Annotated in this window: 112 protein-coding genes and 1 pseudogene (1 of these 113 cut by a window edge); 57 read left to right on the top strand and 56 right to left on the bottom strand. The window is 64.9% G+C overall.

Annotation, left to right across the window (positions count from 1 at the left end):
* Positions 1-287, top strand: a 287-nt coding sequence (locus tag H1B27_RS15520) for a transposase (RefSeq protein ID WP_197965649.1), incomplete at its 5' end; no start/stop codon positions are given.
* A gap of 7 nt (positions 288-294) precedes the next feature.
* Here the strand turns inward: H1B27_RS15520 and H1B27_RS15525 are convergent.
* Both H1B27_RS15525 and H1B27_RS15530 read right to left on the bottom strand, forming a co-directional pair.
* Positions 295-900: a GNAT family N-acetyltransferase gene (locus tag H1B27_RS15525; protein WP_061876526.1), complete on the bottom strand. Its 606-nt coding sequence runs from the start codon at positions 898-900 to the stop codon at positions 295-297.
* A 153-nt stretch (positions 901-1,053) separates the two neighbouring features.
* Positions 1,054-1,452, bottom strand: a complete 399-nt coding sequence (locus H1B27_RS15530; RefSeq protein ID WP_028182077.1) for a PaaI family thioesterase — start codon at positions 1,450-1,452, stop codon at positions 1,054-1,056.
* Positions 1,453-1,570: 118 nt separating this feature from the next.
* Here H1B27_RS15530 and H1B27_RS15535 point away from each other — a divergent pair, with 118 nt between their 5' ends.
* On the top strand, positions 1,571-2,350 hold the full coding sequence (locus H1B27_RS15535) for a cobalamin-binding protein (RefSeq protein ID WP_197966651.1): 780 nt from the start codon (positions 1,571-1,573) through the stop codon (positions 2,348-2,350).
* 123 nt (positions 2,351-2,473) lie between these two features.
* Here H1B27_RS15535 and kynU read toward each other — a convergent pair whose 3' ends face one another.
* The 5 genes from kynU to H1B27_RS15560 form a co-directional block, all read right to left on the bottom strand.
* Entirely contained in the window at positions 2,474-3,676 is a 1,203-nt protein-coding gene (gene kynU, locus H1B27_RS15540) for a kynureninase (RefSeq protein ID WP_197966652.1), read from the bottom strand.
* Between the two features lie 8 nt (positions 3,677-3,684).
* On the bottom strand, positions 3,685-4,524 hold the full coding sequence (kynA, locus tag H1B27_RS15545) for a tryptophan 2,3-dioxygenase (protein WP_028180727.1): 840 nt from the start codon (positions 4,522-4,524) through the stop codon (positions 3,685-3,687).
* A 33-nt stretch (positions 4,525-4,557) separates the two neighbouring features.
* Complete coding sequence (locus H1B27_RS15550) at positions 4,558-5,367, bottom strand: hormone-sensitive lipase (protein ID WP_197966653.1); 810 nt, start codon at positions 5,365-5,367, stop codon at positions 4,558-4,560.
* Between the two features lie 265 nt (positions 5,368-5,632).
* Complete coding sequence (locus H1B27_RS15555; protein ID WP_061876522.1) at positions 5,633-6,910, bottom strand: ArgE/DapE family deacylase; 1,278 nt, start codon at positions 6,908-6,910, stop codon at positions 5,633-5,635.
* Positions 6,911-6,954: 44 nt separating this feature from the next.
* Positions 6,955-7,680: a pyridoxamine 5'-phosphate oxidase family protein gene (locus tag H1B27_RS15560; RefSeq protein WP_061876521.1), complete on the bottom strand. Its 726-nt coding sequence runs from the start codon at positions 7,678-7,680 to the stop codon at positions 6,955-6,957.
* Between the two features lie 75 nt (positions 7,681-7,755).
* Here H1B27_RS15560 and pdxR point away from each other — a divergent pair, with 75 nt between their 5' ends.
* Both pdxR and H1B27_RS15570 read left to right on the top strand, forming a co-directional pair.
* Positions 7,756-9,225: a MocR-like pyridoxine biosynthesis transcription factor PdxR gene (gene pdxR / locus H1B27_RS15565; protein ID WP_197966654.1), complete on the top strand. Its 1,470-nt coding sequence runs from the start codon at positions 7,756-7,758 to the stop codon at positions 9,223-9,225.
* A gap of 67 nt (positions 9,226-9,292) precedes the next feature.
* Entirely contained in the window at positions 9,293-9,538 is a 246-nt protein-coding gene (locus H1B27_RS15570) for a DUF6719 family protein (protein WP_197966655.1), read from the top strand.
* A gap of 12 nt (positions 9,539-9,550) precedes the next feature.
* Here H1B27_RS15570 and H1B27_RS15575 read toward each other — a convergent pair whose 3' ends face one another.
* Positions 9,551-9,913, bottom strand: a complete 363-nt coding sequence (locus H1B27_RS15575; protein WP_061876518.1) for a hypothetical protein — start codon at positions 9,911-9,913, stop codon at positions 9,551-9,553.
* A gap of 32 nt (positions 9,914-9,945) precedes the next feature.
* A complete protein-coding gene (locus tag H1B27_RS15580) occupies positions 9,946-10,110 on the bottom strand; it encodes a hypothetical protein (RefSeq protein WP_165936172.1) in 165 nt (54 codons plus the stop codon).
* A 413-nt stretch (positions 10,111-10,523) separates the two neighbouring features.
* On the opposite strand from H1B27_RS15580, the gene H1B27_RS15585 reads away from it, so the two are divergent.
* On the top strand, positions 10,524-10,718 hold the full coding sequence (locus H1B27_RS15585) for a hypothetical protein (protein WP_197966656.1): 195 nt from the start codon (positions 10,524-10,526) through the stop codon (positions 10,716-10,718).
* Between the two features lie 37 nt (positions 10,719-10,755).
* On the opposite strand, the gene H1B27_RS15590 is transcribed toward H1B27_RS15585, so the two are convergent.
* On the bottom strand, positions 10,756-11,304 hold the full coding sequence (locus H1B27_RS15590; RefSeq protein WP_061876517.1) for a CreA family protein: 549 nt from the start codon (positions 11,302-11,304) through the stop codon (positions 10,756-10,758).
* A 209-nt stretch (positions 11,305-11,513) separates the two neighbouring features.
* On the opposite strand from H1B27_RS15590, the gene H1B27_RS15595 reads away from it, so the two are divergent.
* The 5 genes from H1B27_RS15595 to H1B27_RS15615 all read left to right on the top strand — a co-directional run bounded on the left by H1B27_RS15595 (position 11,514) and on the right by H1B27_RS15615 (position 16,867).
* Positions 11,514-13,049, top strand: a complete 1,536-nt coding sequence (locus H1B27_RS15595) for a L,D-transpeptidase (protein ID WP_197966657.1) — start codon at positions 11,514-11,516, stop codon at positions 13,047-13,049.
* 89 nt (positions 13,050-13,138) lie between these two features.
* A complete protein-coding gene (locus tag H1B27_RS15600) occupies positions 13,139-13,708 on the top strand; it encodes a glutathione peroxidase (protein ID WP_197966658.1) in 570 nt (189 codons plus the stop codon).
* 162 nt (positions 13,709-13,870) lie between these two features.
* Positions 13,871-14,899, top strand: coding sequence for a polysaccharide deacetylase family protein (locus H1B27_RS15605; protein ID WP_197966766.1), 1,029 nt, complete (start codon positions 13,871-13,873; stop codon positions 14,897-14,899).
* A gap of 7 nt (positions 14,900-14,906) precedes the next feature.
* Positions 14,907-15,458 carry a dihydrofolate reductase family protein gene (locus H1B27_RS15610; RefSeq protein ID WP_197966659.1) on the top strand — a complete coding sequence of 184 codons (552 nt, stop codon included), beginning with the start codon at positions 14,907-14,909 and terminating at the stop codon, positions 15,456-15,458.
* Between the two features lie 293 nt (positions 15,459-15,751).
* Positions 15,752-16,867: a helix-turn-helix domain-containing protein gene (locus tag H1B27_RS15615; RefSeq protein ID WP_197966660.1), complete on the top strand. Its 1,116-nt coding sequence runs from the start codon at positions 15,752-15,754 to the stop codon at positions 16,865-16,867.
* Between the two features lie 3 nt (positions 16,868-16,870).
* Here H1B27_RS15615 and H1B27_RS15620 read toward each other — a convergent pair whose 3' ends face one another.
* A complete protein-coding gene (locus tag H1B27_RS15620) occupies positions 16,871-17,323 on the bottom strand; it encodes a DoxX family membrane protein (RefSeq protein WP_197966661.1) in 453 nt (150 codons plus the stop codon).
* Between the two features lie 296 nt (positions 17,324-17,619).
* The gene (locus H1B27_RS15625; protein WP_197966662.1) at positions 17,620-19,929 is read right to left on the bottom strand and encodes an NADP-dependent malic enzyme; all 2,310 of its coding nucleotides are present in this window, start codon (positions 19,927-19,929) and stop codon (positions 17,620-17,622) included.
* A 247-nt stretch (positions 19,930-20,176) separates the two neighbouring features.
* Here H1B27_RS15625 and H1B27_RS15630 point away from each other — a divergent pair, with 247 nt between their 5' ends.
* Positions 20,177-22,147, top strand: a complete 1,971-nt coding sequence (locus H1B27_RS15630) for an aq_1923 C-terminal domain (RefSeq protein ID WP_197966663.1) — start codon at positions 20,177-20,179, stop codon at positions 22,145-22,147.
* Positions 22,148-22,398: 251 nt separating this feature from the next.
* Here the strand turns inward: H1B27_RS15630 and aspS are convergent, their stop codons facing one another.
* Positions 22,399-24,171: an aspartate--tRNA ligase gene (gene aspS, locus H1B27_RS15635; RefSeq protein WP_197966664.1), complete on the bottom strand. Its 1,773-nt coding sequence runs from the start codon at positions 24,169-24,171 to the stop codon at positions 22,399-22,401.
* A 188-nt stretch (positions 24,172-24,359) separates the two neighbouring features.
* Here aspS and H1B27_RS15640 point away from each other — a divergent pair, with 188 nt between their 5' ends.
* Entirely contained in the window at positions 24,360-25,832 is a 1,473-nt protein-coding gene (locus H1B27_RS15640) for a protein adenylyltransferase SelO (RefSeq protein WP_197966665.1), read from the top strand.
* Between the two features lie 119 nt (positions 25,833-25,951).
* Here H1B27_RS15640 and H1B27_RS15645 read toward each other — a convergent pair whose 3' ends face one another.
* Positions 25,952-26,485, bottom strand: a complete 534-nt coding sequence (locus tag H1B27_RS15645) for an REP-associated tyrosine transposase (protein WP_197966666.1) — start codon at positions 26,483-26,485, stop codon at positions 25,952-25,954.
* Positions 26,486-26,672: 187 nt separating this feature from the next.
* Here H1B27_RS15645 and H1B27_RS15650 point away from each other — a divergent pair, with 187 nt between their 5' ends.
* From H1B27_RS15650 to rnd, 5 genes are all read left to right on the top strand, one after another.
* Complete coding sequence (locus tag H1B27_RS15650) at positions 26,673-27,521, top strand: phosphodiesterase (RefSeq protein ID WP_197966667.1); 849 nt, start codon at positions 26,673-26,675, stop codon at positions 27,519-27,521.
* Between the two features lies 1 nt (position 27,522).
* Complete coding sequence (locus H1B27_RS15655) at positions 27,523-28,473, top strand: carbohydrate ABC transporter permease (RefSeq protein WP_061876502.1); 951 nt, start codon at positions 27,523-27,525, stop codon at positions 28,471-28,473.
* Positions 28,470-29,339, top strand: a complete 870-nt coding sequence (locus H1B27_RS15660; RefSeq protein WP_061876501.1) for a carbohydrate ABC transporter permease — start codon at positions 28,470-28,472, stop codon at positions 29,337-29,339. The genes H1B27_RS15655 and H1B27_RS15660 overlap by 4 nt, the downstream gene beginning before the upstream one ends.
* Before the next feature lie 11 nt (positions 29,340-29,350).
* Positions 29,351-30,682 carry an ABC transporter substrate-binding protein gene (locus tag H1B27_RS15665; RefSeq protein WP_197966668.1) on the top strand — a complete coding sequence of 444 codons (1,332 nt, stop codon included), beginning with the start codon at positions 29,351-29,353 and terminating at the stop codon, positions 30,680-30,682.
* A 411-nt stretch (positions 30,683-31,093) separates the two neighbouring features.
* Entirely contained in the window at positions 31,094-32,242 is a 1,149-nt protein-coding gene (gene rnd, locus H1B27_RS15670) for a ribonuclease D (protein ID WP_061876499.1), read from the top strand.
* A 144-nt stretch (positions 32,243-32,386) separates the two neighbouring features.
* Here the strand turns inward: rnd and H1B27_RS15675 are convergent, their stop codons facing one another.
* From H1B27_RS15675 to H1B27_RS15695, 5 genes are all read right to left on the bottom strand, one after another.
* Positions 32,387-33,769 carry an aspartate aminotransferase family protein gene (locus tag H1B27_RS15675; protein WP_131871592.1) on the bottom strand — a complete coding sequence of 461 codons (1,383 nt, stop codon included), beginning with the start codon at positions 33,767-33,769 and terminating at the stop codon, positions 32,387-32,389.
* A gap of 201 nt (positions 33,770-33,970) precedes the next feature.
* On the bottom strand, positions 33,971-34,150 hold the full coding sequence (locus H1B27_RS15680) for a hypothetical protein (protein ID WP_061876497.1): 180 nt from the start codon (positions 34,148-34,150) through the stop codon (positions 33,971-33,973).
* Positions 34,151-34,180: 30 nt separating this feature from the next.
* A complete protein-coding gene (locus tag H1B27_RS15685) occupies positions 34,181-34,744 on the bottom strand; it encodes an isochorismatase family protein (protein WP_197966767.1) in 564 nt (187 codons plus the stop codon).
* A gap of 25 nt (positions 34,745-34,769) precedes the next feature.
* Entirely contained in the window at positions 34,770-35,390 is a 621-nt protein-coding gene (locus H1B27_RS15690; RefSeq protein ID WP_061876495.1) for a GNAT family N-acetyltransferase, read from the bottom strand.
* The gene (locus H1B27_RS15695; RefSeq protein WP_061876494.1) at positions 35,377-35,994 is read right to left on the bottom strand and encodes a hypothetical protein; all 618 of its coding nucleotides are present in this window, start codon (positions 35,992-35,994) and stop codon (positions 35,377-35,379) included. The genes H1B27_RS15690 and H1B27_RS15695 overlap by 14 nt, the downstream gene beginning before the upstream one ends.
* A gap of 71 nt (positions 35,995-36,065) precedes the next feature.
* Here H1B27_RS15695 and H1B27_RS15700 point away from each other — a divergent pair, with 71 nt between their 5' ends.
* Complete coding sequence (locus tag H1B27_RS15700; RefSeq protein WP_197966669.1) at positions 36,066-37,106, top strand: LysR family transcriptional regulator; 1,041 nt, start codon at positions 36,066-36,068, stop codon at positions 37,104-37,106.
* An 18-nt stretch (positions 37,107-37,124) separates the two neighbouring features.
* Here H1B27_RS15700 and H1B27_RS15705 read toward each other — a convergent pair whose 3' ends face one another.
* On the bottom strand, positions 37,125-38,315 hold the full coding sequence (locus tag H1B27_RS15705; RefSeq protein WP_197966670.1) for an autotransporter outer membrane beta-barrel domain-containing protein: 1,191 nt from the start codon (positions 38,313-38,315) through the stop codon (positions 37,125-37,127).
* Between the two features lie 380 nt (positions 38,316-38,695).
* Between H1B27_RS15705 and H1B27_RS15710 the strand changes: the two genes are divergently transcribed.
* Together H1B27_RS15710 and H1B27_RS15715 are read left to right on the top strand one after the other, a co-directional pair.
* Entirely contained in the window at positions 38,696-38,902 is a 207-nt protein-coding gene (locus tag H1B27_RS15710; RefSeq protein WP_028180514.1) for a cold-shock protein, read from the top strand.
* A gap of 508 nt (positions 38,903-39,410) precedes the next feature.
* Complete coding sequence (locus H1B27_RS15715; protein WP_197966671.1) at positions 39,411-39,752, top strand: DUF6678 family protein; 342 nt, start codon at positions 39,411-39,413, stop codon at positions 39,750-39,752.
* Positions 39,753-39,768: 16 nt separating this feature from the next.
* Here H1B27_RS15715 and purN read toward each other — a convergent pair whose 3' ends face one another.
* Together purN and purM are read right to left on the bottom strand one after the other, a co-directional pair.
* On the bottom strand, positions 39,769-40,422 hold the full coding sequence (gene purN, locus H1B27_RS15720) for a phosphoribosylglycinamide formyltransferase (RefSeq protein ID WP_197966672.1): 654 nt from the start codon (positions 40,420-40,422) through the stop codon (positions 39,769-39,771).
* A complete protein-coding gene (gene purM / locus H1B27_RS15725; protein WP_061876489.1) occupies positions 40,422-41,495 on the bottom strand; it encodes a phosphoribosylformylglycinamidine cyclo-ligase in 1,074 nt (357 codons plus the stop codon). The genes purN and purM overlap by 1 nt, the downstream gene beginning before the upstream one ends.
* 156 nt (positions 41,496-41,651) lie before the next feature.
* Here purM and H1B27_RS15730 point away from each other — a divergent pair, with 156 nt between their 5' ends.
* The 4 genes from H1B27_RS15730 to ppx all read left to right on the top strand — a co-directional run bounded on the left by H1B27_RS15730 (position 41,652) and on the right by ppx (position 46,855).
* The gene (locus tag H1B27_RS15730; protein WP_028180509.1) at positions 41,652-42,194 is read left to right on the top strand and encodes a CDP-alcohol phosphatidyltransferase family protein; all 543 of its coding nucleotides are present in this window, start codon (positions 41,652-41,654) and stop codon (positions 42,192-42,194) included.
* 122 nt (positions 42,195-42,316) lie between these two features.
* Positions 42,317-42,994, top strand: a complete 678-nt coding sequence (locus H1B27_RS15735; RefSeq protein WP_197966673.1) for a P-loop NTPase family protein — start codon at positions 42,317-42,319, stop codon at positions 42,992-42,994.
* A 153-nt stretch (positions 42,995-43,147) separates the two neighbouring features.
* Positions 43,148-45,337, top strand: a complete 2,190-nt coding sequence (locus tag H1B27_RS15740) for an RNA degradosome polyphosphate kinase (protein WP_197966768.1) — start codon at positions 43,148-43,150, stop codon at positions 45,335-45,337.
* A gap of 15 nt (positions 45,338-45,352) precedes the next feature.
* The gene (gene ppx / locus H1B27_RS15745; protein ID WP_061876488.1) at positions 45,353-46,855 is read left to right on the top strand and encodes an exopolyphosphatase; all 1,503 of its coding nucleotides are present in this window, start codon (positions 45,353-45,355) and stop codon (positions 46,853-46,855) included.
* Positions 46,856-46,910: 55 nt separating this feature from the next.
* Here the strand turns inward: ppx and H1B27_RS15750 are convergent, their stop codons facing one another.
* The 3 genes from H1B27_RS15750 to H1B27_RS15760 are packed head-to-tail and all read right to left on the bottom strand — an operon-like array spanning position 46,911 to position 49,269.
* Entirely contained in the window at positions 46,911-48,281 is a 1,371-nt protein-coding gene (locus H1B27_RS15750; RefSeq protein WP_197966674.1) for a sensor histidine kinase, read from the bottom strand.
* The gene (locus tag H1B27_RS15755; RefSeq protein WP_197966769.1) at positions 48,278-48,943 is read right to left on the bottom strand and encodes a response regulator transcription factor; all 666 of its coding nucleotides are present in this window, start codon (positions 48,941-48,943) and stop codon (positions 48,278-48,280) included. The genes H1B27_RS15750 and H1B27_RS15755 overlap by 4 nt, the downstream gene beginning before the upstream one ends.
* Positions 48,943-49,269 (bottom strand): PepSY domain-containing protein, encoded by a 327-nt coding sequence (locus tag H1B27_RS15760; protein ID WP_061876485.1) that lies wholly within the window; start codon positions 49,267-49,269, stop codon positions 48,943-48,945. The genes H1B27_RS15755 and H1B27_RS15760 overlap by 1 nt, the downstream gene beginning before the upstream one ends.
* Before the next feature lie 133 nt (positions 49,270-49,402).
* Here H1B27_RS15760 and H1B27_RS15765 point away from each other — a divergent pair, with 133 nt between their 5' ends.
* From H1B27_RS15765 to H1B27_RS15785, 5 genes are all read left to right on the top strand, one after another.
* Positions 49,403-49,681 (top strand): PepSY domain-containing protein, encoded by a 279-nt coding sequence (locus H1B27_RS15765; protein WP_061876484.1) that lies wholly within the window; start codon positions 49,403-49,405, stop codon positions 49,679-49,681.
* 11 nt (positions 49,682-49,692) lie between these two features.
* The gene (locus H1B27_RS15770) at positions 49,693-50,256 is read left to right on the top strand and encodes a cytochrome b/b6 domain-containing protein (protein WP_061876483.1); all 564 of its coding nucleotides are present in this window, start codon (positions 49,693-49,695) and stop codon (positions 50,254-50,256) included.
* 245 nt (positions 50,257-50,501) lie between these two features.
* Entirely contained in the window at positions 50,502-51,536 is a 1,035-nt protein-coding gene (locus tag H1B27_RS15775; RefSeq protein ID WP_247804742.1) for an efflux RND transporter periplasmic adaptor subunit, read from the top strand.
* A complete protein-coding gene (locus H1B27_RS15780) occupies positions 51,537-54,611 on the top strand; it encodes an efflux RND transporter permease subunit (RefSeq protein WP_197966676.1) in 3,075 nt (1,024 codons plus the stop codon). It begins immediately after the preceding gene.
* The gene (locus tag H1B27_RS15785) at positions 54,608-54,919 is read left to right on the top strand and encodes a DUF3240 family protein (protein WP_197966677.1); all 312 of its coding nucleotides are present in this window, start codon (positions 54,608-54,610) and stop codon (positions 54,917-54,919) included. Before H1B27_RS15780 ends, H1B27_RS15785 begins: the two co-directional genes overlap by 4 nt.
* Before the next feature lie 7 nt (positions 54,920-54,926).
* Here H1B27_RS15785 and H1B27_RS40105 read toward each other — a convergent pair whose 3' ends face one another.
* From H1B27_RS40105 to ndk, 4 genes and pseudogenes are all read right to left on the bottom strand, one after another.
* Entirely contained in the window at positions 54,927-55,886 is a 960-nt protein-coding gene (locus H1B27_RS40105) for a TonB-dependent receptor (RefSeq protein ID WP_311976948.1), read from the bottom strand.
* Positions 55,887-56,631: 745 nt separating this feature from the next.
* Positions 56,632-57,288: pseudogene (locus tag H1B27_RS41000) on the bottom strand (TonB-dependent receptor plug domain-containing protein); the annotation flags it as partial.
* A gap of 326 nt (positions 57,289-57,614) precedes the next feature.
* On the bottom strand, positions 57,615-58,475 hold the full coding sequence (locus H1B27_RS15795; protein WP_197966678.1) for a TerC family protein: 861 nt from the start codon (positions 58,473-58,475) through the stop codon (positions 57,615-57,617).
* Between the two features lie 44 nt (positions 58,476-58,519).
* Complete coding sequence (gene ndk / locus H1B27_RS15800) at positions 58,520-58,942, bottom strand: nucleoside-diphosphate kinase (RefSeq protein ID WP_035670008.1); 423 nt, start codon at positions 58,940-58,942, stop codon at positions 58,520-58,522.
* A 313-nt stretch (positions 58,943-59,255) separates the two neighbouring features.
* Between ndk and H1B27_RS15805 the strand changes: the two genes are divergently transcribed.
* From H1B27_RS15805 to H1B27_RS15815, 3 genes are all read left to right on the top strand, one after another.
* Positions 59,256-59,510 (top strand): sulfur globule protein precursor, encoded by a 255-nt coding sequence (locus tag H1B27_RS15805; RefSeq protein WP_197966679.1) that lies wholly within the window; start codon positions 59,256-59,258, stop codon positions 59,508-59,510.
* A gap of 211 nt (positions 59,511-59,721) precedes the next feature.
* Positions 59,722-59,895, top strand: coding sequence for a hypothetical protein (locus tag H1B27_RS15810; protein WP_197966680.1), 174 nt, complete (start codon positions 59,722-59,724; stop codon positions 59,893-59,895).
* Positions 59,896-59,941: 46 nt separating this feature from the next.
* Positions 59,942-61,801, top strand: a complete 1,860-nt coding sequence (locus H1B27_RS15815) for an ABC-F family ATP-binding cassette domain-containing protein (protein WP_197966681.1) — start codon at positions 59,942-59,944, stop codon at positions 61,799-61,801.
* Between the two features lie 89 nt (positions 61,802-61,890).
* Here H1B27_RS15815 and H1B27_RS15820 read toward each other — a convergent pair whose 3' ends face one another.
* The 5 genes from H1B27_RS15820 to H1B27_RS15840 all read right to left on the bottom strand — a co-directional run bounded on the left by H1B27_RS15820 (position 61,891) and on the right by H1B27_RS15840 (position 67,581).
* The gene (locus H1B27_RS15820) at positions 61,891-62,856 is read right to left on the bottom strand and encodes a tripartite tricarboxylate transporter substrate-binding protein (RefSeq protein ID WP_197966682.1); all 966 of its coding nucleotides are present in this window, start codon (positions 62,854-62,856) and stop codon (positions 61,891-61,893) included.
* Between the two features lie 167 nt (positions 62,857-63,023).
* The gene (locus tag H1B27_RS15825; protein WP_061876479.1) at positions 63,024-63,695 is read right to left on the bottom strand and encodes a 3'-5' exonuclease; all 672 of its coding nucleotides are present in this window, start codon (positions 63,693-63,695) and stop codon (positions 63,024-63,026) included.
* A 1-nt stretch (position 63,696) separates the two neighbouring features.
* Complete coding sequence (locus H1B27_RS15830) at positions 63,697-65,499, bottom strand: putative nucleotidyltransferase substrate binding domain-containing protein (protein ID WP_197966683.1); 1,803 nt, start codon at positions 65,497-65,499, stop codon at positions 63,697-63,699.
* A gap of 112 nt (positions 65,500-65,611) precedes the next feature.
* Complete coding sequence (locus H1B27_RS15835) at positions 65,612-67,282, bottom strand: cation acetate symporter (RefSeq protein ID WP_197966684.1); 1,671 nt, start codon at positions 67,280-67,282, stop codon at positions 65,612-65,614.
* Entirely contained in the window at positions 67,279-67,581 is a 303-nt protein-coding gene (locus H1B27_RS15840; RefSeq protein ID WP_082821877.1) for a DUF485 domain-containing protein, read from the bottom strand. The genes H1B27_RS15835 and H1B27_RS15840 overlap by 4 nt, the downstream gene beginning before the upstream one ends.
* A 395-nt stretch (positions 67,582-67,976) precedes the next feature.
* Between H1B27_RS15840 and H1B27_RS15845 the strand changes: the two genes are divergently transcribed.
* On the top strand, positions 67,977-68,765 hold the full coding sequence (locus H1B27_RS15845) for a class I SAM-dependent methyltransferase (protein WP_061876477.1): 789 nt from the start codon (positions 67,977-67,979) through the stop codon (positions 68,763-68,765).
* Positions 68,766-68,775: 10 nt separating this feature from the next.
* Here the strand turns inward: H1B27_RS15845 and H1B27_RS15850 are convergent, their stop codons facing one another.
* The 3 genes from H1B27_RS15850 to H1B27_RS15860 form a co-directional block, all read right to left on the bottom strand.
* The gene (locus H1B27_RS15850) at positions 68,776-69,264 is read right to left on the bottom strand and encodes a hypothetical protein (protein ID WP_082821883.1); all 489 of its coding nucleotides are present in this window, start codon (positions 69,262-69,264) and stop codon (positions 68,776-68,778) included.
* A 166-nt stretch (positions 69,265-69,430) separates the two neighbouring features.
* Positions 69,431-69,883 (bottom strand): DNA polymerase III subunit chi, encoded by a 453-nt coding sequence (locus tag H1B27_RS15855; protein ID WP_061876475.1) that lies wholly within the window; start codon positions 69,881-69,883, stop codon positions 69,431-69,433.
* A 6-nt stretch (positions 69,884-69,889) separates the two neighbouring features.
* Positions 69,890-71,389, bottom strand: coding sequence for a leucyl aminopeptidase (locus H1B27_RS15860; protein WP_061876474.1), 1,500 nt, complete (start codon positions 71,387-71,389; stop codon positions 69,890-69,892).
* Between the two features lie 338 nt (positions 71,390-71,727).
* Between H1B27_RS15860 and lptF the strand changes: the two genes are divergently transcribed.
* The 9 genes from lptF to H1B27_RS15905 all read left to right on the top strand — a co-directional run bounded on the left by lptF (position 71,728) and on the right by H1B27_RS15905 (position 81,721).
* Positions 71,728-72,897 carry an LPS export ABC transporter permease LptF gene (lptF, locus tag H1B27_RS15865; protein ID WP_061876473.1) on the top strand — a complete coding sequence of 390 codons (1,170 nt, stop codon included), beginning with the start codon at positions 71,728-71,730 and terminating at the stop codon, positions 72,895-72,897.
* Positions 72,894-73,991: an LPS export ABC transporter permease LptG gene (gene lptG / locus H1B27_RS15870; protein WP_028178692.1), complete on the top strand. Its 1,098-nt coding sequence runs from the start codon at positions 72,894-72,896 to the stop codon at positions 73,989-73,991. The genes lptF and lptG overlap by 4 nt, the downstream gene beginning before the upstream one ends.
* 44 nt (positions 73,992-74,035) lie before the next feature.
* The gene (locus tag H1B27_RS15875; protein WP_210343364.1) at positions 74,036-76,480 is read left to right on the top strand and encodes an LPS-assembly protein LptD; all 2,445 of its coding nucleotides are present in this window, start codon (positions 74,036-74,038) and stop codon (positions 76,478-76,480) included.
* A gap of 61 nt (positions 76,481-76,541) precedes the next feature.
* On the top strand, positions 76,542-77,477 hold the full coding sequence (locus H1B27_RS15880) for a SurA N-terminal domain-containing protein (RefSeq protein ID WP_197966686.1): 936 nt from the start codon (positions 76,542-76,544) through the stop codon (positions 77,475-77,477).
* A complete protein-coding gene (pdxA, locus tag H1B27_RS15885; protein WP_197966687.1) occupies positions 77,477-78,526 on the top strand; it encodes a 4-hydroxythreonine-4-phosphate dehydrogenase PdxA in 1,050 nt (349 codons plus the stop codon). The genes H1B27_RS15880 and pdxA overlap by 1 nt, the downstream gene beginning before the upstream one ends.
* Positions 78,526-79,380 (top strand): 16S rRNA (adenine(1518)-N(6)/adenine(1519)-N(6))-dimethyltransferase RsmA, encoded by an 855-nt coding sequence (rsmA, locus tag H1B27_RS15890; protein ID WP_061876469.1) that lies wholly within the window; start codon positions 78,526-78,528, stop codon positions 79,378-79,380. Before pdxA ends, rsmA begins: the two co-directional genes overlap by 1 nt.
* Positions 79,381-79,405: 25 nt before the next feature.
* Complete coding sequence (locus H1B27_RS15895; RefSeq protein ID WP_197966688.1) at positions 79,406-80,464, top strand: alcohol dehydrogenase; 1,059 nt, start codon at positions 79,406-79,408, stop codon at positions 80,462-80,464.
* Positions 80,465-80,538: 74 nt separating this feature from the next.
* Complete coding sequence (locus H1B27_RS15900) at positions 80,539-80,760, top strand: hypothetical protein (RefSeq protein WP_061876467.1); 222 nt, start codon at positions 80,539-80,541, stop codon at positions 80,758-80,760.
* 241 nt (positions 80,761-81,001) lie between these two features.
* Positions 81,002-81,721 (top strand): Crp/Fnr family transcriptional regulator, encoded by a 720-nt coding sequence (locus H1B27_RS15905; RefSeq protein ID WP_197966689.1) that lies wholly within the window; start codon positions 81,002-81,004, stop codon positions 81,719-81,721.
* Positions 81,722-81,731: 10 nt separating this feature from the next.
* Here H1B27_RS15905 and H1B27_RS15910 read toward each other — a convergent pair whose 3' ends face one another.
* Positions 81,732-82,469 carry a Crp/Fnr family transcriptional regulator gene (locus tag H1B27_RS15910; RefSeq protein WP_061876669.1) on the bottom strand — a complete coding sequence of 246 codons (738 nt, stop codon included), beginning with the start codon at positions 82,467-82,469 and terminating at the stop codon, positions 81,732-81,734.
* Positions 82,470-82,627: 158 nt separating this feature from the next.
* Between H1B27_RS15910 and H1B27_RS15915 the strand changes: the two genes are divergently transcribed.
* Together H1B27_RS15915 and H1B27_RS15920 are read left to right on the top strand one after the other, a co-directional pair.
* Complete coding sequence (locus tag H1B27_RS15915; RefSeq protein WP_061876670.1) at positions 82,628-82,867, top strand: hypothetical protein; 240 nt, start codon at positions 82,628-82,630, stop codon at positions 82,865-82,867.
* A gap of 17 nt (positions 82,868-82,884) precedes the next feature.
* Positions 82,885-83,586, top strand: coding sequence for a Crp/Fnr family transcriptional regulator (locus tag H1B27_RS15920; protein WP_061876671.1), 702 nt, complete (start codon positions 82,885-82,887; stop codon positions 83,584-83,586).
* Positions 83,587-83,606: 20 nt separating this feature from the next.
* On the opposite strand, the gene H1B27_RS15925 is transcribed toward H1B27_RS15920, so the two are convergent.
* Both H1B27_RS15925 and H1B27_RS15930 read right to left on the bottom strand, forming a co-directional pair.
* Positions 83,607-83,927, bottom strand: coding sequence for a low affinity iron permease family protein (locus H1B27_RS15925; protein WP_197966690.1), 321 nt, complete (start codon positions 83,925-83,927; stop codon positions 83,607-83,609).
* Between the two features lie 67 nt (positions 83,928-83,994).
* Positions 83,995-84,609 carry a cupin gene (locus H1B27_RS15930; protein ID WP_197966691.1) on the bottom strand — a complete coding sequence of 205 codons (615 nt, stop codon included), beginning with the start codon at positions 84,607-84,609 and terminating at the stop codon, positions 83,995-83,997.
* Between the two features lie 453 nt (positions 84,610-85,062).
* Between H1B27_RS15930 and H1B27_RS15935 the strand changes: the two genes are divergently transcribed.
* Complete coding sequence (locus H1B27_RS15935; RefSeq protein ID WP_197966692.1) at positions 85,063-85,980, top strand: NADP-dependent oxidoreductase; 918 nt, start codon at positions 85,063-85,065, stop codon at positions 85,978-85,980.
* 431 nt (positions 85,981-86,411) lie between these two features.
* Here the strand turns inward: H1B27_RS15935 and H1B27_RS15940 are convergent, their stop codons facing one another.
* Positions 86,412-87,395 carry an ABC transporter substrate-binding protein gene (locus H1B27_RS15940; protein ID WP_197966693.1) on the bottom strand — a complete coding sequence of 328 codons (984 nt, stop codon included), beginning with the start codon at positions 87,393-87,395 and terminating at the stop codon, positions 86,412-86,414.
* Between the two features lie 358 nt (positions 87,396-87,753).
* Between H1B27_RS15940 and H1B27_RS15945 the strand changes: the two genes are divergently transcribed.
* The 3 genes from H1B27_RS15945 to H1B27_RS15955 all read left to right on the top strand — a co-directional run bounded on the left by H1B27_RS15945 (position 87,754) and on the right by H1B27_RS15955 (position 90,984).
* Positions 87,754-89,100 (top strand): caspase family protein, encoded by a 1,347-nt coding sequence (locus H1B27_RS15945; protein WP_197966694.1) that lies wholly within the window; start codon positions 87,754-87,756, stop codon positions 89,098-89,100.
* Between the two features lie 30 nt (positions 89,101-89,130).
* Entirely contained in the window at positions 89,131-89,625 is a 495-nt protein-coding gene (locus tag H1B27_RS15950) for a hypothetical protein (RefSeq protein ID WP_197966695.1), read from the top strand.
* A 150-nt stretch (positions 89,626-89,775) separates the two neighbouring features.
* Positions 89,776-90,984 carry a hypothetical protein gene (locus H1B27_RS15955; RefSeq protein ID WP_197966696.1) on the top strand — a complete coding sequence of 403 codons (1,209 nt, stop codon included), beginning with the start codon at positions 89,776-89,778 and terminating at the stop codon, positions 90,982-90,984.
* On the opposite strand, the gene gmk is transcribed toward H1B27_RS15955, so the two are convergent.
* The 9 genes from gmk to H1B27_RS16000 form a co-directional block, all read right to left on the bottom strand.
* Positions 90,917-91,576: a guanylate kinase gene (gene gmk, locus H1B27_RS15960; RefSeq protein ID WP_061876679.1), complete on the bottom strand. Its 660-nt coding sequence runs from the start codon at positions 91,574-91,576 to the stop codon at positions 90,917-90,919. The two genes, H1B27_RS15955 and gmk, sit on opposite strands and share 68 nt — an antisense overlap.
* A gap of 3 nt (positions 91,577-91,579) precedes the next feature.
* Positions 91,580-92,467, bottom strand: a complete 888-nt coding sequence (locus H1B27_RS15965) for a YicC/YloC family endoribonuclease (protein ID WP_197966697.1) — start codon at positions 92,465-92,467, stop codon at positions 91,580-91,582.
* 213 nt (positions 92,468-92,680) lie between these two features.
* Positions 92,681-93,955: an endolytic transglycosylase MltG gene (gene mltG, locus H1B27_RS15970; protein WP_197966698.1), complete on the bottom strand. Its 1,275-nt coding sequence runs from the start codon at positions 93,953-93,955 to the stop codon at positions 92,681-92,683.
* A gap of 125 nt (positions 93,956-94,080) precedes the next feature.
* Positions 94,081-95,346, bottom strand: a complete 1,266-nt coding sequence (fabF, locus tag H1B27_RS15975; RefSeq protein WP_197966699.1) for a beta-ketoacyl-ACP synthase II — start codon at positions 95,344-95,346, stop codon at positions 94,081-94,083.
* 107 nt (positions 95,347-95,453) lie between these two features.
* A complete protein-coding gene (locus H1B27_RS15980; RefSeq protein ID WP_008551805.1) occupies positions 95,454-95,693 on the bottom strand; it encodes an acyl carrier protein in 240 nt (79 codons plus the stop codon).
* 308 nt (positions 95,694-96,001) lie between these two features.
* Complete coding sequence (fabG, locus tag H1B27_RS15985; RefSeq protein WP_027574176.1) at positions 96,002-96,739, bottom strand: 3-oxoacyl-[acyl-carrier-protein] reductase; 738 nt, start codon at positions 96,737-96,739, stop codon at positions 96,002-96,004.
* Positions 96,740-96,841: 102 nt separating this feature from the next.
* A complete protein-coding gene (gene fabD, locus H1B27_RS15990) occupies positions 96,842-97,801 on the bottom strand; it encodes an ACP S-malonyltransferase (protein WP_131871544.1) in 960 nt (319 codons plus the stop codon).
* 173 nt (positions 97,802-97,974) lie between these two features.
* Positions 97,975-99,000, bottom strand: coding sequence for a fatty acid desaturase family protein (locus H1B27_RS15995; protein WP_197966700.1), 1,026 nt, complete (start codon positions 98,998-99,000; stop codon positions 97,975-97,977).
* 3 nt (positions 99,001-99,003) lie between these two features.
* A complete protein-coding gene (locus tag H1B27_RS16000) occupies positions 99,004-99,708 on the bottom strand; it encodes a TetR/AcrR family transcriptional regulator C-terminal domain-containing protein (RefSeq protein WP_197966701.1) in 705 nt (234 codons plus the stop codon).
* A 352-nt stretch (positions 99,709-100,060) separates the two neighbouring features.
* On the opposite strand from H1B27_RS16000, the gene rpsF reads away from it, so the two are divergent.
* The 4 genes from rpsF to rplI all read left to right on the top strand — a co-directional run bounded on the left by rpsF (position 100,061) and on the right by rplI (position 102,538).
* Positions 100,061-100,531: a 30S ribosomal protein S6 gene (gene rpsF / locus H1B27_RS16005; RefSeq protein ID WP_061876686.1), complete on the top strand. Its 471-nt coding sequence runs from the start codon at positions 100,061-100,063 to the stop codon at positions 100,529-100,531.
* A 5-nt stretch (positions 100,532-100,536) separates the two neighbouring features.
* Positions 100,537-100,776: a 30S ribosomal protein S18 gene (gene rpsR / locus H1B27_RS16010; protein WP_007592020.1), complete on the top strand. Its 240-nt coding sequence runs from the start codon at positions 100,537-100,539 to the stop codon at positions 100,774-100,776.
* A 133-nt stretch (positions 100,777-100,909) separates the two neighbouring features.
* Positions 100,910-101,890 (top strand): DUF2232 domain-containing protein, encoded by a 981-nt coding sequence (locus H1B27_RS16015; RefSeq protein ID WP_197966702.1) that lies wholly within the window; start codon positions 100,910-100,912, stop codon positions 101,888-101,890.
* Positions 101,891-101,938: 48 nt separating this feature from the next.
* Entirely contained in the window at positions 101,939-102,538 is a 600-nt protein-coding gene (rplI, locus tag H1B27_RS16020) for a 50S ribosomal protein L9 (protein ID WP_061876688.1), read from the top strand.
* Between the two features lie 73 nt (positions 102,539-102,611).
* Here rplI and H1B27_RS16025 read toward each other — a convergent pair whose 3' ends face one another.
* The 3 genes from H1B27_RS16025 to H1B27_RS16035 form a co-directional block, all read right to left on the bottom strand.
* Complete coding sequence (locus tag H1B27_RS16025) at positions 102,612-103,079, bottom strand: PaaI family thioesterase (RefSeq protein WP_197966703.1); 468 nt, start codon at positions 103,077-103,079, stop codon at positions 102,612-102,614.
* An 11-nt stretch (positions 103,080-103,090) separates the two neighbouring features.
* Positions 103,091-103,687, bottom strand: coding sequence for a TetR/AcrR family transcriptional regulator (locus H1B27_RS16030; protein ID WP_197966704.1), 597 nt, complete (start codon positions 103,685-103,687; stop codon positions 103,091-103,093).
* A gap of 107 nt (positions 103,688-103,794) precedes the next feature.
* A complete protein-coding gene (locus tag H1B27_RS16035) occupies positions 103,795-104,772 on the bottom strand; it encodes a hypothetical protein (RefSeq protein WP_197966705.1) in 978 nt (325 codons plus the stop codon).
* 276 nt (positions 104,773-105,048) lie between these two features.
* Between H1B27_RS16035 and H1B27_RS16040 the strand changes: the two genes are divergently transcribed.
* Positions 105,049-106,299 (top strand): cyclopropane fatty acid synthase, encoded by a 1,251-nt coding sequence (locus H1B27_RS16040; RefSeq protein WP_197966706.1) that lies wholly within the window; start codon positions 105,049-105,051, stop codon positions 106,297-106,299.
* A gap of 10 nt (positions 106,300-106,309) precedes the next feature.
* Here H1B27_RS16040 and H1B27_RS16045 read toward each other — a convergent pair whose 3' ends face one another.
* Entirely contained in the window at positions 106,310-106,516 is a 207-nt protein-coding gene (locus H1B27_RS16045) for a hypothetical protein (protein ID WP_028178053.1), read from the bottom strand.
* A gap of 543 nt (positions 106,517-107,059) precedes the next feature.
* Here H1B27_RS16045 and H1B27_RS16050 point away from each other — a divergent pair.
* Together H1B27_RS16050 and alr are read left to right on the top strand one after the other, a co-directional pair.
* Positions 107,060-108,571, top strand: a complete 1,512-nt coding sequence (locus H1B27_RS16050; RefSeq protein WP_061876691.1) for a replicative DNA helicase — start codon at positions 107,060-107,062, stop codon at positions 108,569-108,571.
* A 46-nt stretch (positions 108,572-108,617) separates the two neighbouring features.
* Entirely contained in the window at positions 108,618-109,895 is a 1,278-nt protein-coding gene (gene alr / locus H1B27_RS16055) for an alanine racemase (protein WP_197966770.1), read from the top strand.
* A gap of 153 nt (positions 109,896-110,048) precedes the next feature.
* On the opposite strand, the gene H1B27_RS16060 is transcribed toward alr, so the two are convergent.
* Positions 110,049-110,267 (bottom strand): cysteine rich repeat-containing protein, encoded by a 219-nt coding sequence (locus H1B27_RS16060; RefSeq protein ID WP_061876693.1) that lies wholly within the window; start codon positions 110,265-110,267, stop codon positions 110,049-110,051.
* A gap of 40 nt (positions 110,268-110,307) precedes the next feature.
* Here H1B27_RS16060 and H1B27_RS16065 point away from each other — a divergent pair, with 40 nt between their 5' ends.
* Positions 110,308-111,078: an exodeoxyribonuclease III gene (locus H1B27_RS16065; RefSeq protein WP_197966707.1), complete on the top strand. Its 771-nt coding sequence runs from the start codon at positions 110,308-110,310 to the stop codon at positions 111,076-111,078.
* Between the two features lie 258 nt (positions 111,079-111,336).
* Here H1B27_RS16065 and H1B27_RS16070 read toward each other — a convergent pair whose 3' ends face one another.
* Positions 111,337-112,113 (bottom strand): potassium channel family protein, encoded by a 777-nt coding sequence (locus H1B27_RS16070; protein ID WP_061876695.1) that lies wholly within the window; start codon positions 112,111-112,113, stop codon positions 111,337-111,339.
* A gap of 131 nt (positions 112,114-112,244) precedes the next feature.
* Here H1B27_RS16070 and H1B27_RS16075 point away from each other — a divergent pair, with 131 nt between their 5' ends.
* Positions 112,245-112,834, top strand: the 5' portion of a protein-coding gene (locus H1B27_RS16075) for a sulfite exporter TauE/SafE family protein (protein WP_197966708.1). It continues 136 nt past the right edge of the window; only the first 590 of its 726 coding nucleotides appear in the window; its start codon is at positions 112,245-112,247; the stop codon falls past the right edge of the window.

Raw genomic sequence — 112,834 nt, forward strand, 5'->3', positions numbered from 1 at the left:
GCCGAATCTTCATCTCTGGCCAGAAGCGCGGCGTCTTCGGTGTCATCAAGCGCGAGCTGCGCCGCCGTTCCGCCATCGAACCCATCATCGGACACCTGAAGACCGATGGCCACCTCGGCCGCTGCTACCTCAAAGGCCGCGCCGGCGATGCGGCCAACGTCATCCTCTCAGCCGTCGGCCACAACTTCCGCCGCATCCTCGCCTGGATCAGAGAACTCTTGTGCCTGTTCCTGATCCAGCTCTGGCGCACGCGCGCCTGTCCGGCCCCGCTCAATTCGGCTTCTTAACGGACGACTATGCGGCGCGACTGCCGTACATGCTTGAGATGAGCTTCCAGCAAGTGCTGTTGAAGCTGAGAAGAGCGCGCCCGGCCGTGAACGGCGACGCCGCGAGGTCGGCGAGTTCGGCCTCAGGCGTCCTCGCGAGGTCGATCGTACCAGTCGATTCGCCGTGGCGGAAAGCCAGATGCGCCCCGAACTTCCTGGCGAGCGCCCGCATCGCGTGGTTCTCGGCACCCGTCGTGATGCGCAGCTGCTTATAGCCTTTCCAGCGCGCCTCCGCGATCAGGCGGCGGAACAGCACTGTGCCGACACCCTGGCGGCGCGCGGAAGCTTCCACGCTGAAGGCGACTTCGGGCAAACAATCATGCTCCGGCGGATGCAACTCGGCCGCGCCACGGACCACGCCATCGACGATATAGGCTACGATCACGGTGCCGTCTTCGGCGCAGCGGGCGGCGTAACGCTCGATGAAGCTGTCGTCGAGAAAGCCGTTGAAGCGGTCGTGTCGACTGCCGGCATCAAGCCTCAGCAGATGATCGCGCAGGAGCGGCAATTCTTCCTGCTGGATCAAGGTCCGCACATAGCCGGGAGCGGTGCGGACGGTCTCTTCAAGTACCACGTCAGAAACTCCTCTTGGTGTCCCTCGAGGAGGCGTTCGAATCCCTAGACCTCCTATATTGTGCATCGCACCATAGTTTTCAAGACGGAGACCTGCCCAAGTTAGAGGCAACAGGAGCGACTAATTCGTTAATAAAATCAAACTCCCGTACTCCTACAGAACCAGCTGCGTCTGGGTCACTACGGCAACCAGCTTGCCATCCTCGGTTTCCAGCCGGGTGGTCCAGATCTGGGTCCGCCGGCCACGATGAACCGGAGTGGCGGTGGCGATGACTGTGGTTCCCTCCTTGGCCCCGCCAATGAAATTGGTCTTGCTCTCCAGCGTGGTTGTGCCCTTGGCATCCTCGGGCAGGTTGATGACAGTCGCCGCCGCGCCGACGGAATCGGCCAGGGCCATCACCGCCCCGCCATGGATGGTGTGGTGAAGCGTGCAGAGATCGGGCCGGACCGTCATCCGCGCCACCACGCGGTCCTTCTCTGCCTCGACGAACTCGACGCCCTTGAGCTCGGCGAACGGCATCTTCATCGCTTTAAGTTTCTCGAGCGGCGTCATCAAAAGCTCTCCCAATTCATTGTTGTCTCAACGTGAATGGCTTCGCGCGGCAAAGCAATGACCTCCGAGGTAATGGCGGTGCTGACATATGCGCCGCGTTTGCGCATATGCTCCCTCCATGCGCCACTTCCCGCCCCGCCGCGTCGTCTGTCTCACCGAAGAGACGGTCGAGACGCTCTATCTGCTCGGCGAGCAGGACCGTATCGTCGGCGTCTCCGGCTACGCGGTGCGCCCACCGCAGGTGCGGCGCGAGAAGCCACGGGTGTCCGCTTTCGTCTCAGCGGACATCCCGAAGATCCTGGCATTGGAGCCGGACCTCGTGCTCGCGTTCTCCGATCTCCAGGCCGGCATCGCGGCCGATCTCGTCCGCGCCGGCATCGATGTCCACGTCTTCAACCAGCGCAACATCGCCGGGATTCTGGCGATGATCCGCACGCTGGATGCACTGGTCGGCGCCGCCGGGTGCGCGGAACACCTCGCGCAAGGCTTCGAGCGGCGCCTTGCGGCAGTCGCCGCAGCGCCCCGCCCCTCGCCGCCGCCAAAAGTCTATTTCGAGGAATGGGATGATCCGTTGATCTCGGGCATCGGCTGGGTCTCCGAGTTGATCGAGATCGCTGGCGGCATGGATGTCTTCCCGGAACTGCGGCATCGGCCGGCGGCAAAGGATCGCATCGTTTCGACAGAGGCGGTGCGCGAGGCCGCACCTGACGTCATCCTCGCCTCTTGGTGCGGCAAGAAGGTCGTGCCCGCCCGCATCAAGCAGCGCGATGGATGGAGCGGCATCCCGGCCGTGCGCGACAATCGCATCGTCGAGATCAAGTCGCCGATGATTTTGCAGCCGGGACCCGCGGCGCTGACGGACGGACTCGATGCGATCGTAGCGGCGTTGTGGGGATGAACGCGCCAGATCTATTACCGTCATGAGCGCGAGGCGACGCAATCCACAGTGTCACTGCGAAGGGATTCTGGATTGCTTCGTCGCAAGCGCTCCTCGCAATGACGTCTGAGGAAGCGACCTTCCTCACGTCACCGCGTTGACGACCTGGTACTCCGGCCGGCGCCACACATCGCCGACGATGACATCCTCGATGATCTCGGCCGCCTTCATCACGTCGCGCTCGCCGACATAGAGCGGCGTAATCCCGAATCTCATGATGTCTGGCGCGCGGAAATCGCCGATGACGCCACGCGCGATCAGGGCCTGCATCGCGGCATAGCCGCCCTCGAAGGCGAAGGAGACCTGCGAGCCGCGGCGCTCATGAGCGCGTGGCGTCACCAGCTTCAGGGACGGACAGCGCCGTTCGACCTCGGCAATTAGGAGATCGCCGAGCGCCAGGGAGCGGGCGCGGACCTCGGCGAGGTCGACGCGGTCCCAGATGTCGAGCGAGGCTTCCAGCGCCGCCATTGCCAGCACCGGCGGAGTGCCGACGCGCATGCGTTCGACGCCGCCGGCGGCGGCATAGGCAAGCTCGAAGGCAAAGGGCTTGGCATGACCCATCCAGCCCGACAGCGCGGCCCGCGCACTATCGGCGTGGCGTGGCGCGACGTAGAGGAAGGCCGGCGCGCCGGGACCGGCATTGAGATATTTGTAGGTGCACCCAGCGGCGAAATCGGCCCCGCTGCCGGCGAGATCGACCGGCAGCGCGCCGGCGGAATGCGCGAGATCCCAGACAGTGACGATGCCGAGGGCATGCGCTTTCGCGGTCAACTTCGCCATATCGTGACGGCGGCCGGTGCGGTAGTCGACCTCGGTGATGTAGAGCACCGCGACCTCCTCCGACAACGCGGTCTCGATCTCCTCCGGCGCCACCAGGCGCAATTGATGGCCGCGCCCGAGCGTTTCGATCAGGCCCTCGGCCATGTAGAGGTCGGTCGGGAAGTTACCGGTATCCGACAGGATCACCTTGCGCGAGGCATTCATGTCGAGCGCGGCCGCGAGCGCCTGATAGACCTTGAGCGACAGCGTGTCGCCGACCATCACGGAGTCCGCTTCCGCGCCGATCAGCCGCGCGATGCGGTCGCCGACATGACGCGGCTGGGCGTACCAGCCAACGGAGTTCCAGGCGCGGATCAGCTCGTTGCCCCACTCGTCCGTGATGACGCGGCCAACGCGCTCGGCAACGCCCAGCGGCAGCGCACCCAGCGAGTTGCCGTCGAGATAGATCACGCCGTCGGGCAAATGGAACAATGCCCTGGTGTCGTCGTAGACGCGGAGCCGGGTCATGGACATCCCTACAGAATCGTGCGCACGCGCCAGAGTTCGGGAAACAGCTCGACCTCCAGCATGCGCTTGAGATAGCTGACGCCGCCAGTGCCGCCGGTGCCGCGCTTGAAGCCGATGACGCGCTCGACCGTCGTCACATGGTTGAAGCGCCAGCGCCGGAAATAGTCCTCGAAATCGACCAGCTTCTCCGCCAGTTCGTAGAGCATCCAGTGCGTCTCCGGCGCCTCGTAGACGATACGCCAGGCCTGCAGCACGCCTTCGTTGAAGCTGTGGGTCTCGCGGACATCGCGCGCCAGCACCGCCGCAGGCATCTTGAGCCCGTTGCGGTCGGCGAGGCGCAACACCTCGTCATAGAGGCTTGGCGTTGCAAGTTCCGCTTCGAGCAGCTTCGTGGTCTCCGCATCGTGCGCGTGCGGCTTCAGCATGGCGTGGTTGCGGTTGCCGAGCAGAAATTCGATCAGCCGGTATTGCCGCGACTGGAAGCCCGAGGATTGCCCGAGCTGCGAGCGGAAGCGGGTATATTCGCTGGGCGTCATCGTGCGCAGCACGTCCCAGGCGCCGTTGAGCTGCTCGAAGATGCGCGACATCCGCGCCAGCATCTTCATGGCGGGCTGCACCTCGTCTTTTGCGATGGCCCGACGCGCGGCGCTGAGCTCGTGGATGGCAAGCCGCATCCAGAGCTCCGTGGTCTGATGCTGGATGATGAACAGCATCTCGTCATGCGCCTCCGACAGCGGGTGCTGCGCGCCGAGGATCGCATCCAGTGCAAGGTAGTCGCCGTAGGACATCCGCCGCGCGAAATCGGTCTCGGCGCCTTCGCTCGTGGGATCGTAATCGCTGGACGTCATGCCAAGTCCTTTCGATCGATCTTCCATGCTTCGTCAGTCGAGGCCGATCAGGCGGGCGGTGATCGGCGACGACGGATCCTTCAGTCCGTCGATCACGGTAAAATGGTTGAGGCCGGGATCGATGACGAGGTGCGTCGGCACGTCGAAGCCGGTCCAGACATTGGCCATCAGATCGGACTGGCGGATGAATTCGGGCCGCTCGCTGCCGCCGACCCAGGCGGTCACAGGCGAATGCCCGCGCGGCAGATGCAACGCCGCGCTTTCCAGCGTCGCCTCCTCCATCGTCATGCGCAGCGTTTCGTTCATCTTGGTCTTCAGCAGCGGACGCAGATCGTGCAGGCCGCTGATCGAGAGTGTGCCGGCGATGCGGTTGTAGACGGCGGACTCGAGGCGGCTGTCGTCGCACAGCATGCGGGTGACGAGATGGCCGCCGGCGGAATGGCCGGCGAGCCGGATCGGACCTGCGACCAGCGAGGCCGCCTTGGCGATCGCGGCGGCGATCTCGGCTGTGATGTCGGAGATGCGCGCAGCCGGCGCCAGCGTGTAGCTCGGCAGCGCCACCGTCCAGCCATGATGGCGCGCACCTTCGGCGAGATCGGTCCAGGTCGATTTGTCGAAGCGCAGCCAGTAGCCGCCATGGACGAACACGACGAGGCCCTTGCTGTCGCCGTCGGGCAGGACCAGGTCGAGCTTCTGGCGCTCGCCGGCGCCATAGGCGATGTCGGAACGAAACTCTGTCAGTCCGGCGCGGTACGTCGCAGCCCGCTCCGCCCACAGCGCCGGCATTTTGTCCGCGCCCGGGATATGGGCCGAATTGGCGTAAGCGTCATCCCAATCGCGCATCGTGACTTCCTTGACTTGAGGCCAGCGAACCGGAGCCAGTCTGCCACCGGCAAGGCCGCCCTCCTAGTCTTTATTTTAAGCTTAAAGGATTTCGACTCGCCCGAGTTTCGGGCAACGGCGCGGCAGACATGCCCGCCATTCCGGCCTGAACGGGGATCTGATGGGCCGTTTCCCTCATTGCGAGCGCGGTGACGCAATCCATCTTGCCGCCGCGGCAGCCTGGATTGCTTCGTCGCTTCGCTCCTCGCAATGACGGCGGAAAGAGCTAGGCCTTCTCCACGCCGCACCATTCGGCAATGAACAGCGCCATCGCCTTGGTCGTCTTCTTCAGCGACTCCAGGTCGACGAACTCGTTGAAGCCATGCATCTCGCCTCCGCTGGCCCCGAAACACAGGCTCGGAATGCCGTGATTGAGGCCGTAGAAGCGCGTGTCGGTGAGCGCGGTGAAGACGAGGTCCTCGACCGCGCCGCCATAGACGGCGCTGAACGCCTTGCCGAACGCGGCTTCCGGCGCGGCGGCGTCGGTCAGTTCATAGCCTTCGGACAGGAAGCCAGACCATTCGATCTCCGGCGGATTGTTGGCGAGGAAGCGGTGGTTGCGCGAAGCGGCGGCGACGCAAGCCATGATCTCCTTCTGGTGATCGGCGATCGACCAGCCCGGCAATACCGCAATCCGGCAATCGACGTCGCACCAGGCCGGCACGCTCGAGGCCCAGTCGCCGCCCTTGATGATGCCGGGGTTGAAGTTGATGGGATGGTTGAGCGTCTTGAAGTGACGATCGGTCTTGGCGCGCTCATTCCATTCGATCTCGAGCTTCTGCAATGCCTGGATCAGGTGATACGCCGCCATGATCGCGTTCGCGCCCGAACCTGCGAAGGCAACGTGGGTCGGATGGCCCTTCACGCGCAGGCGAAACCAGATCACGCCAACCTGCGAGCGCACCATCTTGCCGCCGGTCGGCTCCGGAATGAAGCAGGCATCCGCGCGATAGCCGCGCTGCAAGGTCGAGAGTGCGCCGACGCCGGTGCTCTCTTCCTCGATCACGGACTGGAAGTGAATGCGCGCCGTCGGCCTGAAGCCCGCAGCCCTGATCGCGTCCAGCGCATAGAGCGCACCGATCGTGCCAGACTTCATGTCGCAGGCGCCGCGACCGAACATCTTGCCGTCCTTGATCACCGGCGAGAATGGCGGCGTATCCCACAATTCCAGCGGGCCGGCCGGCACCACGTCACAGTGCCCCTGCAGGATCAGCGATTTACCGCCATTGGTCTGGGGACGGTAAGTGCCCACCACGGAACGCGCCTTCGAAAAATCGTGCTCGATCGGACCAAATCCGCGCAGATCCTTCAAATCGTCGACATTGATATGCCAATCGTCGACCTCGTAGCCACGTTGCCGCATGAGATCGCCGATCATGTCCTGGCACGGCCCCTCCGCCCCGCGGGTCGATGGGATCGCAACGAAATCGCGGGTAGTTGCAAGCTGAGCTTCGAAGCAGCTGTCGACGGCGTCAAGAATTCTCTGCTGCGTTTCGGCATTCATCAAGGCAACTCCAGGCATCTCAATGGTGCGCAAACTAGCCGATTTCAGCCGTTCGGGTACTCCACAAAATAAGCATCCCGCAATGCATCTTCGAGCAGCCGGCCTTCGGAATAGCCATTCAGCGTCGCGGGCCGGCTCACACCGTCGAGCAGGCGCGGGCACGGCTCCGGGGCGCCGAGCACGGTGCGGACCGGAATGCGCTCCGCATAGATCGGCAACGCATAGTCCTCGTCGTCGTCAGCGACACCCTTGGCGCGGATCTTGGCCGAGGCTTCCTCGATCTCCATCGCGATGAAGGACGTCGCCTTGATCTCCTGCGTGGTGCTCTGTCGCAGGCCGGCGGTGCGATCCGGGAAGAAGCGATCGACCATGGCGATCACCGCCCGCTCCTTCTCCTCTGGATCGGTGACGAGATAGGCCGTGCCGAATGCCATGACCGCGCGGTAGTCGGCGGAATGGTTGAAGCCGCAGCGCGCCAGCACGAGGCTGTCGAGATGGGCGACCGTCAGGCAGACGCGCTCGCCCTTGGTCTGATTGCGCAGCATGCGGCTGGCGCTCGAGCCGTGCCAGTAGAGCCTGGTGCCCTCGCGCCAGAAGAAGGTCGGCGTGCAATAGGGCTGGCCGTCGATCACATAGGAGACGTGGCACAGCATCGAGGCATCCAGGATGCGGTGGACCGTGGCGTGATCGTAGAAGCCGCGGTCATGCCGGCGCTTCACCTGGTTGCGCGCCGACGTCGGATAGGAATTTGAGGTCTCAGTCTGGCTCACGGCCGCTCCCGCTCGGATTGGAACAATTCCAGCGCAGTTGTAGCGGGGCTTTTGGTCTGCGATAGTTCCAATTCCATGCGAAAAATTCCAACCAATTCCTCCGCGCCCGGCAAGACCGAGCTTCCCCTCGACCTCACAGGGCCTCACATCACGGCCGGCGCGTCCGCCGCGCACCGGCTCTATCAGGCGCTGTGCGAGACGATCGTCTCCGGCCTCGTCAAGCCCGGCGAGCTGCTGCCGCCATCGCGGACGCTGGCCAGGCAGACCGGCTTCCGGCGCAACGCCGTCGTCACCGCGTATGAGCGTCTGATCGCCGACGGCTTTGCCGACGCAACCGTTGGCTCCGGAACGTTCGTCGCCGCACGAATCCCTGCGCGGGTGGCCGAGCGGAATAAGCCGAAGGTGGTTGTCGAAACGCCCGGGCAAGGCGCGTTCGCGCTCGGCTGCACCCACATCGACGAGCGCGCGGTGCAGCGTTTTCGCGCCTTCGTCGGCCGCCGCATGCGTGCGTTCGGGGCCGAGCACCTGCATTATGGCGATCCCCGCGGCAGCCGCGAGCTCCGCGCGGCGATTGCCGATCATCTGCTGTCGGCCCGCGGCCTGCGCTGCGATCCCGATCAGATCATGCTGACGTCGGGCACGCTGCACGCACTGCGCATCGTGCTGAGCGCGATCCTGAGGCCCAACGACCAGGTGTGGTGCGAGGACCCCGGCTATCCGGCCGCGCGAAAAACCATCGCGCATTGCGGCTATCGCGCGGCACCCGTCCCCGTCGACGAGCACGGGATGCGTGTCGCCAACGGCCGTATCGCGGCGCCGTCCGCGCGCGCAGCCTACGTCACACCGTCGCATCAATTTCCACTCGGCGTGCAGATGTCGATGCCGCGGCGGCTCGAGCTTCTGGATTGGGCAAGGCAGGCCGGCGCCTTCGTGCTCGAGGACGATTACGACAGCGAGTTCCGCTATGACGGCGCACCGCTGATGTCGCTCGCCGGCATCGATCGCCTCCAGCGCGTGATCTACCTGGGCACGTTTGCCAAGACGCTGTTTCCGGGCCTGCGCATCGGCTATTGCGCCCTGCCCGAACGCCTGATCGCGGACGTGGCGGCAGCTCGCGCGGCGCTCGATCGCTTTCCCGGCACGCTGATGGAAGGCGCGGTGGCCGACATGCTCAATTCCGGCGCCTTCGCCGCGAACCTGAAGCGCGTGCGAAAACTCTATCGCGAGGCGCGTGATGCGCTGGCCGAGACGCTGGAGGCCAAGTCCGACGGCGTTTTATCCGTGCCGGTGCCGTCCCACGGACTTCATCTTGTCGCCCGGTTCGATCCTTCGGTCGACCTGTCGGTGGCAGCGCAAGCCAAACGAGCCGCCGGCGCCGAGGGCTGGCTATTGGCCGACACCTATTCGCGTGCGCGTCCGCTGCCCGGATTCGTGCTGGGATTTTCGGGGCACGCAGTTCCGCAACTCGTGGCGGCCGCCGACCGGCTCGCGCGGGAATCGCGCTCGGCCTTGCGCGCCAAGAGTAGATCTGGCCGGCGGGCCTAACCAGGCTTCACTGTCAGAATCGCTTACCGGCCCCTACATTGCAGCTTCAATTCCGGGAGCTTCCGTCATGTCATTTCTTCGCACCGCCTGCTGTTCGCTCCTGATCGCCACCGCGCTTGCCTCGACAGCGGGTGCTGGCAGCGTCGGACGCGAGCAGGACATCGTCGATCTGAAGCTCGGTCAGCGTGTGCTCGTGGATGACGGAACCTGCCCCGCCGGTCAGGTCAAGGAGGTGCGCGGCGCCAAGATGACGGACAAGGGTGTCTCGCGCACGAGCTCCTGCGTGCCGCGGCACGGGCCGAAATCGAGATGATCAGCTGAGAAGCTACTTCGCCGGATCGAACATGCACTGCAAGGTCGGCTTGGCGATCTTGGTGAAGGTCGGGCCGATCTCACCCTGCTTGGAAACAGGTACCCAATCGGTCTCGATCGTCGGCACGCCGGTCTCTGTGATGCCGCGCAGCAGCGCCTCGCGCAGATCGCGGTCCTCAACGGCAGCGGCGGCATGGTCGTGGAGGCAGCTGCAAACCGCTTCCGGATGCTCCCAGCGCCCGAGCATGCGCGGCGCGCACTGGCGCACGAATTCGCTGCGTGGATCGGGTAGCCGGGAGGGTGTGCGAACCTGCGCCTGAACGGAACCGACCGTCAGAAGGGACACGAACGCCGCGGCGCAGAGACGAAGCAACATGATGGCCTTGCCGGCTGTTGTCTTGTGTGCGGTCAGAAGCGCGCGGCGACCACGATCGGCTGCGCTGGCGTGATGGTGACGGGCGAGCCGCTGTACTGGAAGGTCCCGACACCGGGGAGATTACCGTCAGGCGCCCCCGCGAACGAGGAGCCGGCGAGCACGAAACCGAAAGCAAGGATGAAGCTGAGGGCGCGCATGATCTTTTATCCCAATTCGGTAGCCGGCGGTGCGCCGTCGTCGTTGTGACGCTGATAACCATGGGCGGTTTCGCGCGTGATGCGCGAAAAGCTGAAAATGGTTTCGTCGCCGTGAGAATTGTTTCGTCCCGTCCGTGACGACGAAACAATTTTCGGAAAATGCCAGTCATTTCAGAGAGGTCAGGCTGCAGCTCAAAGTGGCCCGGCAAGTTCCGGCTCCAGCGCGGAAACGCCCCCTGCAGCGCGCGCCGTCATGCTCCCGCCTCAAGCGCTTCATACGCATTTTACGTTTTTCTGCTGAACAGGGCAGTAAACGAGGGCCGGGTCGATCCTATTGAACCGGGCGCGGTTCGGCCGCGACCCAAGCCATCGAAACCGAGACGCCCGATTCATCGGGCGCGTTCACGTGAGGAATGGCCGCCATGATGACGGGAAATCGCGCAACGCCGCGCGATGCGGATCCACCGAGGGATCGCGGAGATGAACCACCCGTTCGCGGCAGCGTCGGCGAAATGGCGCTGCAATCGAGCCGCGGCTTCGAGGCTGTACCGCAGATGTTCGTGCGGCTGACCGGTTCGCATCTCGCGAAACCGGGCGATCGTCTTTGAGCGAACCCTAGCACGTCACTGAGTGAACGCTAGGGCGTCACTGAGTGAAGAACTCGCCGCACTTCTGGACGTTCGCGTCCGCCGGTCCCCACGGCATGATCGGCACGGTCGAGGTCGAGTTCTTCGGCGACCCCTCGATCAGCTTGTCCGAATAGACCATGTAGACCAGCACGTTGCGCTTGGCGTCGCAGCCGCGCACGATCTGCATCTTCTTGAAGAACAGCGAGCGCCGCTGGCGGAACATGTCGTCGCCCTGCTCCATCTTGTTCTTGAACCTGATCGGTGCGACCTGGCGGCAGGCGAGCGAGATGTCCGAGACCTCCTCGGCAAGGCCCAGCCACCCCTTGAAGCCCCCCTTCTCCGGCACCGTGAAATGACAGGCGACGCCCTCGACTTCCGGATCGTCGAGACCATAGGTCGCGAGCTTGTCGTTCGGGCTCATCCATTTGAACACGGTCGAGCGGCGGAAGATCAGATCGGGCTCGTCGGCGGCGGATGCCGACGCCATTGGCGCAGTTAGAGCCAGGAGGAATAAAGCGAGGCCTTTCAAGCGGATGCCCGAAAGACCGGGGAAACGAGATGACATGAAGTTCTCCGGTAACAAGTCTCCGCAATGTAGGAACGCGAAGGCCCGACAGGAAGACGACAGCCAGCCCGGCGCGGCCGCCGTTTACTGCTCCGTGAGGCTTTTCTGCTACGGCTTGGACAAAAGTAGCTGATCGCAGAACCACCCTGCTGGTGAACGCGTATCCTCCTGGCGAGACTAACGTCTGATTTGGAATTGTGGATTCGAGGATGAATAGCGTGAATGGGTCGGGTTCTTCCGCCAAGTCGGTGCGGCTGTGGCAGGTCGCCGTTTTGACCGCGGCGGGTGTGATCGGCACGACCAGCCACGCAGACGCGGCGTTCTACTATTGGACGGATTATTCCGACGGCTCCTATTACGCCCGGCAGCGTCCCGAGCCACTGCGCCAGAGGCCGCAGAAGAGCCGCACGGTCGGCAAGAAAGAAGTCGTCGAGAAGGAAGCCGGCACCAAGCCACAAGGACCGCTCGTCATCGTCGTATCGATCGACCGGCAGAAGGTGACGGTCTACGACAGCAAAGGCGCGTTCGCGGAATCCCCGGTGTCGACCGGCATGAAGGGTCATTCGACGCCGATGGGTGTGTTCAGCGTCATCCAGAAGCACAAATTCCACCGCTCCAACATCTATAGCGGCGCGCCGATGCCGTACATGCAGCGGATCACCTGGTCCGGCGTCGCCATGCATGCCGGCGTGTTGCCGGGTTACCCGGCCTCGCACGGCTGCATCCGCATGCCGATGTCGTTCGCGGTAAAGATGTGGAACTGGACCAGGATGGGCGCGCGCGTCATCGTCGCGCCCGGCGAGATGACGCCGCACAGCTTCTCGCATCCCCTGCTCGCCTCCGTGCGCGTGCCGCCGCAGCCCGCGGCGAGCCTCGCGCCGCAGACGACTGTCGGCGAGAAGGGCGACAAGGGCGCCGCCGGAGCCAATCCCGTGGAGACGAAGACTGCAAGCGCCGACAGCATGCTCGAGCTGCGCGCGTCGGTCGGCCACGCCGTGATGTCGGATGTGACCACAGGCAGAGCGCCCGCACGCCAGGAAGCCGTCGCACCGGCCGATAAGGCCAAGACGGCCGAGGCATCCGGTACGATCAAGCCAGGTCACGACGACAAACCCGCCGATAAGGTCGAGGCGGTCAAAGCCGAACCGGTCAAGACGGAGGCGGTGGACTCCGCGAAGACGCCCAATGCGCCGGCCACGGCGCCGACAATGACTGCTTCGCCCGACGCAAGGAAGGACGAGACCCGCGTTGCCGACCCGGCGCCAGTTGCAAAACCGGAAATGCCCAAGCGGGCCGGCCAGATTGCCGTCTTCATCAGCCGCAAGGATTCCAGGCTCTATGTGCGGCAGAATTTTGCGCCGCTGTTCGAGGTCCCCGTCACGATCGCCGCGAGCGACCGGCCGCTCGGCACGCATGTCTTCACCGCCGAAGTCGACAAGGCCGATGCCAATTCGCTGCGTTGGTCGGTGGTGTCGCTGCCCGTCTCCGCCCGTTCCGCGGCACGCGCGGACGACAGCCGCCTCGCGCGCGGCCAGCGTGGCGCCGCAGTGATCCCCGTCGCCGCCAGGCCCGTGGTCACGCCGGACAGCCCAGCCGAGGCCCTCGACCGCATCTCGATCCCCGCGGAGACCATGGCGAGGATCAACGAGATGCTGACATCAGGCGGCTCGATCATCGTCTCCGACCAGGGAATCAACCAGGGCGAGACCGGCGAAGGCACCGATTTCATCGTCCGCCTGTACTAGGCTTCGTCGCTCCTGATAACGCGGTGTTGAGCAGTCCGGTCGTGCCGGCGGGGTAACATGCTGCCCGGATCATTTCGGGGGACGCCCTCATGATGAATCGCAGGGCCATGCTCGTCGCAACGGTTGCAGGCGCGATCGCGCCGGCAGCACGCGCTTTCGCCGATGGCGGCATGAGCCGGATCTCGGCCTACGCCTTCTCCTTCCCCGCATTGTCTGGCGACGACATCCGCCTCGCCGCGTTCACCGGCAAACCGCTGCTGGTGGTGAACACCGCCTCGCTCTGTGGCTACACGCCGCAATATGCCGGCCTGCAGGAGCTATGGAACGAATTCCGCCCCCGCGGGCTCACCGTGATCGGCGTACCGTCCAACGACTTCGGGGGCCAGGAGCCGGGAGGCGCCAGTGAGATCACGGACACCGCGCACCACCAATATGGTGTTACCTTCCCGGTTACGGCCAAGGCCGGGGTGATCGGAGCGAAAGCGCATCCATTCTACAAATGGGCCGCCGAGGCGCGACCGAAGGAAGTTCCAAGGTGGAACTTCCACAAATACCTGATCGGCCGCGACGGCTATGTCGCCGACGTCTTTGCGTCCGCGGTCGAACCGGCCGACACGCGAATCAAAACGGCCATTGCGAGGGCGCTGGCCGACAGTTGACGCAAGCGCCGCATCCGGCTGGGCACAATTGTGGCCGGGCGTCAAACAGCCGTTGCAATGGCGATGGCCCACCATCTAGGCTAGGATCGTTTGGGCAGGATGGGTTTTGCCGCAGGCGAAAAGCCGCGGCGGGACAACGGGGCCAATCTCGAGGACAACACCATGCGTGTGGCGGCAGGACTGATTCTGGCAGGCGCGATGTCGGTTGCGATGACCGGCGCAGCATGGTCGCAGACACCGGCCGCGAAGCCGGCAGCCGCGACGCAAGTCGCACCGGCGGCGACGCCGGTCGCGTCGGCACCCGCGACGGCTCCGGCCGCCGCCGCTCCCGCGACAGGCGCCGCGCCAGCAGGGTTCGTCAATCCGCCCCCGCCCAAGCAGCCGCCGCAGCCGGCGCGCGCGGCCTGCAACACGCCGGGCGCGCTCGGCGTCGCCCGCACCGTCGAGATCGATACCACGGGCGGTCCCGGCTTCGGCTTCGAGCATTTCAAGGAGCTCGACTTCCTGCGCGACAAGGAGGTGGTGCTGACCTTCGACGACGGCCCCTGGCCGCGCAACACGCCCGCGGTGCTGAAGGCGCTCGCCGACGAGTGCACCACCGGCATCTTCTTCTCCATCGGCAAGCACGCGACCTACGAGCCGGAGATCCTGAAGCAGGTCTACGCGGCCGGCCATACGGTCGGCGCTCACACCTGGTCGCACGCCAACCTCAACAACAAGAAGCTCACCGAAGCGCAGCGCAAGGAAGAGATCGAGAAGGGCTTCAGCGCCGTGAGATGGGCGCTCGGCGGCATCTCGCCCTCGCCGTTCTTCCGCTTCCCGGCGCTCCAGCATCCGCCGGAGATGGTTACCTATCTCGGCAACCGCAATGTCGCGATCTTCTCCTGCGACATTGACTCGTTCGACTTCAAGGCCTCCAAGCCCGAGAAGGTGGTCGAGACCGTGATGAAGAAGCTCGATACCAAGGGCAAGGGCATCATCCTGATGCACGACTTCCAGAAGCACACCGCGGAAGCCCTGCCCGAGCTGCTCAAGCGGCTGAAGGCCGGCGGGTACAAGGTGGTGGCGATGCGCGCCAAGTTCCCGGCATCGACGCTGCCGGAATACGACCAGGAGTTGCTCAAGGACGCCAAGCTGCCGACGGTGAGCCAGCGCCCGGTCAATTCCGTGGTGACGACCGTTTCCGAATAGAAGGCCGTTGTCTTTCCGTATCGAAGGCTACGTCATCGTCTCGGCGGACGGCATGCTTGCCGACGCCGATCGCGTCATGCCCGACAGCCTGAAGTTCGAAGCCGACAAGCTGTTCTTCGAGCAGGCGCTCGATCGCGCCGCGCTGATCGTGCATGGCCGGCACTCGCACGAGCAGCAGCCGAATTCGCCGAAGCGCAAGCGGCTGATCCTGACCCGCAAGATCAGGGACCTCATCGTCGACCCGGAGATGCCGAACGCGACGCTGTGGAATCCTGAGCATGCGAGCTTCGATGAGGCCTGCGCCTTCGCGGACGTCTCCTCCGGCATGATCGCCATCATCGGCGGTCCGCTCGTGTTCGACCTGTTCATGGACCGCTACGACACGTTCTGGCTGTCGGAAGCCCCGCATGTGCGGCTGCCCGGCGGCGAAGGCTGTTTCGGCGGCGTGCCCCAGCGGACGCCTCACGAGGTGCTGGCTGCGCACGGAATGAAGCCGGGTGCGCCGTATCTCCTCGACGCGGCGCATGAGGTGACCGTGACCCCGTGGCGGCCGGGTTAACCTCTCGACAGCGGCGACGCGGCCCGGCTCCAACTCAAAACTGGAAAAACAACCCCATGCACAGTACCGGCAACAGAATACCATTTGGTATCTGCTGATTTCGTGAGCTAAAATTGGTCCCGCCGCCGGCCAGCGCAAAGCCGGCTAGCATTTTGCCGAGGCCTGATAATCGGCCCCGACGGCGGTCGTGGCGCTATAGCCAACGTCCCAGGCGCGGCGTCAATACGAGCCGACGACTGAGACACACCGCATCAATAGACTGAGACAAAAGAGCAAGACTGACCGCGGCCACAATGAGCGACGACTGCACGACCACAGGTCCGACGGACGCCTTCGGATTGAATGATGATGTCGCCCCGATATCGTCCCTGCTGCCGGCATTCGGCTTCAGCGCCGATCAGATGGAGACGGAGGCCAACGTCGCAGCGTGGCGGGAAGCCGTCGCCACGCTGTTCGAGGTCGATGAGCTCGCCGCCGATGAACCGGTCCCGTTTCGCGCCGACCTCAGCTCCTACGCCATGGGCCCGGTGCTGATCGGGCTGAGCCGTGCCAGCGGCCAGCGTTTCCGCCGCACCCCCGAAACGATTGCGCGCAGCGGCGTCGACCACATCATTCTCCAGCTCTATCTCAAGGGTGGCTACGACGGGGTCGCCGGCACCCGGCCGATCCGTGTGCGCGCCGGCGACATCTGCCTGTTCGACCTCGCCCAGACTCTGGAGACCAAGGCGACGGCTTTCGAGAATGTCACGCCGGTCGTGCCGCGCCCGATGTTCGGCACCCATCTCTTGCGAGTCGATGACCTGCACGGCCTGGTCCTGTCCGGCAGCAGCGTGATCGCAAGGCTGCTGGCGGGACATCTCACCGCCCTGGTCGAATTTGCGCCCCGCATGACGCTCGACGAATGTCAATCGGTGGTCGAGGGCACGGTCTCGCTGCTGGCCGCCTGCCTGCGCAACGAAATCGAACGCGGCGACGCTGACGCCGACCATACCGTCGCTGCGAGCCCGTCCTTGATGCGGATTCGGCAATATATCGAGGCTGGCCTTGCCAGCGAGGATCTGTCGGCCAATTCGATCGCGGCCCATTTCGGCCTGTCCCGGGCTTCACTGTACCGGTTGTTCGCGCCCGTCGGTGGCATCGCGGACTACATTCGCAGCCGTCGGCTGCACCGCGCGTTCTTCGATCTCGCCAATTCGGGCGCGCGTGGTCCGCGCATCAGCGAGGTCGCGCGGCGCTGGCAGCTCGGCACCGACGCGCATTTCACGCGCTCGTTCAAGGCAGCCTACGGCATTACGCCCCGCGCAGCGCGCGAGGCCGCATTGCTCGGCCTTCAGCACGGCACCGATGCAACGAGCAGCGCAACGATTTCCCGCTGGATGCGCGAGATCGCGCCCCCAAGGGCGCATTGATCGCTACACGTCGCCGTAGGCCGCCTCTGCCGGACGCGTGGTGCGGCCGTAGCCGATGATCATGCAGAGCGCGCCGATGATCGACAGGTTCTTGAGCGCGTCGACCAGCATCTTGGCGTTGTCCGGCGGGGTCTGGTTCCAGAAATCGTAGAACAGGACGGTCGCGACGGCGACGTAGATGATCAGCAGCATCGCGAAGAAGCGCGCGCCGAAATTCAGCGCGATCATCAGCCCTGCGATGACCTCGAGTCCGCCGACCGCGATCGCCAGCAGCTGCGGCGTGGTCATGGCCGTCGCCGTCTCGACCTGCGTGGCGTAAGGCGCGATGACATCAGGCACCACGACCCTGGTGGCGATAAAGTCGGCAGTCTCCTGGATGGCAAAGAGCTTGGTCGCGCCCGTGTAGATGAACAGCACGGCGAACAGGATTCGCCCGAAAGTCACGAACGCTGGCATGATCGGCCTCTTGGCAAAGCGCTACAGCACGGAACGCTTGAAGAGATTATGAAGAGTCGTGCGCCGGTTTACAAACGGGGAAATGGAGAACCGTTTTGAAAAGATTGAGATCGAGAGGCTCGGGCGCTGCGCTCCCTCGCCCCGTTCTTACGGGGAGAGGGTTGGGGTGAGGGGCTGCTTCCGCAATCGCGGTGAGAGCTGGATTCGCGGAGACTCCCCCTCACCCGGAATTTGCTGTCGCAAATTCCGGCCTCTCCCCGCGCGCGGGGAGAGGCGAAGCAGCGTCGGCGACCGTCTCAGGTAAACAACGTCGGCTGCTGCCGGGCTGCCCGCTCCTGGGCTTCGACGACGGCGACAGCCGTCATGTTGAGGATGCCGCGCGCAGTCACCGACGGCGTCAGGATATGCGCGGGATGCGCCGGGCCGACCAGGATCGGGCCGACGGGCAGCGCGTCCGCCAGCGACTTGATCATCTGATAGGCGACGTTGGCGGTGTCGAGGGTCGGCATGATCAGGATGTTGGCCTCGCCCTCCAGCTTGGAGTGCGGCAGCACCATCCTTCGCGCAGCGGCGGAGAGTGCGGTGTCGCCCTGCATCTCGCCGTCGGCCTCGATCTCCGGATGCTTCTCCTTCAACAGCTGGGTCGCCCGCCGCATCTTGCGCGAGGATTCGGTGTCGTAGCTGCCGAAATCCGAGTGCGAGACGAAGGCGATCTTCGGCTTGATGTTGAAGCGCTGCACGTGGACCGCGGCGAGCGATGCGATCTCCGCGAGCTCTTCCGCGCTCGGGTTGGGCCGAACCTGCGTGTCGGCGATGAAGAAGGCGCCCTTGCTGGTGATCAGCAGCGCAAGCGCCGCGTAGTCGCTGATATCAGGCGAGAAGCCGATGATCTCGCGGACATGGCGCAGATGGCTCATGTAGCGGCCCTCGACGCCGCAAAGCATGGCATCCGCCTCGCCACGCGTCACCGCGAGCGCCGCGATCACGGTGTTGTTGGTGCGCACGACCGTGCGGGCGGCATCCGGCGTGACGCCGCGGCGGCCCGCGACCTCGACATAAGACTGCACATAGGAGCGGTAGCGCGGATCGTCCTCGGGATTGACCAGGTCGAAGTCCTTGCCGGCGCGGATCGAGAGCCCGAAGCGCTTGATGCGCGCCTCCACGACAGAAGGACGGCCGACCAGGATCGGCCGCGCCAGGTTCTCCTCCAGCACGACTTGCGTCGCGCGCAGCACGCGTTCGTCCTCGCCTTCGGCATAGATCACCCGCACCGGCTGGGTCTTGGCCTTGGCGAACATCGGCTTCATGACGAGGCCGGAGCGGAAGGCGAAGCGCTCGAGCAGCGCGGTGTACTCGTCGAAATTGGTGATGGGTCGCGTCGCGACACCCGACTCCATCGCCGCCTTGGCGACAGCCGGCGCGATGCGCAGAATCAGGCGCGGGTCGAACGGACTCGGGATCAGCGAGCCCGGGCCGAACCCTTGGGTCTCGCCCGTGTCAAAACCCTGCGCGACCGCATCCGACGGCGCCTCGCGCGCGAGCTGCGCGATGGCCTCGACGGCGGCGTGCTTCATCTCCTCGTTGATCGCGGTGGCGCCGACGTCGAGCGCGCCGCGGAAGATGAAGGGAAAGCAGAGGACGTTGTTGACCTGGTTCGGATAGTCCGAGCGGCCGGTGCAGATCATGGCGTCGGGGCGCGCCTTCCGCGCCTCTTCCGGCATGATCTCCGGCACGGGATTGGCGAGCGCCATGATCAAGGGCTTGTCACCCATCGCCTTGGCCATCTCGGGCTTGAGCACGCCGGGTGCCGAGAGCCCGATGAAGATATCGGCGCCGCCGATGACGTCGGCGAGCGTGCGCTTGTCGGTCTTCTGCGCATAGACCGCCTTCCAGCGGTCCATCGAGGTGTTGCGCCCCTCATGCACGAGACCGTCGATGTCGCAGACCCAGATGTTCTTCCGCTGTGCGCCCATCGAGACGAGCAGGTTCAGCGTAGCGAGCGCGGCGGCCCCTGCCCCCGAGGCCACGATCTTGACCTCCGACAGCTTCTTGCCGTTCAGCCTGAGGCCGTTGGTGATCGCCGCGGCGACGATGATGGCGGTGCCGTGCTGGTCGTCATGGAAGACCGGGATCTTCATGCGCTCCTTCAGGCGCGTCTCGATCTCGAAACACTCCGGTCCGCGGATGTCTTCCAGATTGATGCCGCCGAAGGTCGGCTCGAGCGCCGCCACCGTCTCGACCACACGGTCGATGGTGTCGGCGGCAATCTCGATGTCGAACACATCGATGCCGGCGAATTTCTTGAACAGGACCGCCTTGCCTTCCATCACCGGCTTGGAGGCCAGCGGGCCGATATTGCCAAGGCCGAGCACCGCGGTGCCGTTGGAGACCACCGCGACCAGGTTGGCGCGGGTGGTGAGCGTGGCCGCCTCGGCCGGGTTCTTGGCGATCTCGGTGCAGGCGGCGGCAACGCCCGGAGAATAGGCGAGCGCGAGATCGCGCTGGTTGGCGAGCGGCTTGCTTGCCTGAATCTCGAGCTTTCCGGGGCGCGGCAGACGATGATAGGCCAGCGCCGCCTGGTGGAGATCATCAGAATAGGACGACATGCGGAGTCTCGCCTCACGTTACCGGCATCAAAATGCATGATCCGGAGCTGCCGCCCAAGCGAAACGGTATTTCCGGGTCATGGAAACGGGATGAAGCACGCCGGGTGCCCCGGTGGCAACATCCGATTGCGACCCCATCAACAGGGCGCGCAGTCAACTGTCTGAAAACCATAGCTTTCCCTGGACCGCGCGGCGTTTGCCGAATATGGCAGGTTGCGCGGTGTAGAACGAGCAACTGGAGCCGGGAATGAAGCGAATCCTGATCGGCCTGATCATGGCAGCCGTGCTCGGCGCGGGCGGATGGTTCGGCTTCAATCTCTACGTCCAGCACCGGGCCACCAGCGAGGTCGAGGCAGCCTTCGAGCAGATGCGCGCGGGCGGCGGCAAGGCCAGCCATGGCAAGATCACGTTCGAGTTCGCGACCCGGACGCTGACGATCGAGGACATCGCGGTCGAGCCTGCCCACCAGCCGCAGGCGAAGATCAAGATCGCCGGCATCAAGGGCACAGGCGTCCACTTGATCGATGATGCCAGGTTCTCGGCCGACAGCATCGACATCACGGGTGTCGAGATTGCGTTGGACGACGTCGGCCCCGGCAAGTTGAAAGTGGCCTACAAGGTCCCGCAGACGACACTGCGCGACTATGCAGGTTCCCTCCACGTTCAAAACATACCGACATCGAGCTCTCTGATCGACGCGTACCGGTTCGTGCTTGTCCAGTTCGCGAGCGTGACGGCAACGTCCGTGACGGTCCCGTCCATCAACATCAATTTCGACGCCGGCAGCAGCGGCGGCAGCGGTGAAGTGCTCTATTCCGGCCTCGCGCTGCAAAATCTCGGCCGCGGCAAGGTCGATGCGATGAAGACGGACCGCGCCACCTTCACGATCAACGTGACGCAGCCGGGCAACGCGGACAAGCTGACTGGCGAGATCTCGACCCTCATCGTCAACGATTTCGACTCGACCCCGATCCTCGCCGCACTCGATCCACAAGCGAGCGGTGACGACAGCTACCGCCGGGTCTACCGGCAAATCTCGAGCGGCCCTTATGTGCTGAAGTCCGCGCTGGGCCTGCGTATGGATATCGACGGCTTCGCCATGGAAGACATCGACGTGCAGCCGTCGAGGCTCCGTTTGTTCGAGATGTTTGCCATGCTGCCGCAGGACAAGTCGACCCCGCCAACGCAGGCGCAAACGCGCGAGCTGATGGAGAAGGTCGCTGGATTCTACGACGGCATTCGCGTCGGCAAGGCCGAGATCGGCAAGACCTCGATCGGCACACCGCAGGGAACCGGGAAGATCAACGCGATCCGCTACCGGCAGGGCGACTTCGCAATCGAGGGCGTCGATGCACCCTCGCCGCAGGGTCAGTTCAAGATGGAGCGCTTCGCGCTCAAATCCTTCAGCATGCCGAACTTCATGCGCTGGGCCTCCGGTCTCAGCAGTCCCGGAAAGCCGCCCTCGCCCGACCAGATGCTGGGCCTGTTCCGGGTACTCGAAGGCGCCGAGATCAAGGGCGTCGTCTCACCATACAAGAACACGCGTCAATTCGTTACCATCGATACAATCAGCCTGAACTGGGGCCAGCTGGTCGGCTCGATCCCCAGCAAGACCAATCTGGTCGTGAAGATGGTCACGCCCACGGATACCGCCAATCCGGCGCTACGGCCGCTGATCATGGCGGGTGTCGACAAGCTCGCGATCGACCTCGATCTCGGCGCCGCCTGGACGGAATCGTCCGGCGCGTTCGCGCTCGCGCCGGCGAGCATCGAGCTCGGCGACCTCGCCAAGGCGCAAGCCCGCTTCGCGCTCGCCAATGTGCCGCGCGGCCTGTTCACCACGACCAACCCAGTGCAGGCGATGGGTCAGGCGGCGCAGGTCGAGACCGGTGCGATCGAGCTCTCCTTGCGCGACAGCGGCGTCGTCGATCTCGTCGTCGCGCAGTTCTCGCGCATGCAGAATGTCAGCCGCGACGCCGCGCGCAGCGCCATCGTCCAGACGATCCGGGCGCAAGGCGAGAGGATCGCGGCGTCCAATGCCGACGTGAGGATGGCGGTGGATGCGCTGGCCGGCTTCGTCGAGACGTCGGGGCAGACACTGACCATCAAGCTCACGCCCCGCGCCAAGGTCCCGCTGATGCAATTGATGCAGCTTTCGCAAAGCGACCCGGAGAGCGCGCTGGCGCAGTTCAGGATCGAGGCGTCGACGGGGCTGTAGCGGCGCTTATCACTGCGAAGAGGCGGCAGCTGGCCTGGCGTAAGTCCCTCCCCGTCATTGCGAGGAGCCCTTGCGACGAAGCAATCCAGAGTCCCTCCGCGGAACGGCTCTGGATTGCTTCGCTTCGCTCGCAATGACGGTGGAGGGAGCGGACCCAATATCAGCCAGATCGACTCGCGGAGAATTCCCCTCACCGCCCCGCATCTTCGATGCGACGCGGCCTCACCCGCAAGCGGGGAGAGGCGAAAGCCTCACTTCTGCGGCAGGTTCACCCGGATGTGCAGCTCGCGGAGCTGCTTCGTCGTGGCTTCCGACGGGGCGCCCATCAGGAGGTCCATGGCCTGCTGGTTCATGGGGAATAGCGAGATCTCGCGCAGATTCGTGGTGCCACAGAGCAGCATCACGATGCGGTCGACGCCGGCGGCCATGCCGCCATGCGGCGGGGCGCCGTACTGGAAGGCGCGGTACATGCCGCCGAAGCGGTCGACCACTTCCTGCTCGCCATAGCCTGCGATCTCGAACGCCTTGACCATGGCTTCCGGCACATGGTTGCGGATGCCGCCAGAGGCGATCTCGTAGCCGTTGCAGGTGATGTCGTACTGGAACGCCTTGATGGTCAGCGGATCCTGGCCCTTCAGCGCCTCCAGGCCGCCCTGCGGCATCGAGAACGGGTTGTGCGAGAAGTCGACCTTCTTGTCGTCCTCGTTGTACTCGTACATCGGGAAATCGACGATCCAGGCGAGCTCGAACCGCTCCTTGTCGGTGAGGTTCAATTCCTCGCCGACCTTGTTGCGGGCAAGGCCTGAGAATTTCCAGAACTTGTCGGGATCACCGGCGACGAAGAAGGCGGCATCGCCCTCCTTCACGCCGAGTTGCACGCGGATCGCCGCGGTGCGCTCAGGCCCTATGTTGTTCGCAAGGGGGCCTGCGCCCTCGCCGCCCTCGCGCCACATGATGTAGCCGAGGCCGGGCTGGCCTTCGCCCTGCGCCCACGAGTTCATGCGGTCGCAGAAGGCGCGGCTGCCGCCGCCAGGAGCCGGGATCGCCCACACCTGGTTCTTGGGATCCCCGAGCATGCGCGCGAACACCTTGAAGCCGGAGCCGCGGAAGTGCTCCGAGACGTCCTGCATCTCGATCGGGTTGCGCAAGTCCGGCTTGTCGCTGCCGTATTTGCGCAGCGCCTCCGCAAACGGAATACGGCGCCAGTTTTTGCTCACCGGCCTGCCCTTCGCGAACTCCTCGAACACGCCGGTGATCACCGGCTCCATCGCCGCGAACACGTCTTCCTGCGTGACAAAACTCATCTCGACGTCGAGCTGGTAGAACTCGCCGGGCAGACGGTCGGCGCGCGGGTCCTCGTCGCGGAAGCAGGGCGCGATCTGGAAATAGCGGTCGAAGCCCGACATCATCAGCAGCTGCTTGTACTGCTGCGGCGCCTGCGGCAGTGCGTAGAACTTGCCGGGATGAATGCGCGAGGGCACCAGGAAGTCGCGTGCGCCTTCCGGCGAGGACGCGGTCAGGATCGGGGTGTTGAACTCGAAGAAGCCCTGCTCCTCCATGCGCCGGCGCATCGACTTGATGATCGCGACGCGCGTCATGATGTTCTGGTGCAGCTTCTCGCGGCGCAGGTCCAGGAAGCGATACTTGAGGCGGATATCCTCAGGGTATTCCTGGTCGCCGAACACCGGCAGCGGCAGGTCGCCGGCCGGGCCCAGGACCTCGATCTCGCTGATATAGACCTCGACCTTGCCGGTTGGCAGGTCGTCATTGTCGGTGCCGTCGGGGCGGCGGCGGGCCTTGCCGTCCATCCGCACCACGAATTCCGAGCGCAGCTTCTCGGCCAGCGAGAACGCTGGCGAGTCCGGATCGACCACGCACTGGGTCAGGCCGTAATGGTCGCGCAGGTCGATGAACAGCACGCCGCCATGGTCGCGGACGCGATGGACCCAGCCGGAAAGCCGGACCGTCTCGCCGATGTTGCTCTCGCGGAGCGCGCCGCATGTATGTGACCGGTAGCGATGCATGGTCGTCCCAAAATCAATGTCGGAGGATGCGAATCGAACGGCCTGTCACGGCCGGTCCGAAGTTGCGGCAGGGTTTACCTCGCTAGGACCAAGGCGGCAACCAAGGGAACGCCCTGTTTTGAGCTGGAAGTGCCCATTTTCAGGGGCCGAGCCTTTGCCATCAGGCGTTCCAGCCCTATCTTGAGCCTATGACGGTGCATTTCCCCTTCCAGAACTCCTATTCGGCGCTGCCGGACAGCTTCTTCGCCCGCGTCGCGCCGACCCCGGTCGCCGCCCCCCGACTGATCAAGCTGAACCGGCCTTTGGCAATCCAGCTCGGGCTGGATCCGGACCTGCTGGAAACCCCTGAGGGCGCCGAGATCCTGGCCGGCAAGACGGTTCCCGCCGGCGCCGATCCCATCGCCATGGCCTATGCCGGCCACCAGTTCGGGCATTTCGTGCCCCAGCTCGGCGACGGCCGCGCCATCCTGCTCGGCGAGGTCATCGACAAAAACGGCGTCCGCCGCGACATCCAGCTCAAGGGCTCGGGCCCCACCCCGTTCTCCCGCCGCGGTGACGGCCGTGCCGCGCTGGGTCCGGTCCTGCGCGAATACATCGTCAGCGAGGCGATCTTTGCCTTGGGCATCCCGACCACGCGCTCGCTCGCGGCGGTCGCCACCGGCGAGCACGTCATCCGCGAGACCGCGCTGCCAGGCGCTGTGCTGACGCGCGTTGCCTCCAGCCACATCCGCGTCGGCACCTTCCAGTTCTTCGCCGTCCGCCGCGACACCGAGGCGGTGCGCCGGCTCGCCGACCATGTGATCACCCGCCACTATCCAGACCTTCTTCAAGCGGAGCGGCCGTATCACGATTTGCTTGCCGCCGTCGTCGCGCGCCAGGCCGAGCTCGTGGCGCGCTGGCTGCTGGTCGGCTTCATCCACGGAGTGATGAACACCGACAACACGTCGATATCAGGCGAGACCATCGACTACGGCCCCTGCGCCTTCATGGACGCCTACAACCCCGCGCAGGTGTTTTCCTCGATCGACGAGATGGGCCGCTACGCCTATGCCAACCAGCCGCGCATCGCGCTGTGGAATTTGACGCGCCTCGCCGAATGCCTGCTGCCGTTGTTCTCCGACGAGCAGGAGAAGGCGGTCGCGGAAGCCCAGGACATTCTCGGCGCCTTCTCCGAGACGTTCAGCGCCGCCTATCAGGCCGGCCTGCGCAGGAAGGTCGGCCTGTTCACGGAGCGCGACGGCGACGAGGCGCTGATCCAGGACCTGCTCGACGCCATGGCGAAGAACCAGGCCGACTTCACCCTCACCTTCCGCAAGCTCGGTGACGCCGCGGTCGATGACGGCGCCGACGTGCGCGCGCAGTTCATGGAGCCCGCGGCCTTCGACGAATGGGCCGGCCGCTGGCGCGCGCGCATCGCGCTGGAGCCGCAAGGCCCGGCCGAGCGCCAGGCCGCCATGCACGCGGTCAATCCGATGTTCATCCCGCGCAACCACCGCGTCGAGGCCGTGATCCAGGCCGCGGTGAACGACGACGACTACGCGCCGTTCGAGGAGTTGGTGAACGTGCTGGCCAAGCCGTTCGAGGAGCAGCCGGACTACGCCGCCTACGCCGATCCGCCGCTGCCGGACCAGCGGGTGCTGCAGACGTTCTGCGGGACGTAGCCGCAAACTCAGTGCGTAGGGTGGATTAGCCGCAGGCGTAATCCACCATTTCTGTCAACACGCGGTTAGAAAGAGGTGGATTGCGCATCGCTAATCCGTCCTACGAGCTGTCGCACCAATTACGCCCGTTCTCCGAAGTCGCCGATTGCCTTCACGTCACCGCCCCAATCCTCGGGAAACAATCCCGCGCGGACGTCACGGTGAAACGACGAGTATGGCCACTCGCAGACCCGCGACACATGCCCGTGCTTGACGGGATTATAATAACAATACTCGACGTGGCGGGCATAGTCGGCCTCGTCGCGGATGAGATGCTCCCAGAACCGCCGCTGCCAGATGCCGCGTTCATTCCGTGCGAAACGAACAGCGCTCAGCCGCTCCGTCGCCGGAAGTGCTTTGGCAAAACGGGTCTTGATCAACCGCCAGCGCACCGAAAAATCGGCGTCACCGGACGGCAGTTTCCAGATTGCGTGCAGATGATCCGGCAGGACGACGAACGCATCGATCTCGAACGGATGGCTCCGGCGCGTTGCTGCGACCGCGTCCCGCAGGATCTCGATCCGGTCGGTCAAAAGACCCTTCCGTCGATCGAGCAAGTTTACGGTGAAGAACCAGCATCCTCCGGGGACGAATGCGCGGCGATAGTCGGACATGAGCCATCAATAGCACAACTGGAAGTTGGCTCACAGGAGGTGGATTACGCTTCGCTAATCCACCCTACGACATCGGCGCTTGTGGACGCCGGAACCGCTGTCATCAAACTGAAACACACGCGCTCTAACCGCCTGTCAGGGTCGTCTGCCGGAGACGTCCATCCTCCAACCGTCCCGACAGCGCGCCATGCCCTTCAAATTCATCCACCTCACCGACACCCATCTGGCGAACCCGGGCGCGACGCTGTACGGCCTCGACCCGCGCGCCCGGCTGGATGCGGCGATCGCCGACATCAACAAGCATCAGTCCGACGCTGCGTTCGCGGTCGTGACCGGTGATCTCACCCATTGGGGCGAGCCTCAGTCCTACGCCAATTTCGCCGAGGCGATGGCCGCGCTGAAGATGCCTTACATCGCGATGGTCGGCAATCACGACAAGCGTGTCACCTGCCTCGATGCGCTGAAGGCCGCGCCGCGCGATTCCAACGGCTTCGTGCAGGGCACGCGCACCACCCCGCACGGCCTGTTCGTCTTCCTCGACACCTTGGACGAGACCAGCCACGCCGGCGAGATGTGCGCCAAGCGCCTCGGCTGGCTGGCGAGCACGCTCGCGGCCGCGCCCGCGGACATTCCGCTCGTCGTGTTCATGCACCATCCGCCCTTCCCGGTCGGCGTCCACGCGATGGACGACATCGGGCTGAAGCAGAGTGCCGAATTCGCCGAGGTGATCGCGCCTTATCGCGCGCGCATCCGTCATCTCTTCTTCGGCCATGTGCACCGGCCGATCTTCGGCAGCTTCGGCAAGATCCCGTTCTCGACGCTGCGCGGCACCAACCACCAGGTCTGGTTCGAGCTCAATCCCGGCGCGCCGCACCTCGCCAGCCACGAGCCGCCGGCCTATGGCGTCGTGCTGATCGACGACGAGAACCTCGTCGTGCACAGCCACGACTTCCTCGACACCAGCCTGCGCTTCCCCTTCGAGCCACCGGCGGGGGTGGACGGCCGCGACTACGCGCTCAATTTCCGGGCGCCATGAGATGAGCCTCGCTGAACCCGCGGCTCTCCCGGTCGCGACTTCGGCGGCACCGCGCCTGCACGTCCTGAAGCGGTTCTCCAACCGCTTCAAAGCCTCGTTGCCCGCCTACCTGCTGCTGCTGCCTTCGCTGGTCTTCCTCGCGCTGTTCACCTATGGCGCGATGGGCCGCGTGCTCGTCGATGCGCTCTATCAGCGCGCCACGCCGAAGGCGCCGCTGCGCTTCGTCGGTCTCGACAATATCGCATCGGTGCTGGCCGATCCTGCCTTCACCGGCGCCGTCGTCAACAACCTGATCTACGCCGTGGGCACGGCGGTGCCGAGCATCGCCCTCGCGCTGCTGTTCGCGCTGGCGCTTGCGCGCACCCATGCCGTGAACAGCGCGCTGCGCGCCGCGCTGTTCCTGCCGGTGCTGATTCCGATGGTCGCGGCATCAGCGCTGTTCCTGTTCATCTTCCTGCCCAATGTCGGCCTGCTCGACTACTACATCGGCCGGCTGCTGCCGGTGCTGCCGAACTGGCTCGGAGACCCCGACATCGCGCTCTATGCGATCATGATCATCACGATCTGGAAGAACGCCGGCTACTACATGCTGTTCTTCCTCGCCGGCCTCCAGGCCGTACCCGAGGACGTGATGGAAGCCGCGCATCTCGACGGCGCGGGCCCATATCAGCGCCTGCGCCACATCATCCTGCCGGAGCTCAAGCCCACCTTCCTGTTCGTCACCGTCATCGCGATCCTCAACGCCGTGACGCAGGTCGACCACGTCTTCGTCATGACCCAGGGCGGGCCGTCAAATTCGACCAATCTGGTGCTGTTCTACATCTACCAGCAGGCGGTGGAGCACTACGACATCGGCAAGGCCTCGGCGGCGACGCTGCTGACGCTGGCAGCGCTGATGGGCCTCACCGCGCTCTCCTTCCGGACCATGGCGAACCGCGAGGGCGGGTCATGAAGCTGATCGATACGCTCTGGAAGGACGCCCCGCTCGCCACAAGGGGCGAGATCACGCCGAAGCTCGGCTTTTTGCTGACGGTGCTGCTCGCGATGGTCTGGCTGATCCCGTTCCTGTGGATGGTCGTGGCGACGCTGCGCCCGGCCTCGGACGGCATCAACGCCATGGCCGAGCTGATGCCGAGCCTGAAGCCGACGCTCGACAATGTCAGGGATGCCTGGGAGATCGGCGATTTCCCGCGCTACACGCTCAACACCACGATCATCTGCACCGGCATCCTGCTGGTGCAGTTCGTCACCATCACGCTGGCGGGCTTTGCCTTCGCCCGCCTCGACTTCGCCGGCAAGACGGTGATCTTCTACCTGTTCCTGATGCAGCTGATGCTGGTGCCGGTGCTGCTGATCGTGCCGAACCTGTCGCTGGTGGCGCAGCTCGGCCTCTACGACACGCTCGCCGGCGTGATGATGCCGTTCTTCGCCTCCGCCTTCGGCACCTTCCTGATGCGCCAGGCGTTCGAAGCGATCCCGACCGAGCTGGAAGACGCTGCCCTGATCGACGGCGCCAGCCTGCTCCAGCGCATCCGCCACATCTACGTGCCGCTGTCGATGCCGAGCTTCTCCGCGTTCGCCATCATCTCCGTGACCAGCCACTGGAACGACTTCCTGTGGCCGCTGATGGTGATCAATTCGCCTGACAAGCGGCCGCTCACGGTCGGTCTCTCGGTCTTCACCAAGACCGCCGAAGGCACGCAGGCCTGGGGCACCATCGCCGCGGGCACGCTGATGGTGATCGCGCCGCTGCTCGTCACCTTCCTGATCTTTCAGAAACGCTTCATCAGCTCTTTCGTCACCTCAGGCATCAAATAGGAGATTGTCCGATGCTGTTTTCCCGCAGGCTCATGCTCGGCCTTGCCATGGCCGGCACTTTGGCAGGCGCCCTCGCCTTCCCGGCGATGGCCGAAGGCCCGACCGAGATCGATCTGTTCTTCCCCGTTCCCGTCGATGGCAAGCTCGCCCGCGACATGGGCACCTTGATCAAGGAGTTCAACGAGACCCATCCCGGCGTCAAGGCGACCGCGGTCTACACCGGCTCCTATGACGACACGCTGATCAAGACGCGCGCCGCGATCAAGGCCGGCAAGCCGCCGGCCGCCGTGATCATGTCGGCGAACTTCCTGCTCGACATGCAGATCGAGAACGAGCTCACCAATCTCGACAGCCTGATCGCTGCGGACGGCACCACCAAGGAGAAATTCCTGGGCCAGTTCTTCCCGGCGCTGCAAGGCAATGCCGTGATCAACCGCTCGGTCTACGGCGTGCCGTTCCACAATTCGACGCCGCTGCTCTACATCAACGCCGACAAGGCCAAGGAAGCGGGCCTTGATCCGAACAAGCCGCCGCAGACCTGGGCCGAGCTCACCGACTGGGCCAAGAAGCTGACCAAGCGCGAAGGCGACAAGGTGACCCAATGGGGCATCGCGATCCCCTGCGCCTACGACTATTGCGGCTGGATGATGGAAACGCTCACCATGAGCAATGGCGGGCGCTACTACAACGAGGAGTTCGGCGGCGAGGTCTATTACGACACGCCCTCGATGCTCGGTGCGCTCACCTGGTGGAACGACCTTGTCTACAAGCACAAGGTCCACGCGCCCGGCGCGACGCCCGGCCCTGCCGTCAGCACCTCCTTCATCTCCGGCAATGCCGCGATGATGATGCTGTCGACGGGCTCGCTCACTTACGTGCGCGACAACGCCAAGTTCAATTACAAGGTCGCCTTCATCCCACGCAACGTCCGCAACGCCGTGCCGATCGGCGGCGCCTCGCTGATCGTTCCGGCCGGTCTCGAAGCGGAGAAGCAGAAGGCCGCCTGGACGCTGATCAAGTGGATGACCTCGCCGGAGAAGAGCGCCTGGTGGAGCCGCGCCACCGGCTATTTCGCGCCGAACATGGCCGCCTACAAGACGCCCGACATGGTCGAATTCCTCAACAAGAACCCGGACGCCAAGACCGCCGTCGAGCAGCTCGACGTCGCAAAACCCTGGTTCGCGACCTACAAGACCGTGCCGGTCCGCAAGAACCTCGAGGACGAGGTGATGCTGGTCCTGAACGGCAAGAAGCAGCCGAAGGAAGCCCTCGCCGCCGCGCAGAAGGCCGCCGACGAGACGCTCAAGCCGTACAACGCAGAGACCTCGCTGAAGCTGCCGTAAGGACCGCCGACAACGGCAACAAACATCGGCGCTCCGTCATGCGGGGCGCCGAATTCGTTTGGGCGGGTCTGTCCATTAACTCCCCGTCCACCATCCGGCTGCCCACGCCGCCGGTAACCACGAGAATTAACAGACCCTCAACGTGCTCCCGACAAATCTACCAATGTTTCTGGAGGTTTCGCCGTGGATCTGTTGGTTATTGAGTTCCTGGGACTGGCTCTGGTCGCCATGTGCGTCCTCGTGGTGGCGCTGCCCTGCGCGCGAAAATCCACGCAGCGGGTCCGCTACGAATAGGATTTTCATCGGAAAATGGCGCCTCCGGCCCAAAAGCAAGGCTCGAATTCGCATCGAGCCCCTTGACATCACAGCACTTTCGGCAGAACGGCTGATATCACGTGTCATGGGCCGTTCATGGATTTGATTACCACCACCGCTGACCTCGCGGCTGCCTGCAGCCGGCTGGCCAAGCACCCCGTTATCACCGTCGATACCGAGTTCCTCCGCGAGACCACCTATTACCCGCTGCTGTGCGTGGTGCAGATGGCCAGCGCCGAGGAGGCCGTCGTCATCGACACCCTGGCCGAAGGCATCGACCTCAAGCCGTTCTTCGAGCTGATGGCCAACGAAGGCGTGCTGAAGGTGTTTCACGCCGCCCGCCAGGACATCGAGATCATCTGGCACCAGGCCAATATCATCCCGCATCCGGTGTTCGACACCCAAGTGGCTGCGATGGTGCTCGGCTACGGCGACAGCATCGCCTATGACGCGCTGGTCGAGAAGGTCACCGGCCACCGCCCGGACAAGACCCACCGCTTCACCGACTGGTCGCGCCGGCCGCTGACCAAGGAGCAGATGCATTACGCGGTCTCCGACGTCACCCATTTGCGCGACGTGTTCGCCGCGCTCGACGCCGACCTGAAGAAGCGCCGCCGCAGCGAATGGGTCTCCATCGAGATGGAGGTCCTGACCTCGCCCCGCACCTACGACTTCCACCCCGAGCGCGCTTGGGAGCGGCTGAAGACGCGGGTCCGCAAGCCCAAGGATCTCGCGGTGCTGATGGAGATCGCGGCCTGGCGCGAGCAGGAAGCGCAGAGCCGCGACGTGCCGCGCGGCCGCGTGCTGCGCGACGAGGCGATCACTGACATCGCAACCCACGCGCCGACCACGCTCGAGAAGCTCGCCCATCTGCGCTCGGTGCCGAAGGGCTTCGAGAAATCCAAATGGGGCGCGGACATCATCGCCGCGGTCGAGCGCGGGCTGGCGCGGGACTTTACCAAGCTGCCCAAGCTGGAGAAACCGCGCAACAACTCCAACGGCGCCGCCATCGTCGAGCTGCTGAAGGTGCTGCTGCGGATGACCGCGGAGCGCCATGCGGTCGCAAGCAAGGTCATCGCGACCGTCGACGATCTCGAAGAGATCGCGGCGGACGACGAAGCGGATGTACCGGCCTTGCGCGGCTGGCGCCGCGAGCTGTTCGGCGATGCCGCGCTGAAACTGAAGCGCGGCGAGCTGGCGCTGGCGATCGAGAAGGGCCGCGTGATCGGGGTGCAGCGGGCGTAGCTGTCGGCTGCTTCCGCAGCGTCATTGCGAGCGAAGCGAAGCAATCCAGAGTCTTTCCGCGGAGACAGTCTGGATTGTTTCGTCGCCAGCGCAAAATCGCTTCGCGATTTCGCGCGGGCTCCTCGCAATGACGGGGAGAGAGCCTTACGCCGGCGTCAGCTTCGCCACCTCGCCCTTCATGTCATTCAGCACGCCCGAGATCGCGGCGACCAGCTCGTCGATCTGGGCCTTGGTCGTGATCAGCGGCGGACAGATGGCGATGGCATCCAGCATGTTGCGCGAGATCACACCGCGCTCCTGGAGCATGCGGCTGGCGATGCCGCCCACGGCGCCCGGCGTGCTGGCGGCGGTCTTGCGGCCCTTGTCGAGCACGAGCTCGAGCGCTGCGATCATGCCGACGCCGCGGACCTCGCCGACCAGCGGGTGGCTCGCCAGCTCCCGCAGCTTGCCCTGCATGTAGCCGCCGAGCTCGGCGGCATGCGCGACCAGGCCGCGCTCCTCGATGATCTTGAGGTTCTCCAGCGCAATCGCCGAGCCGACCGGATGGCCGCCCGCGGTAAAGCCGTGGCCGAGCACGCCGATCTTGTTGCTCTCGTCCGCGATCGGCTCGAACATGCGGTCGTTGAGGATGATCGCCGACAGCGGGAAATAGCTCGAGGTGATCTGCTTGGAGACCACGATCGCGTCCGGCTTGATGCCATAGGTCTCGCAGCCGAACATCTTGCCGGTGCGGCCGAAGCCGCAGATCACCTCGTCGGCGACCAGCAGGATGTCGTACTTCTTCAACACCTTCTGGATCTTGTCCCAATAGGTCGCCGGCGGCACGATGACACCGCCTGCTCCCATCACCGGCTCACCGAAGAAGGCGGCGATCGTGTCAGGCCCCTCCTTCTGGATCAGCGCATCGAGCTCCTCGGCGCGGCGCGTCGCGAAATCCTCCTCGCTCTCGCCGGGGGCGCCGTCCTTGTAGAAATGCGGCGAGCCCGTGTGCAGGATGTTCGGCAGCGGCAGGTCGAACGAGCGGTGGTTGTTCGGAAGGCCGGTGAGGCTCGCGGAGGCGATGGTGACGCCGTGATAGGCACGCAGGCGGCTGATCACCTTCTTGCGCTGGGGCTGACCGAGCGCGTTGGAGCGATAGGCGATCAGCTTCAACACCGTGTCGTTCGCCTCAGAGCCGGAATTGGTGAAGAACACCTTGCTCATCGTAACAGGCGCGAGTGCGACCAGCTTCTCGGCGAGGTCGATCGAGGGCCCGTGCGATTTGGCGGAGAAGGTGTGGTAGAACGGCAGCGCCTGCATCTGCTTGTGCGCCGCCTCGACCAGCCGCTTCTCGTTGAAGCCGAGCCCGACGCTCCACAGGCCGGCCATCGCTTCGAAATAGCGCTTGCCCGTCGCGTCGAAGACATAAGGCCCCTCGCCGCGCTCGATCACGAGGGGGCCGGCCTGCTGATGCGTGCGCGCGTTGGTGTAGGGATGGAGCTGATAGGCCACATCCCGGGCCTCTTGCGAATTGGGCAGCATGGACATTTGCGAAGATCCTTGAAAGCGTCACGTCGCAGGCAGAGCCGGCGTCATCACTTGATGGCAAGTACCTTGGCTATTGCGACAGCGCAAAACATGCAACGCCAATTCGTCGGCAGCAATCGCTCAGCAGCGATGCACAAAGCCGCATGTCACAAATCCGCACATGACAGGACCGCACATCACAGAGCCGCACGGTGGCAGCTCTCACGCCGCGCCGTCGTCGCCATCGTCCTCGTCGTCGGCCGCGGCGGCACTGGCTTCCCGCACCTCCACCAGCGCCATCGAGAGCAAGTAGAGGGTCGTGGGCAGACCAAGCCTGCGCGCCCTCTCGGCGGCACGCGACAGATCGCTCGCCAGCTCCTTGAGCTCCTCCCCCCGTGACAATCTCTCACCCCATCCGCCGGTTGCGGACGCCTACACCGCAACGGCGCCGCTGGTTCTGATCAGTTCGGCGCTGGACTGCATTGTAGCAAAGTTTCCGATGACATTCACTACCGCATGCCTGTAGGCGGCGGCATCGTCCGTGCCCGGCTGCCGGCAGGCCGCGGCGTCAGTGACGACCTGGTAGCGATGGCTGCGATGAAACCCGTCGACGGCGGTGGCCAGGATGGTCTCGTCCAGGGAAAAGCCGATCAGAATGCAGCGCGTGGTGCGGATACTGGACATATAGTCTACAAACCGCGACGAGCTGTAGGCGGACGGCAGCGGGTGCTCGAACGTCATCTCCCCCGGCCGCGGCTTGGTTTCCGCGATCCAATCGGTCAGCCCGGATGCCGGATTGAACCAGGCCGCCTGCGCGATACGCTTCAGATGCATGACCGGCCACAAATTGCTGCGCCACAGCGTGAGGAGTTCCAGGCAACGCGCCGTCGCCGCATCGGCGTCGAGGACGACATGGCGACGGCCCGGCGTCAGATATTCGACCTGAAGATCCGCACAGACCAGTATCGGCGGATCATCATGCATGGAAGCCAGCATCTCGTTGCGCGCAGCTGCACCAGTTTCAACGGTCGGCAAATGCGAGGTCCCGCAGCGGTGAGGTCACCGCCCGCCCCGCCGAGGCATCAAGCACGCCCGGCCGGTCCCAATCGCCCTCGGGACGGATGATCACATAGGGATCGCTCTCCAGCGTGATGGCGTCCGGACCCGGCTCGATCTCCAGCAACATTTCTGTGTAGGAGAAATCCGAGAACGTGATCTTGCGGTTGTGACCGAGCGGCTTGGCGCCGAAATGGGCCCAGAAATCGACCAGCCGGTCCTGCGCCTGGCCGTAGATCTTGCGAAAGCCCTTGCGCTTCACATAGTCGACGCTGGCCTGCACCAGCTTGAACGAGACGCGCGAGCGCCGATATTGGTGACGCACCGCGAGCCGCTCCACCTTGGCGAAATCGCCGAAGAACCGCACTCGCAGGCAGCCCGCAGGCTCGTTACCGACGAAGCCGATGAAATGCGCGGCGACCATGTCGTTGCCGTCGAACTCCTCCTCGAACGGACAATCCTGCTCGGCGAGATAGACCGCCGAGCGGATGGCAGTCACCAGCATGAGATCGTTCGGATCGCGCGCGAGGCGGATGGTGATGGCGCGGGAACAGGGCTTGGCGAGAGGAATCCTAGTACCGTGCATCTGCAAAGCTCCTTGATTGGATGATCGCGCCTGGCATGCGCATCGGCTGCCGATGCCAGGGACGCTCGTAGCACCAAAGGTCGGGTTGGAAGCTCGGGACAGGCGCAAAGCCCGTCGCCTTCATGATGTCGCGTCCGGCCACCGTTGACGGCTGCGCATAGCAATCCGCGCCGCGAAACCTTATCTGCCGCAGATGAGCCGCGGCCTTGCCGAGACCGGCGATGCCGCGACCCGTCGCCGCGATCGCCCAGATGTAGATGGCCGCGACGTCTTCGTCCGCCGACGCAAGATGGCGCGTCTCGGGCGCGGTGAGGCAGATCTCGTCGAGCAGCAGCGCATCGTGTCCGCGATCATTGAGAAACAGGAAGGCCATGCCGCCGACGAGGCTGCCCTTCCGGCTGAACGTCAGGATGCTCTGAGGATCGAACGTGAAGTACCTCGCAAGCTCCGCTGCGCCGATCTGCACGCCCGGCACCAGCCGATGCGCCATATCCGAAAGCGCCGCGATTTCGGAGAATTGCGCGCAGCGCACGTCGACATCCGGGCTCAGCGGCAAGGCATCGAAATCGTGCCTTGCGGCAAACGGGCCCCTTTCCATACTCATATCACGCCTCTATCGTTCGAGGCTTTCGTGCCCCGCTATGACGACGAGCTTAGCGGTTGGGGATCAGGAGTATGCAGCAGTTATTGCACCGGGGTGCTGCGATGATGCAGCACCGTGAAGAAGCCCTGGATGCGTCCTGGGACGATTTGAAGCTGTTTTTAGCGTGCGCAAAATATAAAAGTTTCCGCAATGCGGCCGAAGAGCTCGGGCTCACCTCCACGACCTTGATGCGCCGCGTCGATCGGCTCGAAGAGAGGATCGGGTGCAAGCTGTTCCTGCGCGACCAGAGCGGACTCACGCTCAGCGATGAAGGCACCGCAATGATCGCCGACGTTGCGCATATGGAGCGTCATGCCTTCAACATCTTCCGCCGCGCCTCGCGATCGTCGAACGACACCTCGGGCACCGTGCGCGTCGCGGTGACGGAAGGGCCCGGGAATTTCTGGATCCTGCCGCGACTGATCGACTTCCAGAAGACCTACCGCAAGATCACGGTCGACCTGCGCTGCGCGATGGAGCAGGCCGACGTCGCGCGGCTCGAATCCGATATCGCGATCCAGCTCGAGCCGCCGACCAATCCCGATCTGATCGTCGCCAAGCTCGGCCGTCTCCACATCTATCCCTTCGTCTCCAAGGAGTACGAGACTCTCTACGGCGTGCCGACAACGCTCGCCGAATTGAAGAACCACCGCATCATCAAGCAGAGCGCGCCGCAGGTCGATGACGGCGCCTATGCCCGTGTGCTCGGGCTGCACTCGCTCGAGGGCATCGTCGGGATCAAGACCAATTCGTCGGTCGGCGTGCTCTATGCCGTCGAACGCGGCGCCGGCATCGGCTTCCTGCCGACGGTGTCAATCGCACTCGGTGCGTCGCTCGTTGCCGTCGATCTCGGCGTCAGCCACCACGCCGATCTCTGGCTCACCTATCACAGGGAGTTCCGCACCTCCGAGCGTCACAAGGTTGTGGTCGACTGGCTGAAGAAGATCTTCGACGCCAGGATCTATCCCTGCTTCCGCGACGCGTTCATCCATCCGAATGCGCTGGTGCCGATGATGACGGCCGCGCGCGAGGGGTTTGGATTGGCGGGCTATGTCGCGGCAACACCGACCTGAGCGTGGACGAGCTTCAGCTCACCACTTGTATTCGAAGCCGACAGTGCCCTGGTGCAAGGTGAGCTCGTTGCGGAACTTGCCGTCGTAATTGACGTAAAGCCGTGCCACGCTGGTCAGGCTGAGCGAAGCCGAGGCACCGGCATCCGCGCCGTAGCGGCTCTCGCCGATGCCGGGGACCACGATGCTCTGGGCGCCCAGGCTGACCTGAATCGATCCCAGGTCCTGGTGGAAATTGTCGACGAGCTTGCCGTAGGCCGAGAGGTCCAGAATCTTCTGGTCGAAGATGAAGTAGCGGCCGATCTCGGCGCCGATCATCACGCGTGCACGGGAGAGCGCCGTCGAGCCGACGCTGAGCGGATCGAGACCGCCGGATTCCTGGAACGCGGCACTGGTGGCGCGCACATATTCGAGCGCGCCCTTGGGCACGATGCGCATCTGGTCCCTGGTCCAGTAATAGCTGATCTCGGTCAGCGCGCCGTCGACCGCGGCGCGATAGCCGGCGGTCGCAAGGCCAAGGCCGGTATCGCGGCTGGACCGGACCTTGCCGAAACCGTGCACCACGGCAAAGGCCCAGGTCCATGGACCCTTGTCGACCGAACCATTGAAGCCAAGCTGGGTCAGGTCGAGCGTGGCCGACTGGAGCGCGAGCGGTACGTCGATGTCGGTGTGGCTCTGGTCGATGGAGAAGCCGATGTTGACGCCGGGCGCGAGCCGCGCGCCGAGTCCGGCGACGCCTCCAAACGTCCTGCGCTTGTCGCCGACGAAATCGCCCTGCGCGTCGGTGCGGACCGAGATGCCGTAGCCTTCGAACCAGGTACGGTAGCGCGGATCCTCCGTGCTCGCGGAGGCACCGCCGCCGCCGGGATTGGTCCGGAACGACCGGTTGAAACCATTGGCGGCCTGGTTGCCCAGCCGCTCCAGAAATCCCGAGCCGAAATTGAGCATGCTGTTGCCGGCCGACTGATCGTAATTAATCGCGGTCGGCATCGGGATCGGGGTCGGCGACGGTGTGGGCGTCGGGGTCGGCGTGGGTGTCGGGGTCGGAGTGGGTGTCGGACTTTGCGCGAGGACGGACGTCGCGGCCGACATCGTTACGACCAGCGCAAGCGCGACGGCTACAAAGGTCTTGGCGACCGCTGCCGCGATCCGGCGGACGCGGTCCAGCCCGATCGTCTGCCGTGTCCCGGACGGCTGCGAGGTGCAGCGCATGACGACTAAATCCCAAAGCAAAAGGCGGTCCGCAAAAATGCAACACGAGCGGCTCGCGCCGTGTCGCGATTTGTGCCGAACTGCAACGGAGGGTCAACCGGTCGGCCCGCTGGCTCCGAGGCTATTGCCCTCGATTGTGGTTCCGCGGCCACAGGTCGCAAATTGCAGACGATGGTGCCCACCCCGGACTTGAAATTCGCACTCTGCTTGCTAACGCGCGATTTTCATGTTGCAATATCGGACACAATCGGAATTGGCCGCTCTGCTGTGCGTTTCGCGACATTGAGACTCAAGACTCGAACAGGCTTCCGGATAACCCGTTTGTGGCGTGGCACGCGAAAAGCGGCCGCGTCTTTTTTATCTAGTGGAGGAGACTAGCGATGCCGCAAAAGGGCACCGTCAAATGGTTCAACCCGACCAAGGGTTATGGGTTCATCAAGCCGAACGGCAGCGACAAGGACGTATTCGTCCATATCTCCGCCGTCGAGCGTGCTGGACTCTCCACCCTCAACGAGAACCAGGCGGTTGAATTCGACCTCGTGGAGAACCGCGGCAAGACATCCGCGGAGAACCTCAAGGTCTCCTGATTTCTCTCGAGCTTGACAAGCGAGAGATCATGACGTTGCCCCCGGCTCTGCCGGGGGATTTTGTTTGGGGGCGATGACCCCGCGATTGCCCCTAGGTCAATTTCCGGTTATACTACCAGAGATTGAGATGAGCTCGTGACAACCAAATTCCCAGCGAAAGGCCACCCGTACCCATCGGCGCCGTGCTGAGGCACGTGGTTTGGTGCGCGTTGAAGTGCAGGCAGCCAAGAACGACGCGAGTCTCATCCGCGCATTGGCCGAGACCCTGCGAGACAAATCGGAGCGAGTCGCGGCGCTCCGATAAATGCTCGTCAAAGCCCTCCTCAATCCCGACGTCAGGACAGCCTTCGACATCTTCGGTTCCGAGCTTCCCGATGACGTGTTTGACGGTGTGTTTGATCAGCCGAGGTGCACGGCCTGACACTCGTTGCGCGTAACATTGCCGATATGGCGGCGACAGGCGTATCGTTGCTCGAGCCGTTTTCAGTACCGTGATTTGAACTGAGTGATGTCGCAACGGTCAGACTATTTCTCAGTCGCGAATGATACCAAATGGCGCGAGCTTCGCGAGGCTGTACTCAACCTCAAGTCTTCTGATCCACCCAGATTTCGCTGCAAGAACCTCGAAACTGGAAACCTGAGCCAGTGGGACGGCGAATGGTTCTATCACTGGACCAGCGGTGGATGGGACTGGATGGAATGGGCTGAACTATCTATTGCGGCGCCCCATCAGCGCACACTTGTCCGCGCGATCCTGAAGCGTATCCGGTTTGTCGGAAAGGAAACGGCCGCGGGTTTCCGCATCTACGGATATGTCCGCAATGGCGAGGAAGCAGGTTACGTCGAGTAAGCCTGAGGTGCCCAGCTCAGCGCACCACCGGCGCAACCAGAAAATTCTCCGAGGGCCCGCTGCCCTCCGTCCTGCAGACATCACCTTCGATCCGGACCTTGCCGGTCGCGAGCAGCCGCAGCGCTTCGGGATAGATGCGGTGCTCGACTTCGAGGATGCGCTCCGACAGCGTATCCCCGGTGTCGTGATCGCTGACGGGCACCGCGCCCTGCATCACGATCGGGCCGGCATCGGTCTCGGGGATGACGAAATGCACCGTGGCGCCGGACAGCTTGACGCCAGCGCGCAAGGCCTGGCCGTGCGGATCGAGGCCGGGGAAAGACGGCAGCAGCGAGGGATGGATGTTGAGCATCCGCCCGTACCAGGCCGTCGTGAACTCGGCCGTGAACAGGCGCATGAAGCCGCCGAGACAGATCAGCTCGATGCCGTGCCGATCGAGCGCTGCCTGCAGCACCTTCTCGAAGCCGGCGCGATCCTTGCCGAACGGCTTGCTCTCGATCACCAGCGTGTTGACGCCGCTCGCCCTCGCCTTTTCCAGTCCGAGCGCATCGGCCTTGTTCGAAATGACGAGCGAGATCTCCGCCGGAAAGTCCGCGGCAGCGGCGGCCCTGATCAGCGCGGCCATGTTGGAGCCGCGCCCGGAGATCAGGATGGCAACGCGGCGCTTCATCACAGCGCCAGATCGAGGTGACCGTTATAGACGACGCGATTCTCGCCTTCGGCCGGGATCACGGTGCCGAGCTGCGCCACGGTTTCGCCGGCGTCGGTGAAGACCTCGACGACCTCATCGACCTTGTCGGGCTCGACGATCGCGATCATGCCGATGCCGCAATTGAAGGTGCGCAACATTTCCAGCTCGGCGATGCCGGCCTGCGCCGCCAGCCATTTGAACACCGGCAGCACCGGCAGGCGTGCCAGATCGATGCCGACGCCCAGATCCTTCGGCAGCACGCGCGGGATGTTGTCGGTGAAGCCGCCGCCGGTGATATGGGCAAGCCCCTTCACCGCGCCGGTCTCGCGGATCGCGCGCAGGCAGGATTTGACGTAGAGCCGCGTCGGCGTCAGCAGCGCGCCGCCGAGCGTCATCACGGGCGCGAACGGCGCCTGTGCCGCGAAGCCGAGACCGGATTGTTCCACGATCTTGCGCACCAGCGAGAAGCCGTTGGAATGCACGCCTGATGAAGCAAGACCGATTACGGCGTCGCCTGCGGCGATGTCCTTGCGCGGCAGCAGCGTACCGCGCTCCGCAGCGCCGACGGCAAAGCCGCCGAGGTCATAATCGCCGTCCTTGTAGAGACCGGGCATCTCCGCGGTCTCGCCGCCGATCAGGGCGCAGCCGGATTCGCGGCACCCCTCCGCAACGCCCGCGACGATCGCGGCGGTGGCCTCGGGATCGAGCTTGCCGCAGGCGAAATAGTCCAGGAAAAACAGCGGCTCGGCGCCCTGCACCACCAGGTCGTTGACGCTCATGGCAACGAGGTCGATGCCGATGCCGCCATGCAGCCCGGTCTCGATCGCGATCTTGACCTTGGTGCCGACACCGTCTGTCGCGGCCACGAGGACCGGATCCTTGAAGCCGGCCGCCTTGAGGTCGAACAGGCCACCGAAGCCGCCGATCTCGGCGTCGGCACCCGGCCGTGCGGTGGCGCGCACCATCGGCTTGATCAGGTCGACCAGGCGGTTGCCCGCGTCGATATCGACGCCTGAATCGGCGTAAGTGAGGCCGTTTTTGCGGTCGGTCATGCCCGATTTCCAGTGGGTTTGCGGCTGGTTACGTCGAATTCCGGGGACACGCAATGGCTCGCATGGCGCTCCTGCCTATACTATGTAGATATCAACCGGTTCAGCCTCCCGCGGGGGCCGGATTCGAGGTCAGACCGGGTGCCGGGAAGCGCTTTCGTGAGTATTCCGAACATCATTACCCTGGGCCGCATCATGCTGGTCCCGATCATCGTCTGGGCCATCGTGTCGAGCCAAATGGAGGTCGCCTTCGCCGTCTTCCTGATCGCCGGCATCAGCGATGCCGTGGACGGCTTTTTGGCCAAGCGCTTCAACATGACGAGCGAACTCGGCGCCCTGCTCGATCCGCTCGCGGACAAGGCACTGCTGGTCTCGATCTACATGGCGCTCGGCATCTGGGGCGCGATCCCGCGCTGGATCGTGATCCTGGTGGTCTCGCGCGACATCATGATCGTCGCCGCCGTGATCGTATCCTGGCTGTTCGACCGGCCGGTCGAGATGAAGCCGTCGAAGGTATCCAAGCTCAACACCGTGGCACAGGTGGCGTTCGCGGCGCTGGTGCTGGCAGCGCTTGCCTTCGGCTTCAAGCCGGCACCTTATGATATCATCCTGATGGGCCTCGTCACGATCTTCACGCTCTCCTCCGTGTCGCTCTATCTCGTCGAGTGGCTGCGGCACATGAGCACGATCGAGGCCAAATGAGCCGGGATGCGGCCCCGCAAAAGGCCAAGTCTCACAAGATCAAGTCTCGCACGAACAAGTCCCGCGCGATCAAGTCGAACCTCTTCAAACGGGCCGGCGCGCCGGCATGGAGCAAAGCAAGCGTGGCAGGCCGCGTCCATCCCCGACAATTGGCGTTCGCGCTTCCGCATGCGGAGAGCCTCAGCCGGGACAACTTCCTCGAAGGCCCCGCCAATGCGGCCGGTCTCGGCCTGATCGACAGCTGGCCGGAATGGCCGAACCGGATCATGTGGCTGGCCGGCCCGGAAGGAAGCGGCAAGAGCCATCTCGCCGCGATCTGGGCCGAGGAAGCCGGCGCCCGTTCGACCACGGCCAATGCGCTGACCGCGGCAGGCGTTCCGGGCGCGCTCGCCACCGGCGCGCTGGTGGTCGAGGATCTCAAGGCCAAGGATTTTGACGAGCGCGCCCTCTTTCACCTGATGAACCTCGCCCGCGAGGACGGCGCCTACGTCCTCCTCACCGGACGCGAGGTACCGGCCGCGCTGGAGATCGAGCTTCGCGACCTGCGCTCGCGTCTGCGGGCCGTTCCGGTGGTCGCGCTGCTGCCCCCCGACGACCAGCTCTTTCGCGGCCTCATCGTCAAATTCTGCGCCGACCGCCAGCTCAATGTGGACGAGAGCGTAGTCGGCTACCTCGCCACCCGCCTGGAGCGGTCCTCGGCCGCGGCCTGGCAGGCCGTGGAGCTGCTCGACAGCGAAGCCCTCCGGCTCGGCCGTCCCGTGACCCGGGCGCTCGCCGCCGAGCTGCTCCGGGACGCCTGATCGACCCCGTAGGCCCGACGCCTTCTGCAACGGCTTGACGCGGCGGAACGGCGGAACATCAATGTCATCGAAACGTCATCGCTGTAACACATGCTCCCCGGGGTTTTGCGCATAAGTCGCAAAGTGAGGCGAGACAGGATGGACCGACTTCTGATGGACTCTGCGCAAGCTATTGAAATTAAAGAAAAAGTCCCGGAAGCCGAGGGCCTGCCGGCGATCGCATCCAGCCCCGAAAGGTTCATCAACCGCGAGCTGTCCTGGCTGCATTTCAACCGCCGCGTCCTGGAGGAATCGGTCAATCCCAACCACCCCGTGCTGGAGCGGGTGCGATTCCTGTCGATCTCGGCGAATAACCTCGACGAGTTCTTCATGGTCCGCGTCGCCGGCATCAAGGCCCAGGTGCGCGAGGGCATTGCCGAACGCAGCCCGGACGGCCTGACGCCGTCGGAGCAGCTCGCGCTGATCAACCGCACCGTCTCCCAGCTTGCCTCGGACCAGCAGGCGATCTGGCGCGACCTGCGCAGCGCGCTGGCCGAGGTCGGCATCGTGCTGGTCGACGGCAAAGACGTCTCCAAGTCGGAACGGACCTGGATTGAGGACTATTTCCTCAACAACGTCTTCCCGCTGCTGACGCCGCTCGCGATCGATCCGGCCCACCCCTTCCCGTTCATTCCGAGCCTCGGCTTCACCATCGCGCTCCAGCTCACGCGCGCCGCCGACGGCAAACAGATGAACGCGCTGATCCGCATGCCCGGCAAGATCGACCGCTTCATCCGCCTGCCCGCCGAAGGCACGGTGCGCCTGATCTCGCTGGAGCAGGCGACCGCCCTGTTCATCAACCGCCTGTTCCCCGGCTACAATCTGCACGGCCAGGGCTCCTTCCGGATCATCCGCGACTCCGAGCTTGAAATCGAGGAAGAGGCGGAGGACCTCGTCCGCCTGTTCGAGACCGCGCTGAAGCGCCGCCGGCGCGGATCCGTGATCCGGCTCGAGATCGACGCCAAGATGCCGGAGGAGCTGCGCAGCTTCGTGCAGCATGCGCTGTCGGCGGCCGATGACGAGGTGTTCCTGGTCGACGGCGTGCTCGCCATGAACGAGCTCTCCCAGCTCACGCGGCTCGACCGGCCTGACCTCGAATTCACCCCTTACGTGCCGCGCCATCCCGAGCGCGTGCGCGAGCATGGCGGCGACATCTTTGCCGCGATCCGGCAGAAGGACCTCGTCGTCCATCACCCCTACGAATCCTTCGACGTGGTGGTGCAGTTCCTCCAGCAGGCCGCGCGCGACCCTGATGTCGTCGCGATCAAGCAGACGCTCTACCGCACCTCCAACAACTCGCCGATCGTGCGCACGCTCGCGGAAGCGGCCGAAGCCGGCAAATCGGTCACGGCCTTGATCGAGCTGAAGGCGCGGTTCGACGAAGAAGCCAACATCCGCTGGGCGCGCGATCTCGAACGCGCCGGCGTGCAGGTCGTCTACGGCTTCCTCGAACTGAAGACGCACGCAAAACTCTCGATGGTGGTGCGCCGCGAGGGCGGCAGCCTCACGACCTACGTCCATACCGGCACCGGCAACTATCATCCGGTCACAGCACGCATCTACACCGACCTCTCCTACTTTACCTCCGATCCGACCATCGGCCGCGATGCCGCGCGCGTATTCAATTTCATCACCGGCTATGCCGCGCCCAGCGACCTCGAGAAGATGGCGGTGTCGCCGCTGACCTTGCGCAAGCGCATCATCGAGCACATTCAGGGTGAGACCGCGCATGCGCGGCACGGCCGGACCGGCGCGGTCTGGATGAAGATGAATGCGCTGGTCGACCCCGACATCATCGACGCGCTCTACGAGGCCTCCCAGGCCGGCGTCCAGGTCGAGCTCGTGGTGCGCGGCATCTGTTGCCTCAGGCCCGGCATCCCCGGCCTGTCGGAGAACATCCGGGTCAAGTCGATCATCGGGCGCTTCCTGGAACATGGCCGAATCTACTGCTTCGGCATGGGCCAGGGCCTGCCGAGCGCGAAAGCGGCTGTGTATATCTCATCCGCCGACATGATGCCGCGCAACCTCGACCGCCGCGTCGAGGTGCTATGCCCGCTGCAAAATCCAACGGTGCATCAGCAGGTTCTCGAACAGATCATGGTCGCCAATCTGAAGGACAATGAGCAGAGCTGGCAGTTGTTGCCGGATGGGTCGTCAACGCGTATGAAGACCGCGAAGGGCGAGGAGCCTTTCAACGTCCACAACTACTTCATGACAAATCCGAGTCTGTCTGGCCGTGGAAAGTCGCTCAAGGAATCCTCGCCGCGTCGTCTCACGCGCCGGAACGAACGTCATCCATCCTGATCGGGGATCCGCGACGTGAAGCGGCCGCGCAAGCGCGGCTCGAGCGTCGCGGTTATCGACATCGGCTCCAACTCGGTCCGTCTCGTCGTCTACGAGGGACTGACGCGGAGCCTCATCCCGATCTTCAACGAGAAGACCCTGTGCGGCCTCGGGCGCGAGGTGCAGAGCACGGGTCTGCTCGCCCCCGACGCCGTCGACAAGGCGCTGACCTCGCTCAAGCGCTTCCGCGCATTGTGCCGCGTGATGCAGGTCGGGCGCGTGTTCGCGATTGCGACCGCGGCCTGCCGCGACGCCTCCAACGGCCCCGACTTCATCGCCAAGGCCGAGCGCATCTGCGCGGTGAAGATCGAGATCCTGTCAGGCCCGCGCGAGGCTCGGCTGTCGGCGCTCGGGGTGATCTCCGGCATCCATCTTCCCGACGGCATCGTCGGCGACCTCGGCGGCGGCTCGCTCGAGCTGATCGACGTGCGCAGGAACAGCGTGCGCAGCGGCGTGACGCTGCCGCTCGGCGGGCTCGCGCTTCAGGACCTCGCGCACAAATCGCTCAAGCGCGCCGATCGCATCGTGCGCGAGGAGCTCGACGAGGTGCCGCAGCTCACCGCGGGCCGCGGCCGCACCTTTTATGCCGTCGGCGGCACCTGGCGCGCGCTCGCGCGCATCCACATCATCCAGAGCGGCTATCCGCTCCAGGTGATGCACGGCTATTCGATTTCGGCCGCCGAGGCGCTCGACTTCTCCCGCCGTCTCCGGCGCCTCGCTGCCGCCGACATGCTCGCCGACATCGAGATCGTCGCCGATGCGCGGCGCCCGCTCCTCACCTATGCGGCGCTGGTGCTCGAGCACGTCATCCGCGTTGCAAAGCCGAAGAACATCGTGTTTTCGACCTTCGGTGTGCGCGAAGGCCTCCTGCACGAGAAGCTGCCGGAGACCGAACGCAACAAGGACGGGCTGATCTGCGCGGCCGAGGAGCTGAACCAGTTGCTGTCACGCTCGGCGAAGCACGCCCGCGAGCTGATCGCCTGGACCGACCGCCTTGTGCGCGTCGTGAAGCTGCGCGAGACCGAAGAGGAGCGCCGCCTGCGCCGCACCGCGTGCCTGCTGTCCGACATCGGCTGGCGCGTGCATCCCGACCATCGCGGCGAGCAGACGCTCAGCCTGGTCGTCAACGCCAATTTCGGCGCGATCACCCACACCGAGCGCGCCTTCGTCGGCCTGTCCGTGTTCTATCGCTATGCCGGCCTGAGCGAGGAAAACCAGCCGCCGACCACGATGCAGGAGCTGTTGACGCCAGCCCAGCTCGAGCGCGCGCGCCTGCTGGGCGCTGCATTCCGCGTCGCCCACCTGATCTCGGCGGCGCGTCCGGGCGTCCTGCCCGCCACGCATTTCCGCAGCGAGGGCCGCAAATTGATGCTGGTGTTCGAGCACCGGCTCGGAGACCTCGTCGCCGACCGAGTCGGCAGCCGCTTCCGCCAGCTCGCCCGCCTGATCGGCCGTGCCGGCTCGATCGTGAGGCGCTGACGAACAGAAACAGTGGCGCTGCCGGGCCGTCGGGGTCGCGCAACAAGCAGGCTGGTCACGCGACGAGGCGTCGGCTGTCCTGCGGCGCGACGATGGCCTTCAGTCCGCCGAGTTCGGAATCGGCGAGAACAAGCTGCCATCCATAGGCACTGAGCACGTCCTGAACGATCGCAAGGCCGAGGCCGGCGCCTTCGCCGCGCTCATCGAGCCTAACACCGCGTTCGAGCACGCGGGCGCGTTCAGCGGACGCGATTCCCGGCCCGTCGTCCTCGACTGAGATCGCCGGATTCGCAGTGGCACCGGCGCCAATGCGCACCTTGCTCTTGGCGTGACGGGCGGCATTTTCCAGGAGATTGCCGAGCACTTCGGCCAGATCGGTACGATCGAGCGGCACGCTCGGCTCGCCCGTTATGCAGATCTTGAATTCGAGCCGCTGCGCAGTGGGCGTGCGCGCCAGCGTAAGCACCAGGGACTCGACGAGCGGTCTAAGGGGCGTGGAAATTCCGCCGCGCTGTCGTGCCGTCCCCCGCGCCCGGGCGCGTGCCAGCTCGCGGTCGACGTGACGGCTCATCGTGTCACCGACGGCTTCGATTGCCTGGGCGACGTCCTGCTCACCTCGCCGGCGCAATAGCGCGACATCGGCGGCGAGTGCGGCGAGCGGCGTCTTCAGCCCGTGCGCCAGGTCAGCGGCACGGCTGCGCGAACGCTCGATCTCGCGTTCCTGTGCGTCGATCAGGCTGTTTACCTCTTCCACCAGAGGCGTCACCTCGGCAGGGACATCAGCGGGAAGATGCTTGCGTTGCCCGGAGCGGACCTCCGCGACGCCGCGGCGAAGTGCGTCGAGCGGACGTAAGCCCAGCCCGACCTGGATCGAGGTGGCCGCCGCCAGCACCAGCCCCAGCAGGCCGAGCGCCAGCGTCAGCTCCCTGGCGAATTGCGAGCCGGCGGCCGACACGCGAGCGAGATCGGCCGCCACAACGACGCGCACCGGCGCACGGCGGTCGCCGACGGTGAGCAGCACGCGGCGTTCACTGACCAGGAGCCGTGCGTTCGCGGGCCCGGGGATGACATGACGGTGCAATTCGCTCGGCGACGGCTCGTCCTGCGGCAGATCCAACGCCGTGTCCCACAGCGAACGCGAACGCAGCACCTGACCACCGTCGTCTGATACCTGCCAGTACAAGCCCGAAAGCGGATCGGAAAAACGCGGATCGGCCGGCGGCCGGCCCACCACCAGCTTGCCCCGCGCATCGGCGTCAATACCCGCGACGAGTTGCTTCAGATAGATGTCGAGGTCATCGCCGATGGTGCGCGTGACGTGGCGTTCGAACAGCAGCGTCAGCCCCGCGCCGGCAATCGTCAGCGCGATCAGGATAGCTGCAAGTCCGCCGGCGACCAGTCGCAGCCGCAGCGAGCCCCAGCTCATGGCGGCATCTCCGGCACCAGATAGCCGAAGCCGCGCCTCGTCTCGATCAGGTCGGCACCGAGCTTCCTGCGCACTCGGCCGACCAGCACCTCGAGCGCGTTCGACTCGTGGTCCTCGCCGTGGCCATAAACGTTCTCGTCGAGTTCTTGCTGCGACACCACGCGGCCGCGGTGGTGCAGGAGAAAGGCGATCAGGCGGTATTCCAACGGCGACAACGCGACGGGTACGCCGCGCAACGTCACCTTCATCTGACGCTCGTCGAGCTCGACATCGCCCGCAACGATCCGTGGCGAGGCGTGCCCCGCCGAGCGGCGCACGATCGAGCGCAGCCGCGCCAGCAATTCCTCCATGCGAAACGGCTTGGGCAGGTAGTCGTCGGCGCCCGCGTCGATCCCATCGACGCGCTCGGCCCAGCTGCCTCGCGCCGTCAGGATCAGCACCGGCATCGACCTTCCGTTGGCGCGCCAGCGCTTGAGGACCGCCAGACCGTCCATGCCGGGCAAGCCGAGATCCAGGACGACGGCGCCGTAGTCCTCGGTGTCACCGCGGAACCAGGCTTCCTCGCCGTTGCGGACGGTTTCGACGACATAGCCGGCCGCGCGCAGCGCCCTCTCCACATCGGCGGCGATCCGTCGGTCATCCTCCACAAGCAGCAGCCGCATCACTTCTCCTTGATGCGTTCAATCTCGCCGCTACGAGCGTCCACGTACGCTTCGTAGAGGCGGCCCTTGTCGTCGACGAGGCGAAACTCATAGATCCAGCGGCCGCGCTCACGTTCTATTTCGACGCCGGCAACCTCGCCCGGCAGCTTGCCACGGACGGATGCGAGGATGTCGGCGAGTGACTTGATCTCGCCTGCCTCGACCGCGTGGCGCACTGCGTCGGGCGCGCCTTTATCGTGGTCGCTTGCGGCCGCAGGCTCCGACGGGAGCAGGACTCCCACCAGCAATGGCACCGCGAGAAATTCCAGAAAGCGAGACGGCTGCATCCATGAAGCATGCCGCAATCGACCTGACAGATCGCTGACGTGGATCAACAGGCGGCGGTCAGGGCGCTTCTGCCAGTGTCCACGCATTGCCTTGCCGCATGATGTGGCCGGGCCATGCACACCGGAGAGAACCATGCGCAAGATCACCATCTTCACCGCAGCTGCCGGCGCCCTGCTCGCGGCCGCCGCGACCGCTCATGCCGGCAGCCTCGGGCGTCCCTGCACGGCAGCCCCGGCAACCCGCTGGCTGCCGCTCGAAGAACTTCAGGCCAAGATCGAGGCCCAAGGCTACAAGGTTCAGAAGGCCAAGCTCAAGAACGCCTGTGGCGAACTCTATGCGATCGACAAGTCCGGCAGCCGGGTCGAACTGTTCGTCGATCCGACCAATGGCCAGATCGTCGGCCAGCTGTAGAGGGCGCCACCATGAGCGCCATCAACGACGGGATCGAGGCCGGCGGCGAGACGCCGCCGGCATCGGTCAAGGTCTGGGACCCTTTCGTGCGCGTGTTCCATTGGTCGCTGGTCGGGCTGTTTCTGCTCGCTTATGCCACGGGTGACGAGATCGAGAACGTCCATATCGCCGCCGGATACACGATTGCCGGATTGCTTGCGCTACGGATCGCGTGGGGCTTCGTGGGGCCGCGCAATGCGCGCTTCAGCGATTTCGTGCGCTCGCCGCGCGCGGTACTCGCCTACATGCGCGACGTGGCGTTGCTCAGGGCGCCGCGTTACCTCGGCCACAATCCAGCCGGCGGCACGATGGTCGTGGCGCTGATCGTCACGCTGATCGTCACCTGCTCCACCGGTTACATGATGACGACCGGCACCTTCTGGGGGGCAAAATGGGTCGAGGAGATGCATGAGGCGTTCGCCAACCTCACGATCGGCCTCGTCGTCGTCCATGTGCTTGGCGTCCTGTTGGCGAGCTTCGAGCACAGCGAGAATCTGGTGAAGGCGATGATCACGGGAAGGAAGCGTGCATCGTGAGTGACCGAAACGCTGCACGAACGGCGAGCGGCTTTCCACGATGGCTGGCCCGCTTGAGGCAAATCAACCCGCCAAAACGCCGGTGGAGTAGTCGAAACCTGCAATCGGGCTGGGCTTCGTCCGCCCGTGGGTGTGGGACATCCCTGATGCGAATCCTTCGCAATACTCTCCTTCCCACCTCGACAGGGGGCGCGTTCGTTCGCACACTCCTCGCCGTTGCGGTCGGCTTGTTGCCTTCCGTATCGATGGCGCAGGACGAGCTGAAGCTGAGCGATGCTCAGGCGCGCAATCTCGGAGTGCGCGTGACCCACCCGGTCGCGATCCGGACCGATCTGACGCTGCCCTATCCGGTCAAGATCGTGATCCCCACACCGCAAATGTGGGTCGTCAGTGCGCCGGTGGCCGGCATGGTCGCCACTCTCCTCGTCGGGCGCGGTGACCACGCCTCGGCCGGCCAACCGCTCGTCACGCTGGAGAGCCCAAGTTTCGTCTCCCAGCAGCGCGACTACCTGCACGCGATCGCCCAGGAGCATCTCGCCAGCCAGCAGCTGAAGCGCAACGCCGATCTGTTCGAGGGCAAGGCCGTGCCGCAGCGCGCGCTGGAGGCCAGCCAAGCTGAAGCGCGCCAGGCCGCTCTCGTGGTCGCCGAGCGGCGTCAGATGCTGCATCTGAGCGGGATGTCCGACGAAGCCATCTCTCGGCTCGCCCAGCAAGCGGCGATCAGCGCGACACTCACGGTCAATGCGCCGCAAACCGCATCCGTCGTCGCGGTCACGGTGTCGCCGGGGCAGCGGCTCGAACAATCCGCACCGCTCGTCAAGCTGGCGCGGCTCTCACCGCTATGGGCGGAAATCGCGGTTCCTGCAGCCAATATTCGCGCGATCCGCGCCGGCGCGAAAGTCGAGATCGAGGGCTATTCCATCCCTGGCAAGGTCGTGCTGGTCTCCGAGACCATCGACCCTGCAACTCAGACCATTTTGGTTCGTGCGGAAATCCCCAACGACGGAGAGCTGCATCCCGGTCAGACCGCCGCCGCCCGCATCGGCTTTCTCTCCGCCGGCGAAAGCGCGTGGGAGATTCCCTATCATGGGCTGGTCCGGCGGGGCGAACGGACCTCGGTGTTCGTTGCCACAGCCGGTGGCTTCCGGCTGGTCCCGGTCAAGCTTGTTGCGGACGACCAGGACCATGTCGTGGTGTCCGGTCCCATCACGGAGCAGGACGAGATCGCGATCGGCGGCATCTCGGCGCTTCGCGGCATTCTCTCGGGCCTGGGGCAATAGATGCTCCGGCGCCTGGTTGCGTTCGCGCTTTCACAGCGATTGTTCGTTCTGCTGAGTGTGCTGCTGCTGGTGGGTGCCGGCGCCGTCCTCCTGCCCGGCCTGCCGATCGACGCGTTTCCCGATGTCTCTCCTGTTCAGGTGAAGATCATCATGAAGGCGCCGGGCCTGACGCCCGAAGAGGTCGAGCAGCGCATCACGGTCCCCGTCGAGCTCGAACTGCTCGGATTGCCGCACAATAAGGTCCTTCGCTCGACCACGAAATATGCACTGGTCGACATCACCGTCGATTTCGAGGACGGCACCGACATCTACTGGGCGCGCAACCAGGTATCGGAGCGGTTGTCGAACATCGCGCGCGATTTCCCCGAGGGGGTGAGCGGAGGTCTTGCGCCGATCACGAGCCCCCTCGGCGAGATGTTCATGTTCACGATCGACAGTCCCGAGCTTTCGCTCGCCGAGCGCCGAACCTTGCTGGATTGGGTGATCCGTCCCGCGCTGCGAACGGTCCCCGGCGTTGCGGACGTCAATGCGCTCGGCGGTTACGTCCGCGCCTTCGAGATCGTGCCGCGCAACGATGCGCTCGCCGCGCGCGGCATCTCCTACGACGTGTTTCGCCGCGCCATCGAAGCCAATAGTCGCAACGACGGTGCCGGACGGGTGAACCAGGGCGAGGATAGCGCGTTGGTCCGGATCGAGGGCAGCATCCGATCGGTCGAAGACATCAAGGCGATCGTCGTTGACACCCGCGAGGGCGTGCCCATCATGGTCAACGACGTGGCGAGCGTCAAAGTCGGAACGCTGACCCGCTATGGCGCAGTCACGTCGGACGGCAGCGGCGAGACGGTCGAGGGGCTCGTCCTCGGCTTGCGCGGCGCCAACGCCGGCCAGCTCGTCCGCGACGTGCGCGCCCGGCTCGCGGAGCTGCAACCCTCGCTGCCGAAAAGCGTCTCCATCAACGTGTTCTATGACCGCAGCCACCTGGTCTACCGCGCGGTCGGCACCGTGGTGCGGGCGCTCGGCGAGGCGACCGCCCTTGTCATCGTTCTCCTGCTGCTTTTCCTCGGCAACTGGCGGGCCTCGCTGGTGATCGCTCTCAGCCTGCCGCTGGCCATCGTCTTCGCATTGATCGTCATGCGCGTGGTCGGGATGTCAGCCAACCTGATGAGCCTCGGCGGACTTGCGATCGCAATCGGCATGTTGATCGACGCGCTGGTCGTCGTGGTCGAGAACATCGTCGGCAATCTCGGCAAGCACGAACCGGGCAAAGCTGCTCCGCTGATCCACCTGGTGTACCGTTCGGTTTGCGAAGTCCTGGAACCGGTAGCCTCGGGCGTTCTCATCATCATCATCGTGTTCATACCCCTGCTGACGCTGCAGGGATTGGAGGGGAAGCTGTTCATCCCGGTCGCGCTCGCCATCATCTTCGCGCTCACCGGTTCACTGCTGCTGGCGCTCACCGTGATCCCGGTTATGACCTCCTATGTACTCAAGTCCGGATCGCATCGCGATCCCGTGCTGGTTCGTGCGGCGCAACGGGTCTACGCGCCTGCGTTGGACTGGGCCCTGAAGAACGAGCGCAAGGTGATGGCCGCGGCGCTGGTCGGCCTGATCGCCGCGGGATTCGCCTATACCAGGCTCGGCAAGACCTTCATGCCGACGATGGACGAAGGCGATGTCATCGTCAGCGTGGAGACGCTTCCGTCCGTCAACCTCGACGAGTCGCTTGCGATGAATGTCCGGCTCCAGAAGGCCCTTCTGGCCGTGCCTGATACTGCCGGCATCGTCGCGCGGACCGGGTCGGACGAGCTCGGCCTCGATCCGATGGGGCCCAACCAGACCGACACGTTCCTCGTGCTCAAGCCCGCTGCCGAGAGGCAGACCGACAATCGCGAGGCTCTGCTGCAGAAGCTCCGCGAGGTCCTCACCGGCTTTCCGGGCATCTCGCTCAGCTTCACCCAACCCATCGACATGCGCGTGCAGGAGATGATCAGCGGCGTGCGTGGCGACGTCGCCGTGAAGATCTTCGGGCCCGACATTGCCAGGCTGAACGAGGCCGCGGCCAAGCTGTCGGCGATCCTGTCCGGCATCGACGGCGCCGAGGACGTCTACACCACGCTGAACGAAGGCGCTCAATACTACACGGTTGCGGTCAATCGCATGGAGGCCGGCCGCCTCGGCCTGACCGTGGATTCCATCGTGAACTCGCTCCGTACCCAGATCGAGGGCCGAACGATCGGCACGGCGCTCGAGGAGGGCCGCCGCACCCCCATTCTCGTCCGCGGCAGCGAGACGACCAGGGAGGCGCCGACGCTGCTGGCGAGCCTGCCGCTGACGCTCGCGTCCGGACAGCATGTCGCACTGTCGCAGGTCGCGCGAATCCAGCGCGTGGACGGGCCGGTGAAGATCGACCGCGAAGATGGCGCGCGCATGAGCGTCGTTCGCGCCAACGTCCGCGGCCGCGACATGGTCGGATTCGTCGAAGCGGCCCGCCAGAAGGTTGCGACCGAACTTCCGCTCCCGATCGGCTACCGGCTGACCTGGGGCGGGCAGTTCGAGAACCAGCAACGCGCCGCCGCACGCCTGTCCATCGTGGTCCCGGTTGCGATCGGTCTCATCTTCCTGCTGCTCTTCACCACATTCGGCGCCATCCGGCAGGCCTTGCTGGTGCTGGTCAACATTCCCTTTGCCCTGATCGGGGGCGTCTTCGCACTGGTCCTGACGGGCGAGTATCTGTCGGTGCCGGCCTCGGTCGGATTCATCGCGCTGCTCGGCATCGCCGTCCTCAATGGAGTCGTTCTGGTGTCCTACTTCAACCAACTCCGGGCCCATGGCCTGAGCGAGGATCGTATCGTCGTCGAAGGTGCCATGCGCAGGCTTCGTCCGGTGCTGATGACCGCGAGCATCACCGCGCTGGGCTTGATCCCGCTGCTGTTCGCGTCCGGGCCAGGATCCGAAGTGCAGCGGCCGCTCGCGGTCGTCGTGATCGGAGGGCTCCTGTCCTCCACCCTGCTCACCCTGATTCTCCTGCCGATCCTGTATCGCCGCTACGGCGGAACGTCGAAGGGGGCGAAATGACCGACCAGCCGGTCTGTCTCACGCTGATTGTGCCGCATCAGCTGCGCGAGGAGGTGTTCGACTATCTTGCCGAACAGACCGACCTCGTTTCGGGATTCACCGCATCGCACGGCGCGGGTCACGGCGCGGACGTTCGATTGCGGACGGCCGCCGAACGCGTGAAGGGCCACGCCGATCAGACCACCGTGCAGATGATCCTGGCGGAGAGAGATGCCACCAGCCTGCTCGACCGGCTGCGGGCTTCATTCGCGGGAACCAAGCTCTTCTATTGGACGATTCCTGTGGCCGAATTCGGCACGATCGATTGAGACCACCTCAGAAATCCGTCGACATCGACAAGAGCAGGGTTCGCGGCGCCCCTTGCGCCAGTGCCGAGTAGCTTGCGACGCCAGCCCAGTAATTGGTGTCGAACACGTTCTGGACCAGGGCCCGCAGCGTGACGGGCCGGTTGTTGATGCGCGTGCTATAGCGCGCGCCGAGATCGAGCCTAGTCCAGGCGGGAACGACCTGCACGTTTGCCGCATCCAGATACTGATACCCGGTATAGACAGCGTTTGCGACCAGCGTCAGTCCTGGCGCGAACGGGGTGTCCCATTCGGTGGACAGATTGGCCTGCACCTGGGGCACGCCGATCGGCGACTTGCCTAGATTGGCGAGCGTGCTGGTCTTCGTCAGCTCCGCGTCGATCAGCGTCACGCCGCCGAGCACGCGAATTCCCGGCTGCAATTCTCCGAACACGGTGAATTCCACGCCGCGATTGCGCTGTTCGGCATCCGCCCGGTAAATCTTGTCGAGGCCCAGCTGTCCCGAGGGTTTGGTGATCTCGAACAAGCTGATCGTGGTGGCGAGCATCCCGAGATCGACCTTGACGCCCGCTTCCTTCTGCTTGCTGAAATAAGGCGCCAGGACCTCTCCTTGATTGCTCGCCGTCGTCGGAGCGACGTCGCCCTTGCTGAGCCCTTCGATGTAGTTGGCGTAGAGCGAAACGTGGCTCCAGGGCTTGACGACGACGCCGACCATCGGCGTGTACGCCGTCTGGTCGTAGGCGGAGGTCACGGCTCCCGTGGTGGTGTTGTAGTTGTTCGACTTGACGCCCTGTTGCCTGACGCCGAGGGTCAGCTGAAGCCGCTCCTGGAAAACCGACATGGTGTCGGCCAGCGCAAGACCGGTCAGCTCGGTGTCCGACAGCCTCGGCACGGTCGCGGGAGCCGGAACGAGCTGCTGGGGACGAGCGATCGGCGCATAGATGTTGGACAGCACCGGCGTGCCGTTCACCCGAGCCGCGCGAAACCTCGTCAATGTAATAGCTGCCCTGGAAGGTCACGGCGTGACTGATCGCTGCGGTGTCGAACCGGGCGCGAAGGCCGGCGTCGGCCACGTTCCTGTCGATGTCGAATTTGAACCGTCCCGGCGTCGACGTGGTGTTGCCCGCCGCGTTCAGGATCGTCGGCGTCCCGAACAGACGATCGACCTGCGTCCTGCCACCGCCGGCATCAGCGAACACCGTCACGGCGTCAGTCACATCGTATTCGGCGCGCGCCAGCAGCGAGTTGTCGTGAACCTTGGCCCATTCCCAGGACTGCGTGACATTGCGCCGCCCGACCGGCGCCGTCGGGACGGCGACGCCCGTTGCGACGAGAAACGGCCTGGTGGGCGCGTCGAACTTTTCTTCCTGATCGATGAAGTCGAGCGAGGCTCTGAATTTCTCGCCGCGATAGTCGAACGCCGCGGAGCCGACATGCGCCTCCCGGCTCTGGTTGTCCAGCGGCGTATCGCCGTTGTGATAGCTGCCGTTGACGCGAATGCCGAATTCGCGATTCTCGCCGAACCGTTGGCTCACGTCGACATGGGTGCCGAGCTGGGTGCTCGTCGCATAGTCGGTCGTGACCCGCGTGAGGTCGACGTCCCCTGCACGCTTCGGAACGATGTTGATGGTGCCGCCGACGCTGCTGTTTGGCGCCATGCCGTAAAGCAGCGCAGTCGGGCCCTTGATGATCTCGATGCGCTCGACATAGTCGGTGAGCACACGGTAGTTCGGCGCAACGCCATAGACGCCGTTGAAGGCAATCTCTCCGACATTCCCCTCGCCGATCGGAAAGCCACGGATGAAGAAGGAGTCGAGGATGCCGCCGGCCTGGCCGGTGAAACGGACCGAAGGATCGTTGCTGACGACGTCGGCGACGGTGACGGCCTGTTGATCTTCGACCTTCTTCGCCGTGTAGCTCGTGATGTTGAATGGCGTATCCATGAAATCCTTGTTGCCCAGCAAGCCGACCTGTCCGCCGCGGGCCACCTGCCCGCCTGCGTAGGTCGGCGGCAGTGCGCCGGGCCTCGCAGCCGTCGGAGTCGCTTCCGCCTGCAACTTGGCCCGATCATTCGCAGGCGCGCCGCGGCCCGCCCTCCTGACTGGATTGGCCCGTGGACGCACGCGCGGCTTCGGCGCGTCGGCGGTGACGGTCACGGCCGGCAACGTGCTTCCCCCCGCCGCCTCGGGCGCGGCGCTCTGCGCGCTGGTGCCGTGCAGGACGCCGTCGCTGCACAAGGCAATGGAGACCACGGAAATCGCGAAGGCTCTCGGGCTGGCGCACGTCAGAAGCGTCTTGATGCGAGCGGCAACAACGGCAACAGGACGACAAAGCACTTTCGACGACATCGCACCTTCCGATTTCATGAACATGAACGTCGGGGCGAGGTGCCGTGGGAACCTTCGTCGAGTCAACGAAAGTACCCTTGAATCTCAGTAGTTTATAATGAGACAAGATCTAAATCGCGTGAGGGTTGCGCAGGACGACTCTCCACGCAACGTCCGCGCGCACGACGCGAGCTCCCGCGAAGCGCGATGCACGCCGGTCATACGAGCGCAACGATGGAGGGATTCGGGCGCCTGCGCCGAAGAACCTGTGGCCGGTGATCGCTCGCGTCCTGCCGACGCGGCACGCGTCTCGGTGATGTGGTCGCCTCTCATCGCTGGAGAGGAAGGCCGCGCCGATCAGAGCCGCAGCATCACTCCGCCGAGGCCTTGGCGTGGCGCTCGGAGGATTCGAGCGCTGCCTGGGTCAGGCTGCGTCGGCGCCAGATGTAGCCGACCACCAGCACGACCACGACGCCGAGCACGGCACAGAGATATTCGCCGCCTGCCCCGCCATGTCCGAACTGCGGCGGGATGCGCAGCGCGCCGAGCATGCTGTCCAGCGAGGTGCCCAGCGGGCCGTCGACCAACGCGTGCAGCCTCGGAGCGACGCCCGGGTCGGTCGCGATCACCTCGCCCGCGACCCAGCCGAGCAGCGCCGCACCGGCCCAGACCAGGACCGGCAGCTTTGCGAGCAGCGCCATGATCAGCGCGGCGCCGGCGACGATCAGCGGCACGCTGATGGCGAGGCCGAGGATCAGGAGCGGCACGCTGCCATTGGCCGCGGCGGCGACCGCAATGACGTTGTCGAGACTCATGACGATGTCGGCGACCACGACGATCTGGATGGCGTGCCACAGATGCGAGGCTGACTCGACGTCGTCCTCGTCATCGTTTTCCGGTACCAGCAGCTTGGCCGCGATCACGATCAGCGCGAGACCGCCGATGAGCTTGAGGTACGGCAACCCCATCAGGGTGGCGACGATGCCGGTGAAGATGATTCGCAGCATCACCGCTGCGCCGGCGCCGAAGATCATGCCCCAGAGCCGGTGGCGCGGCGAGAGACCGCGGCAGGCGAGCGCAATCACCAGCGCGTTGTCGCCGGAGAGCAGGATGTTGATCCAGATGATCTTGCCGACCGCAATCCAGAAGGTCGGTTCGGCCATCTCGTTGCGGAACTGGGTGAAGAATGCCCCGATCGTAGCGGGATCGAAGATCTGCCAAAGCCAGTCCACAATCAGTCCTTTCGCCCGTCGTCCCTAACCTGTCGGCCGATCGATCAGCCGACGATCTCGTTGCCCGAGAAGAACTGCGCGATTTCGATCGCGGCCGTTTCCGGCGCATCCGAACCGTGCACCGAGTTCTCGCCGATCGACTTTGCATAGAGCTTGCGGACGGTGCCCTCGGCGGCCTTGGCCGGATCGGTCGCGCCCATCACCTCGCGGTACTTGGCGATCGCGCCCTCGCCTTCCAGAACCTGAACCACCACCGGGCCGGAGGTCATGAATGCGACGAGCTCGCCGAAGAACGGGCGCGCCTTGTGGACGGCGTAGAAGGTCTCGGCCTGCTCCTTGGTCATGCGGATACGCTTCTGCGCGACGATACGCAGGCCCGCCTTCTCGATCACGGCGTTGACCGCACCGGTCAGGTTACGCTCGGTCGCGTCGGGCTTGATGATCGAGAAAGTGCGTTCGATGGCCATAATGTTGTCCTTGGGAAGAAGAAAGCGGCGGTTCGGAGTTGCGGGGCTTATATCGGCGCCTTTGCCGGACGGCAAGCGACCCGCCGAAACGGCCCGCACAGGCGCTTGCCGCGGGGGCGGCTGCCAATTCCAGCATGGATGACAACGATTTCACCCAGATGAACCCAATCTGAAACCGCCGTCAGGGATCGGTTCAGCTTCACCGGCGTAAGGTCGGCCCCATCGAAACCGAAGCCTGATCACCGGGCGGATCGTTTCGGCGGCCTTTCCATCGGCGCGATAGCCCCGCGCCGGCAGTCTTGAGGAGATCACCATGTGGAGGAAACTTTCGCTTGCCGCCGTCGCCGCGGTCGCGCTGGGTGCCGCGCTGGCACCGAGCTCAGCCTCCGCGCACTGGCACGGCGGCCGGGGCTGGCACGGCGGCGGCTGGCACCACGGCCACGGCTGGGGCGGACCGCGCTTCTACGCCGGCGGCCCCGTCTCCTACGGTTATGGCGGCTGCTATGTGCGCCGGCTGGTCCCGACCCCCTGGGGACCCCGCTGGCGGCTGATCAACCGCTGCTACTGAGCCCGTCAGCACCTTCCCGAGGGTACCCAAGCCCCCCAAGTACCTTCCAGGAGAAGCCCCGGCGCCCCCTCGCCGGGGCTTTGCCTGAGCGTACAAGGCACCGCTCATACAATTTTTACGAGAATGCCCGGCTTTCCCCACAGCCGGCGAAACCATTTGGCCGGCAATGACTTGGTACGGTGTCCTTAGTTCGAGAACACGGAACCTTGCGATGGCTGGGCTTTTTGCCGATGACAGCGAACAGATCGACCGGCGCACCAGCCGCTCGATTTGCGATGCCGTGGGCGAGCGGCTGCAGCAGAGCCTCCGGCCCGAGCCGCGCCTGCCGACCCATCTCGAGCAGCTCCTGAACGAGCTGCAGCGGCGCGAGCGCGAGACGCACTAACGGAAAAACGAGTTGCGTTCGCCGCGCCTTGCGGTGACAAGGCCGCATGCTGTCCATCACCGACCTCTCCATCCGTCTCGCCGGACGCCTTTTGATCGACCAGAGTTCCGTGCAGATCACGCCCGGATCACGCGTCGGCCTGGTCGGGCGCAACGGCACCGGCAAGTCGACGCTGTTCAAGGTGATCCGCGGCGAGCTCGCGGCCGAACACGGCTCGGTGACCCTGCCGCCGCGCTGGCGCATCGGCAGCCTCGCGCAGGAGGCGCCGAACGGCCCCGAAAGCCTGATCACGGTCGTGCTCAAGGCCGATCTCGAACGCGATGCGCTGCTCACTGAGGCCGAGCACGCGACCGATCCGCACCGGATCGCCGAGATCCAGACCCGGCTCGTCGACATCGACGCGCATTCGGCGCCGAGCCGCGCCGCCGCGATCCTCTCCGGCCTCGGCTTCTCGGCCGCCGACCAGCTGCGTCCCTGCGCCGAGTTCTCCGGCGGCTGGCGCATGCGCGTCGCGCTGGCCGCGACGCTGTTCGCGGCGCCCGACCTTCTGCTGCTCGACGAGCCCACCAACTATCTCGATCTCGAAGGCACGCTGTGGCTGGAGGACCACCTCGCGCACTATCCGCGCACGGTGATCGTGATCAGCCACGACCGCGACCTGCTGGAAAGCTCGGTCGACCAGATCCTGCATCTGGAGCGCGGCAAGCTCACGCTCTACAAGGGCACCTATTCCTCCTTCGAGGAGCAGCGCGCCGCGCGCGAGCTGCTCGACGCGAAGGCGGTCAGGCGCCAGGAGGCCGAGCGTGCGCGCCTGCAGGCCTTCGTCGACCGCTTCAAGGCCAAGGCCTCCAAGGCGCGCCAGGCGCAATCGCGCGTCAAGATGCTTGAGCGGCTGAAGCCGATCACGGCGCTGGTCACCGAGGACGTGCGCGAGATCAGCTTCCCGGCGCCGGAGAAGATCCTGTCGCCGCCGATCATCGCGGTGGACAACGCCTCGGTCGGCTACGATCCGGCGAGCCCGGTGCTGAACCGCGTCACCCTGCGCATCGACAATGACGACCGCATCGCGTTGCTCGGCGCCAACGGCAACGGCAAGTCGACGCTGGTCAAACTGCTCGCCGGACGCCTCGCGCCGTTCTCGGGCAAGGTGACCCGCGCCGACAAGCTGTCGATCGCCTACTTCGCGCAGCATCAGCTCGACGAGCTCAACGAGGACGCCTCGGCCTACGACCACGTCCGCAAGCTGATGGGCGATGCGCCCGAAGCCAAGGTGCGCGCCCGCGCCGGCGCGATCGGCTTCTCCGGCAAGGCGGCCGATACCAAGGTCGGCAAATTGTCGGGCGGCGAGAAGGCGCGGCTGCTGCTGGGTCTTGCGACCTTCTTCGGCCCCAACATGATCATCCTCGACGAGCCGACCAACCATCTCGACATCGACAGCCGCGGCGCGCTGGCGGAAGCGATCAACGAGTTTCCCGGCGCGGTGATCATGGTCTCGCACGACCGCTACCTGATCGAGGCCTGCGCCGATCGGCTCTGGATCGTCGCCGACCGCACTGTAACCAATTACGACGGCGACCTCGACGAATACCGCCGCCTGGTGCTGTCGGCGCGCAACGCGGACGCCCCGCGCGAGCGCAGCGCGCCGGCTGAGAAGCCGCAGCGTCCAAGGTCGGACAATCGCGGCTCGCTGAAGAGGCGCATCGCGGAAGCCGAGGCCGAGATCGCCCGCGTCAGCGAGATCATCACGAAGATCGACACCGCACTCGCCCTGCCCGACATTTTTACGCGCGACCCCAAGCAGGCCGCGCAATTGTCGAAGGCCCGCGCCAACGCCGCCGATGCGCTGGCCCGCGCGGAGGAGCAATGGCTGGAGGCGAGCACGCAGTTCGACGAGGCGGCGGGGTAGATTCAAAACCTCGAAAACAGCCCCATGCACGTACAGGTAACAAATTACCCAACTACAAGTCACTGCGCTGCATGTTCTTACGGGCTGGCTCAGTCCGCATACTGCCCGGCCGCCTTGATGATCGGCGCCCAGCGGTCGATCTCACTCGTCAGCATCGCACCCAGCGCCTCGGGCGTCGCCTTGTCCTGCGGGACCGGCTCGGTGTTGATGTCGTTGAACCGTGCGATCAGCGCCGGATCCTTGAGTGCGGCCTGGAGCGCCGCCGTCAGCTTCTGAACGACTGCCGGCGGTGTGCCCTTGGGCGCATAGATCCCGTGCCAGACGCCGAGTTCGAAACCCTTGAGGCCGGCCTCGTCGGCCGTCGGCAGATCGGGCAGGCTCTTCAGCCGCTCCTTGGTGGTGATCGCGTAGGCCTTGACCTGCTTCGCCGTGATCGGCCCGGTGGTGTTGGTGGCCTGATCGCAGGTGAGATCGATCTGCTTGCCGAGCAGATCGTTCATGATGGGACCGTTGCCCTTGTAGGGCACCGTGGTGAGCTGCTTCTGGATCGCCGTCATGAACAGCATGCCGCACAGATGTGATGCGGCGCCGAGCCCGGCATTGGCGTAAGTCAGCTTGTCGCCCTGCTGCTGGGCGTAGGCGACCAGTTCCTTCAGCGTGTCAGCCGGGAAATCGGGACGCGCGATGATGGTCATCGGCGCGTTGGTCACGAGCCCGATCGGCGCAAAGGCCGTCTTGGTGTCATAGCTGAGATTGCGGTAGAGCGTCGCGGCAGTCGAGATGCCGACATGATGGATCAGCAGCGTGTAGCCGTCCGGCTGGGCGCGCGCGGCGCGGGTCGTGCCGATGGTGCCGCCGGCGCCGGTCGCGTTCTCGACGATGACCTGCTGTCCCAGGGATTTCGCCATGCCGGCCGCGGTCAGACGCGCGATGGTGTCGGTCGGCCCGCCGGCGGCGAACGGCACCAGCATGGTGATGGTTCTCGACGGATAATCCTGGGCAAATGCCGCGCCAAACGGCAGAAGCAGAGCCGATACGAGGGCAATGAACCGCATAGTCTCCTCCGGATTGTTGTTGGCGCCATCAAAGCGCATTCCAGAGCGCGGGGCCATCACGAAAGCGACTTCATCGGCAGTGTGGCGATCACGATCATGATCGCGCCGCCGACGCGCGAAAAGCGGCGGGAGCTGCAGGCTCGCGACGAGCTCTCTCTGGCGCCGTGTCATGCCCCGGTCGGATTGAAGACCGGGCTGGTGCGTTGCCGCGCGATGCGTGCGCCGCGCCGGGTCAGGTCGCGCAACTGCACGAACATCATCGCGGTCATCAATGCGTCGTTGAAGGCATCATGCTGTCCGAGCGGCGGAATGCAGAGGTCGCGCAGCATCGCGGCGAATGACAGGTCGACCGAGGTGTTTGGCGGCGCGTCGCCGTATTTGCGGTCATAGTAAAGCCGCGACACTTCGATGCGTTCGTTGGGCAGCTCAATGCCTACCAGCGGCAGGATGTACTTGTTCAGCATGGCGATGTCGAAATCGACATAGTAGCCGATCAACGGGCGCGGCCCGATGAAGTGCAGAAAGCCCGGCAGCACCTTCCAGACGATCGGCGCCGCTTCGACGTCGGACCGGCGCAAATGGTGAATTCTGATCGCCTCCGCCCCGAGCTCCCTGTCAGGGTGGACGATGGCTTCGAAACGCTCGCTGGTCAAAATCCGGTTGCCGCGGATCTTGATCGCGGCAATCGCGACAACGTCGTCCGTTCGCACGTTCAGACCGGTGGTCTCGCAATCGATGACGACGAACTCGTCGTCAGGCGCACGGCCGAACATGAAGCGGTAGGACTGGTCGCTCAGGGTTGCCTGGTGCAACAGCCGCTTGATCGCGCGAGGCAGCATTCTAGAACATGCCCAGCTTGAAATGATGACCGACGATCTCGCGAAACTTCTTCACCACCTGGAGCGTATCGCGCAGAAGGTGGCGTTCCATGCTGGACAGCTGCGCCGGTCGCACCAGTGTCCCCGATGCGCCGGCGGAGGCGGCCAGCTGGCCGTCGAGCCGAAGCATCAGCAGGAAACGGAAGGCCTGTTTCAGGTCGCGCCCAAAGTCCGCTTGCAGCACGCCGAGGTCACATAGCCGGGAGATGCGTTTGTCGGTGGAGGTCTCGCGCAGCCCCTGTTCGAGCGCCAGGCTGCGAACGCCGTGCACGATCGGAAAGATGCCACCCTTCTTGAGGTCGAGCGCGTCTCCCGTGCCCTCGGACGTGATCAGATTGTTGAAGAGACCGATCGGCGTCTCGAACGCGTCGACCGCGCGCGCAAAGTGGGCCATGAACGCCTGCTCGCCCCGGGTCATGTCGATCAGCGCCGACTTGGCGTCGTCCAGGAGTTGCTGATCGCCCGCGATCGCCTGCGCATCGTAGATGATGGCCACATTCATGTGCCCGTCCTGGCTGGGAAGCACGATCCAGCGGCGCAGATCTGCGAGATAGTCGGAGAGCGGCCTCGACCATGCCGCGTTGCGCACCATGATATCGCCGGGACAGGGTGGAAAGCCGAAGCTCTGGAGCGCGGCGAAGAAGTCGTGACGGAACGTCTCCAGGACTTCACCCTGCACCGGACCGGGCAGGATAAGGCCATTGTCCTGGTCGGTCCGTACGGTCTGCTCCCCCCGCCCCTCGCTTCCCATCACGATCAGACAGCTGCCCGTGCGCAGTTCGGCCGGCGCGACCATCTCGAACAACCGCGACAGGAGGCGCCGGTTGAGATCGGAGACGATCTCCGCAATGACTTCCACCTTGACGCCCTGCCGCCGCAGCACGCGCGTTTGCGTCTCGATCTCGCGCGCCGCGGTGGCAAGTTCCTGCGGGCTCGAGGCGCGGTCGATGCGGCCGGCGGTGACCTGGGCGCTACCTGCCAGAAATCCCAGCAGATCGATCTCCTCCAGGATGCCGACGAATTCATCGTCCTCGCGCACGACGAGCCTGCGCTTGTTGTGCTTCGTCATCAACAGGAGAGCCGAAGATACGAAATCGTCACGTCGCAATGACACGATGTCGTAATTCGCGAGCGTTCCGACCGGAGTCTGGATGGACTGGCGCCGCAGCACCACGGCCTTGGACAGATTCATGCCTGTCACGATGCCGATCCGCTCGCCGTCCCGGACGAACAGCGCATTGCTGTTGATCTCGCGCATCAGGTGACCGGCGGTCTCGATCGTATCGCTGGCAGCCAGAAACACCGGCGGATGCAGGAACAATTCGCCGACCTTGGCGTGCATCAACGAGCCGTAACGTCGCGCCTCCTCATCGTTGGCGAGCTCGTCCAGCTTCTGGGATATCTCGCGGTAAAAGAACGCAGCAAAGCGTGGATTTGCCCTGATCAGATCGAGGGCGACCCTTCTGGGGATCACGTAGCAGAGCGTCTCGTCACGGGCGATGAACCGGTGGCCGTTGTGATCGTGAACGAGCGCGCGACTGTCGAACGTGTCCTTGGGGCCGAGCAATGCGAGCAGGTCGACCTCGCTCCGCTCCTCGACGATGCCCTTGATCACGACATAGAGCGCCTCCGCCGGAGCGTCCCGCCGGATGATCGCTTCTCCCGGACTGAAGTAGGCGATGTCGAGCGCGGCCCGCAAGGTCTCGGCCTCGTTCGGCGTCAGACGATCGAACGGCGGGTTGCTGATATCGAACGCCTTCGGCATTTCGACCTTTCGAAGATGCAGACGATCCACCCGACGATCGACCATCTAACGAGCCGCACCGGCGGGGCGAGCTGACCCGGCCGGTGCAGAAGCGGTGTCCTTGGACCCTCGTTCAGTGAGCCGTCGCCGAGGCAGCTCCGATACCGGTCTGGGACCGGACATATTGCGCATCGAAGCCGTCGCGATCGGCCGCGGCACGCTTGCTGCGATCCAGGATCGAGACCAGCCAGATCCCCGCAAAGGCGATGGCCATCGAGAACAGCGCCGGATTGTCCAGCTTGATGGGAGCGGAGCCCTTGGCGAAGCCAAGCGTCACCTCCCAGACTGCCGGCGAGAGCACCACGCCCACGACCGCGCTGATCAGACCGAGGAAGCCGCCGACCACGGCTCCCCGAGTCGTCAGGCCCTTCCAGAAGATCGACGTCACCAGCACGGGGAAATTGCAGGACGCCGCGATGGCGAAAGCAAGGCCGACCATGAAGGCGACGTTCTGGTTCTCGAACACGATGCCGAGGACGATCGCAAGTACGCCAAGCACCAGTGTCGCGATCTTCGACACGCGGATCTCGTCCTGCTCATTCGCGTTACCGCCCTTGATCACCATGCCGTAGAGATCGTGGCTGATGGACGATGCCCCCGCCAGAGCCAGCCCTGATACGACGGCCAGGATCGTGGCGAAGGCGACGGCCGAAATGAAGCCAAGGAACAGATTGCCACCCACGGCATTCGCGAGGTGAATCGCCGCCATGTTGGAGCCGCCCTTGATCGCCGCGATTCCGCTCTTGGTCTTCTCGAGGATGCTCCCGTCCAGGAACATCGCATCGGTCGAAACCAGCGTGATTGCGCCGAAGCCGATGATGAAAGTCAGGATGTAGAAATAGCCGATGAAACCCGTGGCGTAGAAAACCGACTTGCGGGCAGCCTGGGCGTCCTTCACGGTGAAGAAGCGCATCAGGATGTGAGGCAGGCCCGCCGTTCCGAACATCAGCGCCAGGCCGAGCGAGACAGCCGAGAGCGGATTGGAGATCAGGGTGCCGGGCTCCATGATCGCAAGTTTCTTGGGATGCACTTCGGTGGCCTTGGTGAACAGTGCTTCCGGGCTGAACCCGAACTTGTAGAGCACGGCTCCGGCCATGAACGTCGCCCCCGAGAGCAACAGCACCGCCTTGATGATCTGCACCCACGTCGTCGCTTTCATTCCACCAAACGTCACGTAGATCATCATCAGTCCCCCGACCAGGACGACTGCGATCCAGTAATCAAGACCAAACAACAGCTGGATCAGCTTGCCGGCCCCGACCATCTGCGCGATCAGGTAGAATGCAACAGTCACCAGCGAGCCGCATGCCGCCAGGATCCGGATCTCGGTCTGCCCCAGTCGAAACGACGTGACGTCGGCAAAGGTGAACTTTCCGAGATTGCGCAACTGCTCGGCGATCAGGAAGGTGACGATCGGCCATCCCACGAGCCAGCCGACGGAGTAGATCAGGCCGTCGTAGCCGGAGGTGTAGACGAGACCCGATATGCCGAGGAACGACGCCGCCGACATGTAGTCGCCTGCGATCGCAAGTCCGTTCTGGAATCCCGTGATTCCGCCGCCGGCCGAGTAGAAATCTGCAGCCGACGCGGTCCGCTTGGCGGCCCAATAGGTGATGACGAGCGTCAGGCCGACGAACCCGACGAACATGCCGATGGCCGCCCAGTTGGTCGCCTGCTTCGAGCCGCCCTCGACGGCGCCGGCGGCGAGCGCGATGGTGACCGGTAGCCAGGTGAATTTCTTCACGAGCGGTTCTCCTCGACGATTTTGCGGATGAGCACGTCGTAGCTGGAGTTCGCCCGACGGACGTAGATGCCCGTCAGCACGAAGGCGAGCACGATGACTGACAGTCCGATCGGAATACCGATCGTCGTCACGCCGGTGCCCAGCGGTATTCCCAGAAACTTGGGAGCGTAGGCGACCAGCAGGATGAAGCCGAAATAGATGACAAGCATGATCGCCGACAGCAGCCAGCCCAGCGACGAACGCCGGCGCACGAGCTCCTGGTAATTCGGATCGCGTTCAATCTTTGCGAGGTTGCTCATGTCAATGATCCCTGGATGATCCTCTGAAATCTCTTGCCATGACGGCAGCCCCTTCTCTCGGGGGACTATTCCAGCCTGCACTGATGGCCGACAGAGCTCCATGATCCAGATCAAGCGCGATCGATCCCGCTGCGATGTGTCTGCAGGGCCGTCCGTGCGTCCGACGCGAGACAGAGAGGCGATGGCTCGGGAACTATCCGCGCCTGCCGACCAAATGGCCCGTGTTGCTTCCGCGCATTTGGGATTAGGCTGGACGGAATTTGCATCAGCGCATCGCGGATGACCCGGCTCCACGATCGAGGACGATCGGCATTTTCTGCCCAAGCGATTTCCAGCCCAACCGATTTCCAGCCCAAGCGATCTGCAAGCAAGAGAATGATGAAGGGATAGCTCCAATGTCGACACCCGAACCGATCAAGTTCACCGACGGCGCGGCTTACGAACGCTTCATGGCACCCTGGAGCCGATCGGCCGGGGCACTTTTCCTGGATTGGCTGGCGCCGGGACCAGACCTGTCATGGGTCGACGTCGGCTGCGGAAACGGCGCATTCACGGAGATGATCCTCGCCGGGGCTGCTCCCTCGCACGTGAGCGCGATCGATCCGTCCGAAGCTCAGATCGCAGCGGCACAGCAGCGGATATCGGCGAAGCAGGTCGAGCTTTCGGTTGGCGATGCGTTGGCGCTTCCCTATGACGATGCGCGCTTCGATGCGGCTATCATGGCGCTGGTGCTGTTTTTCGTGCCCGATCCCAAAAGGGGTGCGGCCGAATTGGTGCGCGTGACCAAGCCCGGCGGCATGGTCGCGTCCTACACCTGGGACATCACGCGCGGCGGCACGCCGACACAGCCCTTGTGGGAGGAACTGGATGCCATGGGCCAGCCGACGGCGCGCCCGCCGAGCGCGGATGTCTCGCGTTTTGCGGCCCTGAAGGCACTCTGGGCAGAGCTGGGGCTCCGCGATGTCGAAACCCGCGAGCTCGTCGTCGAGCGGACGTTTGCGAACTTCGACGACTATTGGCTGTCGATGGTCGTGAGCAGTCCGACCGGCGTCGTGGGAAAGCTGTCCGATGCAGAGAGCGCCGAGTTGAAACGCCGGCTGCAGGACAGACTTCCGGCAAGCGCGACAGGAGCGATCACGGTCCACGCCTGGGCGACGGCGATCAAAGGGCGAAAAGCCGCGTGACGCGCGGCCCTTACGTCGCCGCCTTCTTCGGCTTCGGCTTGGCCGCCCTCGGCACCGGCTGCGGCTCGGGATTGCCCTCGATCGAGGACAGGCGGCCGGAGGTGAAGGTGTAGATGCCCGCGCGAGGACCGGTGCTCCAGGTGACGACGGCGACGCGTCGGCCGACGGCGTCGGTGGACAGGTTGACGTTCGAAGGCGCGCCGATGCCGCGCACAACGTCGCATTCGGTATGCCCGAGCGCGACCGTGCCGCCCATCGGTGCGGGGGTCGTCGTCGACGCATTGGCGTCGGCGGGCCCGGGAGGCGGCGCCATGCCCGGACAGGCGCCGTCGGCGCTGACGAGGTCCTCGGCTCCCACCGGCTTGTCAGGCGTGAGCGGCGGCGATTCGATCGAGATGTTCTTGATGAAGAGACGCCCCGGCTTCTGGAACCATTCTGCGTCCTTCGACAGCAGATCGGTCCCCGAGCAGCCCGCGAGCAGCGGTGCTACGGCGGCCAACGCAATCATGAGCGAGCCGGGAAGCTTTTGATGTCGCACGATAAACCAAATTCCCCGCGTGAAGGACCAGCCCTAAGCGATTGTCCCAACATCCCTTTGCGGCACGAAGGTGACAAAAGCCAGCATCGCCCGAAAAGTGCAAATTATCATTAATTGCTGGCGGCCGCTAATTCCGCTTCTGCCACCGGCCCCGCTCGTCGGCCTGCCAGTAGGTGACATCAAATCCCCGCGCCTTGCAATCGGTCCAGGCCGCGCGGGCGAGCGCAAGCGCATCCGGATCGTCGCCGTCGAACAGCAGGACCATGCGCTCATAGCCCTGCGAGTCCTCCGGCAGTACGGCATTGTCGATCAGGAAGCGGACATTGGCACCGTTGGGATTGCCCCCCTCGATCGCCAACACGATCGGCTGATCGGCGACGTCGTTCACCCGCCACGTCGCGTGCGGCAGGAAGGAATCGTCGCGATAGGTCCACAAATGCGAATCGAGCGCATCGGCGCGTTCCTCCGAACTCGACTGCACCACGACGCGCCAGCCGCGCTCGAGCGATTTCTCGAGAAGCGGCGGCAACACATTCTCCACCGTCATGTTTTGGAGATGGTAGAACAATACTTCAGTCATCTCGGGTCATTTGCGCTCGTAGTGGTCGGAGACCAGGCGATCGAGCAGGCGGACGCCGTAGCCGCTTCCCCAGCTCTGGTTGATGTCGGTCTTCGGCGCGCCCATGGCGGTGCCTGCGATGTCGAGATGCGCCCAGGGCGTGCCGTCGACGAAGCGCTGGAGGAACTGCGCCGCGGTGATCGAGCCGCCATGGCGGCCGCCGGTGTTCTTCATGTCGGCAAACTGGGAATCGATCAGCTTGTCGTATTCGGGGCCGAGCGGCATCCGCCAGACCTTCTCCCCACTCTCGACCCCGGCCACGAGCAGCCGGTCGGCGAGTTCGTCATTGTTGGAGAACATGCCGGCGTGCTCGGTGCCGAGCGCCACCATGATCGCGCCGGTCAGCGTCGCCAGGTCCACCATGAATTTCGGCTTCGCCTTCCTGGCGACGTACCAGAGCACGTCGGCCAGAACGAGGCGGCCCTCCGCGTCGGTATTGATGATCTCGATGGTCTGACCGGACATCGAGGTCACGATGTCGCCCGGCCGCTGCGCGTTGCCGTCGGGCATGTTCTCGACGAGGCCGATGGCGCCGACCACGTTGACCTTGGCTTTACGCGCAGCGAGCGCATGCATCAGGCCGACGACGCAGGCCGCGCCTCCCATGTCGCCCTTCATGTCCTCCATGCTGCCGGCCGGCTTGATCGAGATGCCGCCGGTGTCGAAACAGACGCCCTTGCCGACGAAAGCGACCGGCGCCTCGCCTTTCTTGCCGCCATCCCAGCGCATGATCACGGTGCGGCTCGGCCGCGCCGAGCCCTGGCCGACGCCGAGCAGCGCACCCATGCCGAGCTTCTGCATCGCCTTGACGTCGAGCACCTCGACCTTGACGCCAAGCTTGCGGAGCTGACCGGCGCGGCGCGCGAACTCCTCGGGGAAAAGCACGTTCGGCGGCTCGTTGACGAGGTCGCGCGCAATGACCACGCCGTCGATGACGTGGCCGGCCGAGGCAAACGCCTTCTTCGCAGCACCGGCATCGCCCACCGCAAGCGAGACGTCGGCGCGCGTGCCGCCCTCCTCGCCCTCCTTCTTCTTCGTCTTGTAACGGTCGAACTTGTAAGTGCGTAAGCGAAGGCCCGAGGCGATCGCCACCGCCTGCTCGCTCGTCATCGCGCCGCCGGGCAGCTCCGCCATGATGGTCATGGCGCTGGTGCCGGAGGGCAGCTTGCTCGCGGCCACCCCGCCGAACTTGAGGAGATCGTTCGCCTTCAGGCCGGTCGCCTTGCCGGCGCCGATCACGATCAGCCGGGTCGCCTTCACGCCCTCCGGCGCCAGAATGTCTAGCGCTGCCCCGCTTTTGCCCTTGAAGGCGGCCGCGGCCGCTGCACGCTTCACAAGATCGACAGCGCCGCCCAGCGCCTTGGCCGTCGCCGGACCGAGCTTCAGGTCGTCATCGCAGAACACCACAAGGATGCCACGGGGGGCGGCAGACAAGGGGACAAAGCCGACCTTGATGGCATCGGACATAGGTAACTCCTTTAATGCATGAAACTTTTCGCCGTTCGGCGGCGCCGGTCCCAGCCGAAGCTGAACGGCGATTCACTGGGGCTTGCCCTACTATGGGCCAGCCCGCTGCCCGATGCCAAGCGCCGCCGTGGCCGCCCGGCCACAACCAGCGAAATATTAACCATATATTGAAGGTGCCATGGGGCAGCCATTTTGTTGACGGATCAAAGGGATGGTAGTGAGAAAGTGAACCACCGGAAGAGCTGATGGCCAACCTTGGGGATCCCCTGATCGGGGATTGGTTGGACAGCCGGAATTCTGGTCGACATCGGGGCTGATGGGGATTCGTGCGGTAGCGCATGGGGTCGATCGATAGGTATATTTTCCGCACGACGCTGGCGTCGTTTGCGCTGGTCCTGGTCAGCCTCACCGGCGTGATCTGGATTACGCAGGCGTTGCGCGGCATCGACCTGATGACGAGCCAGGGTCAGACCATCCTCACCTTCCTCGGCATCACCAGCCTGGTCATCCCGGCCCTGGTCCTGATCATCTCGCCGATCGCGCTGATGATCGCGATCTCGCACACGCTCAACAAGCTCGCGACCGATTCCGAGATCATCGTGATGAATGCCGCCGGCTTCTCGCCGTTCCGGCTGTTCTATCCGTTCTTCTATGCCACCTGCGTGGTGGCGCTGCTGGTTGCCTTCATCGCGGCCTATCTCGCTCCCGACGGCATGCGGCGGATCAAGCAATGGGACGCCGAGATCACCGCGGACGTGCTCACCAACATCCTCCAGCCCGGCCGCTTCGCCCAGCTCGACAAGAACCTCACGATCCGGATCCGCGAGCGCCTGCCCGGCGGCATCCTCGCCGGCATCTTCATCGACGACCGCCGCGATCCCAACGAGCGCGTCTCGATCGTGGCCGAGCATGGCGAGGTCGTGAAGAACGAGACCGGCTCGTTCCTGGTGCTGGAGACCGGCAATCTGCAGCGCTTCGAGGCGGGCAAGCGCGATCCCGCCCTGGTGGCCTTCGGCCGCTACGGCTTCGACATGTCGAAGTTCTCGGGCCAGGGCCGCGACGTCACCCTCGGCATCCGCGAACGCTATCTCTGGGAGCTGTTCTCGCCGTCCGAGGACGATCCAGTCTACAAACAGATTCCCGGCCAGTTCCGCTCGGCCCTGCACGACAGCATCCTGGCGCCGATCTATCCCTTCGCCTTTGCGGTACTGACCTTCGCCTTCCTGGGCGCGCCTCGCACCACCCGCCAGAGCCGCAATTTCTCGATCGGCTCCTCGATCATCGCGGTGTTCGGCCTGCGCATGGCCGGCTTCGCCTGCTCGGTGATGGCGGTGAAATCTCCAGGCGCGGTGCTGGCCCAATACGCGATGGTCATGGGCGCCATCGGCGTCGGGCTGTGGATGATCGTCGGCGGCCTCGTGGTCGAGCCGCCCCCTGGCCTGATGGAGGCCATCAACAGGTCGAACGCACGGATCGCGCGGCTGTTCGGACGCCCGGCCGCCGCATGAGCATGCTCACCAACACACTCGGGCGCTATTTCGCCGGCCGCTTCGTGGTGGCGGCGCTTGGCGTGTTCGCCAGCATCTTCCTGCTGTTGGTGCTGGTCGACTACATCGAGATGGTGCGCAAGACCTCGGGCCTCGCCTCCGCCTCCGCGATCATGGTGGCCGAGACCTCGCTGTTCCGGGTGCCGCAGCTGCTGGAGAAGCTGACGCCGTTCTGCATGCTGATCGGCGCCATGACCTGCTATCTCGCCCTCTCCCGCCGGCTCGAGCTCGTGGTGGCGCGCGCCGCCGGCATCTCCGCATGGCAGTTCATCTCGCCGGCGCTCGGCAGCGCACTCTTGATCGGGGTGATCGCCACCGTCGCCTACAATCCGATGTCGGCCAATTTGCGCGAAGCCTCCAAGCGCATGGAAGCCGAGCTGTTCGGCTCGGCGCCCGGCGGCGGCATCCAGGACGCCTCCGGCTTCTGGCTCAATCAGGTGACCAGCGACGGCCAGACCATCATCAACGCGGCGCGGAGCGAGCAGCAGGGCATCCGGCTGACGGGGCTCACGCTGTTCCGGTTTGACCCGGACCAGCACTTCAAGGAACGGGTCGAGGCGCGCGAGGCGACGCTCGAGGCCGGCCGTTGGCTGTTCAAGGGCGTCCGCCGCTTCTCGCTGGACGCGCCGCCGATCGAGCAGGCCAGCCTGGAGATTCCCACCACGCTGACCGAGGCGCAGGTCCGCAACAGCTTTTCCACACCCGAGACTGTGTCTTTTTGGCAACTACCGAGCTACATCCGCTCCTCCGAGAGCTCGGGCTTCGCGACAGCCGGTTACCGACTCCAGTATCAGAAGCTTCTGGCACAGCCGTTTTTGCTTGCGGCCATGGTGATGCTCGCGGCCTCCGTGTCGTTGCGCTTCTTCCGGATGGGCGGCGTGCAGAAGATGGTTTTGAGTGGCGTGGGCGCAGGCTTTCTGCTCTACGTTCTGTCGAAAGTAACTGAGGATTTGAGCAAGGCTGAGTTGATGCATCCGATCGCTGCGGCGTGGTTGCCCGTTGTGGTGGGCGGCCTCACCGGCTTTTTGGCCTTGCTCTATCAGGAGGACGGATAGTGACTGCCGTCCACCGAGGGCTCGTGTCTCGTTTGACGCGGCGCATGTTGGTGCGTGCGGACGGGTGCGGCTGGTCCATTCGCAGGCTCCTGCTCGCTGTCGCCGCTGCCGCCTCGCTCGGCGGGCTGATCGGCGCTGCCACCGTGGCGCCGGCCAACGCCCAGAGCTTCACCTACAATCCGCTGCCGCCGCGTCCGAAGCCGCCGAGGGTCGCCAACGACAACCAGATGCTGGTTCAGGCGACCGAGGTCGACTACGACTACAACAATTCGCGCGTCTCCGCGGTCGGTAACGTCCAGCTGTTCTACAACGGCACCAGCGTCGAGGCCGACAGGGTCATCTACGACCAGAAGACCAAGCGGCTTCATGCCGAAGGCAACATCCGCATGACGGATGCCGACGGCAAGATCACCTATGCCGAGATCCTGGATCTCTCCGACGATTACCGCGACGGTTTCGTCGATTCGCTGCGCGTGGACACGGCCGACCAGACCCGCATGGCCGCGAGCCGCGCCGACCGCTCCAGCGGCAACTACACGGTGTTCGAGAACGGCGTCTACACGGCCTGCGCGCCGTGCAAGGACGATCCGAAGAAGCCGCCATTGTGGCAGGTCAAGGGTGCGCGCATCATCCACGACCAGCAGGAGAAGATGCTGTATTTCGAGACCGCACAGCTCGAATTCTTCGGCGTGCCGCTCGCCTACATGCCCTATTTCTCGACGCCCGACCCGACCGTGAAGCGGAAGAGCGGCTTCCTGATACCGGGTTATATTTCCGGCACGGACAACACGGGCTATGGCGTCGAGGTTCCCTATTATTGGGCGATCGCGCCCGACATGGACGCAACCTTCACCCCGCGCATCCTGTCGCGGCAAGGCGTGCTGCTGCAGGGCGAATTCCGACAGCGCCTGATCGACGGCGCCTACCAGATCCGCGCGTACGGCATCAACCAGCTCGATCCCGGAGCGTTTGCCGGGCAGCCCGGCGACCGCGACCTCCGCGGCGCCATCGACACCAAGGGTCAGTTCGCATTGAACGACAAATGGGTCTGGGGCTGGGACGGCGTCCTGATGTCCGACTATTATTTCTTCTCGGACTACCGGCTCTATCAGTACCGCGACCCGCTCAGCTCGTTCCTGCTGCTGCCGACGGAAGCGCTGTCGCAGCTCTATTTGACCGGCGTCGGCAACCGCAGCTACTTCGATGCGCGCACGATGTACTGGCTGAGCTATTCGGGCAACCAGAGCCAGGTGCCGATCGTCTATCCGGTGATCGACTACTCCAACGTGCTCAACTATCCGGTGTTCGGCGGCGAGTTCAGCTACAAGACCAATTTCGTGAACCTGTCGCGTGACGATGCGGTGTTCGATCCGATCACGACGGTCGCCAACACCAGCAGCCTGTGCACCACGGCGTCGGCCGATCCGCTGGCCCGTACGCCCTCGCAGTGCCTGCTGCGCGGCTTCCCCGGCACCTACACCCGCCTCACGGCGGAGGCGCAGTGGCGCAAATCCTTCACCGATCCGCTCGGCCAGATCTGGACGCCGTTCGCCAGCCTGCGCGCCGACGCGATCAACTCCTCGGTCTCCAACCAGCCCGGCGTGTCGAACTACCTGCCCGTCGGCGACACCCAGGCGTTCCGCCTGATGCCGACCGTAGGCCTGGAGTACCGCTATCCGTTCATCAACATCCAGCCCTGGGGCTCGACCACCATCGAGCCGATCGCGCAGATCATCATCCGCCCGAACGAGACCTATGCCGGCAAGCTGCCGAACGAGGACGCCCAGAGCATGGTGTTCGACGCCTCGAACCTGTTCAGCGTGGACAAGTTCTCCGGCTACGACCGCGTCGAGGGCGGCGGCCGCGCCAATGTCGGCGTGCAGTCCACCACGCAGTTCGACCAGGGCGGCGCCGTCAAGGCGCTGTTCGGCCAGTCCTACCAGCTGTTCGGCCTGAACTCCTTCGCGGTCCAGGACACCATCAATACCGGCCTCGATTCCGGCCTCGACAAGCCGCGGTCCGATTACGTCGCAGGCGCCAGCTATTCGCCCAACAGCACCTACACGTTCAGCGTCCGCTCCCGCATGGACGAGCAGACCTGGAACGTGCAGCGCTTCGAGGCGGAAGGCCGCGCCAACTTCAATCGCTGGTCGGTCAGCATGCTGTACGGAAACTACGCGGCCCAGCCGGAGCTCGGCTATCTGACCCGCCGCGAGGGCATCCTGACCACAGGCTCGCTGAAGATCGCGACCAACTGGGTGGTGTCGGGCTCGGCGCGCTGGGACCTCGAGGCCAACAAGATCAACCAGTATGTGGTCGGGGCCGGCTATGTCGACGATTGCTTCGTGCTGGCAGCGAACTATGTAACTTCGTATAGCTATTCGGCGGGCACCGCACCGCCCGTGCTGAGCCACGCGTTCATGTTCCAAATCGGCCTGCGCACGCTGGCGAACTCGTCGACGACCAGCGGTCCCACCGGCCTCCAGTGAACGGTTTGAAGTGCCGGCCGCGTATGCCTCATCACGACGCGGTTGACCTGCGAGCGACATCATGACGATCCCATCGACTGTCTTCCGCTTCCTTCTCGCCCTCGGTGCGGGGCTGATGCTGACCGGCCTGCCCTCGCCGTCGCACGCGCAGAACATCGTCGTCATGGTCAACGGCGATCCGATCACCGATTTCGACATCGAGCAGCGCTCCAAGCTGGACCAGCTGACGACGCAGAAGACCCCAAGCCGGCAGGAGGTCATCAACGAGCTGATCGACGACAAGGTGAAGCTCAAGGAGGGCAAGAAGTACGGTGTCGACCCCGGTGTCTCCGACATCAACCAATCCTATGAAGGCATGGCGCAGCGCATGCGCATCACGCCGGATCAGCTCACCAAGTCCCTCGAATCCAAGGGCGTCCGACCCGAGACGCTGAAGGGCCGCATGAAGGCCGAGATGGTCTGGACCAGCCTGGTGCGCGGCCGCTACAAGGAGCGCCTCCAGGTCGGCGAGCGCGACGTCGCGCAGGCCGTGCAGGCCCAGACCGGCGAGAAGCTTCAGGTCGAGGGCACCGAATACAAGATGCAGCCGATCGTGCTGATCGTGCCCCGCGGCTCGTCCGCTGCGTTCCTGGAAACGCGGAAGAAGGAAGCCGAGACCTATCGCACGCGCGTCGGGAGCTGCGAGGAAGCCAATTCGCTGTTCCGCTCGACGCCGAACGCCACCATCCGCGACACCGTCACCAAGACCACCGCGGAGCTGCCCGAACCGCTGCGCAAGGTGCTCGACGACACCCCGATCGGCCATCTGACCGCGCCCGAGGTGACCAAGGCAGGCATCGAGATGGTGGTGCTGTGCTCGCGCAAGCCGACCATGATCGACACGCCGAAGAAGCGCGAGGTCCGCGAGAAGATGTACCAGGAGAAGTACGAGAAGACCCAGAAGGCCTATCTCGATGACCTCCGCAAGGCCGCGATGATCGAATATCGCAACCGCTGATGGCCAAGTCCCTCCTAGAGCCTTCCGCCAAATCCGCAGCCGAGTCCGCAGCCAAGCCCCTTGCCCTGACCCTGGGAGAGCCCGCCGGCATCGGCCCGGACATCACGATCGCGGCCTGGCTCAGGCGCCGTGAGCTGAACCTGCCCGCCTTCTACTTGCTCGGCGACGAGGCGCTGATCGCGCAGCGCGCCAAGGCGCTCGGCGCCGATATCAGGATCGCCGCGTTGAGCCCCAGTGAGGCCGCTTCCGCCTTTACTGATGCCCTGCCTGTGGTCGCGACCGGCGAGCGCGCGACCGCCGAGCCGGGCAAGCCCGACGCATCCAGCGCGCCGGCCGCGCTCGCCTCGATCCGGCAGGCAGTCGTCGATGTGTGCGCGGGTCGCGCCGGCGCCGTCGTCACCAACCCGATCGCCAAGAGCGTGCTCTACCGCGCCGGATTCCGTCATCCCGGCCACACCGAATTCCTCGCCGAGCTTGCCGCGGAGAACGGCCGCGTGCCGCAGCCGGTGATGATGCTGTGGTCGCCACAGCTCGCCGTTGTGCCCGTGACCATCCACGTCTCGATGCGCGACGCGCTGGGAGAGCTCACCAGCGCCCTGATCGTCTCGACCGTCCGCATCGTCGCCACCGAACTGAAATCCCGCTTCGGCATCGCAAGGCCGCGCATCGCGGTCTCCGGCCTCAATCCGCATGCCGGCGAAGACGGATCGCTCGGCCATGAGGAGCAGACCGTCATCGCCCCGGCGCTCAAGGTGCTGCGCAACGAGGGCATCGAAGCCAGGGGCCCGCTGCCCGCCGACACCATGTTCCACGAGGCTGCGCGACAGACCTATGATTGTGCGGTCTGCATGTATCACGACCAGGCGTTGATCCCGATCAAGACGGTCGCCTTCGACGATGCCGTCAACGTCACCCTCGGCCTGCCCTTCATCCGCACCTCGCCCGATCACGGCACCGCCTTCGACATCGCCGGCACGGCCAAGGCCAATCCGGCGAGCCTGATCGCGGCGCTCAGGCTTGCGCGCCGCATGGCCGCCTCCCAAAGCTGATGGGCGCGATCGACGACCTCCCGCCGCTGCGCGAGGTCATTCGCCGGCACGCGCTGTCGGCCAGGAAATCGCTCGGCCAGAACTTCCTGCTCGACCTCAACCTGACCGCGCGCATAGCGCGCGCGGCTGCGCCGCTGGACGAGGCTACCATCGTCGAGATCGGCCCCGGCCCGGGCGGGCTGACGCGGGCGCTGCTCGCGCTCGGCGCCCGGCGCGTCATCGCCATCGAGCATGACGAGCGCGCGATCCCCGCCTTGCAGGATATTTCGGCGCGCTATCCCGGCCGGCTCGAGATCGTGCATGGCGACGCCATGACGTTCGATCCGCGCCCGCTGCTCTCAGGCGAACGCGCCAAAATCGTCGCCAACCTGCCCTACAACATCGCGACCCAGCTTCTCATCAACTGGCTCACCATCGAGCCCTGGCCGCCCTGGTACGAGATGATGGTCCTGATGTTCCAGCGCGAGGTCGGCGAGCGCATCGTGGCGCGCGAGGACGAGGAGGCCTATGGCCGGCTCGGCGTGCTCGCCAACTGGCGCTGCGAGACCAAGATCCTGTTCGACATTGCGCCGTCCGCCTTCGTGCCGCCGCCGAAGGTCACCTCCTCCGTCGTGCGCCTGATACCGCGCGCAGAACCGCTTCCATGTGACCGAAAACTGCTCGAGCAGGTCGCTGCCGCAGCCTTCGGGCAGCGCCGCAAGATGCTGCGGCAGAGCCTGAAATCACTAGGTGTTGATCCCGCGCGGCTTGCGCAGGCGGCCGGCGTCGACGCGACGCGGCGCGCCGAGACCATCCCGATTCCAGGCTTTGTTGCCATGGCGCGCGAATTGGCCGATATACGCAGCGAAACCTGACAATCAGAATTTCGGAGGAAGGAATATGGCGTTGATGCGTCGACAATCCCTGGTCAAGTTCGATGCGCCGCTGTGCGAGACCATCGTGGACACGCCCAAGCCGCAGGGCCGCGAGGTGCTGGTGCGCATCGAGCGCTGCGGCCTCTGCCATTCCGACCTGCACATCCAGGACGGCTATGCCGATCTCGGCGGCGGCAAGAAGCTCGACACCACGCGCGGCATGACGCTGCCTTTCACGCTCGGCCACGAGATCGCCGGCGTCGTCGACGAAGTCGGCCCGGATGTCGCGGCCAGCCTCGTCGGTGCCAGGAAAGCCGTCTTCCCCTGGATCGGCTGCGGCCAGTGCCGCGATTGCCTGAACGGCGACGAGAACCTCTGCGTCAAGCAGCGCTTCCTCGGCGTCTCCATCGACGGCGGCTTTGCCACCCACGTGCTGGTGCCCGACGCGAAATACCTGCTCGACTACGATCCCCTTCCCGTCAACCAAGCCGCGACCTTGATGTGCTCCGGCGTCACCGCTTACGGCGCGCTCAAGCGCCTGGTCGACCGTCCGCGCCAGCGCAACCTGCTGCTGATCGGCCTCGGCGGCGTCGGCATGATGGGCCTGTCGTTCGCGCAGGCGATGTTCAAGCAGCCGATCACGGTCGCCGACCTCTCGCCGGCCGCGCGCGAGACCGCGCTGAAGAACGGCGCGGCCTTTGCCTATGACCCGGCCGAGCCTGACGTCATCAAGCGCATCCTCAAGGAGACCGAGGGCGGCTTCGACGAGATCGTCGATTTCGCCGGCAACGAGAAGTCGATGGCGTTCGCGGTTGCGGTCGCCGCGCACGGCGGCAAGATCGTGGTCTCCGGCCTGATGGGCGGCCAGTTCACGCTGCCCATGGTGCAATGGGTCTACAAGCGCATGACCATCGAGGGCTTCATGGTGGGCACGCTCGCCGAAGCCCACGAGCTGATGGCTCTGGCGCGCGCGGGCAAGATCAAGCCGACGCCAATGCGCGAGGAGCCGATGGGCGACGTCCAGAAATGGATCGACGAATTGCGTGCCGGCAAGGTCGTCGGCCGCATCGTGCTGAAGAACTGACGGAAGCGCGGCGGGCACGACGCAAGTCTGGCCCGCCGCACGGAACGCCTGCGGCTGCGCTGCGTTGGCAGCGCATGTCGATCCGTTGCACCGTTGAAAGCGCATTCTTCATCGCCTGGAGCTGCCTGGAAAAGAGCGGCGAGCTCGGTCCGCCGGACGAGAGCGCGAACTTCCTGCTCGACGCGATCGAGGCGCAGCTCAGGACCGGTGAACGCCGGCAATTGATGCTCGCCAACAGGGCGATCGACGCGTACCGCGCCGCGGCTGACGATCCTCGCTGCCGTCCAGCCCGCTGAAGTCCAGGGCAATCGCATTTGAATATTGCAGAGGTCGTTATGCCCGGCCATGACGCTGTGGAGACAGCCGGTGCCCATAGCCACATCTCATGAGCGATAGCCCTGCGCTGAAGTCCGCGACGCTGTGCTCTAATTTTCCACGTCCGAACGTCCGTTGTGTGCACTTTGGAACCGTCGGTTCCGCCGCGGAAACGTAGGTTTCCCGCTGGCGCCGATTCCCGGCCCGCCAAGAGAACACATTGTGACCGGTCGGCCCCAGAACGATCTGCTCCGGCAGCTCAATCACCAGGACTTCGAACTGCTCGCGCCGTACCTCCAGCCGGTCGAACTCGAGGCGAGCCACATCCTGCATCACGCCGGCGACGACGTCGCAGCGGTTCATTTCCCCTGCGGTCCCGCGCTCGTGTCCTTTGCGGTGCCGGTCGAGGACGATCGCGAGGTCGAAAGCCTGCTGGTGGGACATGAGGGCGCGGTGGGCATTTCCCCCGGCCGCACGCCTTCGCTCGCCTATTCGCGCATCGTCGTGAAGCTCGGCGGCACCCTGGTCCGGCTGCCGCTGCGCGCGCTCGAGCAGGCGCAGCAGAGGTCGGCAACGCTCCAGGAGGTCTTCTTGCGCTATGCCGACTGCCAGTTCGCGCAGCTGCTGCAGACCGCGGCCTGCAACGCTGCGCATTCGATCGAGCAGCGCGCCGCCAAGTGGATCATGTCCGCGCAGGAACATATCGGCGGAGCCGAGATCCCTCTCACCCACGAGCAGCTCGCCGGCATGCTCGGCGTCTCCCGCAGCTATGCCAGCCGTGTCATCCAGATGTTCAAGGCGAGGCGCATCCTCGCGACCCGCCGCGGCGCCATCCTGATCCTCGACGCATCGGCACTCGAAGCAAGAGCCTGCTGTTGCAACAACTGGGTGAACAAGTATTTCGACGAGGTGCGGGGCGCAGCGGCAGCCGCCGAGGGCTGATGCCTCCATCTCACGCAAGCGGCGGCGACTGCCGCTTCAGGTGCAGATAGACCGGACTGAAATCTCCGAGCCGCTGCAACTCGCGCCATTTCAGCACGATCAGCTCCCCCTCGCGCAGATCCATGACGCCGCTTCGCCTGAGGTCGGCGAGCGTACGGTTCACCGTCGCGATCGCCATGCCCAGCGTCTCGCCGAGCTGGGCCAGGCTGATCGGCACGCGGCAGCGATTGCCGCGGACCAGATCCGCCGCGCGGGCGCGGTAGAACAGCTCGCAGAACAGGTGCGCCATGCGCGCCTGCATCGGCCGGGCGCTGTTGTTGGTGATGGCCTCGCGAAAGATCGCCGCGTCGAGCAAAGTCTCGCGCCACACGGACAGCGCAAAGGTTGGCCGCTGCCGGAAGGCGATGAACAATTCGCGATGCGGGATGAAGGCGACTGAGGCCGGCCCCAGCGCGCTCAATCCGTGGTCCATCTGGTCGATGAACAGCCCCTGCGCATCCGGAAGGTCGCCGGTGAGATGGAACGCCAGGTACTGCCGCCGCCCGCTCCCGAGCAGGTGGTAGCGCGCGACCATGCCGGAGACGACCAGCACCGAATGTTCGGGTTCGTCGCCCTGACGGATGAAATCCTCGTTGGGCTCCAGATCGCGCAGCGTGAAGGTGAGCGCCCGGATTTCCGCGATGTCCTCCTCTGCCAGAGCGGTATGCTCGGAAAGGTTCCGGATCAATACGTCGTGGGCTTTTTCCATGGGGCCGCCAAAAATCGCGCCGGTTCTATCAAATGATACGTCCGGCTTGCATTCAGCGGATTAGAACGCGTGTCGAGAGCACAGGTTGCTGACCGGTTTGCCACCGTACCAAGTCGCATCCAACCCGTCCCCCTCGACCGCGAACGAGCCGTCCCTTCATGAGCCCTACGACCATCCTGGAGCGCATCTGCAGGCTATTCACATCAGATGCGAGCGAGCACCTCGACAGCATCTGCGGTGCTATCGTCGCTGGCACGCTGAAAGAGCCGGTCCGGCCAATGTCCGATCAGGAACTCGCCCGCGCCATCCGCGAGTTCCGCTCCGCGCCGGTCTCCGACGGGACCCTCGCAAAACTCTCGGAGCGCTTCGTCGCGGCGTCGGTGCCGCGAGACGTCTGAAGCAGCACGCGAGGCTCATGCCGCATCCGAAGTTCATCGCGCGTCTCCAGGCGATCGAAGGCCTGTCCGAGGACGAACGCCGGCAGATCGCAGGCTTGCCGTCTACGCTGCGCCAGGTCGCGGACGGCGAGATCGTGCTGCGCCAGGGTGAGACCGCTTCACGCTGCGTCTTCGTCGTCAGCGGCTTCCTCTACCAGGCCCGCATCGTCGGCGATCGCAGCCAGATCCTCGCCTTCCACGTTCCCGGCGACATGCCGTGCCTGCACACGCTGCTGGTCTCGCCGCTGGATGCGGACCTCGTCGGGCTCGGCTCGACCATCGTCGGCACCGTCGCGCACAGCCAGCTGCGCCAGCTTCTCGACGGCTCGATCCACCTGACCCGCGCCTTCTGGCGCGAGACGCTGATCGACGCGGCGATCTCGCGACAATGGATCGCGCGCCTCGGCGCGCAGGCAGCGCTGCCCAAGGTCGCGCATCTCATCTGCGAACTTGCCGCAAGGCTGGAGGTCGTCGGCCTTGTCAGGGAGGGCAGTTTCCAGATTCCGATGACCCAGCGGCACGTTGCGGACGCCTGCGGGCTCTCGAGCGTCCACGTCAATCGTACCATCCAGGAGCTGAGGCATCGCGGGCTGATTGCATGGGAGGGCAGCGAGATCGAACTGCTGCAGCCCGACGAACTGCGTAAGCTTGCGGATTTCAGGCCTGATTATCTGTGCTGAGCGCAGTGCCGCACGAGGCGCTAGCTCGTACGTCGAATCTCCTCCCGCTCGGATTCGACCTCCTCGGCGTCTTCGTCGTCGACCTTCATGACGTGGTCGCGGCCGGCCACCTTGAGCAGCTCGTCGAGCTTGGCGTGAATCGCCTGGGTGTCGCGGTGCTCGGCGCGCTGGATCACCAGCGTCATGCCCCATGTCGCCAGCGTCGCGAACGAGTGCCATTCGAGTCCGTTGCCCAGCGTGATCCAGGCGATGCCATAGACCACGTAGACGGCGAACGCGGCCGGGCGCGAGGTGGCGACGCCGATCTCGGTGAGCCAGCCCTTTGACTTCGGGAGAGACATGTGCGGCAACTCGCGTAGGCCGCCGGCGTTCCCGCGGAAGCCGAAGATGCGCTGGCCCGGTCGCCCTCTAGGATCGCGAGGAATGCGGCCGCCAATGTCTGAGCAGCGGACCGCCGGTCCCCAGCACAGGATCCGTCTTCGGCTTGCGGACCTTGGCGATGCGCTTGATCGCGTCAGTCCGCTCCCGCGTGTCGGTGCACTCGTCGTACGTGCCGTCCTGCGGGTAGGCTCCGACGACCAGAAAGTCCCGGCCGGACTCGATCAGCCGGTGGCCCGTGCCCGCGGGCAGGACCAAAACGTCACCGGCTTTCACATTGAGGATGCGACCCTTGATGCCGCCGCACTCGATCCTGGCCGTGCCGCGCGCCACGCCCATCACTTCATGGATCTGCGAATGGTAGTGGACGAAATCGTACACGGTGTCGCGCCACGACCGGGCCCAGCCGTTCGTGGCGAACAGCGTGTCGATGATGACCTCGGGCGGAAAACGCCGGCCCTTCAGCTTCACCGCCCCGCGATAAAGCAGCGCCGGCAGTTTCGGATTGTTCGGCACGATGCCATCGTCGCGAAAATGGATGGCAGTCGGTTTCCGCGCCCGCACCAGCGCCCGCAGCGTCGCCGCGTCGGGATGCTCCTCCACGAGCTTCCTGGCAAAATTCTTGATCTGGTCCTTGACCGGCATGCCTGCTCCTCAGCCGCGATTCAACGACGGCGGAGGCGAGAAGTTTCGAGGTGGAACGGGCTTGATCGGGAGCAAGGACTCATTCCCCTCCCACGGGGCTGAGCTCCTGGGCGAGCCAGTTTCGCTTGTACGAGAGCGACGTCATAAGATGCGTCACGCCCATTGGGAGCAGCCGGCAAGAGCGGACGCGGAGGGCAGCCCTCGCGCTTGGTACAGCCAAAATTCACAATCTTGGTACTGTTTTCGTGACGAGGCGCAACGCATCTATTCGCTATAACCACGACCGGAGCGATCCCGATAGTCAGTCTTAGTTGGGAGCCCCGGTCAATGCAGACGAATAGACCGCAGACACCCGGACAACACTGCCACGCCGCCGCGGCGTGTGGATAGCCGGCGCGTTCCCGCTCGCTGCAACAGTTGCACCAAGAGACAAGGACCGAGGAGATAATTCCCATGAAGGCGATCGTCGTAACGGAACAGGCCGCGGGAACGGCCGGGTTGAAGCTGGTGAACCGGCGCGATCCGATGGCATCGATAAACGAGGTCGTTGTTCAGGTTCATGCGTCGGGATTTGTTCCGACCGAGCTCACGTGGCCCTCGACCTGGACCGATCGTCTCCAGCGTGACCGAACACCGTCGATCCCAGGACACGATCTGGCTGGAGTGGTTAGCGCGCTCGGATATGGCACTACAGGATTATCGGTGGGGCAGCGGGTATTCGGCCTCACAGACTGGTACCGCGACGGCACGCTGGCCGAGTACGTGGCGGTCGAGGCACGCAACCTCGCGCCGCTACCGGGTGACGTCGATTTCACGGTGGGCGCGAGCCTGCCAGTCTCGGGCCTGACCGCATGGCAAGGGCTGTTCCAGCACGGCCGTCTCAAGGCGGGGCAGAGCGTCCTCGCACACGGCGCGGCCGGCGCAGTCGGTTCGATGGTGACGCAACTCGCACGAGAGGCCGGCGCCCACGTCATCGGCACCGGACGCGCCGCCGACCGTCAGACGGTGCTCGACTTCGGCGCTAAGGAGTTCGTCGACCTCGACAACGACGCCCTGAACGACGTCGGCAAGGTCGATCTGGTGTTCGATGTTCTCGGAGGTGACATCCAGAAGCGATCCGTCGGCCTGCTTCGATCTGGAGGAACGCTGGTGTCGATCGTGGGGCCGGCCGAGGCACGGCCCACCGACGGTGTGGCGGTCGACTTTGTCGTCGAGGCCGACCGGGCCCAACTGAGTGAGATCGTCCAGCGGGTGCGGGATGGACGACTGCGGACGAACATCGGGAATGTCTCGACTCTCGACGGCGCCGCTGCCGCCTTGAATCCGACTACGCGACGCAAGGGAAATACGATCATTCGCGTTCGCCCCTGAACGACGCACGCCCGTGGATGCACGCGGCCGGCCGGCCCTGTCTGGCTCGGCCGAACGTTGAGAAAATGTCCGCGACGGACCATAAACTGCGGTGATGGAGTTACGGAATGCTCTTCGGCAACTCGCGTTGCGCGACAACCCGCACGGGTGGAAAAAACGAAGTAATCCACTACGTCGAAAATCACTTCGATGCTTCCGTCGAACGACTGCGCAAAGGCGATAGCCTCTTGCTCTTTCCATCCGTGATGCGCGTGCCGAGTGTGCAGTGGGGCGTCCAAGCGCCGGGCCTTGGTCCACCCCTCGGAGGTCCGCAACGGGTCAAGATGCGAAGAACTCAATCTGAGCAAATGTAGTCCGCCGTGCCTCAATGAGCGGAATTCGTGGGAGGGATTCGCCAGTTCGCTGTCGGCCGGAACCGGACTCCCGAGGCGTCACTCGATGACTTGGTCGGCCGTGGCCAGCAGCGAATGCGAAACGGTGAGACCGAGTGCTTTCGCGGTCTTCAGATTGATGACCAGCTTGAGACGCGTGGGCTGCTCTATGGGCAGATCGCCGGGCTTTGCGCCCTTCAGGATCCTGTCGACATAGCCGACCGCCCGCCGGAAATGATCGGGAAAATCCGGTCCATAGGAGAGCAGCAGGCCGTAAGGGACCTGTTCAGCGTTTGACGCAATTGTCGGCACCTTGTGCGCCATGGCTGAGGCGCCCACCTGCACCCGTTCATTGTACATCGGCGGCCCGACAGCAAATGCGCCATCAAAGCCTTCGCGTGCAATGGCAGAAAAGGCCGGGTCAATTTCGTCCGCCGTCGTCACTTCGAATACTTTGATCAGGCATCCCGCAGCTCTCCCCGCTGTTTCGTTGGCGATGGCGGTGGGCTTGGAAGACGGCTCGCGCGGATCGAGCACGAGCGCCAGGCGGGTCAATTTCGGAACGATTTCCTTGAACAGCGCGAGCCGCTTGCCGGAGAGATCAACGGTCATCAGTGAAAGTCCGGTCACGTTGCCACCAGGACGCGCGAGACTCTCGGCGAGCCCCCGACCGACCGGATCCGGGTCCCCGACAAGCACGATGGGGATCGTGCTGGTCGCTCGTTTGGCCTCCCTGGCGCCAAGTCCCGTCACAGCGACGATCACATCGACTTTGCCTTCCGCAAGTTCCTGCGCCATTGCGCGAAATCGTTCAGGTTGCTCGGCAGGAAAGCGGTGCTCCAGTTCAATATTCTTGCCGTCGAAATAGCCAAGCTCCTGAAATGCCTTGATCAGGACGACCAGATATTCCTCTTCCTGCTTGGCGTCGGCGGCATGCCAGAGCACGCCGACCCGCGCGTTCGGTTTGCGTCGCTGCGCGCGCGAGGTTAGTGGCCATGCTGCAGCAGTGCTTCCGAGAAGCGTGATGAATTCGCGGCGTTTCATTCGATCACCTCGCCACATTCCGGCTGAGCTGCGGACCGCATTGAAGCACGATCCCGACGACGTGAAACACAGGTGGCTACGAGCAGTCGCGAATGCTTCGCCATGAACGCAAGCACCGCCTGATCATAGGCGTCGGCGACACCGGATCTTTTCAGAAAGCACGATTGCCCTCTGAAGGAAACGTCTGCTTCGGTCACAGGCGGCGGCCGAGGCGAACGCGTCCCCCGCGTCCGGGTGTCGTCGCAGGCCAGTGTCCATGTGCCCTTTGGCCTCCATCGGGCCATCGCACGGCATGTCGCGCCGCTTTTCGTCCGCGCGCCGGGCTGGTAGGATGGCGTCGTTATTTTGAGGCATTTTGATGCGCGCGAGGATTTTCAATCGCGTCCTGGGGTTGGCCGCGCTGGTCGCCGTCATGCTCGCTGCCACGACGCTTCGAGCCTCGGCCGAGAAGCGCATCGCGCTCGTGGTCGGCAACTCCGCCTACAAGAACATCACGCCGCTCGACAACCCGTCGAGGGACGCGAGCCTGATGGCGCAGACGCTCGGCGCGCTCGGCTTCACGCTGGTCGGCGGACGCGCGCAGCTCGATCTCGACAAGGGCGCGATGGACCTCGCGGTGCAGAGCTTTGGCCGGCAGGTCCAGGGCGCCGACGTCGCGCTGTTCTATTATGCCGGCCACGGCGTGCAGGTGGCAGGCTCCAACTACCTCGTGCCCGTCGGCGCCAATCCGACCCGCGAGGCCGACGTCGATTTCCAGATGACCGATGTCAACCTCGTGCTGCGCCAGATGCAGGGCTCCGGCACGCGGCTTAACCTCGTGATCCTCGATGCGTGTCGCAACAACCCCTTTGGCTCACGCGGCCTGCGCGCCTCGGACGGCGGCCTGGCCCAGATGCGCGCGCCCGAGGGCACGCTGATCTCCTACGCGACCCAGCCCGGCAACGTTGCCCAGGACGGCAGCGACGGCCACAGTCCCTATACCAAGGCGCTGGCGACCACGATCCGGGTCGCCGGCCTCGACGTGTTTCAGACCTTCAACCAGGTCGGTCTTGCCGTGAAACGCGCCACCGCGGGCGCGCAGCAGCCCTGGGTCTCGTCCTCGCCGATCGACGGCACGTTCTATTTCGTGCCGCCGACGCAAACCGCACCGCCGCAGGTCGCGGCGATGCAGCCCGATCCCCTGCCCGCGGAGCGCCTGCGCGCCGACCCCGACCGCGTGCCCTTGCGCGATGCCGCGCTGCTCAGTGAACTGAGCGAGCGGCTCTACGAGCTCAATTTCGATCCTGACACGCCCGACGGCCTGACGCGCGCGATCACGAAACTCCAGCAGCGGATTTCGATGGCCGCGACCGGTGAAGCAACCGAAGGCCTGCTGCTGCGAATGCGCAAGATGGAGGATCTGAAGCCCTGGGGCTCGATCGTCTACGGGCCCGATGGCAGCAAATGGGGCATGTCGTGGAATCACGCCTCGCGGCGTGCCTCGGTCGCGGATGCGCGTGGCAATTGCGCCGGCGCCAAATGCCCGATCGAGCTCTCGTTCTACGGCCGAAGCTGCGGCGCCTTCGCCATCTCCGACAAGTCGTGGTCGCTGGTCCAGCGCGACAGCGTGCAGCGCGCGCGGGACGCCGCGCTTGACGAATGCGGCAAGGCTGGCAAAGCTTGCCGCATTATCGGAGCCGTCTGCGCCGACGGCTCCGGCCGCTGATACATTTTTCTTGTTTGGATTTTTTCGCTCATGCCCAATGTCGTCATCCGTACGACTGCCCTCGCCTTTCTCCTCAACCTCGCCATTGCCTGGTCGGCCGCCTACGCGCAATCCGGCAGCGCCGGCGGCTCGATCGGCAATGACGAGAAGTCGCTGTCAGGCTCGCGTTCGGAGCGCTCGGCCGAACCGGCTCCGTCCGCACGCCGGAGCAAGCCGGCCGAAGAGCCGCGCTCGTCGTCCCGGCGAGGCGGTGGCGGAGGCGGCGGTGGCGGCTTTGACGGCGCCTGGGTGGTGACCAGCGTCGGCTGCGGTGGCTCCACGTCCGGTGCGGTCGTCGTCTCCTCGGGCAAGGTCATCGGCCAGGGGGTCAGCGGTACCGTCAGCCCCGCCGGCGCCGTCAGGACAGTCGGTCAAGGCGATGGCGTGACCTTCACGGGCTCCGGCCGCCTTTCCGGCCGCAGCGGGTCCGGGACGTGGCGTCGCTCCGACGGCTGCGGCGGAACCTGGACTTCAGCCAAGCAGTAAGGCCGAAAAAGCCTGACCTCACCGCGGAACGATCGCGCCACAGGCCCGATTCAAGCCACATCCTCTCCGGATTTGCGGCTCATTGCCACCCAACTCTTTGACGAGAAAGGGCTGGTTGAGAGTTGCGTCATGCGTAACCGGGAGACCAGGATGGGCAACCGAACCGCAAAATTCGTATCTGCGCTTATTGGCGGCATCATTGCCGGTGCACCGCTGGCTGCCGTGTCGCAGAACGCGCCGGCTCCGTCGAGCGCTGCCAGCACAGCTTCCGACTGCCTCGCAGCGCCAAAGGGCCCCGCGCCGCAGGGACAGCACTGGTACTACCGCCTCGAACGCACCACCAAGCGGCAATGCTGGTACCTGCGTGCCGCCGGCGACAAGGACAGCGCAAAGACAACACAGACCGCGCAGGCTCCGAGCGATACTCCGACGGCAGATGCGCCGGCGCCGCAGCAACACGCTGTGCAGGACGCGCGCGCCGAATATCCGACGCCGCGGATCAGCGCCGCCTCGAAGACGCCGAACGCCCCCGCGCAAGCCGCCGCCGCGACACCGGTCCAACAAGTCGCAGAGCAGACCGCGGACGCGCAGCAACCCGCCGCCGCTACGCCCTGGCCCGATGTCTCCACAGCATCCGCTCCGCCGGCGCCAACCGTCGTCGCAGCCCCCACGCAGCCGGCCGCAAAGCCGTCAAAATCCCCGTCGCCGGTGACGCTCGCTGCGGCCGACAGCACGACCGACAAGCCGACCGGCTCGCTCCAGACGCTGCTGCTCGTGATCGGCGGCGCGCTGGCGCTCGCCGGAATCCTCGGCAGCGTCATCTACCGCTTCGCCGGCCCGCGCGTCCGCCTCCAGTCCGCCGACCGTCACGGACATTGGCGCGATTCGGAGATGCAGGACCAGGACGGAAGCCGTGCGCCCTGGCTCGCTTCAACGCCGGCCGACGCCCAGCCGCCGCACCCCATCGACTTCGATGCGGTACGTCCGCAGCCGAAACAACGAGGGACAAAACTCGCCGCGATCGGCCGCGAGATCGAGCTGATCGACGCGCGCAGGCAACGGGCCGCCGCCATGGCCGCAGACCCTGTCGAGGTCAAGAGCGACAAGGTCGAGATGAAGGTGGTCGGCAAGCAAATCGAGACCGTCGCCGCGGCTCCCCAGCTCCCCGCCGCCGAGATCGGCGAGGACCACGATGACGCGCCGGCAGGCCGTGACGCCGATGCCGTCGATGTCGCCGTCATCACGACGATGCTGGAACAGCTGGCGAAGGAGGGACCGCGCCTGTCCCGGCCTAACCTTGAAGCTGACCTTGCAAACTTCGCACGAAGCCTACGAGGCCGATCCGCCGCTCGCGCTTGAGACGTTCGGCCTTCAGGATCGACTGCACCTCGGCGAAGGCCTCGTCGATGTCGTGGTTGATCACGATGTAGTCGTACTCGGCCCAGTGGCTCATTTCGTGACTTGCACGGCTCATGCGCTTGCGGATCACCTCGTCGGAATCCTGTGCGCGCGAATGCAGGCGCTTCTCGAGATCGCTGGCCGAGGGCGGCAGGATGAAGACGCTGACGACGTCGGCGCGCGCCTTCTCGCGCAGCTGCTGCGTACCTTGCCAGTCGATGTCGAACAGCACGTCCTGCCCGGCCGACAGCGCCGCTTCGACCGGCGCGCGCGGCGTGCCGTAGCTGTTGTCGAACACGGTCGCCCACTCCAGCAGCTCGTCGCCCTTCACCATGGCGTCGAACCTGGCCTTGTCGACGAACAGATAGTCGCGCCCGTCGACCTCGCCGGGGCGCTTGGCGCGCGTGGTGGCAGAGACCGACATCCTGAGGCCCGGCATCCGCTCGATCAGGAGCCGGGACAGTGTCGTCTTGCCCGCGCCGGAGGGCGAGGACAGCACGAACATCAATCCGCGCCGCTCGACACCGTCAGTTCCGTGACCGCCCGTCGTCATCGATCACTCCAGATTCTGGACCTGCTCGCGGAACTGCTCGACCACGTTCTTCATGGCCAGCCCCGTGTTGGTCAGCTCGATGTCGTTCGACTTCGAGCAGCAGGTGTTGACCTCGCGGTGAAACTCCTGCGCGAGGAAATCGAGCTTGCGTCCGATCGGGCCGCCCTTGCCGATCAATTCGCGCGCCTGCGCGATGTGGGAAGCGATGCGGTCGAGCTCCTCGCGGATGTCGGCCTTGGTGGCGATCAGGATCGCCTCCTGCATCAGGCGGTCGGAATCGAACCGGTCCGAGGTGTCGAGCAGGGTTGCGACCTGCTCGGCGAGCCTGGCCTTGATCGCCTCGGGCTTGCGGCCCGGCGCAGCTTCCGCCTTGCTCGCAAGCTGCTCGATCTCGTCGACACGCTGGGTCAGGATCTGCCCGAGCGAAATCCCCTCGCGCTTGCGCATCTCGACGAGGTCGGCGAGAGCCCTGTCGAAGGCTTCGGCCGCGGCGGCACGCGCGGCCTTGTCCTCCTCCTCGTCGCCTTCGGGCTCGGCGATCTCGACCACGCCCTTGATGGCGAGCAGGCCGTCGATGCTCGGCGCCACCGCGTCGACCTTGCCGGAGATCAGCGCGGCGGCCTTGAGGACCGCATTGAGCACGTCCTCGTTGATGCGGACCGTGGCGGCCGCATTGGTGCGCTTGACGTTGAGATTGGCGTAGACCGTTCCGCGCGACAGCAGCTCGCCGGCGTGCTTCTTGGCATGGGCCTCCAGCTCCTCGAAGCCCTGCGGCAGCCGTACCCTGAGGTCAAACCCCTTGGCGTTGACCGACTTCAATTCCCATTCGAACGTATACGGCCCGCTCGCGCCGTGGCTTCGGGCAAAGCCGGTCATGGACGACAGCGCCATCGGTTCAGATTCTCCAGGAACACGGGATTCGCGAGGCTATCAAGCCACGCGAATCTTAAGACTATTTTGCCGGAAAGTGGAATCCGCAATGTCCGCAGGCAAGGCCCGCAAGTCTAAAGCGCGATGCGATTGGATGAATCGTCATCGCGCTTTAGGTTGTTGTTTAAGCATGGTCTTTTCGGAAAACCGCTGCGCACTTTTCCGGATCATGCTTTAGCGCTGGACCACCGGCGGAGAGGACTGCACCGCGCCCTGCCGGGCCGGCGCAGGATTGGCGGGACGAGTGGCCGGCGGTTTCTTCTGCTGGCTCGGCCGCGCCGGCGTGGTCGCGGTCGGCGTATCGGCGGCCGCCGGCGCGCTGGCCGCCGGTGGCTGCGCCTCCTCGGCCGGCTCGACCATGTCGTTCTGGATCTGCTTTTCCATCGCGCGGAGCTTCGCGACGTTCTTCTGATGCGCGTCGTAGGTCTCGGTGAAGGCATGCCCGCCGGTGCCGTCCGCGACGAAATAGAGGTCGCGGGTGCGGGCCGGATTGGCAGCGGCCTCGAGCGAGGCCCGGCCGGGATTGGAGATCGGGCCCGGCGGCAGGCCCTCGATCACATAGGTGTTGTAGGGCGAGGGCTGCGTGATCTCGCTGCGCTTGATCGGCCGGCCCAACGTGCCCTTGCCGCCGACGAGGCCGTAGATGATCGTCGGATCGGACTGCAGCTTGATCCTCTGCTTCAATCGGTTGACGAACACCGCGGCGACCCGGCTGCGCTCGTCGGGCTTGCCGGTTTCCTTTTCGACGATGGACGCCAGCGTGACCAGCTGTTCCGGCGTCTTGACCGGAATGTCGGAATTGCGGCGCTCCCAGATCTCGGCCAGCACGCGCTTGTGCGCCTGCTGCATGCGCTGGACCACCTGCTCGCGCGGTGTGCCGCGCGGGAACTTGTAGGTCTCCGGCAACAGCGTGCCTTCGCGCGGCAGCTCGCGCACGCTGCCGGTGAAGATGTCGTTGTCGGACAGCCGCGCCACGATCTGCTCGGAGGTAAGACCTTCCGGAATCGTGACGGCATGCTGCACCACCTTGCCCTCGACGATGGTGGCGATGACGTCGCGTAGCGACGCGTTCTTCTGGAACGAATACTCACCCGGCTTGAGGTCCGAGCTCGCCTTCAAGGCGGCGACGCTGGCGATGAACACCCAGGGATTGATGTCGGTCACGCCTTCCCTGTTCAGCGTCTCGGCGATGTCACGCTTGCCCGCGCGCTGCGGGATGTTGACGATCTTGTCCTCCGCAAGCGGCCCGGGTGCTTCCAGCAGCTGCCGGCCGTAATAATAGACGCCGCCGGCGCCCAGCATGGAGATCAGCAGAAGGGTGATGATGGCGTTGCCGACGATCACGAGCGGATTGCGCGCGCGGTCCGATCGCTTGGGCGGCGGCGGGAGCTGCTCGGGCTCGAGCGCTGCCCGCGGACTCCGGGGTGAAATGGGCGGCCTTTCACTCATCGAGACAACCTGAATCCTGCCGGTTCAATCGCGGCCGACAATCGCTTGCCCTGCCAAAATGCACGCGCCCACGTCCATGACTATCGCCGAATGCGGCAAAACGGTGGTTTCGTCTCAAACGCAAACTAACTGGCCAAGCGACGGAAGATCACCGACGCATTGGTACCGCCAAAACCAAAAGAGTTCGATAACGTGACGTTGACCTCGCGCTCCTTCGACTTGTGCGGCACGAGATCAATCGCAGTCTCGACCGAGGGATTGTCGAGGTTGATCGTTGGCGGCACGACGTTATCGCGAATCGCGAGAATCGCGAAGATCGCTTCGATCGCACCCGCCGCGCCGAGGAGATGGCCGGTCGACGACTTGGTCGAGGACATCGCAACCTTGGAGGCGGCATTGCCGAGCAGACGCTCGACCGCGCCGAGCTCGATCTCGTCGCCGAGCGGCGTCGAGGTGCCGTGCGCGTTGATATAGTCGAGATCGGACGGTGTGAGGCCGGCGCGCTTCAGCGCCGCCAACATGCTGCGGAAGCCGCCATCGCCGTCGGGCGACGGCGAGGTGATGTGATAGGCGTCGCCAGAGAGGCCATAGCCGATCACCTCGGCGTAGATCCTGGCGCCGCGGCGCCTGGCGTGATCGAGCTCCTCCAGCACGAGGACGCCGGCGCCCTCGCCCATCACGAAACCATCGCGGTCCTTGTCGTAGGGACGCGAGGCCTTCTCGGGCGTGTCGTTGAAACCGGTGGAGAGCGCGCGCGCGGCGTTGAAGCCGGCAATGCCGATGCGGCTGATCGGCGACTCGGCGCCGCCTGCGACCATCACATCGGCATCGCCGAGTGCGATCAGGCGGGCAGCATCGCCGACCGCGTGCGCGCCGGTCGAGCAGGCCGTGACCACGGCATGGTTCGGCCCCTTCAGCCCGTGTGCGATCGAGACGTAGCCGGAGGCGAGATTGATCAGGCGGCCCGGAATGAAGAACGGCGACACCCGGCGCGGTCCGCGCTCCTTCAGGAGGATGGCGGTTTCGGCGATGCCGTTGAGGCCGCCGATGCCGGACCCGATCATGGTGCCGGTCGCGCACTTGTCTTCTTCCGTCTCGGGATGCCAGTTGGCGTCGTCGAGCGCCTGGCCGGCCGCGGCCATGCCGAAGATGATGAAGTCGTCGACCTTGCGCTGGTCCTTCGGCTCCATCCACTTGTCGGGATTGAAGCTGCCGTTGGTTCCGTCGCCGCGCACGACCGTGCAGGCGATCTTGGTCTGAAGATCGGAGACATCGAAGCTCTCGATCCTGCGCGCACCGCTTTCGCCGTTGAGGATGCGCTTCCAGGTCGGCTCGACGCCACAGGCGAGTGGCGAGACCATGCCGAGACCCGTGACGACAACCCGCCTCATATCCGAAAACTCCGCATCGAAAGACTCACGGCCAATAACAAGAAACCGGCTGACCGCTGCGAAGCGGCCCGTCCGGTTTCAATGTTGTCCCCGCGAAAATGAAGAGCTTAGCTCTTCGCGTTCTTCTCGAGAAACTTCGTCGCGTCGCCGACGGTGAGAATCGTTTCCGCAGCGTCGTCCGGAATCTCGCAACCGAATTCCTCCTCGAACGCCATCACCAGTTCGACGGTATCCAGACTGTCGGCGCCGAGGTCGTCGATGAAGCTCGCGTTGTCGACAACCTTCTCGGGCTCAACACCAAGGTGTTCGACCACGATCTTCTTAACCCGCTCGCCAATGTCACTCATTGCTTAACCTCGTGTTGTTCCCTGTAGACCCGACCCCCCGGGACGATACGAGCCGTCGTGGTCGTTTGACTGCCTCGCTTACGAACTTGATTTGGCCCATCCTAACCGATGCAGGCCCGGCGAACGACGGCCAAAGGCTCCGCATCGCCAATATACAGGGTTTCAAAAACCTGCAATGGCGTTCTTTGCCCATCCGTTGAAGGTCCGGTTATCATACTTCAATTGCCTTGACTACAAGCCTCATTTCGCTCCGGAAACGGCCGTTTGCCGCATCCGGCACCGCCTTGACGGCAGTGCGGCACGAGGCGTCAGATCATGGCCATGCCGCCGTTGACGTGGATGGTCTGCCCGGTGACATAGGATGCTTCGTTCGAACTCAGGTAGACCGCGGCTGCCGCAATGTCTTCGGGCGTACCCAGGCGGGCGGCCGGAACCTTGGTTAGAATCGTTTCACGCTGCTTGTCGTTGAGCGCATCCGTCATCGGCGTCTTGATGAAGCCGGGCGCGATGCAGTTCGCGGTGACGCCACGCTTGGCATATTCGGCACCCAGCGTCTTGATCATGCCGATCAGGCCTGCCTTCGACGCAGTATAGTTGCCCTGCCCCGGATTGCCGGTGACACCGACCACCGAGGTGATGGCGATGATGCGGCCGAAGCGCTTGCGCATCATCAGCTTGGTTGCGGCGCGCGCCAGGCGGAAGGTCGCGGTCAGATTGACATTGATGACCTCATCCCAATCCTCGTCACGGAGTTGCACGAAGAGGTTGTCGCGCGTGATGCCAGCGTTGGCGACGAGAATGTCGACCTGGCCCATCGCAGCTTCCGCAGCCGGCACCAGCGCCTCGACCTCGTCGGCCTTGGAAAGATTGCAGGGCAGCACATGGGCGCGCTCGCCGAGCTTGCCCGCAAGCTCGTCCAGCACTTCCTTCCGCGTCCCCGATATCGCAACGGTGGCGCCCTGCGCGTGCAGCGCCTGCGCGATCGCGCCGCCGATGCCGCCGGTCGCGCCGGTGACGAGCGCCTTTCGGCCAGTCAGATCGAACATCGATAACTCCTCCAAAGCACGACCCGGAAAAATGCGCAGCGGTTTTCCGGAAAGATCATGCGTCAACTCGAGAACTCAAGCGCGGCGACCATTCATCGCGCTTCAAGCCTGCTTCGCAGCGGCCAATGCATCCCTGGCGGCGGCAATATCGTTCGGACCGCCGACCGCAACGCCCACGGCACCGTCCGCGATGCGCTTGACGAGACCTGTCAGCACCTTGCCGGCGCCGATCTCGAAGAAGCGGGTGACGCCCTGCCCGGCCATGTAAGCGACCGACTCACGCCAGCGCACCGTGCCGGTGACCTGCTCGACCAGGCGGCGGCGGATCTCGTCGGGATCGGTGATGGCGCTCGCCAGCACGTTCGACACCAGCGGCGCGGCCGGCGCCTTGATCGTGACCTCGGCCAGCGCGGCCGCCATGGCGTCCGCAGCCGGCTGCATCAGCTTGCAATGGAACGGCGCGGACACCGGCAGCAGCATCGCGCGCTTGGCGCCCTTGGCCTTGGCGATCTCGACGGCGCGGTCGACCGCGGCCTTGTCGCCCGAGACCACCACCTGCCCGCCGCCATTGTCGTTGGCGGCCTGGCAGACCTGCCCCTGCGCCGCCTCGCCGGCGACCTCCATGGCGGCTTCATAGTCGAGACCGAGCAGCGCGGCCATCGCGCCGGCGCCGACCGGGACGGCCTTTTGCATTGCGAGACCGCGCGTGCGAAGCAGACGGGCGGTATCCGAAACCGTCAGGCTGCCGGCCGCGGCCAGCGCTGAATATTCACCAAGCGAATGACCTGCGACGAAGGCGGCATCTCGTCCCACGGAAAAACCAGCCTCGGCCTCCAGGACGCGCAGCGTGGCGACGGACACCGCCATCAGCGCCGGCTGGGCGTTCTCGGTGAGCTGGAGGGTTTCGGCCGGACCTTCCCAGATGGTGGCCGTCAGCTTCTCGCCAAGCGCGGCATCGACCTCGTCGAATACGGCGCGCGCCACCGGAAAGGCGTCGGCCAGGGCCTTGCCCATGCCGACCGCCTGGGAACCCTGCCCAGGAAATGTGAATGCAGCCGTCATCGGCGCTCCCTGCTTGTCGGGCATGGTCCTATCGAGAACCGGCAGCCGATTGCGCACGGCCTTAGGCCATGGTTCCGGATCATGCTCCAAAGGGGGCCGTAGACACCGTCCGGGGCTGCACTGTCAAGCCGAGATGGGGGCTTCGACCAGCATTCAACGGGGAATGCGCCTCCTCAAAACCCGCCGGCGGTCTGGTTGGCATCGACGTCCGCCCCGGACTGCGCGCGGCGCGCACTGTTGACGAGTTGTCCCGGCCGATCCTCGCGGTTCGGCCTGGCCGTCGCCAGCCGCAGCACCGCCGCGTAATTCGGCTGCACTTCCATGCGGCCGGCGTGCCGGCTCGCACTGAGGAGGCGATGCACCTTCGGCAGATTGTAGCAGGGCACGTAGAACAACAGATGATGCTCGAGGTGATAGTTCACGTAATACGGCGCGATGAACAGGCGCTCGAGAAAATTGGCATGCGTGGTGCGGGTGTTGCGCAGGGGATCGCTGCTATCGGGGACGACGGCGTGCTCCGCAATGTTGCGAATGCGGGTGATGACCATCATCCAGGTCAATAGCGGCACCAGCCACAGCAGCGGATAGGCCCACCACACGCCGGCCGCGGCGAGCGCGGCAAACATGATCCCGTTGACCACACATTGCGGGCCGAGCATCTCCCAGAAATGCGCCGCACGCCGCCGCCATGACCAGTCCTTTGGCCCGAGCGCGTTGAGCAACTGCGCCTTGCGCTGCTGATAGCCGGTCTGCCCGGTGATGTCGCGGATGAACTTGCGACGGTAGCTCAGCTTCGTGATCGGAAACGGCGCCGACAGCACGAGATCGGGGTCGTCCTCCTGCTGGGTGCGCGCATGGTGCTGAAGGTGATAGCGCCGGTAGCTGCGCGTCTCCGCAAACAGCGGATAGGCGCAGAACCACTGGCTTAGCGCCAGATTGGTCTTCTCGTCGGCGGACAGGCAGCCATGCGCACCGTCATGCATCAGGATCGCAAGGCCGAGCTGGCGCGAGCCGATGATGGCGACGGCCAGGACGTAGGTGATCGGATTGGGCCACCACGCGACCAAGGCGATGGCACCGATGATCAATGTCCAGGCGTGCGCGATCAGCGCCACGCCTTTCCATGTCACGCGCTGGCGCACGTCGGCGAGTTGATCGTCGGTCAGGAAATCGCGGGCACGCATGCGAAGCGCGGTCATGGCCTAACCCTCCTCATTCGAATTGCTGGATGCGCCGGCCTCCTCGACGAGACGCAGGCGCCCGGTGTCTTCAGTGGATTTCGCCTGCTCGCCCAGCACGCGCAGCATCTCGGCGCAGAGCTCCTCGGGCGAACGGCCCATGGCATAGCCTTCGAGAATGACGCCGATGGCGACGGCCCAGAACCGCCGCGAGGTTTCGTCGGGCGCACGCAGGGAGCGCCAGCCGTGCCGCGCCACCTGGCCAGCATAGGCGCGCGCGCCTTCACCGTGCAGGCGCTCGATGGTCCGCTCGACCAGCGGTGCGAGATCCTGGCGACGACGCGTCAATGTCAGCGCTTCCGCGAAAAAAGCGACCGAATCGCTCGCCGTCACCGTCGCGGCCAGCGCGTGGATATATTCCCGCGGCGTGCGCGCCCTCAGCGCCGCCTGCTCGGCCGCACGCGCCAGATACAGCAGATCGCGGCAGGCGCATTCGACGAACAGCGCCTCCTTGGTGCGGAAGTAATAGGTGATCTGGCTCGGGAACGCGTCCGCGGCACCCGCGATGTCGGTGATTGCCGTGCCGGACAGCCCCCGCTCCCGAAACAGCGGGCTTGCGGCATCCAGGAGCAGCGACCGCATTTTGCGGCCGGCCGAACGCGTCGCACGCGCGGCGTGCCTGGGGTCGCCCGCCGCCTCGAGCGGCTCATCAGTCGACGTTTCCGCCATGGGATCATCTCCGCTGACTTATTTGTATGTCATACAAACAAGTAGATCAAGCCGAATTTTGGTATCGGAGGATGGGGTCTGGCTGCCGTCGGAGGGGCGGCCCCCGGCTCGGCTTGAGAATGCCCCTCCAACCTTGCAAAGCCAGCCAAAATCCGTATAAGGCGCCCATCCGCAGACCCCGGCCGGGAGCTGAACGGACGGTCTCAGCAAATCATTCGTGATTTTGGTGTGGCAGGGCCAGTCGGTCCGTCGTCCCGTGTTTCCGCCTTCTGAGCTTGATCCCAGAGTCCTTTCCGAAGGTCTCTTAAGGGTTTGACGCCGGGCGATGCGCCAACATGAGGAAAGGACGTCCATGCCTCTTTACGAGCATGTTTTTCTTGCGCGCCAGGACGCGAGCCCGCAGCAGGTCGAAGAGCTGACTGCGCAGATGACCGGTATCGTCGAAGGTCTCGGCGGCAAGATCACCAAGACCGAGAATTGGGGCGTGCGCTCCCTCACCTACCGCATGAACAAGAACCGCAAGGCGCACTTCGTGCTGCTCAACATCGACGCGCCGTCTGCGGCGATCGCCGAGATCGAGCGGCAGGAGCGCATCAGCGAAGACGTGATCCGCTATCTCAGCGTCCGCGTCGAGGAGCTCGAGGAAGGCCCGTCCGCGATGATGCGCAAGGCCGACCGCGATCGCGAGCGTGACGATCGTGGCGGTGGCTTCCGCGGCGAGCGTGAAGGCGGCTTCCGTGGTGACCGCGAGGGTGGTTTCCGCGGCGATCGCGGCCCGCGCCGTCCGCGCGACGAAGCTGAAACCACGACGGATGGGGAGTAAGACCAATGGCTGAAGCTGGTGCACGTCGCCCGTTTTTCCGTCGTCGCAAGAGCTGCCCGTTCACGGGTGCCAATGCGCCGAAGATCGACTACAAGGACTCCAAGCTGCTGATGCGTTACGTCTCCGAGCGCGGCAAGATCGTGCCGAGCCGCATCACGGCGGTGTCCGCAAAGAAGCAGCGTGAACTCGCCCGCGCCATCAAGCGCGCGCGCTTCCTGGGCCTCCTGCCCTACGTCATTCGCTGATACGACCAATTCGACCGGCGGCCGCTGGGCCGCCGGTCGTGACTTTCTGAACTCATAAGGCTTCCGGGTCGTCCGGTCGCCGATGGTTGGGGCAAACGACGCCTCTAACCGCTCGAAGGGAGCGGGACAGCTGATGATGGCATTTGGACTCATTGCCCTGATCGCCGGCGCCGCGTCGGCCCTGATGTTCGCCTCGATCATCTCGGGCGCGATGATCTCGCTCGTCCTGTTCTATCTCGCACCGCTGCCGCTGATGGTCGCCGCGATCGGCTGGGGACCGCTTTGCGCCAGCCTCGGCGGCATTGCCGCTGCGACCGGCCTCGGCGCCCTGTTCGGCCTGCCCTACTGCATCGCCTTCGCCGTCACCGTCGCGTTGCCGGCCTGGTGGCTCGGCCATCTCGCCCTGCTCGGCCGGCCGGTGGGAAGTCTCGCGCCGGACGCCGCCTCCGCCAAATCGGCGCCAGCCCCCGAGATCGAGTGGTATCCGGTCGGCCGCCTCCTGCTCTGGATCGCAGGCTTCGCCACACTGACCACGATGGCCGCCCTGCTCACGCTCGGCAGCGACGCCGAGACCATCACCGGCACGCTGCGGCGCGGGCTGATGCGCCTGCTCCGCACCACCGACCCGCAAACCTCGGGCGAAGCCAGCCAGTTCGTCGACGCGCTGGTGCGCATGGTCCCGGCCGGCGCCACGATCATCGCGATGATGACGCTGACTCTCAACCTCTGGCTCAGCGCAAAGGTGACCGCGACGTCGGGCCGGCTGCGCCGTCCCTGGCCGGATCTGATGGCGGCCGAACTGCCGCCAATGACCCTGGTGGCGCTCTGCATCGCGCTGGCCTTCTGCTTCACCGGCGGACTGCTTGCCATCGTCGCGCAGATCGCCACGGCCGCGCTGATGATGGCCTATGCGCTGACCGGTTTCGCCGTGCTGCATACGCTGACGCTCGCGCTGAAGAGCCGCACATTCTGGCTCGGCTCGACCTACGTTGTCGTCGTCGTGTTCGGGTGGCCCGTGCTCGCGATGGTCATCCTCGGTCTTGCGGATGCCGTGTTCGGCTTTCGCGAGCGCTTCCTGCGCGGCCGGCAGCCGCCACCACTGCCAACGCCTTAAGTCACCCCGAAACTGAAACCTACAGAGCACTTCAAGAGGAGAACGAATATGGAAGTCATTTTGCTGGAACGCGTCAACAAGCTCGGCCAGATGGGCGAAGTCGTGAAGGTTCGCGACGGCTACGCCCGCAATTTCCTGCTCAAGCGCGGCAAGGCGCTGCGCGCCACCGCCGACAACCGGGCCAAGTATGACGGCATGAAGGCCGATCTCGAGGCCCGCAACCTCGCCTCGAAGGCCGAGGCGTCCAAGGTCGCCGAGAAGATCGAAGGCAAGAACATCATCGTGATCCGCCAGGCGTCGGAAGCCGGCCAGCTGTTCGGCTCCGTCAACGTGCGTGACATCGTCATCGCGTTCGAAGCCGATGGCGTTTCGCTGGCTCGCCCGCAGATCCAGCTCGATGCGCCGATCAAGACCATCGGCAAGCACACGATCACCGTCGCCGTTCATCCCGAGGTCGAGGTCGAAATCACCGTGACGGTCGCGCGCAGCCAGGACGAGGCCGAGCGCATCAACCGCGGCGAGGATATCTCGACCCGCAACGAGGACCGCGATGCGGCTGCCGAGGCGATCGCCGCCGCCGGCGAGTTCTTCGATCCGGACGCCCAGCACGACGAAGTCGAGCCGGCCCCGGCTGCGGAAGAGAAGTAAGTACGCCAGCTCGTCATTCCGGGGCGATGCGAACCATCGAACCCGGAATGACGAACAAGAAAGCCCGGTCGCCTCAGGCGGCCGGGCTTTTCATTTTGCCGGCGACGTCCTCGCTCAGCATCGCGATCGAGGCCAGCGCGGTTGCCGTGTGCTTCTCAACTCCGTCGCTGACGCAGAACACGTCGGCCGCAACCACAGCGACCTGTCGGCCCGGCTTGATCACCTTTGCCCGGCAGATCAGCTTCTCACCGACCGCTGGCGACAACAGGTTGAGCTTGTATTCGGCCGTCAGCGCCGCCTGGCCGCGCGAGGTCGCGGCCGCGATCGTCGTGGCGTTGTCGACCAGGAAGGCGGTAACGCCGCCATGGAAGAAGCCGTGCTGCTGAAGCAGCTCGGGCCGGCGCTCCACCGCGATGGTGCAGGTGCCGCGTGACAATTCGGAGAGCTCGGCGCCCACCAGGTTCATGAAACCCTGCCGGCCGACATTGGCGTGGATGCGTTCGGCAATTGGCGCGAATTCCGGATCAGCTTCGGCCCGCATGCGGCCTCTCCCTATTGCCTGTTGATGCGATCGAATGGCCTCAGCGCACGAATGGCGCAAGCGATCAGCGTGTCGGCCTCACTGCGCGGATCGGTGCGGTCGCGCCCCGACAGAAAGGCACGGCAGAAGATCTGCGCCGGACCGATGAGCTGGCTGACGAACATCACTGGCGTCATCGGCAGCAGCTCGCCGCCTGCAACAAGCGGCGCCCGCCAGCGCTCGATGCCTTCGGCAAGCCGCGCGTTCTGCGCACGCTGGGCATCGCGCACGTCCTCGCCCCATTCGCTGCGTGAGATCTCGAAGAGGTAGCGCGCCTCGCGCCGGCTGGTCACGACCCAGTCGAGATGCGCCCGGATCAGGCGACCGATGCCCTGCTCCGCATCGGGCACGGGATCGAGCGCCGCCAGCACCGCGGCATGATAGTGCCGCAAGACCTCCAGGAACAGCGCACCGGCGAGCTCCTTCTTCGAACCGAAGGCATGAAAGAAGCTGCCGTTGGAGGCGCGGGCCCGGGTGCGGATCGCGGCCACCGTCGCGGCTTCGAAGCCGACGCGGTCGAACACCAGCAGCCCGGCTGCCAACAGGTCGTCTCGCACGCTCGCCGCCATCGACGCCTCCTAGAGTATCACTCTAGAGTAATACTCTAGTCGTAGTCAATGCGATGCGGAGGCCGCATTGAAAGCGGCCTCTGCCTGTCGATGAGAAGGTAGCGGATCTAGCGCGAGATCGGCGGTGCCGGCGGGCCGGACGACTGCGCCGGCGGGGCTGCAGCGGTCGCGGGCGGTGCCGGGTCCTGCTGCGGCCTGGCCGCCGGCTCGGGGCTCGCTGCAGGCGCAGCCGGCTTGGAAGCGGCCTCGTCCGCCGGCTTGGACGACGCCGGTTCGGCGGGCTTTGCCGCGGCAGGTGCAGCCGGCGCCACCTGCGGGACCGGGTCGGGTCGCAGTGCCGGAGCTTCGCTGCCGCGCGTCTCGACCTTCGAACTGTCCGGCCTGGCCTCAACGGGCTTGTCGGATGCCTTGTCGGAGGCCTTGCCGCTGTCGGGCTCGGCCTTGACGCTGTCGGGCTTGGCGCTGTCGGGCTTGACGGCCTCAGGCTTTGGCTCGCTCTTCTTGTCCTCGGTCGCCGGCGCGGCGGCATCGACCTTCGGAGCTTCCTCAGTGCCCGGCTTGGCGCGCCGCTTGCCTTTGCGCGGCTCGGGCGCTGCCTGTCCCTCCGGCGTCGCACCTTCCTCGGCGGGTCGCGCCGCGCGCTTCTGGCGCGCGCCCTCGGGGGCCGGAGTAGCACCCTCGCCCTCCGGCCTGGCGGCCTCTTGCGAGCGGTGGCGGCGGCCCTGATGCTCAGGCGACTGGCCCGGAGCGGAGTTGGCTTCCTTCTCCCTGGCGCCGTCCTTCTTACCGTCCTTGGCCTGGTAGCGGGTGTCGGTGGCACCGTTGGAGACCAGGTAGGAGGCGAGGACGCCCGCCATGTCCGAGCTCGTGGTGTAGTGCTGGCGCAGGAATCCCGGCAACGAGCTCGGCGTGACGGACTTCAGGAGTCCGCGCGGGCTCTTGTGGCAGGCGTTGCAGGTCTGCGCGAAAAGCTGGGACGGGGTCTTGCCAGCCTCGAGGTTCGTCGCCTGCGCAAGAACGGTATCGGCCGCGCCGAAGCCGGTCAGAAGCAATACCGTCGCGAGGCTGAGCGCTCGGCTCGACATTCCCATCATCTCCATTGAATTCCGCGAATGCAGCCGGCCTCCGGCGCGGCGGCGGTCACCTTTTAACCGATTGAGCTGCGAATGGAAGCAGGCTCCGCGCGCAAGGATGTGATTAAGCCATTTTCGAATATCGGCTTTGAATACAGCGCAATAGCGCAGCCGGAACCGCCTCGCTAGATTTGGATGCAAACGCATAGGAACCGTTGCGGCGCCTGGGCGTCAGATGTGAAGGCCGGGTTAGTCGCATCTTTCGGGTTCGCTCGAGAGGACATGTCGATGGACCGTTTGTTGCACAGATTCCTGTCTCAATTCATCCGGCGCGGGTCGATGACGGTGACCAGCGCAAGCGGATCGAAGTTCACCGTCGGCGACGGCTCCGGCGAGCCGGTCGCGGTGCGCTTCGTTACCGCGGACGCGGAGCGGAAGAGCCTCATCAATCCCGAGCTCGGGCTCGGCGAGGCTTATATGGACGGCGAGTTCGTGGTCGAGCGCGGCACCATAGCCGATGCCCTCGCGATCCTACTCAATCAACCCGACCTATTGCCACACTGGGCTAAACCGTGGTGGCACCTGCGCTACCTGACGCGGCACCTGAAGCAGTTCAATCCCCGCACCCGCGCCCGCCACAACGTCGCCCATCACTACGATCTCGACGGCCGGCTCTATTCGCTCTTTCTCGATGCCGACAAGCAATATAGCTGCGCCTATTTCGAAACGTCCGAGATGCCGCTCGACGACGCGCAGCTCGCCAAGAAACGGCACATTGCAGCGAAGCTCCTCATCAAGGACGGCCAGCGCGTGCTCGACATCGGCTCCGGCTGGGGCGGCCTCGGGCTCTATCTCGCCGAGATCGCGGGCGCCGACCTCACCGGCATCACGCTGTCGACCGAGCAGTTGCAGGTCGCCAATGCGCGCGCTGCCGAAAAGGGCCTGACGGACTCGGCCAGATTCCAGCTCCAGGATTATCGCGACATTGACGGTACCTTCGACCGCATCGTCTCGGTCGGCATGTTCGAACATGTCGGGGCAAGGTTCTACGATGCCTATTTTCAGCGCTGCGCCGAATTGCTGAGCGAGGACGGCGTCATGCTGCTGCACGCGATCGGCCGTTCGCAGGGCCCGGACTCGACCAATCCCTGGATCGCCAAATACATCTTCCCCGGCGGCTACATCCCCGCCCTGTCGGAGGTGCTGCCGGCGATCGAGCGGGCGGGCCTCTTGGTCTGCGACATCGAGATTCTGCGCCTGCACTATGCCGAGACGCTGAAGGCCTGGCGAGAGCGCTTCATGGCGCGGCGCGAGGAGGCGGTGCAGCTCTACGACGAGCGCTTCGCCCTGATGTGGGAGTTCTATCTGGCGGCTTGCGAGATGACGTTCCGCAAGCAAGCCATGATGAACTTCCAGATCCAGCTGACCCGTCGCCAGGGCGTGGTGCCGATGACCCGCGACTACATCCAGCGGGAGGAAGCCCGGCTGCGGGCGCGTGAGGCCTCGGCCATGCCCAGGCTCAAGCTGGCTGGTGAATAGACCCCAGGTCCTAGTGACGCAGGGTCGACATCAGGGAGGTCCGGGAAGAGGCCGTCAGCGCCAGTTGCGCGCGCAGCTGCAGCAGGATCTCGGGTGCGACCGGCTGGCGACGGACGTCGGGCCGTTCCGCGTGCTCCATGGCCGCGATCAGCCCGGACAGCCAAAGCCGGCTGCCAGCCTCGCTTCGCCAGTTCTGGTGCTGCCGTTCTGGCTGCATCGCTTGCCTCGCGTCCCTGTTGGCGGGGGTTAGGACAATCCCCGGCCGGCCTGGCTGTTCCGCATTATCCCCGAAAGAATCCGGGGAGATGTGATCTGCTTCACATAAGTCTGGTCGGGGCTGTCTTAGACCGTCGCCATGAGCAAAGAGACCCGAACCTCATTCGACGTGCCGGACGACCTCCGCACCGATTATGCCCTGATCGTCACCGGCGTCGGGGCCGCTCTGGTTGCGCTGGTCTACCTCCTGCTGGTCTGAACCGAGCCGAATGCGGCCAGCGTGCGTCATTTCGCGCGCTCTCAATACGTCTGCCCGCCAGTCGATAGGGTTCATGGGTTTCAGTATTTTTCGATGGCGCGGCCGCTGCCGCGCCGCGCGAGTTCCGCGGAAATCCGTCAAGCGCGGCGCATGCTGCGACTGCTAATCATCCACCATTTTAACTGAGCGGTTGATAGCGATCAGCTTTTGCTTCCGCTTTCGCCTGCGGCGGCGCTTTATCCCGGCCCCGCATCTGCCCAAGAAAATTGCTAAGCACCTCCGACCATGGCCCTGACTGATTCGAACGTTCTCAAACTCGCGCCCGATGCCGGGACTCCCGCCTATCGGAGCGCGCCGCATAATATCGAGGCGGAACAGAGCCTTCTGGGCGCGATCCTGGTCAACAACGACGCCTTCTACCGCGTCTCCGACTTCCTGGAGGCGAAGCATTTCTTCGAACCGCTGCACCAGACGATCTTCGAGACCGCCGGCAGCCTGATCCGGATGGGCAAGATCGCGACGCCCGTCACGCTGAAGACGTTCCTGCCAGCCGATACCGATGTCGGCGGCATGACCATCGGACAATATCTGGCGCGGCTCGCCGCCGAAGCTACCACCATCATCAACGCCCAGGACTACGGCCGCACCATCTACGACCTCTCGTTGCGGCGCGACCTGATCGGCATCGGCGAGGACATGGTCAACGTCGCCTACGACGCACCGGTCGACTTCCAGCCACGGGCGCAGATCGAGGACGCCGAGCGCAAGCTTTATGAACTCGCCGAATCCGGCCGCTATGACGGCGGTTTCCAGAAGTTCTCGCAGGCGTTGGCGGTCGCGGTCGATCTCGCGGCAAAGGCGTTCCAGCGCGACGGGAAACTGTCCGGCATCTCGACGGGCATGCGCGACCTCGACACCAAGATGGGCGGCCTGCAGCACTCCGACCTCATCATCGTCGCGGGCCGTCCCGGCATGGGCAAGACCTCGCTCGCGACCAACATCGCCTACAATGTCGCACGCGCCTACGTTCCGGAACTCCAGGCCGACGGCACCACGAAGGCTGCCAATGGCGGCGTGATCGGCTTCTTCTCCTGCGAAATGTCGGCCGACCAGCTCGCCACACGTATCGTGGCCGAGCGCACCGGCGTTCCCTCCTCCCACATCCGCCGCGGCGGCATCTCGGAAGCCGATTTCGAGAAGATCCGGGAGGTCTCGATCGAGCTGCAATCGCTGCCGTTCTATGTCGACGCCACCGGCGGTCTGTCGATCGCGCAGCTGATGGCGCGGGCGCGCCGGCTGAAGCGCCAGAAGGGCCTCGATCTGCTCGTGATCGACTACATCCAGCTGCTCTCGGGTTCGAGCAAGCGCGCCAGTGACAGCCGCGTGCAGGAAATCACGGAGATCACCACCAGCCTGAAAGCGCTCGCCAAGGAGCTCAACGTTCCCGTGATCGCGCTGTCCCAGCTCTCACGCCAGGTAGAATCCCGCGACGACAAGCGACCGCAGCTCTCCGACTTGCGCGAATCCGGATCGATCGAGCAGGACGCCGACGTTGTGCTGTTCGTTTACCGCGAGGAATATTACCTCGCGATGAAGGAGCCCCGCCCAGGCACGCCTGAACACGAGAAGTGGCAGCTCGACATGAGTCTTGCGCACGGAAAGGCCGAGGTCATCATCGGCAAGCAGCGCCACGGCCCGACCGGCACCGTCGATCTGGCGTTCGAAGCCTCGGTCACGCGGTTCGGCGATCTTGCGCCCGACAGCCAGCTGCCGGCTCGCAGCGACAACGACTACTGAGTTCCTTGAACCGGACCGGCCACTTGCGTAAAACGGCGCCATGACAATGGCGTCCGACCCGAAAACCCTCTCGCAATCCGGCCTTCTCTCCGCGGAGGCCAATCAGGCTGCCGCGCTCGCGGCCTATGGCGGCGTGCTGACCGTCGATCTCGATGCGATCATCGCCAATTGGCGCAAGCTCGAGAAGACGGCGGTGCCGGCCGAATGCTCGGCGGTGATCAAGGCCGACGCCTATGGCTGCGGCGCCGAGCAGGTGTCACGGGCGCTGAGCAGAGCGGGCTGCAGGACCTTCTTCGTCGCCACCCTCGAGGAGGCGCGCAAGGTGCGCGCCGCCGTGCCGGAGCCCACGATCTACGTGCTCGGCGGTTATTTCCAGAACACCGGCGAGCACTACGCCAAGTTCAATTGCCGTCCGGTGATCGGCGATCTGAACGAGCTCGCCGAATGGGACGTATTCTGCCGCCGCAGCGGCTGGACCGGGGGCGCGGCTGTTCACATCGACACCGGCATGAACCGGCTCGGCCTGACGCTTGCGGACGCGCAGGCCATCATCCCCCGCATCAACGCCGGCGATCACGGCATCACGCTGGTGATGAGCCATCTGGCCTCGGCCGAGCAGCTCAACAGCCCCACGAATGCCAAGCAGCTCGCGACCTTCCGGAGCATTGCCAGCGAGTTCACGGGCGTCCCGGCGGCCCTCGCGAATTCCTCCGGCATCTTCCTCGGTGCGCCATTCCAGTTCGACCTGGTCCGACCAGGGGCTGCACTCTACGGCGTCAATCCGACGCCGGAGGCCGACAATCCCATGCAGCCGGTGGTCGAGCTCAAGGCGCGCATCGTGCAGATCCGTAACATCGAGCGCGGCGAGAGCGTCGGCTATGGCGGCACCTGGACCGCGCGGCGGCCGACGAAACTTGCGATCATCGCGGTTGGTTATGCCGACGGTTATTTCCGTGCCGCCAGCTCCAATGACGGCACCCGCGGCGCCGACGTCATCGTGGCCGGCAAGCGCTGCCCGATCGCAGGCCGCATCTCGATGGACCTCATCGCCATCGACCTCACCGACCTGCCGCCGAACGCGGCGCGGCGCGGTCACATGGTGACGCTGCTCGGCGACGGCATCACCGTCGACGAACTCGCACACCATTTCGGCACGATCGGCTACGAGGTGCTGACCAGCCTCGGCCACCGCTATGCGCGCGTCTACAAGGGCGGCGATGTGGTGGAGCCGCTGGCAAGGCCGGAGCCCGAGGCGAGTGCCGGGCAGCCGCCTTCCCCACTGCCGATCGAGCAGCCGGCTGCCCCGCCGCCGCTGCCGTCTTAGTCAGCGCTCTCGTGCCCCGGACGCAGCGCGATGCGCCGCACTTCGCGGCGCGCTGCAGAGCCGGGGCCCACATCTCAAAAGTGCACTGTGTCGCCTTCTGTTGGGTCCCGGCTGGCGCTACGCGCGTCCGGGACACGAGACTTACTTCTTGACTTACTTCTTGCGGCTGTCCAGCGCCGCCTTGCAGGTGTCGCTGAGTTGGTCGCGCTTGCCGTTGAGGCAGGCGACGACGCGGCCGCCGCCCGGCGCGATGCCGGCGCAGAATTTGTCGTAGTCCGCCTTGCACGCGCCGCGCGGATCGGACGATTGTGCCGATGCGCCTCCGGAGAACGCGACGACGAGTGCGATGGCAACAAAGCTCAATTTGGACATTGTATCTCCGGTGACGGAAGGCAGGAGCCGGTAGCTCTACATGAAGATCGCGACATTCAACATCAACAACATCAACCGCCGCCTGCCCAATCTGTTGGCATGGATGCGCGTCGCAAAGCCCGATGTCGTCGCGCTTCAAGAGTTGAAGGCAAGTGATGGCGAATTTCCGGCGGCTGCGATCGAAAAGGCCGGCTACGGCGTGGTCTGGTGTGGACAGAAGACATGGAACGGCGTCGCCATCCTGGCCCGCAATGCCGAGCCCATTCTCACCCGCGACCGCTTGCCGGGAAAGCCTGGCGATCTCGAAGCCCGCTACATCGAAGCCGCCGTGCGCGGCATCATCGTCACCAGCATCTACCTGCCCAACGGCAATCCGCAGCCGGGGCCGAAATTCGACTACAAGCTCGACTGGTTCGCGCGGCTCAAGCGCCACGCCAAGACGTTCATCAAGCAGGATCTGCCCGTGGTGCTCGCCGGCGACTACAACGTCGCACCAACCGAGATCGACATCTACCCGACGCGCTCGTGGGACAAGGATGCGCTGATCCAGCCGAAGAGCCGCGCGGCCTTTGCATCGCTGGTCGAACAAGGCTGGTGCGACGCGGTGCGCGAGTTGCACCCGGGCGAGCGCATCTACACGTTCTGGGACTACAAGCGAAACCGCTGGCCGCGCGACGCAGGGCTGCGGCTCGATCATCTCCTGCTCAGCCCGGCCCTCGCCCCGCGTCTGACAAAAGCCGGCGTCGACAGGAAGATCCGCGGCGAGGATGGCGCGAGCGATCACGCGCCGGCATGGGTGGTGCTGCGGTGACCCTCACCGCAAGTTCCTGCCATCGATGACGTTTACAGGCACCGCATCCAGATCGAAATCGTCGTAGCCGCCCCTGCTGCTTTCAGCACCGGAACGGTCAAAGCAAAAAAGTGAAAAACAACCCCATGCACAGTAGCCGCCCCCTACCCGGTCATGACTTGCGGCTATTCCGAAATACACGTTGATCCGTCGGGCAAAACACTGGCATGATGTCACCATCGAAAGACGTCCACCCGCATCGCCGGCAGTGAGACCCCTTCAGGTTGCCCCTTCATCGGGAATATTGAGGATCTTGCCACAAGCCTTGCAATGCACCGCATCGGCGTCATGCCTCTGGAGCCCGCAAGCCGGACACGGAAATCGCACCTTGTTGGGACTGAGGAGCGCGCGGGCGAGATTGAAGAACAGCGTTACGCCGAAAATCATGATCACGACGGTTATCAAACGACCGACCGTACCCGACAGGGTAATGTCGCCAAAGCCGGTCGTCGTCAGTGCCGTGACGGTGAAATACAGGGCGTCGGCATAGTTCCGGATCTCGTCGTTGCGAAATTTCTGGGTCTCGTAAACGATCCCGGTCATGACGAATATGAAGACTGCCAGGTTCGTGACGGCGAAGATGACGTCTTCGTTGCGACGAAAGAACGGAGAATCGATGCGCAACCTCACCAGCATCTGGTAGTCACGAAGCAGCCCCAAGGTTCGCAGGATCCGGAGAAAACCGCCCGCCTCGCCAGCAAGTGGCGCCAGGAAGGATACAATCGCAACCATGTCGGCCCACGTTGCGATTTCAGTGAATTTTCGAAACGGATGCCGATCGACGAGGAGCCGGGCCGAGAAGTCGGCAAGTAGCATGACGCCGAACAGGACATCGAGCGTTTCAATGATTTCACTGGGCTGCAGGAACGAGGTTGCGATGATGAACAGCACCGTCACGATATCGAAGACGAGCAGCGCATAGCGGAAGCGCACGCCGCTCGACGTCGCACCCTCGTAAAGGTCGCGCACGTTGCTTCTGAGAGACGTGAGGGTCACGGCATCATGATCCCGGTTCGCACCGATGATTGCAATTCGAAAAGCCCGCGGCAAGCACAGGTTCCCCCGCCCGGCGCGGATCGCCGGTATCGCTGCCAAGGGCTAAACTCTCCCGATTCGTGGAGACTGTCTTGGCCTTTCTCTTCGTCCTCAGCGTCGGCCTCGTCGCCGGCACCATCTCAGGCATCGTCGGCACCGGCTCGTCGATCATGCTGATGCCGGTGCTGGTCTATGCCTATGGGCCGAAGGAGGCCGTGCCGATCATGGCGGTCGCCTCCGTGATGGCGAACTTCTCGCGGATTCTGGCCTGGTGGCGTGAGGTCGATTGGCGGGCCTGCGCGGCCTATTCGGTCACGGGCATTCCCGCCGCAGCGCTTGGTGCGCGGACATTGCTGGCGCTGCCCTCGCACGTCGTCGATCTCGCCATCGGTATCTTCCTGATCGCGATGGTGCCGGTGCGGCACTGGCTGGCGCGGCATGACCTCAAAGCCAATCTCTGGCATCTGGCCATCGGCGGCGCCGTCATCGGCTATCTCACAGGCATCGTGGTCTCGACCGGCCCGCTCAGCGTGCCGCTGTTCCTGTTCTACGGGCTGAGCAAGGGCGCTTTCCTCGCCACCGAAGCGGCCTCATCGCTCGGCCTGTACTTCGCGAAATCAGTGACCTTCGAGCGTTTCGGCGCACTGACCGGCGACGTGTTCTTGAAGGGCCTGATCGCGGG

It is taken from the genome of Bradyrhizobium diversitatis, assembly GCF_016031635.1.
Taxonomy (GTDB): Bacteria; Pseudomonadota; Alphaproteobacteria; order Rhizobiales; family Xanthobacteraceae; genus Bradyrhizobium; species Bradyrhizobium diversitatis.

Coding starts and splice junctions, on each gene's coding strand:
- H1B27_RS15690 (WP_061876495.1), bottom strand. CDS start 35,390: ATGCACGGTACTAGGATTCCTCTCGCCAAGCCCTGTTCCCGCGCCATC.
- H1B27_RS15930 (WP_197966691.1), bottom strand. CDS start 84,609: ATGCCGGTCAAGGACCAGATCAAGAATTTTGCCAGGAAGCTCGTGGAG.
- H1B27_RS15805 (WP_197966679.1), top strand. CDS start 59,256: ATGTGGAGGAAACTTTCGCTTGCCGCCGTCGCCGCGGTCGCGCTGGGT.
- H1B27_RS16050 (WP_061876691.1), top strand. CDS start 107,060: ATGGCCCTGACTGATTCGAACGTTCTCAAACTCGCGCCCGATGCCGGG.
- H1B27_RS15920 (WP_061876671.1), top strand. CDS start 82,885: ATGCCGCATCCGAAGTTCATCGCGCGTCTCCAGGCGATCGAAGGCCTG.
- H1B27_RS15630 (WP_197966663.1), top strand. CDS start 20,177: ATGAAGCGAATCCTGATCGGCCTGATCATGGCAGCCGTGCTCGGCGCG.
- H1B27_RS15895 (WP_197966688.1), top strand. CDS start 79,406: ATGGCGTTGATGCGTCGACAATCCCTGGTCAAGTTCGATGCGCCGCTG.
- H1B27_RS15755 (WP_197966769.1), bottom strand. CDS start 48,943: ATGCGGCTGCTGCTTGTGGAGGATGACCGACGGATCGCCGCCGATGTG.
- H1B27_RS15535 (WP_197966651.1), top strand. CDS start 1,571: ATGCGCCACTTCCCGCCCCGCCGCGTCGTCTGTCTCACCGAAGAGACG.
- H1B27_RS15980 (WP_008551805.1), bottom strand. CDS start 95,693: ATGAGTGACATTGGCGAGCGGGTTAAGAAGATCGTGGTCGAACACCTT.
- H1B27_RS15675 (WP_131871592.1), bottom strand. CDS start 33,769: ATGTCCATGCTGCCCAATTCGCAAGAGGCCCGGGATGTGGCCTATCAG.
- H1B27_RS15650 (WP_197966667.1), top strand. CDS start 26,673: ATGCCCTTCAAATTCATCCACCTCACCGACACCCATCTGGCGAACCCG.
- H1B27_RS15820 (WP_197966682.1), bottom strand. CDS start 62,856: ATGCGGTTCATTGCCCTCGTATCGGCTCTGCTTCTGCCGTTTGGCGCG.
- H1B27_RS15615 (WP_197966660.1), top strand. CDS start 15,752: ATGAGCGACGACTGCACGACCACAGGTCCGACGGACGCCTTCGGATTG.
- fabG (WP_027574176.1), bottom strand. CDS start 96,739: ATGTTCGATCTGACTGGCCGAAAGGCGCTCGTCACCGGCGCGACCGGC.
- rsmA (WP_061876469.1), top strand. CDS start 78,526: ATGGGCGCGATCGACGACCTCCCGCCGCTGCGCGAGGTCATTCGCCGG.
- aspS (WP_197966664.1), bottom strand. CDS start 24,171: ATGCATCGCTACCGGTCACATACATGCGGCGCGCTCCGCGAGAGCAAC.
- pdxA (WP_197966687.1), top strand. CDS start 77,477: ATGGCCAAGTCCCTCCTAGAGCCTTCCGCCAAATCCGCAGCCGAGTCC.
- H1B27_RS15775 (WP_247804742.1), top strand. CDS start 50,502: ATGGCGCAGGACGAGCTGAAGCTGAGCGATGCTCAGGCGCGCAATCTC.
- H1B27_RS15695 (WP_061876494.1), bottom strand. CDS start 35,994: ATGAGTATGGAAAGGGGCCCGTTTGCCGCAAGGCACGATTTCGATGCC.
- H1B27_RS15750 (WP_197966674.1), bottom strand. CDS start 48,281: ATGAGCTGGGGCTCGCTGCGGCTGCGACTGGTCGCCGGCGGACTTGCA.
- H1B27_RS15940 (WP_197966693.1), bottom strand. CDS start 87,395: ATGAAACGCCGCGAATTCATCACGCTTCTCGGAAGCACTGCTGCAGCA.
- H1B27_RS15880 (WP_197966686.1), top strand. CDS start 76,542: ATGACGATCCCATCGACTGTCTTCCGCTTCCTTCTCGCCCTCGGTGCG.
- H1B27_RS15845 (WP_061876477.1), top strand. CDS start 67,977: ATGTCGACACCCGAACCGATCAAGTTCACCGACGGCGCGGCTTACGAA.
- H1B27_RS15660 (WP_061876501.1), top strand. CDS start 28,470: ATGAAGCTGATCGATACGCTCTGGAAGGACGCCCCGCTCGCCACAAGG.
- kynA (WP_028180727.1), bottom strand. CDS start 4,524: ATGACGTCCAGCGATTACGATCCCACGAGCGAAGGCGCCGAGACCGAT.
- H1B27_RS15645 (WP_197966666.1), bottom strand. CDS start 26,485: ATGTCCGACTATCGCCGCGCATTCGTCCCCGGAGGATGCTGGTTCTTC.
- H1B27_RS15810 (WP_197966680.1), top strand. CDS start 59,722: ATGGCTGGGCTTTTTGCCGATGACAGCGAACAGATCGACCGGCGCACC.
- H1B27_RS15530 (WP_028182077.1), bottom strand. CDS start 1,452: ATGACGCCGCTCGAGAAACTTAAAGCGATGAAGATGCCGTTCGCCGAG.
- H1B27_RS15965 (WP_197966697.1), bottom strand. CDS start 92,467: ATGGCGCTGTCGTCCATGACCGGCTTTGCCCGAAGCCACGGCGCGAGC.
- H1B27_RS15710 (WP_028180514.1), top strand. CDS start 38,696: ATGCCGCAAAAGGGCACCGTCAAATGGTTCAACCCGACCAAGGGTTAT.
- H1B27_RS15825 (WP_061876479.1), bottom strand. CDS start 63,695: ATGCTGCCTCGCGCGATCAAGCGGCTGTTGCACCAGGCAACCCTGAGC.
- H1B27_RS15625 (WP_197966662.1), bottom strand. CDS start 19,929: ATGTCGTCCTATTCTGATGATCTCCACCAGGCGGCGCTGGCCTATCAT.
- H1B27_RS16015 (WP_197966702.1), top strand. CDS start 100,910: ATGATGGCATTTGGACTCATTGCCCTGATCGCCGGCGCCGCGTCGGCC.
- mltG (WP_197966698.1), bottom strand. CDS start 93,955: ATGAGTGAAAGGCCGCCCATTTCACCCCGGAGTCCGCGGGCAGCGCTC.
- H1B27_RS15765 (WP_061876484.1), top strand. CDS start 49,403: ATGCGCAAGATCACCATCTTCACCGCAGCTGCCGGCGCCCTGCTCGCG.
- kynU (WP_197966652.1), bottom strand. CDS start 3,676: ATGACCCGGCTCCGCGTCTACGACGACACCAGGGCATTGTTCCATTTG.
- H1B27_RS15770 (WP_061876483.1), top strand. CDS start 49,693: ATGAGCGCCATCAACGACGGGATCGAGGCCGGCGGCGAGACGCCGCCG.
- H1B27_RS15705 (WP_197966670.1), bottom strand. CDS start 38,315: ATGCGCTGCACCTCGCAGCCGTCCGGGACACGGCAGACGATCGGGCTG.
- H1B27_RS15815 (WP_197966681.1), top strand. CDS start 59,942: ATGCTGTCCATCACCGACCTCTCCATCCGTCTCGCCGGACGCCTTTTG.
- H1B27_RS16035 (WP_197966705.1), bottom strand. CDS start 104,772: ATGTCGAGCCGAGCGCTCAGCCTCGCGACGGTATTGCTTCTGACCGGC.
- H1B27_RS15580 (WP_165936172.1), bottom strand. CDS start 10,110: ATGCGCGCCCTCAGCTTCATCCTTGCTTTCGGTTTCGTGCTCGCCGGC.
- H1B27_RS16030 (WP_197966704.1), bottom strand. CDS start 103,687: ATGGCGGCGAGCGTGCGAGACGACCTGTTGGCAGCCGGGCTGCTGGTG.
- fabF (WP_197966699.1), bottom strand. CDS start 95,346: ATGAGGCGGGTTGTCGTCACGGGTCTCGGCATGGTCTCGCCACTCGCC.
- H1B27_RS15935 (WP_197966692.1), top strand. CDS start 85,063: ATGAAGGCGATCGTCGTAACGGAACAGGCCGCGGGAACGGCCGGGTTG.
- H1B27_RS15995 (WP_197966700.1), bottom strand. CDS start 99,000: ATGACCGCGCTTCGCATGCGTGCCCGCGATTTCCTGACCGACGATCAA.
- H1B27_RS16040 (WP_197966706.1), top strand. CDS start 105,049: ATGGACCGTTTGTTGCACAGATTCCTGTCTCAATTCATCCGGCGCGGG.
- H1B27_RS15860 (WP_061876474.1), bottom strand. CDS start 71,389: ATGTCCGATGCCATCAAGGTCGGCTTTGTCCCCTTGTCTGCCGCCCCC.
- gmk (WP_061876679.1), bottom strand. CDS start 91,576: ATGACGACGGGCGGTCACGGAACTGACGGTGTCGAGCGGCGCGGATTG.
- H1B27_RS15575 (WP_061876518.1), bottom strand. CDS start 9,913: ATGTTGCTTCGTCTCTGCGCCGCGGCGTTCGTGTCCCTTCTGACGGTC.
- H1B27_RS15640 (WP_197966665.1), top strand. CDS start 24,360: ATGACGGTGCATTTCCCCTTCCAGAACTCCTATTCGGCGCTGCCGGAC.
- H1B27_RS15715 (WP_197966671.1), top strand. CDS start 39,411: ATGTCGCAACGGTCAGACTATTTCTCAGTCGCGAATGATACCAAATGG.
- H1B27_RS15855 (WP_061876475.1), bottom strand. CDS start 69,883: ATGACTGAAGTATTGTTCTACCATCTCCAAAACATGACGGTGGAGAAT.
- purN (WP_197966672.1), bottom strand. CDS start 40,422: ATGAAGCGCCGCGTTGCCATCCTGATCTCCGGGCGCGGCTCCAACATG.
- pdxR (WP_197966654.1), top strand. CDS start 7,756: ATGCGAAAAATTCCAACCAATTCCTCCGCGCCCGGCAAGACCGAGCTT.
- H1B27_RS15550 (WP_197966653.1), bottom strand. CDS start 5,367: ATGCGCGATTGGGATGACGCTTACGCCAATTCGGCCCATATCCCGGGC.
- lptF (WP_061876473.1), top strand. CDS start 71,728: ATGGGGTCGATCGATAGGTATATTTTCCGCACGACGCTGGCGTCGTTT.
- H1B27_RS15555 (WP_061876522.1), bottom strand. CDS start 6,910: ATGAATGCCGAAACGCAGCAGAGAATTCTTGACGCCGTCGACAGCTGC.
- alr (WP_197966770.1), top strand. CDS start 108,618: ATGGCGTCCGACCCGAAAACCCTCTCGCAATCCGGCCTTCTCTCCGCG.
- rplI (WP_061876688.1), top strand. CDS start 101,939: ATGGAAGTCATTTTGCTGGAACGCGTCAACAAGCTCGGCCAGATGGGC.
- rpsF (WP_061876686.1), top strand. CDS start 100,061: ATGCCTCTTTACGAGCATGTTTTTCTTGCGCGCCAGGACGCGAGCCCG.
- H1B27_RS15785 (WP_197966677.1), top strand. CDS start 54,608: ATGACCGACCAGCCGGTCTGTCTCACGCTGATTGTGCCGCATCAGCTG.
- H1B27_RS16025 (WP_197966703.1), bottom strand. CDS start 103,079: ATGCGGGCCGAAGCTGATCCGGAATTCGCGCCAATTGCCGAACGCATC.
- H1B27_RS15655 (WP_061876502.1), top strand. CDS start 27,523: ATGAGCCTCGCTGAACCCGCGGCTCTCCCGGTCGCGACTTCGGCGGCA.
- lptG (WP_028178692.1), top strand. CDS start 72,894: ATGAGCATGCTCACCAACACACTCGGGCGCTATTTCGCCGGCCGCTTC.
- H1B27_RS15840 (WP_082821877.1), bottom strand. CDS start 67,581: ATGAGCAACCTCGCAAAGATTGAACGCGATCCGAATTACCAGGAGCTC.
- H1B27_RS15955 (WP_197966696.1), top strand. CDS start 89,776: ATGGGCAACCGAACCGCAAAATTCGTATCTGCGCTTATTGGCGGCATC.
- H1B27_RS16065 (WP_197966707.1), top strand. CDS start 110,308: ATGAAGATCGCGACATTCAACATCAACAACATCAACCGCCGCCTGCCC.
- H1B27_RS16000 (WP_197966701.1), bottom strand. CDS start 99,708: ATGGCGGAAACGTCGACTGATGAGCCGCTCGAGGCGGCGGGCGACCCC.
- H1B27_RS15780 (WP_197966676.1), top strand. CDS start 51,537: ATGCTCCGGCGCCTGGTTGCGTTCGCGCTTTCACAGCGATTGTTCGTT.
- H1B27_RS15915 (WP_061876670.1), top strand. CDS start 82,628: ATGAGCCCTACGACCATCCTGGAGCGCATCTGCAGGCTATTCACATCA.
- H1B27_RS15665 (WP_197966668.1), top strand. CDS start 29,351: ATGCTGTTTTCCCGCAGGCTCATGCTCGGCCTTGCCATGGCCGGCACT.
- purM (WP_061876489.1), bottom strand. CDS start 41,495: ATGACCGACCGCAAAAACGGCCTCACTTACGCCGATTCAGGCGTCGAT.
- H1B27_RS15875 (WP_210343364.1), top strand. CDS start 74,036: ATGTTGGTGCGTGCGGACGGGTGCGGCTGGTCCATTCGCAGGCTCCTG.
- H1B27_RS15900 (WP_061876467.1), top strand. CDS start 80,539: ATGTCGATCCGTTGCACCGTTGAAAGCGCATTCTTCATCGCCTGGAGC.
- H1B27_RS15590 (WP_061876517.1), bottom strand. CDS start 11,304: ATGTCATCTCGTTTCCCCGGTCTTTCGGGCATCCGCTTGAAAGGCCTC.
- rnd (WP_061876499.1), top strand. CDS start 31,094: ATGGATTTGATTACCACCACCGCTGACCTCGCGGCTGCCTGCAGCCGG.
- ndk (WP_035670008.1), bottom strand. CDS start 58,942: ATGGCCATCGAACGCACTTTCTCGATCATCAAGCCCGACGCGACCGAG.
- H1B27_RS15910 (WP_061876669.1), bottom strand. CDS start 82,469: ATGGAAAAAGCCCACGACGTATTGATCCGGAACCTTTCCGAGCATACC.
- rpsR (WP_007592020.1), top strand. CDS start 100,537: ATGGCTGAAGCTGGTGCACGTCGCCCGTTTTTCCGTCGTCGCAAGAGC.
- H1B27_RS15740 (WP_197966768.1), top strand. CDS start 43,148: ATGGACTCTGCGCAAGCTATTGAAATTAAAGAAAAAGTCCCGGAAGCC.
- H1B27_RS15600 (WP_197966658.1), top strand. CDS start 13,139: ATGATGAATCGCAGGGCCATGCTCGTCGCAACGGTTGCAGGCGCGATC.
- H1B27_RS15925 (WP_197966690.1), bottom strand. CDS start 83,927: ATGTCTCTCCCGAAGTCAAAGGGCTGGCTCACCGAGATCGGCGTCGCC.
- H1B27_RS15570 (WP_197966655.1), top strand. CDS start 9,293: ATGTCATTTCTTCGCACCGCCTGCTGTTCGCTCCTGATCGCCACCGCG.
- H1B27_RS15830 (WP_197966683.1), bottom strand. CDS start 65,499: ATGCCGAAGGCGTTCGATATCAGCAACCCGCCGTTCGATCGTCTGACG.
- H1B27_RS15620 (WP_197966661.1), bottom strand. CDS start 17,323: ATGCCAGCGTTCGTGACTTTCGGGCGAATCCTGTTCGCCGTGCTGTTC.
- H1B27_RS15595 (WP_197966657.1), top strand. CDS start 11,514: ATGAATAGCGTGAATGGGTCGGGTTCTTCCGCCAAGTCGGTGCGGCTG.
- H1B27_RS15950 (WP_197966695.1), top strand. CDS start 89,131: ATGCCCAATGTCGTCATCCGTACGACTGCCCTCGCCTTTCTCCTCAAC.
- fabD (WP_131871544.1), bottom strand. CDS start 97,801: ATGACGGCTGCATTCACATTTCCTGGGCAGGGTTCCCAGGCGGTCGGC.
- H1B27_RS15685 (WP_197966767.1), bottom strand. CDS start 34,744: ATGCTGGCTTCCATGCATGATGATCCGCCGATACTGGTCTGTGCGGAT.
- H1B27_RS15605 (WP_197966766.1), top strand. CDS start 13,871: ATGCGTGTGGCGGCAGGACTGATTCTGGCAGGCGCGATGTCGGTTGCG.
- H1B27_RS15760 (WP_061876485.1), bottom strand. CDS start 49,269: ATGCAGCCGTCTCGCTTTCTGGAATTTCTCGCGGTGCCATTGCTGGTG.
- H1B27_RS15585 (WP_197966656.1), top strand. CDS start 10,524: ATGGCCGCCATGATGACGGGAAATCGCGCAACGCCGCGCGATGCGGAT.
- H1B27_RS16060 (WP_061876693.1), bottom strand. CDS start 110,267: ATGTCCAAATTGAGCTTTGTTGCCATCGCACTCGTCGTCGCGTTCTCC.
- H1B27_RS15945 (WP_197966694.1), top strand. CDS start 87,754: ATGCGCGCGAGGATTTTCAATCGCGTCCTGGGGTTGGCCGCGCTGGTC.
- H1B27_RS15700 (WP_197966669.1), top strand. CDS start 36,066: ATGCAGCAGTTATTGCACCGGGGTGCTGCGATGATGCAGCACCGTGAA.
- H1B27_RS16045 (WP_028178053.1), bottom strand. CDS start 106,516: ATGCAGCCAGAACGGCAGCACCAGAACTGGCGAAGCGAGGCTGGCAGC.